The sequence below is a fragment of the Actinoalloteichus hoggarensis genome (genome assembly GCF_002234535.1).
Lineage (GTDB): Bacteria > Actinomycetota > Actinomycetes > Mycobacteriales > Pseudonocardiaceae > Actinoalloteichus_A > Actinoalloteichus_A hoggarensis.
Genome location: NZ_CP022521.1, coordinates 229,782 through 345,124, shown reverse-complemented (window position 1 = coordinate 345,124; position 115,343 = coordinate 229,782). Strand labels below are relative to the sequence as shown.

General features: G+C 70.2%; 102 protein-coding genes and 2 tRNA genes (2 of these 104 cut by a window edge). 41 read left to right on the top strand and 63 right to left on the bottom strand.

Going from position 1 to position 115,343, the window contains the following annotated elements; genetic code table 11:
* The 12 genes from AHOG_RS01560 to dacB form a co-directional block, all read right to left on the bottom strand.
* Positions 1-563, bottom strand: partial view of a DUF6779 domain-containing protein gene (locus tag AHOG_RS01560; protein ID WP_093939770.1) — the 5' end (the start) only. It extends 826 nt beyond the left edge of the window; only the first 563 of its 1,389 coding nucleotides appear in the window; its start codon is at positions 561-563; the stop codon falls past the left edge of the window.
* 570 nt (positions 564-1,133) lie between these two features.
* Positions 1,134-1,628 (bottom strand): DUF3180 domain-containing protein, encoded by a 495-nt coding sequence (locus AHOG_RS01555; protein ID WP_093944056.1) that lies wholly within the window; start codon positions 1,626-1,628, stop codon positions 1,134-1,136.
* Between the two features lie 13 nt (positions 1,629-1,641).
* Positions 1,642-2,178: a 2-amino-4-hydroxy-6-hydroxymethyldihydropteridine diphosphokinase gene (gene folK, locus AHOG_RS01550; protein ID WP_093939769.1), complete on the bottom strand. Its 537-nt coding sequence runs from the start codon at positions 2,176-2,178 to the stop codon at positions 1,642-1,644.
* Entirely contained in the window at positions 2,178-2,561 is a 384-nt protein-coding gene (gene folB, locus AHOG_RS01545; RefSeq protein ID WP_093939768.1) for a dihydroneopterin aldolase, read from the bottom strand. Before folB ends, folK begins: the two co-directional genes overlap by 1 nt.
* Positions 2,558-3,400: a dihydropteroate synthase gene (gene folP / locus AHOG_RS01540; RefSeq protein ID WP_446471723.1), complete on the bottom strand. Its 843-nt coding sequence runs from the start codon at positions 3,398-3,400 to the stop codon at positions 2,558-2,560. The genes folB and folP overlap by 4 nt, the downstream gene beginning before the upstream one ends.
* Before the next feature lie 2 nt (positions 3,401-3,402).
* On the bottom strand, positions 3,403-4,032 hold the full coding sequence (folE, locus tag AHOG_RS01535) for a GTP cyclohydrolase I FolE (protein ID WP_093944054.1): 630 nt from the start codon (positions 4,030-4,032) through the stop codon (positions 3,403-3,405).
* A 22-nt stretch (positions 4,033-4,054) separates the two neighbouring features.
* On the bottom strand, positions 4,055-6,481 hold the full coding sequence (ftsH, locus tag AHOG_RS01530; RefSeq protein ID WP_093939767.1) for an ATP-dependent zinc metalloprotease FtsH: 2,427 nt from the start codon (positions 6,479-6,481) through the stop codon (positions 4,055-4,057).
* 307 nt (positions 6,482-6,788) lie between these two features.
* Positions 6,789-7,343 (bottom strand): hypoxanthine phosphoribosyltransferase, encoded by a 555-nt coding sequence (gene hpt, locus AHOG_RS01525; protein WP_093939766.1) that lies wholly within the window; start codon positions 7,341-7,343, stop codon positions 6,789-6,791.
* A 17-nt stretch (positions 7,344-7,360) separates the two neighbouring features.
* Entirely contained in the window at positions 7,361-8,530 is a 1,170-nt protein-coding gene (tilS, locus tag AHOG_RS01520) for a tRNA lysidine(34) synthetase TilS (protein ID WP_093939765.1), read from the bottom strand.
* Positions 8,531-8,774: 244 nt separating this feature from the next.
* Positions 8,775-8,978 (bottom strand): hypothetical protein, encoded by a 204-nt coding sequence (locus tag AHOG_RS01515; RefSeq protein ID WP_157736576.1) that lies wholly within the window; start codon positions 8,976-8,978, stop codon positions 8,775-8,777.
* A 610-nt stretch (positions 8,979-9,588) separates the two neighbouring features.
* Positions 9,589-10,650, bottom strand: coding sequence for a zinc-dependent metalloprotease (locus AHOG_RS01510; RefSeq protein WP_093944053.1), 1,062 nt, complete (start codon positions 10,648-10,650; stop codon positions 9,589-9,591).
* 42 nt (positions 10,651-10,692) lie between these two features.
* A complete protein-coding gene (dacB, locus tag AHOG_RS01505) occupies positions 10,693-12,357 on the bottom strand; it encodes a D-alanyl-D-alanine carboxypeptidase/D-alanyl-D-alanine endopeptidase (protein ID WP_157736575.1) in 1,665 nt (554 codons plus the stop codon).
* Positions 12,358-13,451: 1,094 nt separating this feature from the next.
* Here dacB and AHOG_RS01495 point away from each other — a divergent pair.
* Positions 13,452-13,970 (top strand): inorganic diphosphatase, encoded by a 519-nt coding sequence (locus AHOG_RS01495; RefSeq protein WP_093939761.1) that lies wholly within the window; start codon positions 13,452-13,454, stop codon positions 13,968-13,970.
* 117 nt (positions 13,971-14,087) lie between these two features.
* Here the strand turns inward: AHOG_RS01495 and AHOG_RS01490 are convergent, their stop codons facing one another.
* The 3 genes from AHOG_RS01490 to AHOG_RS01480 form a co-directional block, all read right to left on the bottom strand.
* Positions 14,088-15,890: an MDR family MFS transporter gene (locus AHOG_RS01490; protein ID WP_093939760.1), complete on the bottom strand. Its 1,803-nt coding sequence runs from the start codon at positions 15,888-15,890 to the stop codon at positions 14,088-14,090.
* Positions 15,890-16,411 carry a MarR family winged helix-turn-helix transcriptional regulator gene (locus AHOG_RS01485; RefSeq protein ID WP_093939759.1) on the bottom strand — a complete coding sequence of 174 codons (522 nt, stop codon included), beginning with the start codon at positions 16,409-16,411 and terminating at the stop codon, positions 15,890-15,892. The genes AHOG_RS01490 and AHOG_RS01485 overlap by 1 nt, the downstream gene beginning before the upstream one ends.
* 282 nt (positions 16,412-16,693) lie before the next feature.
* Complete coding sequence (locus tag AHOG_RS01480; RefSeq protein WP_157736574.1) at positions 16,694-17,476, bottom strand: S1 family peptidase; 783 nt, start codon at positions 17,474-17,476, stop codon at positions 16,694-16,696.
* A gap of 702 nt (positions 17,477-18,178) precedes the next feature.
* Here AHOG_RS01480 and helR point away from each other — a divergent pair.
* Complete coding sequence (helR, locus tag AHOG_RS01475; protein WP_184451147.1) at positions 18,179-20,392, top strand: RNA polymerase recycling motor ATPase HelR; 2,214 nt, start codon at positions 18,179-18,181, stop codon at positions 20,390-20,392.
* Between the two features lie 466 nt (positions 20,393-20,858).
* Here the strand turns inward: helR and AHOG_RS01465 are convergent, their stop codons facing one another.
* A complete protein-coding gene (locus AHOG_RS01465) occupies positions 20,859-22,634 on the bottom strand; it encodes an NPCBM/NEW2 domain-containing protein (RefSeq protein WP_169725796.1) in 1,776 nt (591 codons plus the stop codon).
* Positions 22,635-22,986: 352 nt separating this feature from the next.
* Here AHOG_RS01465 and AHOG_RS01460 point away from each other — a divergent pair, with 352 nt between their 5' ends.
* Both AHOG_RS01460 and AHOG_RS01455 read left to right on the top strand, forming a co-directional pair.
* Positions 22,987-23,634: a GNAT family N-acetyltransferase gene (locus tag AHOG_RS01460; protein WP_093939754.1), complete on the top strand. Its 648-nt coding sequence runs from the start codon at positions 22,987-22,989 to the stop codon at positions 23,632-23,634.
* A gap of 387 nt (positions 23,635-24,021) precedes the next feature.
* Entirely contained in the window at positions 24,022-24,498 is a 477-nt protein-coding gene (locus tag AHOG_RS01455) for an MmpS family transport accessory protein (protein WP_093939753.1), read from the top strand.
* Positions 24,499-25,856: 1,358 nt separating this feature from the next.
* Here the strand turns inward: AHOG_RS01455 and AHOG_RS01445 are convergent.
* Together AHOG_RS01445 and AHOG_RS01440 are read right to left on the bottom strand one after the other, a co-directional pair.
* A complete protein-coding gene (locus AHOG_RS01445; RefSeq protein WP_157736573.1) occupies positions 25,857-26,471 on the bottom strand; it encodes an HAD family hydrolase in 615 nt (204 codons plus the stop codon).
* 65 nt (positions 26,472-26,536) lie between these two features.
* The gene (locus tag AHOG_RS01440) at positions 26,537-27,379 is read right to left on the bottom strand and encodes a GntR family transcriptional regulator (RefSeq protein ID WP_184451146.1); all 843 of its coding nucleotides are present in this window, start codon (positions 27,377-27,379) and stop codon (positions 26,537-26,539) included.
* Positions 27,380-27,571: 192 nt separating this feature from the next.
* On the opposite strand from AHOG_RS01440, the gene AHOG_RS01435 reads away from it, so the two are divergent.
* The 7 genes from AHOG_RS01435 to AHOG_RS01405 all read left to right on the top strand — a co-directional run bounded on the left by AHOG_RS01435 (position 27,572) and on the right by AHOG_RS01405 (position 34,056).
* The gene (locus AHOG_RS01435) at positions 27,572-28,051 is read left to right on the top strand and encodes a hypothetical protein (RefSeq protein WP_093939751.1); all 480 of its coding nucleotides are present in this window, start codon (positions 27,572-27,574) and stop codon (positions 28,049-28,051) included.
* Positions 28,052-28,159: 108 nt separating this feature from the next.
* On the top strand, positions 28,160-28,417 hold the full coding sequence (locus AHOG_RS01430) for a hypothetical protein (RefSeq protein ID WP_221439161.1): 258 nt from the start codon (positions 28,160-28,162) through the stop codon (positions 28,415-28,417).
* A 4-nt stretch (positions 28,418-28,421) separates the two neighbouring features.
* Entirely contained in the window at positions 28,422-28,886 is a 465-nt protein-coding gene (locus tag AHOG_RS01425; RefSeq protein ID WP_157736572.1) for a hypothetical protein, read from the top strand.
* Between the two features lie 484 nt (positions 28,887-29,370).
* Positions 29,371-30,906: an FtsK/SpoIIIE domain-containing protein gene (locus tag AHOG_RS01420; protein ID WP_093944049.1), complete on the top strand. Its 1,536-nt coding sequence runs from the start codon at positions 29,371-29,373 to the stop codon at positions 30,904-30,906.
* Positions 30,903-32,552 (top strand): replication initiator, encoded by a 1,650-nt coding sequence (locus AHOG_RS01415; RefSeq protein ID WP_093939749.1) that lies wholly within the window; start codon positions 30,903-30,905, stop codon positions 32,550-32,552. Before AHOG_RS01420 ends, AHOG_RS01415 begins: the two co-directional genes overlap by 4 nt.
* Before the next feature lie 17 nt (positions 32,553-32,569).
* The gene (locus AHOG_RS01410) at positions 32,570-32,758 is read left to right on the top strand and encodes a helix-turn-helix domain-containing protein (RefSeq protein WP_093939748.1); all 189 of its coding nucleotides are present in this window, start codon (positions 32,570-32,572) and stop codon (positions 32,756-32,758) included.
* Positions 32,759-32,991: 233 nt separating this feature from the next.
* Entirely contained in the window at positions 32,992-34,056 is a 1,065-nt protein-coding gene (locus AHOG_RS01405; RefSeq protein WP_211290509.1) for a tyrosine-type recombinase/integrase, read from the top strand.
* 78 nt (positions 34,057-34,134) lie between these two features.
* Here AHOG_RS01405 and AHOG_RS01400 read toward each other — a convergent pair.
* The 7 genes from AHOG_RS01400 to AHOG_RS01370 form a co-directional block, all read right to left on the bottom strand.
* Positions 34,135-34,211: transfer RNA gene (locus AHOG_RS01400), tRNA-Thr, on the bottom strand.
* A 61-nt stretch (positions 34,212-34,272) separates the two neighbouring features.
* Positions 34,273-35,505 carry a DNA polymerase III subunit delta' gene (locus AHOG_RS01395; RefSeq protein WP_093944048.1) on the bottom strand — a complete coding sequence of 411 codons (1,233 nt, stop codon included), beginning with the start codon at positions 35,503-35,505 and terminating at the stop codon, positions 34,273-34,275.
* Positions 35,506-35,626: 121 nt separating this feature from the next.
* A complete protein-coding gene (locus AHOG_RS01390; RefSeq protein WP_093939746.1) occupies positions 35,627-37,906 on the bottom strand; it encodes a bifunctional MFS transporter/dTMP kinase in 2,280 nt (759 codons plus the stop codon).
* A 343-nt stretch (positions 37,907-38,249) separates the two neighbouring features.
* Positions 38,250-38,651, bottom strand: a complete 402-nt coding sequence (locus tag AHOG_RS01385; RefSeq protein ID WP_157736571.1) for a hypothetical protein — start codon at positions 38,649-38,651, stop codon at positions 38,250-38,252.
* Positions 38,652-38,703: 52 nt separating this feature from the next.
* Entirely contained in the window at positions 38,704-41,481 is a 2,778-nt protein-coding gene (topA, locus tag AHOG_RS01380) for a type I DNA topoisomerase (RefSeq protein ID WP_093939744.1), read from the bottom strand.
* Between the two features lie 262 nt (positions 41,482-41,743).
* The gene (locus tag AHOG_RS01375; protein WP_093944047.1) at positions 41,744-42,346 is read right to left on the bottom strand and encodes a hypothetical protein; all 603 of its coding nucleotides are present in this window, start codon (positions 42,344-42,346) and stop codon (positions 41,744-41,746) included.
* A gap of 209 nt (positions 42,347-42,555) precedes the next feature.
* Positions 42,556-44,868, bottom strand: coding sequence for a sodium-translocating pyrophosphatase (locus AHOG_RS01370; RefSeq protein ID WP_093939743.1), 2,313 nt, complete (start codon positions 44,866-44,868; stop codon positions 42,556-42,558).
* A 295-nt stretch (positions 44,869-45,163) separates the two neighbouring features.
* Between AHOG_RS01370 and AHOG_RS01365 the strand changes: the two genes are divergently transcribed.
* Entirely contained in the window at positions 45,164-47,506 is a 2,343-nt protein-coding gene (locus AHOG_RS01365; RefSeq protein ID WP_093939742.1) for a DEAD/DEAH box helicase, read from the top strand.
* Here the strand turns inward: AHOG_RS01365 and AHOG_RS01360 are convergent, their stop codons facing one another.
* The 8 genes from AHOG_RS01360 to ssd all read right to left on the bottom strand — a co-directional run bounded on the left by AHOG_RS01360 (position 47,507) and on the right by ssd (position 54,028).
* Positions 47,507-48,148 (bottom strand): bifunctional DNA primase/polymerase, encoded by a 642-nt coding sequence (locus AHOG_RS01360; RefSeq protein WP_093939741.1) that lies wholly within the window; start codon positions 48,146-48,148, stop codon positions 47,507-47,509.
* Positions 48,149-48,449: 301 nt separating this feature from the next.
* Positions 48,450-48,887, bottom strand: coding sequence for an Rv3654c family TadE-like protein (locus AHOG_RS01355; RefSeq protein ID WP_093939740.1), 438 nt, complete (start codon positions 48,885-48,887; stop codon positions 48,450-48,452).
* A gap of 287 nt (positions 48,888-49,174) precedes the next feature.
* Positions 49,175-49,645: a TadE family type IV pilus minor pilin gene (locus AHOG_RS01350; protein WP_184451145.1), complete on the bottom strand. Its 471-nt coding sequence runs from the start codon at positions 49,643-49,645 to the stop codon at positions 49,175-49,177.
* A gap of 77 nt (positions 49,646-49,722) precedes the next feature.
* Positions 49,723-50,094: a DUF4244 domain-containing protein gene (locus AHOG_RS30310; RefSeq protein WP_311770209.1), complete on the bottom strand. Its 372-nt coding sequence runs from the start codon at positions 50,092-50,094 to the stop codon at positions 49,723-49,725.
* Positions 50,095-50,155: 61 nt separating this feature from the next.
* A complete protein-coding gene (locus AHOG_RS29235; RefSeq protein ID WP_245856504.1) occupies positions 50,156-50,791 on the bottom strand; it encodes a type II secretion system F family protein in 636 nt (211 codons plus the stop codon).
* 80 nt (positions 50,792-50,871) lie between these two features.
* Positions 50,872-51,693, bottom strand: a complete 822-nt coding sequence (locus tag AHOG_RS01335; protein ID WP_093939738.1) for a type II secretion system F family protein — start codon at positions 51,691-51,693, stop codon at positions 50,872-50,874.
* Positions 51,687-52,856, bottom strand: coding sequence for a TadA family conjugal transfer-associated ATPase (locus tag AHOG_RS01330; RefSeq protein ID WP_093944045.1), 1,170 nt, complete (start codon positions 52,854-52,856; stop codon positions 51,687-51,689). The genes AHOG_RS01335 and AHOG_RS01330 overlap by 7 nt, the downstream gene beginning before the upstream one ends.
* 89 nt (positions 52,857-52,945) lie before the next feature.
* Positions 52,946-54,028: a septum site-determining protein Ssd gene (gene ssd / locus AHOG_RS01325; RefSeq protein WP_093939737.1), complete on the bottom strand. Its 1,083-nt coding sequence runs from the start codon at positions 54,026-54,028 to the stop codon at positions 52,946-52,948.
* Between the two features lie 602 nt (positions 54,029-54,630).
* Between ssd and AHOG_RS01320 the strand changes: the two genes are divergently transcribed.
* The 4 genes from AHOG_RS01320 (at position 54,631) to AHOG_RS01305 (ending at position 60,641) form a co-directional block, all read left to right on the top strand.
* On the top strand, positions 54,631-55,464 hold the full coding sequence (locus AHOG_RS01320) for an HAD-IB family hydrolase (protein ID WP_245856503.1): 834 nt from the start codon (positions 54,631-54,633) through the stop codon (positions 55,462-55,464).
* Positions 55,465-56,201: 737 nt separating this feature from the next.
* Positions 56,202-58,049, top strand: coding sequence for a glycoside hydrolase family 3 protein (locus tag AHOG_RS01315; protein WP_093939736.1), 1,848 nt, complete (start codon positions 56,202-56,204; stop codon positions 58,047-58,049).
* Between the two features lie 5 nt (positions 58,050-58,054).
* Positions 58,055-59,356 (top strand): exo-beta-N-acetylmuramidase NamZ family protein, encoded by a 1,302-nt coding sequence (locus AHOG_RS01310; protein ID WP_093939735.1) that lies wholly within the window; start codon positions 58,055-58,057, stop codon positions 59,354-59,356.
* 7 nt (positions 59,357-59,363) lie between these two features.
* Entirely contained in the window at positions 59,364-60,641 is a 1,278-nt protein-coding gene (locus AHOG_RS01305) for a serine hydrolase domain-containing protein (RefSeq protein WP_093944043.1), read from the top strand.
* A 152-nt stretch (positions 60,642-60,793) separates the two neighbouring features.
* Here AHOG_RS01305 and AHOG_RS01300 read toward each other — a convergent pair whose 3' ends face one another.
* The 4 genes from AHOG_RS01300 to AHOG_RS01285 are packed head-to-tail and all read right to left on the bottom strand — an operon-like array spanning position 60,794 to position 64,103.
* Positions 60,794-61,609 carry an ESX secretion-associated protein EspG gene (locus AHOG_RS01300; protein ID WP_093939734.1) on the bottom strand — a complete coding sequence of 272 codons (816 nt, stop codon included), beginning with the start codon at positions 61,607-61,609 and terminating at the stop codon, positions 60,794-60,796.
* 7 nt (positions 61,610-61,616) lie between these two features.
* On the bottom strand, positions 61,617-63,026 hold the full coding sequence (locus AHOG_RS29230) for a PPE domain-containing protein (protein WP_157736570.1): 1,410 nt from the start codon (positions 63,024-63,026) through the stop codon (positions 61,617-61,619).
* Positions 63,027-63,040: 14 nt separating this feature from the next.
* Entirely contained in the window at positions 63,041-63,649 is a 609-nt protein-coding gene (locus tag AHOG_RS01290; RefSeq protein ID WP_245856812.1) for a DUF3558 domain-containing protein, read from the bottom strand.
* A 37-nt stretch (positions 63,650-63,686) separates the two neighbouring features.
* Complete coding sequence (locus AHOG_RS01285; protein WP_093939731.1) at positions 63,687-64,103, bottom strand: hypothetical protein; 417 nt, start codon at positions 64,101-64,103, stop codon at positions 63,687-63,689.
* Between the two features lie 1,011 nt (positions 64,104-65,114).
* On the opposite strand from AHOG_RS01285, the gene AHOG_RS01280 reads away from it, so the two are divergent.
* From AHOG_RS01280 to AHOG_RS01270, 3 genes are read left to right on the top strand one after another with little or no spacing between them, the layout of a single operon-like run.
* Positions 65,115-66,047, top strand: a complete 933-nt coding sequence (locus AHOG_RS01280; protein ID WP_093939730.1) for a MurR/RpiR family transcriptional regulator — start codon at positions 65,115-65,117, stop codon at positions 66,045-66,047.
* Complete coding sequence (murQ, locus tag AHOG_RS01275; protein ID WP_093939729.1) at positions 66,044-66,982, top strand: N-acetylmuramic acid 6-phosphate etherase; 939 nt, start codon at positions 66,044-66,046, stop codon at positions 66,980-66,982. Before AHOG_RS01280 ends, murQ begins: the two co-directional genes overlap by 4 nt.
* 11 nt (positions 66,983-66,993) lie before the next feature.
* Positions 66,994-67,785 (top strand): carbon-nitrogen hydrolase family protein, encoded by a 792-nt coding sequence (locus AHOG_RS01270; RefSeq protein ID WP_093939728.1) that lies wholly within the window; start codon positions 66,994-66,996, stop codon positions 67,783-67,785.
* A gap of 152 nt (positions 67,786-67,937) precedes the next feature.
* On the opposite strand, the gene arfB is transcribed toward AHOG_RS01270, so the two are convergent.
* Together arfB and acs are read right to left on the bottom strand one after the other, a co-directional pair.
* Entirely contained in the window at positions 67,938-68,363 is a 426-nt protein-coding gene (arfB, locus tag AHOG_RS01265; RefSeq protein ID WP_093939727.1) for an alternative ribosome rescue aminoacyl-tRNA hydrolase ArfB, read from the bottom strand.
* 125 nt (positions 68,364-68,488) lie between these two features.
* Positions 68,489-70,504 carry an acetate--CoA ligase gene (gene acs, locus AHOG_RS01260; RefSeq protein ID WP_093939726.1) on the bottom strand — a complete coding sequence of 672 codons (2,016 nt, stop codon included), beginning with the start codon at positions 70,502-70,504 and terminating at the stop codon, positions 68,489-68,491.
* A 349-nt stretch (positions 70,505-70,853) separates the two neighbouring features.
* Between acs and AHOG_RS01255 the strand changes: the two genes are divergently transcribed.
* Positions 70,854-71,591: an oxidoreductase gene (locus AHOG_RS01255; RefSeq protein WP_093939725.1), complete on the top strand. Its 738-nt coding sequence runs from the start codon at positions 70,854-70,856 to the stop codon at positions 71,589-71,591.
* A 159-nt stretch (positions 71,592-71,750) separates the two neighbouring features.
* Here AHOG_RS01255 and AHOG_RS01250 read toward each other — a convergent pair whose 3' ends face one another.
* Positions 71,751-72,563 (bottom strand): sulfite exporter TauE/SafE family protein, encoded by an 813-nt coding sequence (locus AHOG_RS01250; protein WP_169725795.1) that lies wholly within the window; start codon positions 72,561-72,563, stop codon positions 71,751-71,753.
* 499 nt (positions 72,564-73,062) lie between these two features.
* Between AHOG_RS01250 and AHOG_RS01245 the strand changes: the two genes are divergently transcribed.
* Both AHOG_RS01245 and AHOG_RS01240 read left to right on the top strand, forming a co-directional pair.
* On the top strand, positions 73,063-73,629 hold the full coding sequence (locus tag AHOG_RS01245; RefSeq protein ID WP_093939723.1) for a phage holin family protein: 567 nt from the start codon (positions 73,063-73,065) through the stop codon (positions 73,627-73,629).
* Positions 73,630-73,643: 14 nt separating this feature from the next.
* On the top strand, positions 73,644-74,603 hold the full coding sequence (locus AHOG_RS01240) for an alpha/beta fold hydrolase (RefSeq protein ID WP_093939722.1): 960 nt from the start codon (positions 73,644-73,646) through the stop codon (positions 74,601-74,603).
* 28 nt (positions 74,604-74,631) lie between these two features.
* Here AHOG_RS01240 and AHOG_RS01235 read toward each other — a convergent pair whose 3' ends face one another.
* Genes AHOG_RS01235 through nth form a run of 4 tightly spaced genes read right to left on the bottom strand, consistent with a single transcriptional unit; the run spans position 74,632 to position 78,078 of the window.
* On the bottom strand, positions 74,632-75,816 hold the full coding sequence (locus tag AHOG_RS01235) for a MarP family serine protease (RefSeq protein WP_093939721.1): 1,185 nt from the start codon (positions 75,814-75,816) through the stop codon (positions 74,632-74,634).
* Positions 75,813-76,562: an NUDIX hydrolase gene (locus AHOG_RS01230; RefSeq protein ID WP_093939720.1), complete on the bottom strand. Its 750-nt coding sequence runs from the start codon at positions 76,560-76,562 to the stop codon at positions 75,813-75,815. The genes AHOG_RS01235 and AHOG_RS01230 overlap by 4 nt, the downstream gene beginning before the upstream one ends.
* The gene (locus AHOG_RS01225; protein ID WP_093939719.1) at positions 76,562-77,158 is read right to left on the bottom strand and encodes a TlpA family protein disulfide reductase; all 597 of its coding nucleotides are present in this window, start codon (positions 77,156-77,158) and stop codon (positions 76,562-76,564) included. Before AHOG_RS01225 ends, AHOG_RS01230 begins: the two co-directional genes overlap by 1 nt.
* On the bottom strand, positions 77,155-78,078 hold the full coding sequence (gene nth, locus AHOG_RS01220) for an endonuclease III (protein ID WP_376700116.1): 924 nt from the start codon (positions 78,076-78,078) through the stop codon (positions 77,155-77,157). The genes AHOG_RS01225 and nth overlap by 4 nt, the downstream gene beginning before the upstream one ends.
* Positions 78,079-78,210: 132 nt before the next feature.
* Between nth and AHOG_RS01215 the strand changes: the two genes are divergently transcribed.
* From AHOG_RS01215 to dnaN, 4 genes are all read left to right on the top strand, one after another.
* Complete coding sequence (locus tag AHOG_RS01215; RefSeq protein WP_093939718.1) at positions 78,211-78,456, top strand: hypothetical protein; 246 nt, start codon at positions 78,211-78,213, stop codon at positions 78,454-78,456.
* A gap of 156 nt (positions 78,457-78,612) precedes the next feature.
* Complete coding sequence (locus AHOG_RS01210; protein ID WP_069845948.1) at positions 78,613-79,287, top strand: Crp/Fnr family transcriptional regulator; 675 nt, start codon at positions 78,613-78,615, stop codon at positions 79,285-79,287.
* 395 nt (positions 79,288-79,682) lie between these two features.
* Positions 79,683-81,032, top strand: a complete 1,350-nt coding sequence (locus AHOG_RS01205; RefSeq protein WP_093939717.1) for an MFS transporter — start codon at positions 79,683-79,685, stop codon at positions 81,030-81,032.
* A 102-nt stretch (positions 81,033-81,134) separates the two neighbouring features.
* The gene (dnaN, locus tag AHOG_RS01200) at positions 81,135-82,250 is read left to right on the top strand and encodes a DNA polymerase III subunit beta (RefSeq protein ID WP_093939716.1); all 1,116 of its coding nucleotides are present in this window, start codon (positions 81,135-81,137) and stop codon (positions 82,248-82,250) included.
* Between the two features lie 118 nt (positions 82,251-82,368).
* Here dnaN and AHOG_RS01195 read toward each other — a convergent pair whose 3' ends face one another.
* Both AHOG_RS01195 and AHOG_RS01190 read right to left on the bottom strand, forming a co-directional pair.
* Positions 82,369-83,178: an MBL fold metallo-hydrolase gene (locus tag AHOG_RS01195; protein WP_245856502.1), complete on the bottom strand. Its 810-nt coding sequence runs from the start codon at positions 83,176-83,178 to the stop codon at positions 82,369-82,371.
* 8 nt (positions 83,179-83,186) lie between these two features.
* Complete coding sequence (locus AHOG_RS01190) at positions 83,187-84,014, bottom strand: NUDIX hydrolase (protein WP_093944042.1); 828 nt, start codon at positions 84,012-84,014, stop codon at positions 83,187-83,189.
* A 74-nt stretch (positions 84,015-84,088) separates the two neighbouring features.
* On the opposite strand from AHOG_RS01190, the gene AHOG_RS01185 reads away from it, so the two are divergent.
* On the top strand, positions 84,089-84,538 hold the full coding sequence (locus tag AHOG_RS01185; RefSeq protein WP_093939714.1) for a hypothetical protein: 450 nt from the start codon (positions 84,089-84,091) through the stop codon (positions 84,536-84,538).
* Between the two features lie 91 nt (positions 84,539-84,629).
* On the top strand, positions 84,630-85,544 hold the full coding sequence (locus AHOG_RS01180; protein ID WP_093944041.1) for a Gfo/Idh/MocA family protein: 915 nt from the start codon (positions 84,630-84,632) through the stop codon (positions 85,542-85,544).
* Between the two features lie 49 nt (positions 85,545-85,593).
* On the opposite strand, the gene AHOG_RS01175 is transcribed toward AHOG_RS01180, so the two are convergent.
* Genes AHOG_RS01175 through sp36 form a run of 4 tightly spaced genes read right to left on the bottom strand, consistent with a single transcriptional unit; the run spans position 85,594 to position 88,728 of the window.
* Positions 85,594-87,402, bottom strand: a complete 1,809-nt coding sequence (locus tag AHOG_RS01175) for a hypothetical protein (protein WP_093939713.1) — start codon at positions 87,400-87,402, stop codon at positions 85,594-85,596.
* A gap of 55 nt (positions 87,403-87,457) precedes the next feature.
* On the bottom strand, positions 87,458-88,072 hold the full coding sequence (locus AHOG_RS01170) for a hypothetical protein (protein WP_169725794.1): 615 nt from the start codon (positions 88,070-88,072) through the stop codon (positions 87,458-87,460).
* A gap of 19 nt (positions 88,073-88,091) precedes the next feature.
* Complete coding sequence (locus AHOG_RS01165; RefSeq protein WP_093939712.1) at positions 88,092-88,565, bottom strand: RidA family protein; 474 nt, start codon at positions 88,563-88,565, stop codon at positions 88,092-88,094.
* 7 nt (positions 88,566-88,572) lie between these two features.
* Positions 88,573-88,728, bottom strand: a complete 156-nt coding sequence (gene sp36, locus AHOG_RS01160) for a Sp36 family protein (protein WP_016696652.1) — start codon at positions 88,726-88,728, stop codon at positions 88,573-88,575.
* Positions 88,729-88,839: 111 nt separating this feature from the next.
* Here sp36 and AHOG_RS01155 point away from each other — a divergent pair, with 111 nt between their 5' ends.
* The 3 genes from AHOG_RS01155 (at position 88,840) to bagB (ending at position 91,376) form a co-directional block, all read left to right on the top strand.
* Positions 88,840-89,091: a hypothetical protein gene (locus AHOG_RS01155; RefSeq protein WP_093939711.1), complete on the top strand. Its 252-nt coding sequence runs from the start codon at positions 88,840-88,842 to the stop codon at positions 89,089-89,091.
* A 105-nt stretch (positions 89,092-89,196) separates the two neighbouring features.
* Positions 89,197-90,201 (top strand): ATPase BagA, encoded by a 1,005-nt coding sequence (gene bagA / locus AHOG_RS01150; RefSeq protein WP_093939710.1) that lies wholly within the window; start codon positions 89,197-89,199, stop codon positions 90,199-90,201.
* Between the two features lie 5 nt (positions 90,202-90,206).
* A complete protein-coding gene (bagB, locus tag AHOG_RS01145; protein WP_093939709.1) occupies positions 90,207-91,376 on the top strand; it encodes an ATPase BagB in 1,170 nt (389 codons plus the stop codon).
* A 30-nt stretch (positions 91,377-91,406) separates the two neighbouring features.
* Here bagB and AHOG_RS01140 read toward each other — a convergent pair whose 3' ends face one another.
* A complete protein-coding gene (locus AHOG_RS01140; protein WP_093939708.1) occupies positions 91,407-91,709 on the bottom strand; it encodes a WhiB family transcriptional regulator in 303 nt (100 codons plus the stop codon).
* A gap of 263 nt (positions 91,710-91,972) precedes the next feature.
* On the opposite strand from AHOG_RS01140, the gene AHOG_RS01135 reads away from it, so the two are divergent.
* Entirely contained in the window at positions 91,973-94,534 is a 2,562-nt protein-coding gene (locus AHOG_RS01135) for a penicillin-binding protein (RefSeq protein WP_157736568.1), read from the top strand.
* A gap of 52 nt (positions 94,535-94,586) precedes the next feature.
* On the opposite strand, the gene AHOG_RS01130 is transcribed toward AHOG_RS01135, so the two are convergent.
* Positions 94,587-95,351: an EI24 domain-containing protein gene (locus AHOG_RS01130; protein WP_093939707.1), complete on the bottom strand. Its 765-nt coding sequence runs from the start codon at positions 95,349-95,351 to the stop codon at positions 94,587-94,589.
* Positions 95,352-95,850: 499 nt separating this feature from the next.
* Complete coding sequence (locus tag AHOG_RS01125; protein ID WP_093939706.1) at positions 95,851-96,321, bottom strand: GatB/YqeY domain-containing protein; 471 nt, start codon at positions 96,319-96,321, stop codon at positions 95,851-95,853.
* Between the two features lie 162 nt (positions 96,322-96,483).
* Here AHOG_RS01125 and AHOG_RS01120 point away from each other — a divergent pair, with 162 nt between their 5' ends.
* Positions 96,484-97,446 carry a metallophosphoesterase gene (locus tag AHOG_RS01120; protein ID WP_093939705.1) on the top strand — a complete coding sequence of 321 codons (963 nt, stop codon included), beginning with the start codon at positions 96,484-96,486 and terminating at the stop codon, positions 97,444-97,446.
* 48 nt (positions 97,447-97,494) lie between these two features.
* Positions 97,495-97,571: transfer RNA gene (locus AHOG_RS01115), tRNA-Pro, on the top strand.
* A 189-nt stretch (positions 97,572-97,760) separates the two neighbouring features.
* On the opposite strand, the gene AHOG_RS01110 is transcribed toward AHOG_RS01115, so the two are convergent.
* Positions 97,761-98,276, bottom strand: a complete 516-nt coding sequence (locus AHOG_RS01110; protein WP_093939704.1) for a hypothetical protein — start codon at positions 98,274-98,276, stop codon at positions 97,761-97,763.
* 230 nt (positions 98,277-98,506) lie between these two features.
* Between AHOG_RS01110 and AHOG_RS01105 the strand changes: the two genes are divergently transcribed.
* The 4 genes from AHOG_RS01105 to AHOG_RS01090 all read left to right on the top strand — a co-directional run bounded on the left by AHOG_RS01105 (position 98,507) and on the right by AHOG_RS01090 (position 103,689).
* Positions 98,507-99,583, top strand: a complete 1,077-nt coding sequence (locus AHOG_RS01105; protein ID WP_211290508.1) for a trypsin-like serine peptidase — start codon at positions 98,507-98,509, stop codon at positions 99,581-99,583.
* A complete protein-coding gene (locus AHOG_RS01100) occupies positions 99,583-100,017 on the top strand; it encodes a hypothetical protein (RefSeq protein ID WP_093939703.1) in 435 nt (144 codons plus the stop codon). Before AHOG_RS01105 ends, AHOG_RS01100 begins: the two co-directional genes overlap by 1 nt.
* Positions 100,018-100,380: 363 nt before the next feature.
* Positions 100,381-101,343 carry a trypsin-like serine peptidase gene (locus AHOG_RS01095; protein ID WP_157736567.1) on the top strand — a complete coding sequence of 321 codons (963 nt, stop codon included), beginning with the start codon at positions 100,381-100,383 and terminating at the stop codon, positions 101,341-101,343.
* Positions 101,344-101,802: 459 nt separating this feature from the next.
* Positions 101,803-103,689 carry a S9 family peptidase gene (locus tag AHOG_RS01090; protein ID WP_376700115.1) on the top strand — a complete coding sequence of 629 codons (1,887 nt, stop codon included), beginning with the start codon at positions 101,803-101,805 and terminating at the stop codon, positions 103,687-103,689.
* 84 nt (positions 103,690-103,773) lie between these two features.
* Here AHOG_RS01090 and AHOG_RS01085 read toward each other — a convergent pair whose 3' ends face one another.
* The 4 genes from AHOG_RS01085 to AHOG_RS01070 form a co-directional block, all read right to left on the bottom strand.
* On the bottom strand, positions 103,774-104,955 hold the full coding sequence (locus AHOG_RS01085; RefSeq protein WP_157736566.1) for a carbohydrate-binding protein: 1,182 nt from the start codon (positions 104,953-104,955) through the stop codon (positions 103,774-103,776).
* 388 nt (positions 104,956-105,343) lie between these two features.
* On the bottom strand, positions 105,344-105,835 hold the full coding sequence (locus tag AHOG_RS01080; protein WP_093939699.1) for a Dps family protein: 492 nt from the start codon (positions 105,833-105,835) through the stop codon (positions 105,344-105,346).
* A gap of 78 nt (positions 105,836-105,913) precedes the next feature.
* Positions 105,914-106,339, bottom strand: a complete 426-nt coding sequence (locus AHOG_RS01075) for an organic hydroperoxide resistance protein (RefSeq protein WP_093939698.1) — start codon at positions 106,337-106,339, stop codon at positions 105,914-105,916.
* A gap of 529 nt (positions 106,340-106,868) precedes the next feature.
* On the bottom strand, positions 106,869-107,429 hold the full coding sequence (locus tag AHOG_RS01070) for an NADPH-dependent FMN reductase (RefSeq protein ID WP_093944037.1): 561 nt from the start codon (positions 107,427-107,429) through the stop codon (positions 106,869-106,871).
* A gap of 236 nt (positions 107,430-107,665) precedes the next feature.
* Between AHOG_RS01070 and AHOG_RS01065 the strand changes: the two genes are divergently transcribed.
* A complete protein-coding gene (locus AHOG_RS01065; RefSeq protein ID WP_093939697.1) occupies positions 107,666-107,869 on the top strand; it encodes a hypothetical protein in 204 nt (67 codons plus the stop codon).
* A gap of 451 nt (positions 107,870-108,320) precedes the next feature.
* On the opposite strand, the gene AHOG_RS01060 is transcribed toward AHOG_RS01065, so the two are convergent.
* From AHOG_RS01060 to AHOG_RS01045, 4 genes are all read right to left on the bottom strand, one after another.
* The gene (locus AHOG_RS01060; RefSeq protein ID WP_093939696.1) at positions 108,321-109,772 is read right to left on the bottom strand and encodes a catalase; all 1,452 of its coding nucleotides are present in this window, start codon (positions 109,770-109,772) and stop codon (positions 108,321-108,323) included.
* Positions 109,773-109,815: 43 nt separating this feature from the next.
* Positions 109,816-110,268 (bottom strand): Fur family transcriptional regulator, encoded by a 453-nt coding sequence (locus AHOG_RS01055; protein WP_093939695.1) that lies wholly within the window; start codon positions 110,266-110,268, stop codon positions 109,816-109,818.
* Between the two features lie 227 nt (positions 110,269-110,495).
* Entirely contained in the window at positions 110,496-111,581 is a 1,086-nt protein-coding gene (locus tag AHOG_RS01050; protein ID WP_281258064.1) for an aspartate-semialdehyde dehydrogenase, read from the bottom strand.
* 20 nt (positions 111,582-111,601) lie between these two features.
* Entirely contained in the window at positions 111,602-112,867 is a 1,266-nt protein-coding gene (locus AHOG_RS01045) for an aspartate kinase (RefSeq protein ID WP_093939694.1), read from the bottom strand.
* Positions 112,868-113,053: 186 nt separating this feature from the next.
* Here AHOG_RS01045 and AHOG_RS01040 point away from each other — a divergent pair, with 186 nt between their 5' ends.
* Both AHOG_RS01040 and AHOG_RS01035 read left to right on the top strand, forming a co-directional pair.
* Complete coding sequence (locus tag AHOG_RS01040) at positions 113,054-114,295, top strand: glycosyltransferase family 39 protein (protein ID WP_245856500.1); 1,242 nt, start codon at positions 113,054-113,056, stop codon at positions 114,293-114,295.
* A gap of 203 nt (positions 114,296-114,498) precedes the next feature.
* A complete protein-coding gene (locus AHOG_RS01035) occupies positions 114,499-115,119 on the top strand; it encodes a nitroreductase family protein (protein WP_093939693.1) in 621 nt (206 codons plus the stop codon).
* Positions 115,120-115,198: 79 nt separating this feature from the next.
* Here the strand turns inward: AHOG_RS01035 and AHOG_RS01030 are convergent, their stop codons facing one another.
* A protein-coding gene (locus AHOG_RS01030; protein ID WP_157736565.1) for a hypothetical protein crosses the window boundary here: on the bottom strand, positions 115,199-115,343 show its 3' portion. It continues 140 nt past the right edge of the window; only the last 145 of its 285 coding nucleotides appear in the window; its start codon lies off the right edge, out of view — the gene reads right to left on this strand; its stop codon occupies positions 115,199-115,201.

Here is a 115,343-nt window from a genome sequence, read left to right as displayed (position 1 = left end):
GCGGAGACCACCGAGGAGGAGCCGGCGGCGGTGATGCTGCGGACCTCGTCGTCGTGCGCGGCGATGACCCGCGACTGATCCGACAGCGACCGCAGTCGCGTGGACTCCGCTCGCAGCGCGACGCGCTCGACGAGGACGTCACCGCCGAGCAGGGCCTCCAGGTTCTCCCGCAGAGTCCGCAACTCGGTGCGCAGGGCGTCGAGCTCCTGCCTGGACTCGTCGCGCACCTCGTCCTCGACCTGGCGGCGGGTCTCGGCCTCCACCTCCAGCTCGTACTCCCGGCGCGCCGAGATCTCTCGTTCCAGTTCGAGTTCGTAGATCTGCTGGAGGCGGTCGGCCTCGCCCGTGCGGGCGGCGGCGTCCTTGCGGTAGCGGGCGGCGGCGAAGGCTCCGAGCAGGGCGGTCCACAGGGCGGCCAGCAGGCCGAGCCGCAGCAGACGCTCGTCGTCGCCGAGGATCAGGACGACCGTGGCGATCAGCGCGAGGCCGGCCCCCAACGCCCAGATCATGGTTCCTCGGCCGATGCGACGGCGCTCGCCATCCGTACCCGACAAGCCGACCATGGCCCATACGGTACCCGTCGGTTATCGGAGTGAGACCTCCTCGCCGGCGCTTCCGACCAGCACCCCGCCCTACCAGCGCCGAACTCGCGCCCCGGCGCCGTCGCGGCCTCCACCGGTCCGTTGTGGACCAGCTCAGGCCGTATCAGGCATTCGGCGAAGATCGGGAGTGGACCCCCACGAGGCGATCGTCACGCCGCTAGCGCCCTCGCCGGGGAGACACAGCTCGAGTGCGCGGCCGGGCGCCGCCGACGAGCAGCCGTCGCCGAGCCCGGCGGGGACACGATGTCGGAGCGTCGACGACGCGGTGTGCGACGGGACGATCGACGCAGACCGGGCGCTCGGCTCGCCCGCACCGGCCACGTCGGGCCCGGGCAGCGGGCCGTCGGCGATGGCCCATCGACGCGAAGCCCGGAGGAGTTCCGTCAACAGCGGGCGGTGCGGCGATGCAGGACCCTCGACGACCCGGCCGGCGGAAACCCGTCGACGCCGACCCGGTCGGCGGCCTCCGGCGGCGGGCAGCGCGGCGACGACCGCTGCCCAGGGCGCCCGCCACCGGCCACGATGCCGACGTCAGCCTCGGGCGCCGTTCGTCCGGTCGTCTCCCCAGTCGTCCCTCGGGTCGTCGTCGGAGTCCTCCGGTGTACGGCAGCAGTGCTCCAACCACAGACCCGCTCCGACCGCGGCGGCGGCCGAGAGCACGCCCGCCACCGCCGACCGCATGTCGGCGCCCGCGGCGACCACGGTGCCCACGCGAGGCAGCAGATACCCCGCGACGCCCAGCCAGGCCCCCAGGACCGCCGCGCCCGCCAACGACGTCGCCTTGGCCAACGCCACCGCACGGGCCGCGACCAGCGCATCCACCGGCGGGGCGTTTCGACGACGTCCGATCCGAGCCCGAAGCGAGAAGCCGAACGCCGTCTCGACGGCGGCGAGCACCAGCAGCGGGCTGCCCGCCAACAAGGGCAGCGGCGGCCACGACCCGTACGAGACCTGCACGACCAGGTTGACCAGTAGCCCCACGATGATCGTGGTCGCCGCGAGATCACGCCATCGGGTGAATCTCATCCACGCCCCCTTCTCATCGGCGGCCGGTCTCGCTGCCGCGCTCACCGTCTGCCGCGCTCGTCGACGCGCCGGGCAGCGTCGTCGTCAGGCGACGCACCCCCGACGTGTCCAGTGTCGCCAGCAACGCCGCGATCGGCCCGTGCCCAGGCAGCACCGCGGTGGGCTCCACGTCGCGCCACGGCACCAGGACGCTCGCCCGGTCCGCCGTGCCGGGGTGCGGCAGCAGCAGCTCAGGATCATCGGACCGGACCCCGTCGACGGTCACCACGTCGACGTCCAGCGTGCGCGGCCCCCATCGGGCCTCCCGCACCCGCCCCGACTCGGACTCCAGAGCCTGGCCCCGACGCAGCCAGCCCCAGGCGTCGACGTCGGGGGCCTCGACGATCACCACGGCGTTCAGGAAGTCGGGCTGATCCAGCACACCCCACGGGGCGGTCTCGTAGACCGGCGACACCGCGCGGACGACGGAACCCAGGCCGGTCACCGCGAGCCGCAGCATGGCGAGGCGGTCGCCGAGATTCGAGCCGAGCGAGAGCACCGCGCGGCTCATCAGTCCGCCCGCCCCCTGGCCCCACGCCGCGACCGACGCACCGTCACCGCGACGTCGGCGAAGTCCAGCGGGATGGGCGCGGCCGGCTTGTGCAGCGTCACCTCGACGGCATGCACCCGCGCGTCGGCGAGCACGGAGTCGGCGATCTCGGTGGCGACCGTCTCGATCAGATTCCTCGGTTCACCGCCGACGATCTCCGCCACCCGGCGGGCGAGCAGTCCGTAGTCCACGGTGTCGATCACATCGTCGGTCTGCGCCGCCCGGGCGGTGTCGATCCACACCGTGACGTCGACGACGAACTCCTGGCCGTCCCGGCGTTCATGCTCGAAGACGCCGTGCCTGCCGCTCACCCGCAGCCCGGTCAGCACGATCCGGTCGGTCATTCGCTGCTCCCCTCGTTCCATGCGGCGACCACCTTCACCGCGTCCAGGGAGTTGACCACGTCATGGACCCGGACGCCCCAGGCCCCGGCTCGCGCCGACAGCGCCGCGACGACGGCCCCGGCCACCTCACGGCCGTCGGCGGGCCGGGGACGACCCGAGTCGTCGGCGAGCAGCGTGCCGAGGAACCGCTTGCGCGACGCCCCGATCAAGATCGGCGGTCCCAGGGCACGCAGGTCGTCCAGGCCGCCGAGGAGCCGCCAGTTGTGCGCGCCGGTCTTGGCGAAGCCGAGTCCGGGATCGAGGACGAGGGCCGACTCCGCCACCCCGGCCGCCAGAGCCGCGTCCACTCGATCGGACAGCTCCCGACACACCTCGGCGACGACGTCGTCGTAGACGGCCAGCTCCTGCATCCGCCTGCTGTGGCCGCGCCAGTGCATCAACACCCAGGGCACGTCGAGATCCGCGACCACCGCCGCCATCCGCTCGTCCGCCAGGCCGCCGGACACGTCGTTCACCAGGATCGCGCCCGCGGCCACCGCCGCCGCCGCCACGGCGGAGCGGGTGGTGTCGATACTCACCGGGACCCCCGCCGAGGCCAGCTCCGCGATGACGGGGACCACGCGGTCGCGCTCCACCTCCGCGGGAACCCGGTCCGAGCCGGGCCGGGTGGACTCGCCGCCGACGTCGACCAGATCCGCACCTGCCTGGAACATCTCGACGCCGTGCGCCACCGCCGCGTCCCGGTCCAGGTATCGGCCGCCGTCGGAGAACGAGTCGGGAGTCACGTTGAGTACGCCCATCACCGTGCAGCGGCCGGGGTCCGGAAGCAGCCGATGCACGCCTACTGCCTCCGGATCAGATCGAGGGCCTCGGCACGCGAGGACGGCGAGGAGCGCAGCAGTCCCCGGACGGCGGAGGTGGTCGTGCGTGCACCCGGCTTACGCACCCCGCGCATCGACATGCACAGGTGCTCGGCCTCCATCACCACGATGACGCCGCGCGGGTTGAGCTTGCGCACCAGCGCGTCGGCGACCTGTGAGGTGAGCCGCTCCTGCACCTGCGGACGCCTCGCATAGAGGTCGACCACCCTGGCCAGCTTGGAGAGCCCGGTGACCCGGCCCTCCTTGTTCGGGATGTATCCGACATGGGCCGAGCCGTGGAACGGCAGCAGATGGTGCTCGCAGTAGCTGTAGACCGGGATGTCGCTGACGAGCACCAGCTCGTCGTGCCCCTCGTCGAAGGTCTTGTCCAGCACGGCGTCCGGGTCGGTGAACAGGCCCGCGAACATCTCCTGATAGGCCCTGGCGACCCGGGCGGGAGTCTCCTGGAGGCCCTCGCGATCCGGATCCTCGCCACAGGCCAGCAACAGTTCCCGCACCGCCGCCTCGGCCCGCGCCCTGTCGAACACGGGCCGGGCGGGCGAGCCGGACTCCGACTCGCCCCGCTCCGGTCGGCTGATCAGGTCGGTCATCGCGTCCTCCGCATCGGCGGGGTCAGCGACCACCGCCGTCTCCCCGGTTTTCGTCGCCCTCGGGCGGCGGGCTGCTGTTGTTCAGATCCTCTCGGCTGATCCGTTCCGTGCCGTCAGGCCCGGTGGTCGAGCCGGTCTCGTCCCGGCGTTCCCAGGAGGGCCCGGTCTGACGTTCCCACGACGGAGTCCACGAGCTCGGCGGCCCGGACGGGGAGGTCGCGGGCGTCCATCCGGGCGGTGCGCCGTAGTGCGGCGGGCCGGATCCCACCCCGTTGCCGTTGTGGTTCATCTCCTGGGCGCCCGCGGCGGAGGGCACCGGGTACTGCACGGGGCCGGGATCCTTCTCCGGCTCGGCCGGATGAGGACCGCGCGGTCCCGGGTCGTGCGGCGGCAGCCCGTCGCGGTCGCCGTCCTCACCGGGCGGCCGGTTCCCCGGATGCGCGCCGGGGGGATGGCCGGGCAGGTCGCCGCCACCGGGTGCCGAGCCGACCGGGGACGGAGCCTCCTCGACCAGCGGCGGCCACGGCTCGCCGCGCTCCTTCGCCAGCTCGGCGGGGCTCATGATCGGCGGCTTGTCCGACGGCGTCCGGCCGCCGAAGTCGTTGAACGCGGTGATCCTCGGCCGCTTGGTCACGCCCGCGAAGATCCGCTCGAGGTCACGACGCTGCAGGGTCTCCTTCTCGAGCAGTTCCCGCACCAGGTCGTCCAGGACGTCCCGGTAGGTCCGCAGGATCTCCCACGCCTCGGTGTGCGCGGCCTCGATGAGCGCGCGCACCTCCTTGTCGATCTCGTGCGCGGCCTCCAGCGAGTAGTTCGGCTGGCTGCCCATCGACCGGCCCAGGAACGGGTCGCCCTCGTCCTTGCCGTACTTCACCGCGCCGAGGCGTGCGCTCATGCCGTACTCGGTGACCATCGCCCTGGCGATCTTCGTCGCCTGGTCGATGTCGGAGGACGCGCCGGTGGTCGGCTCGTGGAAGACCAGCTCCTCGGCCGAGCGTCCGCCGAGGGCGAACACCAGCCTGCCGATCATCTCGGAGCGCGTCATCAGCTCCTTGTCGTCCTCGGGGACCACGAGCGCGTGGCCGCCGGTGCGGCCTCGCGGCAGGATCGTCAGCTTGTAGACCGGCTCCAGATCAGGCATCGCCCAGGCCGCGAGCGCGTGACCGCCCTCGTGGTAGGCGACGAGCTTCTTCTCCTTCTCGGAGACCACCCGGCTGCGGCGGGCGGGGCCGCCGACGACCCGGTCGACCGACTCCTCCAACGACGCGCCGTTGATGAGCTGCCCGTTCTGCCGGGCGGTCAGCAGCGCGGCCTCGTTGATGACGTTGGCCAGGTCCGCACCCGACATGCCGACCGTCCGCTTGGCCAGCGAGTCGAGGTCGACGTCGGAGTCGAACGGCTTGCCCTTGGAGTGCACCTTCAGGATCGCCTTGCGACCCGCCATGTCCGGCGCCGCGACCGGGATCTGCCGGTCGAACCGGCCGGGACGCAGCAACGCCGGGTCGAGGATGTCCGGCCGGTTGGTGGCCGCGATCAGGATGATGCCGCCGCGCGAGTCGAAGCCGTCCATCTCGACCAGCAGCTGGTTCAGGGTCTGCTCGCGCTCGTCATGCCCGCCGCCGAGGCCCGCGCCGCGCTGCCTGCCCACCGCGTCGATCTCGTCGACGAAGATGATGCAGGGCGCGTTCTGCTTGGCCTGTTCGAACAGGTCGCGGACTCGCGAGGCGCCGACGCCGACGAACATCTCGACGAAGTCGGAACCGGAGATGGAGTAGAACGGCACGCCCGCCTCCCCCGCGACCGCGCGGGCGAGCAGCGTCTTGCCGGTACCGGGCGGTCCGTAGAGCAGCACGCCCTTCGGAATCTTGGCGCCGAGGGCCTGATACCTGCCGGGGGCCTGCAGGAAGTCCTTGATCTCGTACAGCTCGTCGACGGCCTCCTGCGCACCGGCCACGTCGGAGAAGCTGGTCTGCGGCATGTCCTTGTTGAGCTGCTTGGCCTTGGACTTGCCGAAGTTCATGACCCGGTTTCCGCCGCCCTGGGAGCTGTTCATCATCCACATGAGCAGCAGCAGGAGCAGGCCGAGCGGGATCAGGTAGATCAGTACCTGGAAGAGCAGCGAGTCCTGGGTGACCGTGGTGTCCCAGTCCTCGGGGATGTCGGCGTCGATGAGCGCCTGTGTGAAGTCATCGGTCGCCTGGGCCGGGAACTGGCTGATGAGCTGGGTGTTCCCGTTGAGCGGGTTCTCCAGGGTCAACCGGAGCTGCTGCTCGCGGTCCTCCAGCACGGCCTCGCGGACATTGCCGCTGGTGATCTGTTCCAGGGCCGTGGACGTCGGCACCTGCTCGTACCCGCGGGTGTCGTCGAACAGGGCGCTGAGACCCAGCCACAGCAGCAGGACTGCCATGATCCAGAGCAGCGGATTACGGAGCAGGCGCTTACGGTCCATTCGGCTACGGCCGCCTTTCGGCCTCGACCCTCCATCAGACACATGGGGTGGGCAACCCGCCGACATGACGGGGACCCCGTTCCGACCAGCGTACCGCCCGACGCCTCACCAACTGCGTCCGAGCGGCGGGGGGAGACCACCGACGGCGGACGCCCCGAACGCTGTTCACTCACGGAGGCTCAACGCAGGGCGGCCGGAGAAGTTCCCGATGTCCTCCGGACGAGCGCCGCACGTCACATCGAGGGGTGTCGAGGACGGTCGGCGCGGGTAGCCCCGGACAGCTGCCCGAGGCCCCACGACGGGCGCGTCAGCGGGAGTAGACGCGCGGTTCCAACGTGCCCACGTAGGGCAGGTCTCGGTAGCGCTCGGCGTAGTCGAGGCCGTAGCCCACGACGAACTCGTTCGGGATGTCGTAACCCACGAAGCGCACGGGGACGTCGACCTGGACCGCGTCCGGCTTGCGCAGCAGCGTGCACACCTCCAGCGACCGAGGCGATCGGGAGGCGAGGTTCTTCAGCAGCCACGACAGGGTGAGACCCGAGTCGATGATGTCCTCGACGATGAGCACGTCTCGACCGGTGATGTCGCGGTCGAGGTCCTTGAGGATGCGCACGACCCCCGAGGACGAGGTCCCGGAGCCGTAGGAGCTCACGGCCATGAACTCCAGCTGGGCGGGGATCGGGAGGGCCCGCGCCAGGTCGGTCATGAACATCACCGCGCCCTTGAGAACACCCACCAGCAGGAGGTCGTCCGACCGATCCTCACGCTGATACTCGGCGGCCACCTCGGCGGCCAGCTCGGTGACCTTCTCCTGGATCTGCTGTTCGGTGATCAGCACGGAAGCGATGTCGCCGTCGTACACGGCTCGGCTTCCCCTCTCTACTCAGACGGTGCGGCAGTCGGGCTGTGCGGTCCGGCCGGTGACGGGAGCCGATCGCCGCCGTGACGTCGATCGGGCTTCCGAAGGGCAAGCCTGCCATGCGCCCGCGCGGCCACCAACCCGCCGGTCAGCCACACGCCGCCCTGGCCACGCCACCGGGAGACCAGCTCGTCGACGGCTAGCAGCTGCCCGGAGGACAGGTCTCGGACGCCCTCACCTCGAAGCCAGGAACGGAGCACCCGCGTCCGGACGGCCGCAGGCAGTGCCGCCAACGCACTCGCACCCAGTTCGTCGACGTGACACTCGTCACGGGCCTCGGCCAGTGCGGCATCCGCCCAGGCGTCGAGCGCCGCGAGGTCGTCCCGCAGCTGCTCGGCGGTCCGGGCCAGTGCCGCGGCCACCCCGCCGTGGAGCACCTCCTCCAGCAGCGGCAGGACCTCGTGACGCAGGCGGACCCGCGTGAAGCGCGCCTCGGCGTTATGGGGGTCCCGCCAGGGCCGGACGTCCAACGCGGCGCAGGCGGCCTCGGTGGTCGCTCGGGTGCACTGCAACAGCGGACGTGCCCAGGGCGGGTCCAGCCGCCGCATCCCGGCGATGGACCTCGGTCCGGAGCCTCGGCCGAGCCCGAGGAGCACCGTCTCGGCCTGATCGTCGCGGGTGTGACCGAGCAGGATCAGCTGGTCGGGGTGGGTTCGCGCCGCCCTCAGCGCCTCATAGCGGGCCCGACGGGCGGCGGCCTCCGGGCCGCCTGCGCCCGAGACTGTGACGTCGAGCACGTGGACCTCCGCGCAGCCGAGGGCGGCGAGCTGCCGGCCCGCCGCCGCGGCGACCGCCGCGGAGTCCGCCTGGAGCCGGTGATCGACCACGAGGCCGTGCACGGCGAGGCCGAAGCGCCGGGCCGCCTGCACCGTCGCTCCCGCCAAGGCCAGCGAGTCGGCTCCACCGGAACAGGCGACGCCGAGCACCCCGGCCTGTCGCGCCCTCTCCGGCGCCTGTTCCAGCAGCCTGCGCACGGCGAGCCGGACCTCGTCCAGCGCCGCACCGGGCTCGTGTCCACGGGGGGCGACGGAATCGGCGAGGCCTGCCCGCCTGCCGGCGTCGGCCTCGGGCACGGCAGGAACGGGCTCGACGGGCTCCGGCGCGACGTCGGACGGCGAATCGGCGGTCATGCCGGTGACTATTCCCGCGTTCGCGCGCTCCCGTGAAACCCGCGATCCGGACCGCAGTCGCCCGCCGCGATCACCATAGGTGCCGGATCACACACGGCGCGGAGTCGTCGGATCCAAGGGGGAGCGGCGTGTATACGAGAGGGAACGCCTCGGGGAGACGGCCGCGGTCCGCGATCCGTGCGGCCGGAAACGATCGCACGGGACCGGGCAGGGAGAGGAATGACTCTCCTGGTCGGCTCTCACCTCATTCAGGACGACGAGAAGAAGGAAGATCGAGCCTGACCACGGGAACGTACCGGAGCTGGGCTGCCGGCCGCTCGGGATCACGGTCGATGACGACATCCACGACGACCGGCCGATCGACGAGCCGATCGAGGATTTCGAGGTCTCCGCGCCCGATCTGGCCTCCGCACTCGAAGAACGGGATGGAGGAGGCCCGTTCCGCCACCGAGGTGAACGCACTCACGCGAGGCCTGACGGCCGAGGACGATCGATACCCACCGTGAGTCTCCGAGGAGGAGAGAGCTCGTCACCGTGACCTACGACCATCCACCACTGAACACCTGATACGGGCCGGTGGAATTCACGAGACTTCTGCCGAGACCACCTGCGGAAGACAGGCGGACTACGTCTTGAATCCGCGTCACAGAAGAATCCCTCGGCCTATGAGTTCCCCTGATCGCAGGCAGGCCTGGACTTCGCGCCGGTCGAGCATCCGGCATGGACCTCCGATTCTCGACCCGAGCGGGAGATCACGGCGTGGCACCTCCGATCAGAGACCCGGCATGGACCTGATGCCGCAGGCTCGGGAGGACCTCCTGGACTCCTGAGGTCGGCAGGCCGAGATCTCGCCCGGCTCCTCGGCGTGGAGTTCTCCGACCGGCGCGGGTGACATACCGGCTGCCCGGCGACCATGCTGTTCACGATGCCCGAGCCGGACGACCGACCACGTGATCAAGTCGACGACCGCGAACGCGGAGTGATCCGATCGCGGGCCCGCTCCTCGGCGACGGGGCGGGCCACCGGGCGAGGCGCCTGATCTCCCACGCCGAATTCCCTCAGCCGTGAACCCGCTCCAACCAGGCCGCGGGTTCGCTGATCTCGGCCCGGCTCGGCAGCGTCTCCGGCGAACGCCACACCTCGTTGAAGCCTGCCATTCCGACCGCGTCGACGACCTGTCGAGTGAACCGGGCGCCGTCGGCGTACTGCCGGACCTTCGCGTCCACACCGAGGACGACGCGCAGCACGCGATCGAGGACCCCGCCGCCCCGACGCCGGGCGGTGAATCGCGTTCGGATCTTGGCGACCGACGGCACGATCGCCGGGCCCGCCGCGTCCATCACATGATCCGCGTGTCCCTCCAACAGGGTCGACAGCGCGATCAGCCGGTCCAGCCGTACGCGCTGCTCCGGCGACTGCAACAGCTCGACCAGCGTGACCGACTCGCCGTCGGCTCCCCGACGGCGAGCGGAACGGACCAGTTCGGGCAGGCGCGTCACGATGTGCGAGACGGTGTCGTCCATCGAGCCGAGCAGCCCGCCGACCTCGGCCGCGAAGTGGCCACGCAGCCAGGGCACCGCGGTGAACTGCAGGCGGTGCGTCGCCTCGTGCAGACAGACCCACATCTCGAAGTCCTCGGCCGAGACGTCGAGCGCCTGTCGAGCGGCCACGATGTTCGGCGCCACCAGCAACAGCCTGCCCGTACGGTCGGCGCCGCCGAACGGGTCGTACTGCCCGAGCACCCTGCTGCCGAGGTAGGCGAGCACCATGCCCGTCTGGACGCCCGCGGTCCCCGCCGCGACGCCGGAGAAGATCCCGGCCGAGTCGTCGTCCGGCATCGCGTCGTCCATGAGCGTGGCGAGGCCGACCACGGCGGCCTGCGCCCAGCCCGGCCGGTCGACGACCTCGCCACTGAGCAGCGGCAGCTCGGCGCCGAGACCGGTGACGTCACGGACGTGCGTCTCGGCGCTGACGCTGAAGTCGCGCAGCCTGGCCACCGTGGCCTCGGCCTCCGGCAGCGGCAGCACCGGACCCGGTCGCATCAGACGTTGGGCGGTCGACGCCGCCACACTCCATGCGACCGGAACCCGGTCGACTCCTGCTTCCGGCTCCCGCACCATCGACTCGGCCTTCACCGTGCCGACGCTACCGAACGATCGCGCTCATCGGCATCCGCACTCGCGCAGCGCCGAGGCGACGGCGTCCAACGCGGGCCTGCCCTGTTCCCGGCTCGTCCCGCTGGAGAGCAGGGCGAAGACCAGCAGCTTGCCCTCCTGATCCGTCACCACGCCTGCCAGCGTGTTCACACTGCTCAGCGTTCCAGTCTTGGCCTGCACCCAGCCTCGGCCCGCCTCGGTCTGAAAGCGATCGGCGAGCGTGCCGCTGGCCGCCGCGACCGGAAGTCCGGTCAGCATCGGACGCAACGCGGCGGACCTGGCCTGATCCGATTCGTCGATCGGATGAACGGTGGCGGACAGGACGTCCCCGAGCAGATTCGGGGTGATCCGGTTGTCCCGGCTCAGCCCGCTGGCGTCGAACAGGGTGAGCTGCGAGACGTCGAAGCCGTTCTCGGCCAGGACCATGGTGATGGCCGCCGCCGCGCCCTCGTACGTGGGCTCCTCCCCTACCTCCAGGGCCAATTCTCTGGCCAGCATCTCCGCCGCGACGTTGTCCGACATCAACATCATGGCCTCGACGACGTCCACCAGCGGTGGCGAACGCACCTCGCCCAGCACGGCGGCGTCGGCGGGAGCCGGTGCCTCGGCCACCGAGACGGCGGCACCGCCGCCCAGCGCTTCGGCCAGCGCCTCGCCCGCGGCCCGCGCGGGCGAGCCCAGACGCACGGACGGTTCGACGAGCGGATCGGATCGCCCGCCGTCCAGGAGCAACGGTTCGACGAAGCCGCCGTAGGTCGACGGCGCGTCCGCGTCGTCCCAGCCCGATGCACGGAGGGGACCTGAATACCGGCTGACGTCCACCAGCACCTCGGTGATCGGCTCCCCTCCCGCGGCCTCCAGCACCTGGGCCGCCAGATCGGCGATGCGGGCGGGCTCAGGCGAGTAGAGCGTGGTGGTGCCGTCCGGCGTCGCCGTGAGCGCCGGATCGCCGCCGCCGACGAGGATCACCGTCCCCGGCTCCGTCCCGGCGACGACGGTCGTGTCGAAGGTGTGATCGGCGGGCAGGGCCAGCAGGACCGCCGCCGAGGTGAGGATCTTGGTGGTCGACGCGGGGACGGCAGGCTCCTGCGCCGAGGCCGACCAGAGGGCCTGTCCGGAGGCCGGGTCGACGACGACGCCGTGCAGCGTCCCGACGCCCGCCGCACCGACCGACGGGGCGAGCGCGGCGGTCAGCCCCTCCGCGGTGGGGCCGGTCGCCGCCGGGTCCACCCCGTGTAGCACGCGCTCCGCGACGAACGGGGCGGGCGGCGGAGAGGTGGGCGCGACTGCGGGGCCGCCGAGGCCGAAGACCCGGCCCACCGGTTCGATGGTGAAGACCGAGGTCACCCCGAGTGCCACGACGGCGGCGGCCGCCAGCGCGCCGATGAGCAGACCGCGACGGCGCCGAGGCGGCTCGTCCGCACCGTCCGACCGCTCGGGCGCGGCATCCTCGGGCGGCGAGCCGCCCCCGAGGTCCTCGCCGGTCGCGTCGTCCGGCGCGCTGCCGACCCCGGCCCGCGTCTCGGCAGGCTCGAATCGGGTGCCCTGCGAACGTGGGGACAGCTCTCCCGGCAGCGCCGTCCCGGGCTGGTGCAGTGCCACGGTCTCCCGGTCGTCCACCTGCGCGGGCCTCTCGCGCGCCACGCCCTCCGGGTCGAGTACGCCCGACATGCTCGGCCGCCCCACCGCCACCTGCGGACCGGACGGCGGCCCGGGGTCTCCCAGCCGGCCCACGAGGTCCGACCTGCCGGGCGGCACCGGTCGTCCCGCCTGCCCATGCTGTGGTCGGTCCTGCAGCGGCGGACCAGGCCGGGGCGGCTGTCCCCGGTGCGGCGGTCGCCGCATCTGCGGCGACGAGGGACCACCGCCGTCCTGTCCCGCAGGGTGCCCCGGACCGTCCTGCCCCTGCTGATCCGGGTGCCGCCGCACATGCGTCTGCGGCACGGGCGGCGGCCTGCGCGGCCCGGACGGCCGCTGCTCGGCGGGCTGGTGAGGTCGGCCCCCGTGCTGACCGGCCGCGGCGTCCGGTGCGGCGGGGGCACCCGACTGCCGGTCCGACGCCTCGGAGCCGCCGACCGCGTCGGACCCGCGCATCGAACCCGGCCGTTCTCGAGCGCGGCCGGGTGGCTGTCGAGCGGGGTCCTGTCCGGATGCGAACGCCGCGCCGCCTGCGGCGCCCTTCGCGGCGTCCGGACGCTCCTGCGGCCGACGCGCGGTACGCACCGACTCCTGCCGCGCCTGACCTGGGCTGACGGGCGAGGACCCCGCCTGCCTGCTCTGGTCCTGCCGCCGCACCCCCTGCTGTCCGGGAGCCTGCTGCTGCCTCGGCGCCTGCCGACCGGCAGTCTGCCCGCCAGGTGACTGCCCACCCTGCTCCCACTGTGACGAACGTCTCTCCAGACCGTCGCCCTGCGTCGCCCGATGCGGCGACGACCCCGTGTCCCTCGGTGGAGACGGCGGGTGCGATGCCCCGGTTCGCTCGGGCGATCCCGACGGCTCGTGACGCCGAGGGACGGCTGGCCCGTGCTGCGGGGGGTGTCCGGCTTCGGACACGCGACCTCCTATGGCCGTCGGTTCTGGTGTTGCCACGGCGAGTATGGGGATGGATTTCACATGCCCGACGAGGGCTTCCGATGCGACTCCGTCGGGTCTCGTCCTTCAGACTAAGGGCCTGGGGTGACCGCAGGCCCGAGAACTGTGGATCACACGACGTAGATGCAACCCCAGGGTCGATGCAAGCCAGCGAAGACATTGCGAGGAACCGAGTGGAGTTCGACGTCACCATCGAGATCCCCAAAGGGGCGCGGAACAAGTACGAGATGGATCACGAGACCGGCCGAATCCGCCTCGATCGCACGCTCTTCACGGCGACTCAGTATCCCGCCGACTACGGCTTCATCGAGCAGACGCTCGGTGAGGACGGCGACCCGCTCGACGCGTTGGTCATCGTCCAGGAGCCGACCTTCCCCGGCTGCCTGATCCGGTCCCGCGCGATCGGCATGTTCCGTATGCGGGACGAGAAGGGCGGCGACGACAAGGTGCTGTGCGTCCCCGCCGAGGACCCCCGATCCGAGCACCTCCGCGATATCCACCACCTCGCGGAGTTCTACCGGATGGAGATCCAGCACTTCTTCAGCGTCTACAAGGAGCTGGAGCCCGGCAAGAGCGTCGAAGGCGCCACCTGGGTCGGCCGCACCGAGGCGGAGCTGGAGATCAAGCGCTCGTACCAGCGAGCGATCGACACCGGCTACTACGAGGGCAAGCACGAGGCACCGAAGCTCTGACACCGACGAGCATGACGGCGGCCCCCGAAGGAATCTCGGGGGCCGCCGTCGTAGCGCGGGTCGCCGTTCAAGGGGCGCCGTTCGCGGAACCATGCCCCCTGCGGTATCGGTACCGGATCAGTCCCGGGTCGTTCCCGCGTCGGTCCTCACCGTGGCTTGGAGGTCCGACGTCGCGGGAGTCCGGCCGTCCTCCGTCGTCGCCCCGTCCGAGTCCGCCCTCGGCTCGCCCTCGGCGAGTCGCGCGACGCGCTCGGCCTCGGCCCGCTCCGCCTGAATACGCTGGATGCCGGACTGATTGCCCAGTTCGACGTCGGGTACGAACCAGCTGAGCAGGAACGCGGCGAGCATCACCAGACCGCCCACCAGGAACACCGTGCTCATGGCGCTCGCGAAGCCGTCGAGCACCGGGGCGGCCAGCCTCGGGTCGATGGCGCCGAGGAAGGACGTGTCGTTCAGATCCAGCGCGCCCGCGCCGCCCTGCACGCTCTGAACGAACTCCCGGTTGGCCGGGTCGGCCAGCACCTGTGGGTCCTGAAGCGCCGAGGTGAACGCGGGGTCGTTCGCCGACGCGGAGAAGGCGTCGGCGATCCGGCCCCCGAGCACCGAGAACAGGATCGACAGGAAGATCGCCGTCCCCGCCGTGCCACCGGTCTGCCGGAAGAAGGTCACCGCCGCGGTCGCCGAGCCGTTGTCCGCGGGCGGCGCGTCGTTCTGCACCAGCAGCGTCAACGTCTGCATCGACAGACCGAGTCCGACCCCGAAAAGGATCATCAACGCGCCCAGCAGGACCAGTGACGTGTCGGCGTCGATGGTGGCGAACAGCAGCAGGGCCGCGGCCATCACCCCGGCGCCGAGCACGGGGAACACCTTGATCCGCCCCGTCCTGGCGATCAGTCTGCCCACCACCAGCGTGGCGGTCATGATCCCGAAGGTCAGCGGAAGCATCAGCAGACCCGCGTCGGTCGGCGACTGTCCCTTGACGATCTGCAGATACAGCGGAAGCGAGATCATGCCGCCGAACATCCCGACGCCGACCACGAAGCTGAGCAGGTTGCCGAGTCGGAACGTGCCGCTACGGAAGAGTCTGGGCGGCAGCAGTGCCTCATCGCCCATCCGTCGCTCCACCAGCACGAACGCCACGATGCCGACGGCGCCGATCGCATACAGCAGCAGCGAGATCCCCGCTCCCCAGCCCCATTCGCGGCCCTGTTCGGCCACGATCAGCAAGGGCACCAACGCCAGGACCAACGCGGCGGCACCCCAGTAGTCGATGCGATGGTCGACCCGGTTGTGCGGCAGGTTCAACACCTTGGCCACCACCACCAGCGCGATGAGGGCGATCGGGACGTTGACCAGGAACACCCACCGCCAGCCCGCGATGCCCAGCAGGCTCTCCTGGCCGGCGAAGAAGCCGCCGACCACCGGTCCGAGGACGCTGGACACGCCGAAGACCGCGAGGATGTAGCCCTGATAGCGCGCCCGCTGTCTCGGCGCCACCATGTCGGCGATGATCGTCATCGCCAGCGACATCAGACCGCCCGCGCCTAGGCCCTGCACGGCGCGATACGCGGCCAGTTCGTAGATCGACTGTGCCAGCCCGCACAGCACCGACCCGATCAGGAACAGTCCGATGGCGGTGAGGTAGAGCGGTTTGCGCCCGTAGATGTCGGAGAGCTTGCCGTACAGCGGCGTGGTGATCGTGGCGGTGATCAGGTAGGCCGTGGTGGCCCAGGCCTGCGCCGTCTGTCCGTGAAGTTCGTCGGCGATGACCCGCATCGCCGAGGCGACGATGGTCTGGTCGAGGGCGGCCAGGAACATGCCCATCATCAGCCCGGAGAGCACGGTGAGAATCTGCCGGTGCGTGAGCCCCCCGTCACCGGACTTGGCAGCCTGCCCCGGCGGGGCGAGTGCCTCTGACATCAGGATTCCCCTTCATGACGAGCCTTGGCGACGGACTCGACGTAGGCGGGCAGCCGGGTCTCCAGGCTGTCCGCGAGTCGGGCCAGCAGGCGAGCCAGCTCGTGCCGGTCCCCCGACGGCCAGTCCGCGATCACGTGATCGAGCAGGTCCCGACGGGCGGCCCGATGCAGGGCGAGCACCGACCGTCCCCGCTCGGTGATCACGAGGAGACTGGCGCGGCCGTCCTCCGGATCGGCGCTGCGCTCCACCAACCCCGCCTTGACCAGCGTGGCGACCTGCCTGCTGATCGTGGACGGGTCGAGAAGCAGCGCCTCGGCCACGGCACCTGACCGGCGCGGCCCCTTCTCCAGGTGGAAGAGGACCAGGTAGGTGGCCTTCTCCCAGCCGGGGGGCGCGCCGAGACGCCCGGTCTGCGCCAGCGCGCAGTTGGACATCCGGACCACGCGGGCGATCGCCTGACCGACGATCTCCACCTCATCGATTCCGGCTGTACCTGCCTGCGCCGCCGCAGGGGCGTCCATGGAACTCTCCTGTTGCTTGCGTCCGCCAACTAGTTGTATGACGCAAGCTTCCGCTCAGCAGAGTCCTGACTTCAACCGAATAAGGTATGACGCCGCTCTCAATGCGAGGGGTGGCCGAGACGCTACGGCACGGGAGGGGACCCGGCCCGAGTTCCGCCGGTCCGCGCCTCCCCCGAACTCCGCCGAACAGAGTCGGGTGTTCCACCTCCGGGGCCACCGATCACCCGGCGGGGCTGCGTAGCGACGCCCCGGTGCGCGGCCGTCACCCGCACGACCGACCCGTCAGCCGGTGACGACGTCCCTGATCCAACGCTGGTAGGTCGCCGTGCCGGTGTAGATCAGTCCCAACTCACCGCACACCGACGAGCCGCCTCGGCTGTCCAGCCCCACCAGTTCCCAGCCGCCCGCCAGCCGCCGCTGGATCGCCGGACCACCGGAGTCGCCGTAGCAGGAGGTGGCCTGGTTCGTCACGTCGATGCACAGCTCGCTGACGCTGTGGATCGAAGCGCGCGAGCACATGGCGTCGAAGGCCACGGTGCGGTCCACCTCACGCAGCATCCTCGGGTACTCCCACGAGCACTCATAGGTGTTGCAGGTCTTGCCCCAGCCGAGCAGTCGGACGGAGTCGCCGAAGGCGGGCGGGGAACTCGCGACGGCGATCGGCGCGGCCGAGACGGGCCGTTCCAGGCGCAGCAGGGCGATGTCGCCGTGCAGCCCGTCCCAGTCGGGATGAGCGACCGTCTCCACCACTCTGAGGTATTCACCGCCCGCGCTCCGGTCGTTGGAGCCGACCCGGGCGGTGTAGGAGCCGAGGTCGCCCTGCAGGCAGTGGGCCGTGGTGAGCACCCACCGAGGATCGACGAGCGCACCGCCGCACCAGTGCTCACGCCCCTCCGCAGGGCGCTGGATGGACACCATGAAGGGATACTTCTCCGCCGACTGGACACCACCGACGATGCGCGGTGCCGTCCGAGGAGCCGCTGCCGCGCCGCCCGCGCCCGCCAGGGCAGTGGCACCCACGACCACTGCGGCCAGCACGGCGCCCAGGATTCGCGGCATCCGCATCGCTTCACTCCTCTGTACGGGTCTTCCGCTCGATGACTCGCTGATCTTGCGCAACGACACGCAGATACCCCGCCGACACACCGTGGCACTCACCCTTATCGGTGAAGAATGACCTTCTTTCGAGCGATTCCGCAGCTCCACTCGACGGGGCCGACGAGAACGTTCTCCGCCACGGTCACCATGCACCGACTCGGCGACGCATCGCCACGGCGTGAGCATCGGTCATCGCCGACGACCGCCGGTCGCCGCACCGGCCAGTGAGGCGGCTCAGGACGGGGCCGAGACTCAGCGCAGCGGCGAGACACCGGGGCACCGCCGACTTACCTGAGCAGCGTCACGCCATGGCCCGACTGACGCGGCGGTAGGCGCGCCGTCACCCGACGAGGAGAAGAACGACCGATGAGACGCGGTAGGCGATGTTCACGGCCGAATTCGGATCGGCGACACCCGGCGAGGCGGAGACAGAAGGACATCGCCTCTTTCCATTGTCAATATATAGCGCACCCCGGGGCTTGCGGCAAGGCCCCGGACATGCTGCACAATCGCCCGTCGACGCCGCCTGCCAGGGCAGACGTCCCGAAATCCGTTGTGCGCGTGCACGTGACCGTGCGCCCGAGAGACCGCACCGCGGGAAGCGGTTCGGCAGGCGGTATCGCCGGTCGAATACCGAACATCGAAGTCAGCATTCGCTATGGGGGAGACGTGTCAGCTCAAGGTCATGAACGAGAGTTGCGAGCCGAGCAGGATCACGTGGCCGGGCTCTACGCACGACTCGACGCCGAGCGCGCACGCATGAAGGGCGCCTACGCGGCGGCGCTGCGGGGGCACGGCGGGGCACCCGTGGAGCGAGACGTCGAAGTGCGCGCGCTGGCCGCCGAGGTGCGACGACTGCGCGTGGCGGACGACGGACTGTGCTTCGGCCGGCTCGACACCCGATCTGGTGATCAGCACTACATCGGACGGATCGGCATCTTCGACGCGGCGAACGAGTACGAACCGCTGCTGCTGGACTGGCGGGCGCCGGCCGCCCGCCCCTTCTACGTCGCGACCGCGGCGAACCCCGAAGGCATGCGGCGCCGACGGCGGTTCCATCCCCGAGGGCGGCAGGTCGTCGACTTCACCGACGAGGTCCTCGGCAGGCCGGGAGCCGGTGAGCGCGGCGACGCGGCCCTCCTCGCCGCCGTCGACGCCCCGCGCGGCGACGGAATGCGCGACATCGTGGCCACCGTCCAGGCCGAGCAGGACGAGATCATCCGACTCGACCACCCCGGGGTGCTGGTCATCGAGGGCGGCCCCGGCACCGGCAAGACGGTGGTGGCCCTGCACCGCGTCGCATACCTGCTCTACACCCGGCGGGAGCGGATGGAGCGGCACGGCGTGCTCGTCGTCGGCCCCAATCCGACGTTCCTCGACCACATCAGCCGTGTCCTGCCGTCACTGGGCGAGTCCAACGTGGTGTTCATGACCACCGGCGACCTCCTGCCGGGGCTGCGCGTCACCGCCGAGGACGCCCCCGAGGCGGCCCGACTCAAGGGCTCCCTCTCGATCCTGGACGTGCTCGCCGCGGCGATCGCCGATCGGCGCCGCCTGCCCGACCGGTCCGTGCCGATCCGACTCGCGGGCGTCACGGTGCGGCTGGACCCCGACATCGCGGCCTGGGGCGCGGAGGACGCGCTGGCGAGCGGGCTGCCGCACAACGAGGCACGCGCCGTGTTCGCCGAGACCCTCACCTGGGCGCTCACCGAACGCGCCATCGTGCGGATCGGCCGAGGCTGGCTCACCAGGGACGATCGCGCGGCCTGGGAACGGCTGCGGTCGGAACTGCGACGAGAGCTGGCCGCGGACGACGTCTTCACCGCGACACTGGACGAACTCTGGCCGCTGCTGACCCCGCAGGCACTGCTGAGCTCGCTCTACGAGTCTCCGGACCGGCTGCGCGCCGCGGGAGCAGATCCGGCGTTGTGGCGGGCCGACGGCGATGCCTGGACGGTGTCGGACGTGCCGCTGCTCGACGAACTCGTGGAGCTGCTCGGGCGGGACGAGGCCGCCGACCGGGCCGCGCGACAGGCCGCGGAACAGCGGCGCCGCGCCGAGGCCGAGTATGCCTCTGGCGTACTGGACACCCTGGTCGGCCGCGCGGACTCGATGGACGACGAGGACCACCTGTATGCCACGGACCTGCTCCACGGCGAAGACCTCGCCGATCGGTTCGTCGAGCGTGACGGTCGGGAACTCGCCGAACGCGCCGCCGCCGATCGGGACTGGACCTACCGGCATGTCGTCGTCGACGAGGCACAGGAGCTGTCCGAAATGGACTGGCGAGTGCTGATGCGGCGCTGCCCGGACCGGTCCTTCACCGCGGTCGGTGATCTCGCACAGCGTCGCTCGGCGGCAGGCGCGACGTCCTGGGCCCGGATGCTGGAGCCGTACGTCCCCGGCCGTTGGCTCCACCGCTCGCTGTCGGTGAACTACCGCACTCCGGCGGAGATCATGACCGTCGCGGCCGCCCTGCTCGCCGAGTTCGCACCGGAGGCCCGTCCGCCGGAGTCGGTGCGTGCCTGCGGCGTCGAACCGTGGGCCAGGCAGGTCACCGAGGAGGAGCTCCCCGCCGCCGTCGAGGAGTTCGTCCGGGACGAAGCGGGCCGGGCAGGCACCAGCGTCGTGATCGGACCGCCGGGGATGCCCGGCACGATGACGGCGGCGGAGACCAAGGGGCTGGAGTTCGACGCCGTCCTGATCGTCGAGCCCGCGCACATCCTCGATCACGGCCCCCGAGGAGCCGCCGAGTTGTACGTGGCGCTCACCCGTGCCACCCAGCGCCTCGGCATCCTGCATCTGCGCCCGCTGCCGCCGGTCCTGGCGCGCATCGGTGCGACCCGGCAGCCCGACCGAGCCGCACAGGCGCGCCTGGTGTGACGCCTGCCGCGGTCGTCGCCGTTCCAGCACGGGCGTCACCTCGATCGAGCCGCCGTCCGCCGGGCAGGCCTCCCACCGAGCCCGCTTCGGCGTGGTCGGCACCGGTCGCGCGGTCGGCGCCCACTCCAGGATGACGTCGCGACTCGGCGTCACGGAGCCCCACAGCAGGGCGATCGGCGGCGCGGCGGGCGGATCGGCACCGGCCTGGCCTCGGCCTCATTGACCCGGGTCGCGACGCCGCAGCCGGACACCGACTTCTTCGCAACGCTCGCGCCGGCCGGGCCCCGTCCTCGATCGCCACCGCCGAACTTGGCCGCCACGTCCGCGGCTGCTCGGGCATCGGCTCTCGGCGGACCGTCCCGGCGGCGGCGTGACTGGCCGCAGGACGACGGCGAGGGCCTCCATACGGACGCCCTCGCCGTCGGTGCGGCGGGAGACGGGAACGCTGCCCCGCCCGCCGATGGACTCAGCCGCGGCAGGTCAGCCGGGCCAGGCCCCAGTCCGCGTAGTCCCACCAGTTCTCGTCGCCGCCGTCGGTGACGACCAGCCGCAGCGTCTCGGCGTCGTTCAGGTGGACATCCATGTCGCGGGCGCCCTCGCCCGCGTAGACGATGCCGCTGTCCCAGACCTTCTCGTCATCGGCCCACACCTGGAAGACCACGTCGCCGCCGTCGCCTCGGCCGTCGTCCGGCCGATTCTGCGAGGACTGCGGGGCACGGTCGTCGACGCCGACCGACGCGGCGAAGCGGGTGCAGTTCTCCCCGAGGTACACGACCGTCTCCGAGGGGGCGAGGGTGCCCAGGCCCTTGTCGTAGCGGACGCCGTTCACGGTCAACGGGAATCCGTCGCCTTCGCCCAGGGAGCCGTTGCTCTGATCCCGCTCGACGGGGCCGAGCGCGTTGGACGAGGCGATGAACGGCAGATCGGAGACGTACGGCGTCCCGGTCGGCGCCGCCACGACCTCGATCGAGGTCTGCTCGGTGATCGTGCCTGCATGGCTGCCCCGGCCGAACTCGGCGTTCACCGCGAAATCGAGCGTGTCGGTCTGCTCTGCGCCGTCGACCGGGCTGAGCCGCCAGGTCGCCGACGCGGTCTCGCCCCGACCGAGGTGGCGACGCCCCGACTCGGCGATCCGCTCGGCCTCCCAGCCCGCGGGCACCACCGGCTCCAGCTGGACGTGGACCAGCTGTCGCCTGCTGAAGTTGGTGAACTCGGCGGCCACCTCCACCGAGGAGCCCGGGGCGATGTGCTCGGACACCGGGTCGACCCGCAGACCCGCCGCACGATGCTTCGGGTCCACGGTGGGTACGACGAGGTCCTGAACCCATTCGCCCGCGGCGACGTCCCGTGCCCGGATGCGGGCTCCGTCGGCCCCGAGACTCACCTGGAGCACCTGCCGGTTGACCACGCCGCCGGTGTTCACGGCGGTGAAGCCGTCCGGGTGCCCGCCGGGCACCACGATCCGCCGTGCCCACCGATCGTCACGCAGCGAGGCGTGGGTGTGTGAGGTGAACAACACCGCCTGCGGATAGTCGCCGAGGATCTGCCGCAGCTGGTCGTCCTGAAGGTGGAACTCGCCCGAGGTGCCGTCCGAGGCGGTGACCGTGTCGTACAGCGGGTAGTGCGTGAAGACGAAGACCGGACGTCCGTCACGGGTGTGGTGATCGAGCCGCGCGCGCAGCCAGGAGAGCTGCTCGTCACTCAGATAGATGTGGTCGTCCAGGTTGGGGTCCTCCCACCACATCAAGCGCTCGGTGCCCAGCGTCAGCAGCGGAATCCCGTCGACGACCTGCTCCGCGTAGACCTCGTCTCGACCCGCGAAGGCGTAGAACGAGTCGTACAGCTCTTCCTCGGTGAAGCCGTTCGGCCAGGAGGGCTGGCACAGCGAGGTGGGCGAACACCACGCGGGCGCGTAGGCCTCGTGGTTGCCGATGCTGGAGAAGGTGGTCTGCGGCCCCGGGGTCTCCGCGATGATGTCGGTGACCTCCTGGTACTCGAAGTCATAGCCCCGGTCGACGATGTCGCCGTTGATGACCAGCGCCTTCGAGTCCGGCGCCAGTTCGTGGGCTTCCTCCCGGACATCCCGGAACGCCTGCAGCGCCCCCTGGATGTCGCTCATGACGTCGAAGGTCCCGACGGAGGTGTGGTCCGGGGTCCTCTCCCCGGCCGATGCCGATGCGGCGAGGCCGCCGCAGGCCACCAGCGCAGCGAGCGCGGTGGCGGTCCATCTGGTCTGTCTCACGGTGCGGCTCCCAGGCGAAGCGACGAAGTACACGTCCATCCGGACGCGGCCACCACCATCAGTGACTCAGATGTACCGTCGATCACGCATCGAGGAAGCGCAGCCGCCGACCGGCGCAACAGCAGGTGAACGCCGACTCGTCGAACGGCGACAGTCCCGTCGTTCCTGGTGGCGGCGGTCTAACTACGTCCACCAGGCGGACATGAAGATCATCTTCTCGGCGCGCCGCCTCGTGCCCACTCCGGGCCCGCCCATCCGCCCCGGCCGCGAGCGACGCGTGGACCGGCGGGCGACGGCTCGTTCGAGATCTCCGCTTGTTCGCCCATAGTGATCACGGATTCTCGGTGCGAGGATGACCACCACGACGGCACGCGCACGAGAGGCGATCATGGGCAACGGGCGGAACCCGGGCACGACTCGGTCGGGAACGAGCCGAACACGAGTACGGACCAGAACCGTCAACCTCCGCGACCTGCCGGTCAGACACGACGAACGGACTCTGTTGCGCGCCTGGCAGATCGGGGACCTGCCGACGATCATCGAGGCTGCCGGAGACCCCTACATTCCGTTGATCACCTCCATCCCGCCGGACTGTTCCTCCGCCGAGGGCGCGGCCTGGCTGCACCGACAGTGGAACCAGGCGGCCGAGGGACGCGGACTGCCGCTCGCGATCGTCGACCGGACCGTCGGCGAGGCGGTCGGCATGGTGACGCTCAACAGCATCGACTGGACGCACCGACGAGCCGCCGTGGGCTACTGGCTACTACCACGCCACCGAGGATGCGGCCTGGCCACCTCGGCGGTACGGCTGGTGGTCGACCTGGCTCGCGATCTCGATCTGCTTCGCGTCGAGGCACTGGTGGAGGTCGACAACCAGGAGTCGCAGGCCGTGTGCCGCGCCACCGGCTTCACCGAGGAGGGCACCCTGCGCTCCTACCTCCGCATCGGCGAACGCCACCGGGACATGGTCATGTTCGCCAAGGTGCTGACGGGAGTCTGAGCACGCAGCGGGCGGCGCCGAGTCGGACGTTCGGCGTCCTCCGTTCCGCCGGGCAGGTCGCCTCCGGGCGTCGTCGAGGCCGCCGAGTCGGTTACCCGGACTCGAGCTCAGATCCCGTGCGGATGCCGACGGAAACCGGTCGGGCGCACTGCGAGGTCGAGCCGTTCACACACCAGGCCGCGCATTATCGCCGCGACTCGATGAACGAATCGAATACCGCCGCCATCGTGCGCGACTTCACCATCAAAGATAACCGGCAGGTCACGATTGGAGATTATCGGCGGTCGAATAGCCGTCATCGCCGAAACACTGGAACGAACCCTCGCGTCTTAACATAAGAGCGCTATCTCATCGTTCAGTCATGCCATCAGGAAGGTCTTACCTCAGATGACCGAGACACCGAATACCGCGGCTAAGAAGAAGCGCTGGCCGTGGATCGTCGGCGGCATCGTCGCAGTGATCGCCGTAGCCGCCATCGCCACGGGCGGTGACGACGAGGACGGCGCCACACCGAACGCGGCCGACGGCACCACGGAGGAAGCGGCGGCTCCCGCGGACGAGGGCACCGACGTGCACGAGGTGGTGTACGAGGTGACCGGAGACGGCACCAGCAGCATGATCACTTACACGACCGACGGCCAGAGCGCCACGGAGCAGCTCGGCGACGTCGAGCTGCCGTGGGAGCACACCCTCGAGCTGCCCGTCGACGAACCGCTGCTCGTCGTGCAGGTGAATGCTCAGCAGGCAGGGAGCGGGGAGATCTCCTGCCGCATCACGGTCGACGGCGAGGAGATCTCGCAGGCGACGAGCAACGGGGACTACGTCATGGCGGTCTGCTCCGAGTCGATCGGCACTTTCGGCTGATCACGACCACGAACGGGTGAGAGAGGGGGCGGCGGATCAGTGGCAGCGTCCACGGACAAGCCGCCCTCGGCCTCCGCCGCGACAGCCGTGGCTGCGGGCCGCCGAGCGGGCGGACGCAGCCGATCGGCCGGCATTCACGACATTCCCATGGGCGGACAGCCGACCATACGGCGACTCTGCCGGCGCCGGGAACACATCGACCGGCCCGACGCACCCACCGAACAAGCTCTCCGCCGGGTATCAGCACGCCTGCGATACCGCGATGAACAACGCCGCGAGATATACGACCTCCGTTCAATACCGAGACTTATCCGGAGCGCTCGGACATTGCAGTAGCCACGCGTCGGCGGCGCTGATCCGTTGATACTCTCGAATGTCGAAACTCTCGAGAGCAACCACCGCATGCGCTGATCATCGTCGTCTCGAGACCGAAATCACCGAACGACCGCCCAGACCCCATCATGCCCCTTCGATTCGACGGCTCGGGCGGAACACGATCGCCGGATCCAGGTGCTTCGTCGGGTGGAGAGGACGGGCCCAGTCTCCAGGCGGCGAGATCGGCCCGCGCCGAGCGGCCCACGAGCCGCACGTGAGGTCGTGACCCGGCAAGCCCAGGAAGACCTCGAAGGGCGGCGTCCGGGAACACCCGATGACCGAGCCGGTGTACGCGCCCGCACAGTTCGCGCCGTCGAGTCGACAGGGTCCCGGCCGGAAGGAACGGGCGTCCACCGCGGATGCGACCCTGAACGACACAGGCCCTTCCCGGAAACCGGGAAGGGCCTGGTCACTGCTGGAGCCGCCTAAGGGAATCGAACCCTTGACCTACGCATTACGAGTTCCCCAAAGCCCTGTTCAGAGCGGTACAGGATCGTTCACCCGCAGGTCAGAGCCGTTCCGCAACCTGCGGTGAACCGGGGTGAACGGGGACGAACTGCAACCCGAACCGCAACCCTGAAAGCAGTGCTGTGCTGCGATGATGCAGAGATCGACCCTCCCACGGCGCCCCTGCGCCCTTCCCGGTGGCAAGGCGGCGGAGCCGTCGCGGCAGTCGAGCGCCATGACCAGCCTTGTCAGGATGACCCGCTCGGCGCTCTGTCGGACCGGAGTCACGGCCTGGCCCTGCTCGGCCTTCTCGCGCGTCGTCTGCGGTAGCGCATCCCGGAACCCGGCGGCTGGGCGTCGGCCAGGCCGAGGACGCGCGTCAGCGCGCCCGCAGGACTGAGCCGCGCGCCCGGCCCGCCCGAGGCGACCGGCCAGCGCGGCGCCGCAGGCGGCGCGCCTTGATCCCCTAGAGCCGGATTCGGCAGTACTGACGGTATGTCCGCACCCGCCGACGAGTGGCAGTGGTCGGCCCTGGATCAGTCAGGGACCAGGAATGACGTCAGCAGCAGCGCTGGAACCGTGCGTATCAACCGGTCACGCTTACCGGGCTTGTTGGCATAGGCGATGACCGGGACCTCGGCGGCGTGCGCTGCCTGGATGTCGGTGGCGGAGTCACCGATCAGGACACAGCGTCCGGTGTCGACGTCGAACGCCTTCGCGGCCTCGGCCACCAGATGGGGGTTCGGCTTCATCAGCGTCGGATCGCGTGGGTCACGTCCCTGGACGTGGTCGATGTACACGCTGAGATCGTGGGCAGTCAGGTAACGGGTGATCGCATCGGTCGTGTTGTTGCTGACGATGGCGAGCGGGCGGCCGGTCGCGTGCCATGTCGCCATGAGTTCGGCGGCGCCTGGCGTGGGCGTGGCGGTTGCTACGGCTTCGATCTCCCGTGTCTGGAGGACTGCCTCGATCTGGCGGCCGAGCACAGGTGAGAGTTCTGCGGCGTAGCCGAGGATCGTGTGTGGATCGTCGGCATCGAACTCGGATGGCGGGGGTTGTCCAGCGTCGTGGATGAGGGTGCGAAGTTCTGCGGCGATGACGGGTGCTGGGTATCCGGCGAAGACCGAGCAGACGGGACCGTCGAAGTCCAAGAGCAGTGCGTCCGCGTCGTTGAGCAGCCTGCGGAAGAGAACCCAGTCGTCTACGGGGACGTGTCTCACAGGACATGCTCCCTGCCGACGGTGGTCCACATGCTCGTGAACCAGGTGGTGGCCTGGTCGACGTATTGCGAGCCGGTGGAGGTGTCGTCGTCGGTGGTGGAGTGGTGGAACAGGATCGCGTCCTTGCCAGCAAGGTCGTAGATGGTGGTCGTCTCGCCACCGAGGGAGAGGACGTGCTCTTGGACCGGGTAGAAACCGAAGAAGGCGTCCTCGCCGTTGAGCAGGTAGAGCTTGAACAGGGGTGCGGCGCGGTGCACGCGAACTTCGGCGGTGACCTCGGGGACCAGACCCAGGCGGCCGAGTTCGGTGACGTTGTCGATGATCGCGTAGGTGTGCCGCTCCATGATCCGGTTCATCCGGGCACGGAACTCCGGACTGTCCGAGAGATCGTCGGCACGACACGGGATGGCCATCGGCTGGGAGGAATCCGGAACGAGGATGCGCACACTGATCGACTTCGGTGTCAGTCGCCCGATGCGGATCTTGTCCAGCGGCTCCTGCATCGCGCCGTGGAGGGTCTCGCCGGAGAATCCGGCGAAGTCGATGGAGACGTTCTCCGCCTCGAAGGCACGTTCCAAGTGGGGACGTAGTCCGATGGGGCGTTCGGTGCGCTCGCGGACGAACACGCCGCTGCCCTGCCGGGACACGATCGACCCGTCGTCGCGTAGCTCGCGCAGGGCGTTCTGCACGGTCATGGGGGCGACGCTGTAGCGCTTGGCCAACTCGTTGCGCGAGGGCAGCTTCTCACCGGGGCGGAAGACCTTGGTCAGGATCGCCGCACGCAGGGCGTTGGCGACCTGCATGTACGGCGGACGCGGGTCATCCGGGTCCAGGTCCATGCCGTTCTCCTCCCGCTCTCTGACATGTACACACAAGTACTTAGGTGTACCGGAACGTACGTTAGCGGACCTGTCTAGCTCGGCTAGGTGCCTAGCCGTCTTGCCTTCCCCGTTGACTTGGCTAGCCAAGCTGGCTATCTTGGCAATGCGGGCTAGGTTGGCTAGCTCGGCTAGGTGGGCTGGAGGTGTGTGATGGCGGTTCCGCGCGGTACGCGGTTCGAGATCGAGCACGAGGCGGTGTTTCCGGAGGGTGCGGCGATCGTGGGGCCGGTGAGCCCGGATATGGAGTACGTGTCACAGGAGGACAAGGCACGAGGGCGGCAGCCGAAGCAGAAGGTGGACGAGGCCACCGGGTTGTTGCTGTGGAAGGTGACGGTCACCGACCCCTCGGCGGTGAAGGACCGGGACAAGTCGGCCACGGTGGTGATCCTCGATCCAGTCCAGCCGGTGGCTCCTCCGGCGGCGATGGAAGGCTTCGACTTCCGGCCGGTGGTGTTCGAGGGCCTGACCGTGGAGCCCCGAGTGCAGGGGGAGAAGTTCAAGTATCAGGGCTGGGTGCTGCGGGCACGGGCGATGCGACAGCCCGGCGTCGCGGGTGGCTCGAAGTCTCCGGGGAGCAAGCCGGGCGGGGCGTCCGCCGGCTCGGATGCCGCGCAGAAGTCGGCTGCGTGAGTGCGGGGCGGTGGCCGGTGATGAGCACGGGACGAATCGGAAGGGGCCTGCTCCTGGTGAGTGCGGCACTGGGGTGTCCGTGGCGGTGGCGTGGTCTCCTCGGACGCGGTGAAGCGGTGGAACGCTGCGTATCGGGAGCAGACGGCGGCACTCTTCACCGCTCAGGCATACGGGACACCGGAGAACGTGCGGCGACTGGCGGCGGCATACCGCGCGGTGTCCACGGCCTGGCGTGCGCTGGCAGCCGAAACAGTGATCCCGCTGTGGGCTCGGCACGCGGCGGTGGTCGCGGCCGAGGAGTTCGCCCGCCGAGCCGACATCGAGGACGCCCGCGCCACACTCACCCCTCCTCCCGAATCGGAGTGACGCCATGACGACCTTCATGCCCACCGCGCCGCGTCTGGTGGTGCTGCCCGCTGTCGGGGCGTGTGCGGTGTTCGGTGCGAATCTGCCCGGCCGTGGTCCGACGTTCCTGCTCGACCTCGGTGCGGTGCATGTCGAGATGCCGATCCCGGCGGATCAGCGCAGCCGATCAGCGATGGCGGACTTCCTGCGGACTCTGGCGTTCGCGTCCGAGCGGGCCAGTGAGTGGATCGAGCAGACCTCGGGCCTGTCGGCCGGTCCGGTGATCAACCACGAACCCGACTCCAGCCCTCGACGTGATCCGCGTGGCGGGATGACCTCGGGGTACCGGGAGGTGCGTGGTCAGTGGGACGAGGACGCGCCGCCGTCGGGTCCGGGGGTGTTGCCGTCAGGGCGTCATGCGTGGCCGGAGGACTCCGACCACCCCACCGGGGACCCGGACGAGAAGGGCGAGCGTGGGTGGTGGTCGTGAGTCGGTTGCGGGCCTGGTGGTGGCGCACGATCGGTCACCGCTGCGCCCGGCCCGGTTGTGGTCGGTGGACGCGGAGCGAGGGCGTGCACTGTGCGTGGTGTGCGGCCGGTCGGCCCCGGATGGGTGTCTATCCGGGGGCCTTCCGCAACTGCGACACCCAACCACTGAACATCCGACCCACCGACTGAACACCTGATCACTCTGCTGGTCCGCACAGGAAAACGCGCAGAGGCGGGCTCATAGGTTTGGCGGCCTGCCCGTCTCTGCGCTGTCCACTTCAATGTCATCTAACCGGAGTGAACAACCATGAGCTTAGAGAAACCACCCAGCGTGTCAACCCCTCACGGACGGTCAGTTCCACGCAGGTGTCCTGCCTGCCACAAGTTCGGCAAGTTCGCCCCCGACCACGCGCGCTGTCTGCGGTGTCTTGGGTGGCTGCCCCTGGATTTCGGTCCGGCGGTCAACGGCGTTCGGGGTGGTCGGGATGCCTGAGCGCTCCAGATGGATCGATCCCGCCCCGTTGGAGGTCTCCCGGCCTCGGTTGCCGTGGTGGACCCATTCGCCCCGGTGGGCGTTGGTCCTGGCGGTGCCGTTCCTGGCCGTGGGGCTGGTGGTGTGGTTATCGGTGGTGGTGCTGCGCAAGGCCGCCCGGTATCCGGTCGTCGCGTTCGTGGTCCTGGTGCTCGTCGTGGTCGGCCCACTGTGGGGTTGGACCGTCGCCCTGATCCTTGGTGCGGTCTTGGCTCTGGTGCTGGTCGGCTGGTGGTGGCGGTTCCGTCGGTCGTTCGTGCGCCTGGTGCTCGGTGAGGTGCGCACGGAATGGCGACGGCTGACCGTGTACGCGCCGGTGTGGCATCGGACGATGCGGTTCTGCCACCTGGAACGCACCGTGGAACGCAAGACCCACGTCCCGACCTTCGTCCGGGTCCGTGCCGACGGGTGGCGGGATCGGGTCACGGTCACGTTGTTGCACGGTCAAGCACCTGGTGAGTTCGAGGCCTGCGCGGAAGCCCTGGCGCACTCCTTCGGCGCCCGCTCCTGCCGGGTCCGGGTGAACGGCCCTCGGCGGATCGTCCTGGACCTGCTGCACGGCGACCCGTTGGCATGGCCGACCGCCACACCCGCACTCCCGAACACCACCGAGACCACCGCCGGGTTCACCACCCGCGACCTGCAACGAGTCCCCGTCGGAGTGACCGAGACCGGCCGCCCGTGGCTGCTGCGCCTGATCGGCTCCCACATCCTCGCCGTCGGCGCCACGGGTGCGGGCAAGGCCTCGGTGGTCTGGTCGCTGCTCTGGTCCCTCGCCCCACTGCTGCGCTCGGGCCTGGTCCGGGTGTACGGGATCGACCCCAAGGGCGGGATGGAACTCGGGAAGGTACCCGGCCTGTTCCACCGGCTGGTGTTCGACAACGGACTGGAAGCCGTCGAACTCCTCGAAGACGTCGCCAACGAGGTGAAGCAACGGGCCGAGTCGTTCCGGGGTACTCGGCGGGGGTGGTCGGTCGACTGCGGTCAACCGTTCCTCCTGCTCATCGTGGACGAGTTGGCCGATGTCGTGGCCTACCAGACCGACCGCAAACTCAAGGAACGCGCGAACTCGGCCTTGCAGACCATCACCAGCCAAGGCCGCGCACCCGGCGTCTGCGTCATCGGCGAACTCCAAGACCCCCGCAAGGAAGTCCTGTCCTTCCGCCACCTCTTCCCGACCCGGGTAGCCCTGCGAGTCGACGAACCCGGCCAGGTGGACATGGTCTTGGGCGACGGCGTCCGGGAACGCGGAGCGGCGGCACACGAGATCAGCGAAGCCACTCCCGGCGTGGCGTGGGTGAAGTACACCGACCGACGCGAACCCGTCCGCGTCCGGGCGTTCCACGTCACCGATACCGACCTGGACCGACTCGTCGACTACGTCACCGAACCCGCCTCGGCCGAAGATGCCTCGGCGATCGTGCATGCCTTCCCGACCCGACCAGAGATCACGGGTTCGGAACCGGTGATGCGGGGTGAAGCCGCATGAGCGCCGATCTGACCACCGTTCCCGGCGACGTGCAGGGCTTCACCCGTGCCGAGCGGATGCGTCAGCCACTGGCGGGGAAGGTCTTGGAGGCGACGGCGGATCACCACGGGGTGTGCATCCGGCCGTTCATGATGGAGACCCTTGACTACGACACCGGCGAAATGAAGTACGTCGGCGTCCCCTGCGGCTCCACCGTCGAAACCCAATGCGGCCCTTGCGCTCGGAAAGCACGGGCGCTGCGGCAGACCCAATGCCGCGAAGGCTGGCACCTGACCGACGAACCCGACTTCACCCCCGAACCCGCCACCGGCCAACAGAAACTCCTCGTCGCCTACCGCGCCGACCTGGTCGCCGAGTACCGGCAAGCCTTGGCCGAGGGTGCCGAGACCGACGCCGAAGAACTCCGCGAAGCCATCCACACCGCCGACGCCGACCTACGCAACCTCGGCGTCCGGGGCAAACTCCCCAACCCCGACGCCCCGGCCACGGCAGCCCGCAAGCGCTCCACCCGTCGCAGACAGGACGCACCGAACCTGCCCCGACGGCGAGTCGAGAAACGCACCCTCGGCCGCGAATACGCAGGCAAGTTCCGACCCTCCATGTTCCTGACGTTGACCCTCGACACCTACGGCCGGGTCCGCAAAGACGGCACCCCCGTCGACTTCGCCACCTACGACTACCGACGCGCCGCACGCGACGTCGTCCACTTCGCCGCCCTCATCGACCGGTGGTGGCAGAACCTCCGCCGCTGCGTCGGCTGGGACGTCCAGTACTTCGCGACGGTGGAACCCCAGAAGCGTGGTGCACCGCATCTGCACGCCGCCCTTCGCGGGTCCATCCCGCACTCGGTGATCAAGGACGTCACAGCCGCGACGTATCACCAGGTGTGGTGGCCCAACCACGACCGGCTGCTCTACGAGACAGATCGGCTGCCGGTCTGGGACCACGAACGACGCAGCTTCGTCGACCCCGACACCCGCCACGCCCTGCCCACCTGGGACGAAGCCGTCACCGAACTCGACACACCCGCCCACGTCGCCACCTTCGGCGCACAGGTCCACTCCAAGGGCATCCTCGGCGGCACCCCCGAAGCCGGACGACACATCGGCTACCTCACCAAATACCTCACCAAATCCGTCTCCGAAGTCGTCCAACAAGACACCACCCGGCAACGGGAACACGCCGACCGACTCCACGCCGAACTGGCCGTCACCCCCTGCTCACCCCGCTGCCCGATCTGGCTGCGCTATGGCGTTCAGCCTCTCGGGGCTCGGTCTCAGACGGCCTCGGCGCACTGCAAAGGCAAAGCACACCGGAGAACCACCCTCGGCCTACCCGGCCGCCGAGTCCTCGTCTCCCGCAAATGGTCCGGCAAATCCCTCGCCGACCACCGCGCCGACCGCAAGCGCTTCGTCGCCGAGACCCTCGCCGCCGCCGGAATCGAGAAACCACCACAGAACCCCTCCCGGCTGGCCTGGCAGAAAGTCCGCCCCGGCGACCCCGACGTCCCACCACGCGCACACGTCCTCCTCCACGCCATCTCCCAACGCCTCACCTGGAAAACCGAATACGACCGCGCACTACTCGCCGCACAACCACCACCAGGCGGCGACACAGAACTTTCGGCAACACCACACGCAGCCTGACCACCAGGGGGAAACAGATGGAAAAGTTGTTGTATCGCGTCGAGGAGGCTGCGGTGATCTTGAGTATCGGACGTACTCGGGTGTTCGGTCTGATCAACTCGGGTGAGCTTCGCTCGGTGCGGATCGGCGGCAGTCGGCGAGTTCCCCGCGCGGCGTTGGCGGAGTTCCTGCGGTCTTTGGAGTCCGAGCAGGCGGAGGCGGCGTGATGGCAGAGCGACGCACGCGGAAGCCGAACGGTCGGTCATCGATCTACCTCGGTGCGGATGGCTTGTGGCATGGCTGGGTCACGGTCGGCGTGAAGCAGGACGGCTCACTCGACCGGCGGCACGTCAAGCGGAAGACTGAGAAGAGTGCAACCCAGGCGGTGCAGAAGCTGGAGAAGGACCGTGACGCCGGTAAATCGCGGAAAGCCGGGCGATCGCCCACGGTCCAGGATTGGATGACGGTCTACCTGGACACGATCGCGGTGCAGAAGGTTGCGCCTCGGACTTATGACGACTACTGGTCGAAGACGCGAAACTGGATCATTCCCCTTCTTGGTCAGCATCGCCTCGACCGGCTGGAGGCGGAACACCTGGACGCGATGTACGGGAGCATGTTCCGGGCGAAGTTGGCACCCTCCCACGTGCTCAAGGTCCATCGCATCCTCTCTCGGGCATTGAAGATCGCCGTCCGACGCGGGAAGGTTTCGCGGAACGTCGCCGAGTTGATCGACCCGCCGACCGCTGACCGAGTGGAACAACAACATCTGAGCCGTGGCGAATCGCGAAAGGTTCTTGCGGCCTGTGCGGGCAGGCGGAACGGCGCACGATGGTCTGTCGGGCTGGCGTGCGGCCTGCGGCAGGGTGAGGTGTTGGGGCTGCGATGGCAGTACGTCGATCTGGAGACCGGCGACGTGCGGATCTGGTGGCAGGCACAGCGCAACACCTGGCGGCACGGCTGTACGGACGCGCACGCCTGCGGGTCGGCCTTCCATAAGAAGCCGTGCAAGCGGAAATGTGATCTACACAAGAGCACATGTCCTCGGCCGTGCCCACCCGGCTGTGTGAGTCATGCTCGGCACTGTCCTGATCGGCATGGCGGTGGGGTCGTGTTCCGCAAGCCGAAGGGCACGGGACGGCGGACGATCACACTGCCGGGGCCGCTGATCGCGCTGTTACGGCAGCAACGCATCCGACAGGAGACGGAACGGCAGGCCGCCGGGTCGACGTGGCAGGACTGGGATCTCGTTTTCGCCCAGCCCAACGGCAGGCCGATCGACCATCGGAAGGACTGGCAGGAGTGGGGCCAGCTGCTGCGTACGGCAAAGGTCCGCTACGTCCGGCCGCACGACGCCCGGCACACGGCGGGAACGCTGCTGGCCGAACAGGGGGTGCACGTGCGCACGATTCAGGCGATCCTCGGGCACTCCGATGTACGCACTACTGAGGGCTACACGCACGTGAGCAGCCAGATGACCCGCGACGCGGCCGAGCTGATGGGCTCCGCCCTCTGGAGCGAGTAGCAGACGCAAATGCAACCCCGACTGCAACCCTGAACGACACAGGCCCTTCCCGGAAACCGGGAAGGGCCTGGTCACTGCTGGAGCCGCCTAAGGGAATCGAACCCTTGACCTACGCATTACGAGTGCGTCGCTCTGGCCGACTGAGCTAAGGCGGCGAAGCACCCATAGTGTAGCGGCCTGGAACGAGCCGGGTGAACCGGGGGCGCGGGTCGACAGTCATCCCAGACGCAGGGTGGTGACCATCGCCTCGACCGCGATCCTCGGCTTCACGTTGCGAGTCAGCGCCGTCCGGCATTCGAGCACCGCCTCGAGCCTGCGCAGGGTCGACTCCGGTGTCCACGACGCGGCGGCCTGGCGGATGTCGGCCGCCCGATCGGGGTGGTTGAGGACCGCTTGAGCGCCGCTGCCGGACACCAGCACATCTCGGTAGAACGCGGCGAGGTCGATGAGCGCCTGATCGAGCGAGTCCCGCTGCATGCGGGTCGCCCGCGACTTCTGGCGCTTCTCCAGCTCGCGGATCGCGGCGTTGGCCCCACGACCGGCCGCCGCGGTCCCCTTGCCGGTCCCGCCGCCGCCCATCGCGGTGCGCAGTTCGTCCTTCTCCGTCTCGTTGCGGGTCTCGTTGACGGCGCCCGCCTCGGACTCCGCCGCCTTCACCAGGTCGTCGGCGCAGCGAAACACGTCCGAGGGCTGTCGGAGTCCCAGCGGAATCGCCAGCACCGCCTCGCGGCGGGCTCGGGCATCGGCGTCGGCGGCCAGCCGCCGAGCGCGGTCGACGTGGCCGCCGGACACCGAGGCCGCCCAGGCGGCGGTCTGGTCGTCGACGCCGTCGTGATGGCGAAGCAGCTTCTCCACCGCGGCCTGCGACGGAGTCCGCAGGCGCACCGGCCGACATCGGGAACGAATCGTCACCGACACGTCCTCAGGGTGGTCCGACGGTGCGCACAGCAGGAAGACCGTGCGCGCCGCAGGCTCCTCCACGGCCTTGAGCAGGGCGTTCGCGGCGCCCTCGGTGAGACGGTCCGCGTCGGCCACCACCACGACCTGCCAGCGCCCGCTGGTGGGCCGTCTGGCCGCGGTCTGGACGAGACCGCGCATCTCCGCGACCGAGATCGACAGACCCTCGGGAACCACCAGCCGCAGGTCGGCGTGGGTACCCGCCAGGACGGTCCGGCAGCCCGTGCACTCGCCGCAGCCGGGCGGGTCGCCCGCGCCGACGCACTGGAGCGCCGCGGCGAAGGCCCGCGCCACCGTCGCGCATCCCGCGCCGGGCGGGCCGCTGAACAGCCAGGCATGTGTCATGGCCCCGGGCTGCGACTCGCGTCCCGCCACCTGATCAGCGGCGGCCCGCGCCGCCGCGGCCAGTTCGATCGCCACCTCGGGCTGGGCGATCAGCTCAGCCCACACCCCGGAGTCCGGGGCGCTGCCGGTCCCGTCCTCGGTCGCCACCCGCCCCACCTCCGTACTGGTCAGGCCGCTCCGGCCTCATCGAGGTGCGCGACACCGAACCGGGCGGACGCCTCTCCCCGACCATTATCCCGAGCACTTCGACGCCGACGGAGCCGGCTCGTCATTCCGCGGTGCGGGTGCCGTCCCTGCTGACGCTGTTGGTGCTGCCGGTGCCATTGGGGCCGGCAGCGCCGTTGGAGCCGTTGACACCACCCACGTCAGGACCGACCGGCTCGTGCCCATGAACACGGCCGAGGCCGCGCTTCACCCGCAGTACCGGCTCCAGCGCGGTGCGCACCCTCGATGCGATCTCCGCCTCGGTCCCGTCGGCGTCGACCACCACGTACCGGTCGGGGTTCGCGGCGGCCATCTCGGCGAGCAGGTTCTGCACTCGCCAGTGGTGATCGGCGCCGAGCTGCTTGGTGTGCTGCCGCACTCCCACCTGCGCGGGATCGCGATCGAGCAGCACCGTCACATCGGCACGCAGCCTGCCCGTCGCCCAGTCGGCGAGGCCCTCGAGATCTCGCTGGTCCAGCCCGCCCGCAGCACCGAAGTGCGCGAGCGGACTGTCGACGTAACGCTCCATCACGACCACGGCGCCTGCGTCGAGCGCGGGCCGGATGACCTGTTCGACGACGTCGCTGCGGACGGCGGCGGCGACCAGGGCGTGTGCCCGCGATCCGGTGAGTTCGACGGAGCCCAGCATCCGGCCGAGCCTGCCCTCGTCCAGCGCCGGATCGTTGGCGAGGACCACATGATCGTCGAAGGAGCGCAGCCACTCGGTGAGGTGCTTGGTCTGCGCGGCCGTGTCGACCGCGGCGTCGCCCTCGACGGTGATCAGCAGGCCCGCGCCGCGACGGCGGCCGCCGCTGCGGAACGCCTCGCGCAGATCGGCCATGATCGGCGCGTCTCGCCGGTCGTCCATCTGCCGGTAGGCCAGCACACCGAGGGACACGGCGACGAGCCCCGCGCCGAACAGGATCGGCCGTGTGGCATCGACCTGCACCTCGGTGCCGAAGAAGTCCAGGGAACGCTGTCCGAGGATGCCGATCAGCACGGGGACCAGCGTCAGCGCACCGAACATCACGATCCGCAGCAGCGACTGGACCACCGCGACCGTCCGGCCGCGGATCTCGTCCTCGACCTGCGTGCCGACGATCGTGAGTCCGGTCAGGAACGCCACACCGGCCGAGGCGCCCACCAGCGGCACCACCGCCAGCGAGATCCCCAGATGCGGCGCGATCGCCACCGGGATCAGCGCCAGGCCCGCGCAGACGATCGCGCTGCCGAACAGGCGGTTGTGCGGCACCCGTTGCGCGAGCTTCGGCGACACCGCCATGCCGAGGGCCAGCCCGATGAACACCGCACTGAACAGCATCCCGTAACCGGCGTCGCCCGCAGAGAGGCTCTGTGAGTAGAGCTTCGACGTGCCGACCACCGCGCCCGCCGCGGACATCGCGCCGATGATGCCGATCACCAGGCCGCGGATCAGCGGCGTCGTGCCGATGAACTGGATGCCGTCTCCCAGCATCCGCAGCACGCCTGGCCGTTTCGTCGCACCGTCGACCGGCACGGCCGTCGTGTTGCCGACCGGTCGGCTCGTGGCGCCGTCCTCGGTCTTCCTCGCCGCCTCGTCCGCCGTCGTGGTGACGTCGTGGACGACGTTCCTGGGCCTGCGTCCGGAGATCTCCGGAATTCGAGTGGCGACCACCAGCGCGGAGGCGAGGAACGCAAGGCCGTTGATGAACAGCGCCGTGTAGACGGTGGTCGTCGAGTTCAGCGAGAGGTTGAAGAGGGTCCCGACCGAGGACAGCAGGGTGAACAGGCCCGTGGCGGTGATGACGGAGACGCCGTAGGTCATCGCCAGGCTCAGCTGATTGGCCGTCTCGACCTGATCCGGCCTGCGCAGCAGGTTCGGAATCGAGGACTCCTTGGCCGGAATCCAGAACAGGGAGCACAGCTCGATCAGGAAGATCGCGACGAAGAGCCACCACAGCTCGCCCACCAGCGGGATCGAGAGCATGATCGCCGCGCGCAGGACGTCACAGGTCACCATCACCTTGCGCCGGTCGAAGCGGTCGGCGAGCGTCCCGGCCAGCGGGGCCAGCACCATCGCGGGCAGGAGCTTCATCGCGACGACGCCGCCGAAGGCGAAGCTCTGCGCGGTGTAGCTCTCGGTCAGGTGGGTCGCGAGCGCCGTCTGCGCCAGCAGGGCCAGCCAGTCGCCCATGCTGCAGATCGCGGAGACGATCCACAGCCTGCGGAACGCCGGAATCGCCAGGACGCCGCGTACTCGTCGAACAGTGGACGAACCGAGGTTCGAGGACTGCGGCACTTCCTCACCCGAGGCCTCCGCCGGGTTCCCGCTGATCCTGACCACCCCCGTTTCCCGCGTCTCCATCGTCGACCGCAGCCAAGCCTAGCCGGATTAGTTGATCTTGTTATTCGATTGCTCTCGTTAGAGTTGCGAGCCACTCCGACGAGACTTCAACTTGACACACAGTATCCGCTGGCACGGCCAGATCTGCTGAGAGTCGCCCCCACCTCACCAGAAGTCCGATCTTGGCCCCGGCTGGCCGACAGCACCCGACGCGGAGGGTAAGCGTCGTTGGCCCGCTGGTCAGGAGAACGCCAGATCAAGGACACCGCACGGAAAGCAGGCCGACGACTTCTCGACAGTGGTGAACCGTCGACTTCATGATCACTTCACAAGGTTCTCGTACCGGTTATCCGGAGAGACGGTCTCAACCAAGGAAGATCAAAAGAAAGATGAGCAGAATCATGCCCGCCGCCACAGCGGAGAGCACCATCCAACCGAGAGCCTGATCGCCCGGCCCGACCGCGGAGCGTCGAACACGCACGGCTGCTTCGCCACCGGCTCGGCCCGACGAAGCCGCGACGTGCCGGGCGCCGAGCCCGGCCGCCGCTCTCGGGCGGGTCGCCCCGCCCACCCAGCTCGGCGTCTCCGTCACGAACTCCGCTCGCGGTGCCGGCGGTGGCGCCACGGCTGGAACCGATACGCGGTGATGTCTGCCGCCGATGAGCGTCGAGGCGTCCAACGACCCGCCCACCGCGTCGGGGAACACTCTCGGCGCGCGGAGCGCCTGCGTTCCATCGGGTCCGGACAGGGCGTCGAGTCCTGTCATCGGGAACTCCCGCTTCGTCACCGTGTGCACACCGCCGATCGACCGCGATCCGTCAGCTCTTCGTCGAACTCCTGGGCGAACTCTTGGGCGCGGTCTTCGGCGCGCTCTTGGCCGCGCTCTTGGCCGCGGGCTTGCGCTTCGTCCGCTTCGTCGTGCCGCCCTTCGCGCGCCGCTCGGCCAGCAGCTCCCCCGCCCGCTCGTCGCTCAGCGTCTCCACGGCATCGCCCTTGCGCAGCGAGGCATTGGTCTCCCCGTCGGTGACGTAAGGACCGAACCGACCGTCCTTGACCACCATCGGCTTGCCCGTCGCCGGGTCGGCGCCCAGCTCCCGCAGTGGTGGAGTGGCCGCCGCCGTCCGCCTGCCCCGCTTCTTGGGCTCGGCGTAGATCTTGCGTGCCTCCTCCAGGGTGACCGTGAACATCTGGTCCTCGGTCTCCAGCGAGCGCGAGTCGGTGCCCCGCTTCAGATACGGTCCGTAACGGCCGTTCTGCGCGGTGATCTCCTCGCCTGAATCCGGGTCGACGCCGACCACCCGGGGAAGCGAGAGGAGCTTCAACGCCTCCTCCAACGACACCGTCTCCACCGTCATCGACTTCAGCAGCGACCCGGTGCGCGGCTTGCCCTTGGTCCCCTCCGGCAGCAGCTCGGTCACATAGGGCCCGTAACGGCCCTCCTTCGCGACGATGTCGTGCCCGCTCGCCGGGTCGGTGCCCAGTGTCCGCCCCTCCATCGGGGTGGCGAAGAGCTTCTCCGCGATCTCGGGAGTCAACTCGTCCGGCGGCAGGTCGTCCGGCAGGTTGGCCCGCTGCTGCTCGCCGGACTCGCCCTCGGCGGCCGCCACGGTCCGCTCCAGGTAAGGGCCGTAGCGCCCGACCCGCACCACCACCGTCCGCCCGGCGTCGTCGGCGAACATCGGGATCGAGTTGACCTCGCGGGCATCGATCTGCTCGACACTGGAGCCGACGAGCTTCTTCAACCCGCCCGCCCGGCCGATCGAGTCCTCCGGTCCAACGTCACCCCCGAAGTAGAAGCCGGACAGCCACCCGGTACGCCCCTGACGACCAGCCGCGATGCCGTCGAGCTCGTCTTCGAGCGCGGCGGTGAAGTCGTAGTCCACCAGCCTGCCGAAGTGCCGCTCCAACAGGGCGACGACCGCGAACGCCACCCAGGAGGGCACCAACGCGGAGCCCTTCTTCCAGACGTACCCGCGGTCCTGGACGGTGCTGATGATCGACGCATACGTGGAGGGCCTGCCGATGCCCAGCTCCTCCAGCGTCTTCACCAGGCTGGCCTCCGTGTAACGGGGCGGCGGGTTGGTGCTGTGCCCCTCCGGCGTGAGCTCCGCCGCGGTGACCTGCTGATCGACGGTGAGCACCGGCAGCCGCCGCTCGGCGTCGTCGGCCTCGCCGCCCGCCTCGGAGTCCACCGACTCCACATAGGCCTTCAGGAAGCCCGCGAAGGTGATGGTGCGACCCGAGGACGCGAAGGTGCACTCCTCACCCGTCGCCGCGGAACCACGAATGCGGACGCTCATGGTCGTGCCCTTGGCATCGGCCATCTGCGAGGCGATGGTCCGCTGCCAGATCAGCTCGTACAGCCGGAACTCGTCGGTCTCCAGCTCCTTGGCCACGGCCCCCGGAGTGCGGAACACCTCGCCCGCGGGCCGGATCGCCTCGTGGGCCTCCTGCGCGTTCTTCACCTTGCGGGTGTACTGCCGAGGCTTCGAGGAGACGTACTCCGCGCCGTACAGCTCGGTCGCCTGCGACATCGCCGCCGCGATCGCCGTCTCCGACAGCGTCGTGGAGTCGGTTCGCATATAGGTGATGTAGCCGTTCTCGTAGAGGCGCTGCGCGGTGCGCATCGTCCGCTCCGCCGAGAACCGCAGCTTGCGACCCGCCTCCTGTTGGAGCGTCGAGGTCATGAAGGGTGCGTAGGGCTTACGGGTATAGGGCTTCTCGTCGACGGCGGCGACCCGCAACGAGACGTCGGCCAACGCCGAGGCGAGGCCGCGCGCGGTCGCCTCGTCGAGCACCCGGACTCCGTCGGACTTCGGTCGCCCGTCGGAGCCGAAGTCTCGTCCGGTCGCGACCCGCTCGCCGTCGACGGCGACCAGACGGGCGGAGAAGGTGCGCGGAGTGACCGACTCGCCGCCGTCCAGCACGGCCGCGACGTCCCAGTACGACGCCGAGACGAACCGCAGGCGCTCCCGCTCGCGCTCCACCACGACACGGGTCGCCACCGACTGCACCCGACCGGCGGACAGCTTCGGCATCACCTTCTTCCAGAGCACCGGGCTGACCTCGTAGCCGTAGAGGCGATCGAGGATCCGCCGGGTCTCCTGGGCGTCGACCAGGTCTTGATCGAGGTCGCGGGGGTTCTCCGCCGCCGCTCTGATCGCGGGCTCGGTGATCTCATGGAAGACCATGCGTCGGACCGGCACCTTCGGCTTGAGCGCCTGCAGAAGGTGCCAGGCGATGGCCTCGCCCTCCCGGTCGCCGTCCGTCGCGAGATACAGCTCGTCGACGTCCTTGAGCGCGTCACGCAGCTCGGCCACCGTCGCCTTCTTGTCCGGCGTGACGATGTAGAGCGGCTCGAAGTCGTTGTCGACGTCCACGCCGAGCCGGGCCCACGGCTGGCCCTTGTACTTGGCGGGCACGTCGGCTGCGCCACGCGGCAGGTCCCGGATGTGTCCCCGCGAGGACTCGACGACGAATCCGCCGCCGAGGTAGGAGGAGATCTTGCGCGCCTTCGCAGGCGACTCGACGATCACCAGCCGACGACCCCCTGAGCCGTCGGCGCCGCCCTTCCTCGCCCGTGTCGACCCTGCCACGCTCTCCCGCTCTCTACCCAGACGGCCGGCCGTCGTCTGCCTGCCTACCGTGCTCGTTGTCAAGGCGTTCGTGTCCAGCCTCGGACTCGCCAGTGTGCACCGACAAGTACTCCCACCGCTGCCCAGGGTGACGCACCCACACCCGGTCGCGCTCAATCTCGGGTGTTTAACGGGTGTGAGGCGCAGCGTGTTCCATCGTCACCTTAAGTGACGATCGCACGGTCGGCGACGCATCGTCCACTCGGCGGAGCTGTTCACCTTCTCACGCCGTGGGCCAGGAACGCAGCACCTCGTCCACATCGCCGACCCCGGTCGGGGCAGGCCCGACGAGTTCCGCGAGACGTGCGATCCTGCGGCGGCCGGTGACACGCAGTGCAGGGCCGCCTGCCCGCGGGCCGAGCAGACTCGCGGGCAGCCCACTGCGGGCGAGCGCCTGCGCGATGGGCCCGTACGTGTCCGGGACATGGGGGTCGAGCCCGAGCAGATAGCCACTGCCGTCCGGCCGCCCCGCCGCCACGACCCAGACGCGCAACGCGGGGCCGTGCAGCTCCAGCCCGGCCGGGACCGACTTCATCGCACCGCGCAGCCAACGGCCCGCCAGCCCGGCGAGATCAGTGCGAAAGGCCGTGCGAAGCAGCGGACGCCCCTCGTCCGACCGGGCCAGCTCCACGTCGATGCCGCGCGCCAGACAGAGCAGCCGCAGCTCGCGCACCCGCCAGTCCTGCTCGGTGATCACCGAGATCCGGGCCGCGGTGCCGTGGCCGAATCCGACGGTCTGGCCCTGCGCGCACAGCAGACCGCCGAGATCGGCGATCCTCGGTGGCCGGGCCTCCGCAGAGAAGAAGGACAACTGAGCCTGCGGCACGCCGACAGGGTAGAACAATCGTTCGAGATTGAGAACCGGCAGCACCCGTTCGGACACTCTGGGTACCCGGACCTCCACCGCAGGCGACGACACGACCCGCCCCCGAGACGACGCTCGGGGACGGGCCTCCCACATGCCGGACCGCGGACCGCGGGCCCACGCTGCCTGCCGGAGCCGGATACAGCGCTCCGGCTCGGTTCACGACGAGGTCAGGAGGAGACGCCCGGCGAGACCGGCTGCTGTTCGTCCTGGTCCTCGCCGATCATGGTCGAGCGACGCTTGGACAGGACCACGGCGACGACGATGATCGCCGTGGCGGTCACGGCGATCGCCGTGCGCACCACGGGGGACTCGTTCGGCCCGATCGAGAAGGTGATCACCGCAGGCGCGATCAGCACCGCGACGAGGTTCATCACCTTCAACAACGGGTTGATCGCCGGGCCCGCGGTGTCCTTGAACGGGTCGCCCACCGTGTCGCCGATGACCGTCGCCGCATGCGCCTCGGAGCCCTTGCCGCCGTGATGGCCGTCCTCGACCAGCTTCTTGGCGTTGTCCCAGGAACCGCCCGCGTTCGCCAGGAACACCGCCATGAGCGTGCCCGCGCCGATGGCGCCCGCCAGGTAGCCCGCCAGCGGGCCGACGCCGAGGCCGAAACCGACGGCGATGGGCGCGAAGACGGCGAGCAGCCCCGGCGTGGCCAGCTCACGAAGCGAATCCTTGGTGCAGATGTCGACCACCCGGCCGTACTCCGGCCGCGTGGTGCCTGCCATGATCCCCGGATCGCCGCGGAACTGCCTGCGCACCTCATAGACCACCGCACCCGCCGCGCGAGACACCGCGTTCACCGCGAGACCGGAGAACAGGAAGACCACGGCCGCGCCGATGATCAGCCCGACGAGCGTGTTCGGCGCGTAGACCAGGAAGGCCGCCGTGTCGAGAGATTCGCCCAACGAGGCCAGCGTGCTCGAGATCGCATCGGTGTACGAGCCGAACAGGGCCACCGCGGCCAACACCGCGGTCGCGATGGCTATGCCCTTGGTGATGGCCTTGGTGGTGTTGCCGACGGCGTCGAGGTCGGTGAGGATGCGCGCGCTCTCCTCGTCCAGTTCGCCGGACATCTCGGCGATGCCCTGGGCGTTGTCGCTGACCGGGCCGAAGGTGTCCATGGCGACGATGACGCCGACCGTGGTGAGCAGACCACAGCCCGCCAGTGCCACCGCGAACAACGAGACGGCGATGGAACCGGAGAGCAGGAAGGCTCCGTAGACCGCGCCGCCGATGACGAGTGCGGTGTAGACGGCCGACTCGAATCCCACGGAGATGCCGGAGAGGATCACCGTCGCCGCGCCGGTCAGGGAGCTCTTGCCCACGTCCTTGACCGGACGGTGCTCGGTCCCGGTGAAATAGCCGGTGAGCCACAGGATCACGCCTGCCAACACGATCCCGATGATCACGGCGACCGCCGCGATCAGCGCCGGGCTGCCCTCCGCACCGGTCTGGCCCGCACCCAGTTCGGCGAAGCTGCCGGGCAGATAGACGAACGCGGCGACGGTGCACAGCACCGCCGCGATCCCCGCCGAGATGTAGAACGCGCGGTTGATCGCCCGCAGCCCGTTCTCACCCTGCTTCGCCGTGGTGATGTAGACGCCGATGATCGCGGTGAGCACACCTATGGCGGGCACGATCAGCGGGAAGAGCAGGCCGTGTACGCCGAAGGCGGCGCTGCCCAGGATGAGGGACGCGACCAGCATGACGGCATAGGACTCGAAGAGGTCCGCCGCCATGCCCGCGCAGTCGCCGACGTTGTCACCCACGTTGTCGGCGATGGTCGCGGCGTTGCGCGGGTCGTCCTCGGGAATGTTCTGCTCGACCTTGCCCACCAGGTCGGCGCCCACGTCGGCGGCCTTGGTGAAGATGCCGCCGCCGACCCGCATGAACATGGCGAGCAACGCCGCGCCGAAACCGAAGCCCTCCAGCACCTTCGGCGCCTGCCCCGCGTAGACCATGACCACGATCGCGGCGCCGAAGAGGCCGAGGCCGATCGTGGCCATGCCGACCACACCACCCGTGCGGAAGGCGATCCGGGTGGCCTTCTCCTGCCCGCCCGGCTCGCTCGCAGCGGCGGCCACCCGCACGTTGGCCCTGGTGGACAGCCACATGCCGAGATAACCGATGCCCGCCGAGAACGCCGCGCCCACGAGGAAGAACAGTGATCTTCCGATCCGCTCCCCCATGTCCTCGGCGGGAAGAGCGAAGAGAAGCACGAACACGATCACGACGAAGACGCCGAGCGTGCGGAACTGCCGGTTGAGGTAGGCCGACGCGCCCTCTTGCACCGCTCGGGCGATCTCCTGCATCTTCGAACTGCCCTGGCCGGTGGCCAGCACTTCTCGAAGCAGGACATATCCGACGAGCAGGGCAGCCAGAGCGACGACGGCGACCACGGCCACCACGCCGTAGTCCCCCCCGGAGAGCTCGAGGCCCTGCGCCCAGTTGACCTGGGCGAGGTTGAGCCGGGACATCCGTCCTCCTGGTTGGTTTGCTGCTGTTGGTCCGTGCCGCCCGCGAGGGCGACCGCGTCCCTCCCGCGCGTTCCAGCCACCCACTGCCCACTCGATCTTCGAAGACCCCGGTCACGGGACTCGGTCACAAGCGAGATTCGACTGGTTACACACGGGAAGGCGGGCAGTCTATTCCCGGCGAGAGTGTCTGAACTCACGGTGTGGCGTTCAGCTCATCTCGGACTCGATCACGAGATCGATCAAGGTCCAACGGACCCGAAGTGGATCACCATCGGCACTGTGCGAAGGTGGCGGTATGACCGAGGGTGACCGTGGACAAGCCCTGCTTGAACGGGTCACGATCGGGCTGCCGACCGAGGGCTCGCCGCTGACGCACGTCGCCCGGCTGCCCGACCGCCCGGAACGCCCGACCGACTGGCCCGACTGGGCTCCCTCCGAGCTCCTCGACGCCTTCCGCGACAGCGGTGTCCAACGACCGTGGAGCCATCAGCGGGCCGCCGCCGACGCGGCCTGGGCGGGCGACCACGTCGTCGTGGCCACCGGAACCGCCTCGGGGAAGTCGCTGGCCTACCAGCTGCCCGTACTGGCAGGCCTCCTGCGGGACCCGAAGTCGACGGCGCTGTACCTCGCCCCGACCAAGGCCCTGTGCTCCGATCAGCTCCGCACGGTCCGTGCTCTCGGCATCGACGGGATCGCCGCGACCCGATACGACGGCGACACCTCACAGGTCGAACGAGACTGGGCGCGATCGCATGCGCGGTGGCTGTTCAGCAACCCGGACATGCTGCACCGGGGTGTCCTGCCGCAGCACGAACGCTGGGCCCGGCTGTTCCGGCGACTCAGCCATGTCGTCGTCGACGAGTGCCACGCCTACCGAGGTGTCTTCGGCTCCCACGTCTCGCTGCTGCTGCGGCGGCTGCGGCGCGTCGCCCGCCACTACGGCGCCGATCCGGTCTTCCTGCTGGCCTCCGCCACCGTCGCCGAACCCGATGTCTTCGCATCCCGCCTCACCGGCACGCCCTGTGTCGCCGTGACCGAGGACGGCTCCCCGCGTGGCGGCCGCACTGTCGCGCTGTGGGAGCCGCCGCTACTGCCGGAGATCACCGGCGAGAACGGCGCGCCGATCCGGCGGTCAGCGGGCGCCGAAACCGCGTCCCTGCTGGCCGATCTGGTGTTGCAGGGTGCCAGGACCCTCGCCTTCGTCCGGTCCAGACGCGGTGCGGAGACCACCGCGCTCACGGCCCGACGACTCGTCGCCGACGCCGATCCCGGCATGGTGGATCGGATCGCCGCATACCGGGCCGGATACCTCGCCGAAGACCGTCGTGCACTGGAACAGGCACTCTCCACCGGCGAACTACTCGGCGTGGCCACGACCAACGCCCTCGAACTCGGCATCGACATCAGCGGCCTCGACGCCGTGGTGATCGCGGGCTATCCCGGAACGCTGGCATCGTTCTGGCAGCAGGCCGGGCGAGCGGGTCGTCGGGGCGACGGGGCGCTCGTGGTGTTCGTCGCCCGCGACGATCCGATGGACACCTACCTCGTCCACCACCCCGACGCGCTGCTCAGCAGGCCGGTCGAGGCAGCCGTGCTGGACCCGGGCAATCCCTATGTGGCGGCCCCGCAACTCGCCTGCGCCGCGGCCGAGCTTCCACTCACCGAGGCCTCGCTCACCGAGCTGGCCGGAGCGGACGGCCCGTCGATCGTGGAGGGCCTCGTCGCCGACGGGCTCCTCCGACGACGAAAGGCCGGCTGGTACTGGACTGATCGGCGGCGACCACATCACGACGTCGACATCCGCGGCGCGGGCGGCGAGCAGGTCGCCGTCGTCGAAGGCGACACCGCACGACTGCTCGGCACCGTCGATCCGGTGGCCGCCTGCCACACCGTGCACCCCGGCGCGGTCTATCTGCACCAGGGCGAGTCCTTCGTCGTGGACGAACTACATCTCGACGACGGCATCGCCCTCGTCCACGCGGAGGCGCCGGACTGGACGACGTCGGCACGGGAGACCGTCGACATCTCGGTGGTCCGGGAGCTGTCTCGCCGCGCCTACGCGGGGGGCGTGACGGTCTGCCTCGGCGAGGTCGACGTGACCTCACAGGTGGTCGGATACCTGCGCAGGCTTCCCTCAGGTCAGGTGGTGGACCAGGTCGCACTCGAACTGCCCGAGCACCGGCTCCGCACCAGGGCCGTCTGGTACTCGATGCGCGAAGAGCTGTTACACGGCCGCGCGCCGGGGGGCGCCGGACTCTCTCCGGCGCGCGCTCCCGGCGCGCTGCACGCGGCAGAGCATGCGGCGATCGGCCTGTTGCCGTTGTTCGCCACCTGCGATCGCTGGGACATCGGCGGCGTGTCCACCGCCTTTCACGAACACACCGGGGAGGCGACGGTGTTCGTACACGACGGTCACGCCGGTGGAGCTGGTTTCGCCGATCGTGGATTCGCCGCACTGGTCCCCTGGCTGTCCGCCACACGAGAGGCGATCTCAGCCTGCGAGTGCCCGGCAGGCTGCCCGTCCTGTGTTCAGTCGCCCAAATGCGGAAACGGCAACGAACCACTGGACAAGGCGGGTTCCGTGCTGGTTCTCGACGCCGTGCTGTCCGTCATCAGCTCGGCCGACGACCTCGGCTGATCAGCGCTCCGCTCCGACCAGGCCGTCCCGATCATCACGGACCGGGTCCAGGCCGAAGGCGACCTCCGCGATGGTCTCCTGCACCTGCGCGGAGGGCAGCAGAGTCCAGTCGCAGGTCTCCGGCTTGACCCGCCAGTGAACGACGCCGTGCGTCACCGGGGACGGCGCCAAGGGCACCCAGCCGCCCTCGGCGTGCAGTCGGATCCCCGGACGCTCGGCCAGATCCGGACTCAACGCGGCGCCCGAGGTGACCAGGAACAGCCAGCGCCCGTCCGGAGTCGCCAGCGTCGGCACGAGCAGACCAGCCTGGCGCAGGGCGCCCGCCACCGGCCTGCCGAGCGTGGCCTCCACCTCGATGACGTCGATCCCCGTGCCGGTGGCCAACAGCAGGCTGTACGGGCGGGCCGCCCACGTGGACACACTGTCGGCCGTCGACGCGGGCAGCCGGGCCTGCCAGTCCTCGTGCACCGGAACGGGGCCGTGCTCGGCCTGCCCGGCCCTGCCCACCCACTGCCTTCCCTCAGGGAGACCCTCATCGAGGAACGTGCCGGGAAACACCGGCCAGCCACGACCGGCGAGACCGATCGCCTCCGCTCGCAATTCGATACGGAAAGCATCCCGCCAGCTCGCCGACCAGTCCATCGTCTTGACACCTTCCGTGGGAGAACATCGTCGTCGTCCTGCCCTCTACTCAACGACACGGATGACCCTCGACAGAATGGCCTGTCGACGACTGGTACGAAGTGAACGGCGAATGCGGCTGCGCGATGAGCGGCGCGGAGACGCGCGCTTACGCTCGCGGCCCGCTCCGGCAGACTCAGAAAAGTGTGAGAACCGTTCATCGCGGCCGGACGACCATTCATCGCGGCACACTGCCCGGTGAGAACGGTGAACTACGCATTCGGCCGATCTCGCCGATGTCGACGCCGCGGTGGACGGCGACTCACCGCCAACCCGCTCTGGCCCGTGCCGTCACGATACCGGGGACCGGCAACGGACCGATCACGTCGCGATGAACCTCGACCACCGCATCGAGACCCAGTAGGGCGCAGTGCTCCAACCGGACGCCCATTCGATCGGTGAGATGTCGAGCCCGCTCACACGCGATGGACTCGCCCGCCGCAGACCGCCCCGCAGCCGCCAACGCGGCAAGATCGGCGGCGCCCTCGGCCCGGTGCCGGGCCACGATGACCGACCCCAGATGCAGTCCGAGAAGGATGAGCAACAGCAGAGCCGACAGCACCGCGAGAGCCAACGGAGTCGCCGCGCCGGAATCGTCGTCGCCCGCCGCCGCGACGCAAGCAGGCAGGCGCGTCGGAATCCCCGCCGACCCGGGCACGATCCGCGCCAGATCGGGCGCCGAGGCCCATGTTCCCGACATTCCTCTCACACCCCCGCGATCGCGCTCTCCGGCTCGTCACCGCCGCTCCACCCGCGACGCCTACGGCGTCGACCTCGTCGATCCGTCCTTGATCACGCCACGCGGCAGCGAGGACGGCGCGAGCAGGGCGGCCAGGGCGGTCACGCCTCTCGTCCCGGTCCTGTCGATTCACGACGCGGGAACGAGCAGCAGAGTGACCACTCGCGAGCCGTCAAGCAGGCGAGACAGACCGTGCCAGCGTCGGCGACATCCGGGGGCGCCCCGCACCTTCCTGACCCGCCGTGCACTCACTCGTGATCAGCGGCCTTACCGGCCTCACCCTTGGTCTCGAACTCGGTATCGCTGCCAGAGCCGACCATGCTCCCGGTGCCCTCGTTCTCCTCGGTGCTCTCGTTCTCCTCTGTGGCATTCGAACCGGGTGGGCCTTCCGAACCGCTGGAATCGGTCCGGGCGCCCGGCTCGGCGAACGCCCAGACAGTTGCCCGCAGTCGAACGTCCGGGATCAGCGGCACCACCGCCGCGCGCACCGTCACCTCGATCTCGTCTCCGTGGATCGCCACGTCCCACGCTGCTCCCACCGGCGCGATCCGGTGCACTGCCTCGGCTGCGGCATCGTCGGCGCCTCGAGCCAGAAGGCGCGCCGCCGCCGTCGCGGCGTCCAGGCACCGCACCTGCGCCGAGACGGCCGACAGCCCGCCGATTCCTCCCGTCAACATCACCAACAGTGCGCAGATGCCGAACGCTGCCTCGATCGTCACCGCGCCGCCGTCGCCACGACAGCGGGTGAAGCGGGCCGTCCCCCGACATCGGCGAAGGAGATCGACACAACCGCCGATCACAGATTCACCGACAAGGCATGCCTTATCAACGCGGTCAGCGCCGATCGGATCGAGTCACCGGTCACGATCGTATAGAGCAGTGCACCGATTCCGGCGGCCGCGATGGTTCCCACCGCGTACTCCACCGTGCTCATTCCCTCGTCCGCGCGCAGGAGCAGTACAAGCCTGCGCACCGCAGGGCGATCCGGCCGCCATCGTTCGGCCGTGCCGCCCGCGGGCACCTCGCGGTGCCGCCCGGACGTCGGTCGCGTTTCTCCGGTCATCCATCCCGCCGCGTGCCAGGACGGCAACGGGACGGCGACCTTCGAGTCGCGCCGCAGCGATCCGCCGACCGTTCGGACGACACGTGAGAAGAATCTGTCGCTCATTGTCTTCATCTCCTGACTCCAGGTCGCTGAATGATGGCGATTCGGCGAGAACGCGCCCTCGTCACCAGGATTCGAGTAGGCCCCCGGCGAGTCCGATGACGATCGGGAGGATGCCGAGGCAGAGGAAGGCGGGCAGGAAGCACAGTCCCAAGGGCCCGGTGACGTGTACCGCCGCCCGCTGAGCGCGTGCCTCCGACGCATCGGACGCCGCGACTCGTGTGGAGTCGGCCAGCCGAACAGCCAGACCGGCCAACGCACTGCCGGACCGCGCCGTCCGCCTCGCGCCACGGGCCAGTTCCCTGGTCGGCGAGTGCTCCATCGCCGCCTGCCAGGCGGTGTCCGAGTCCTCCCCCGCGTTGAGCAGGTCGGCAACACGGGACAGCACGCCACGAGTCGAGTCGTCGAGTTCACCCGCGGCCAGGTGCAGCGCGGCGGGCACGGTCAACCCGGCTCGCAGGGCCGCCGCCAAGACGTCCCACCCCGCGGCCAGGCAGGCCGCGTCCGGCGGAGCACGAACCGAGTCTCGTGCGACGTGGCGCCCGCCCCACCACACGACGCCCGCGCTGGCCGCGCCGACGATCAGACCGCCGCTGCCACCGAACAGCACCGCCGCCGACACGCCGATCGCGCACGTCGCGATCAGCAGCAGTCGTCCATCTCTTACCGCCCTTCGACGACGTCCACGATCGACGGTCACCGCTGCTGTGAGGCGACCCCGAACACGAGCGACCCCTGGCACGAGAATCAATGCCACCGCCAGCAGGAGCACACCGACGGTCACGACGCCCATCCGCCCTGCGCGGTGATCCGCCCCATCCACCAGACTCCGAGGCAGTCCAGCCCGACGCCGACGACGAGCAGGAGCCTCCCCAGTTCGTGATCGAACAGCACCCTGAACGGGTCGGCGCCCATCGCCTCTCCCAGCACCACGCCGAGGAGCGGCAGCGCGGCGAGCACCGCACCGGTCGCCCTCGGGCCCGCCAGTCGTGCCGCCAGGCCGTCTGCCGTCGCGACCCGGAACTCGAGGTCGCGACGCATCGCGTCGAGCACGTCGGCCAGCGGCACACCGTGCCGTTCGGCCGCGATCCAGCTTCGACCGAGACGGGCCAGCGCCGCCGCGCACTCCGGATGGCCGGCGGCCGCGCCGCGCAGTCGGGCGGGAACGTCGCCACCGAGTCTGGCGGTGGACGCGATTCCGACGAGCACTTCGGTGACGACGGGCGCAGCGTCCCGTGCCACGCTTTCGGCGGCATCGGCAGGCGTCGCGCCCACACGAAGCTCCGCACTCATCAGGCCGAGTGCCTCCGCCCAGCTCCGGATCTCCGCAAGCCCGTGAAGGCGCCTTCGCCGGGCCGCAAGACGGCTCCACGCGGTCAGCGCCAGCAGCGCGCCTGCCATCGCGCCCGCCACCGCGGCCGATGCCCAGCCCGCCGCCACGCCGATGCCGAGGAGGACGAGCCGACCGCACCGCGGTGCGCGGAGCGGCAACGACGGCCGCCGAACCGCCGTCGGCCGCAGCAGACGCAGCCTCGCGTGGACCGATCGGGCGGGCCAGAACACCAGCGCTGCGCTGTAAGCGAGCAGCACCGCGTTCACCATGGCGTCCGCACCCCTCTGCCGTGCAGGAGCCTGCGCAACGCGACGTGCCCCGCTGCGGGTTCGCCGTCCCGCCGCCACGCATCGACGACACGTACCTGATCTCCTTCGCGCAGTAGCAGTCCGATGGATTCGAGCCGGCGCGAGCCTGCCGGACCCCGCGCCATGTGCAGTACGACCTGTACGGCCGCGGCGAGCTGACTGTGCAGCGCGGGGCGATCGAGTCCGCCCAATGCGGCCAAGGCCTCCATCCGCGCCGGGACCTCGCCCGGCGAGTTGGCGTGCATGGTCCCGGACCCGCCGTCATGGCCCGTGTTGAACGCGGCGAGGAGATCGCAGATCTCCGGCCCTCTCACCTCGCCCACCACCAACCGGTCCGGTCGCATTCGCAGTGCCTGCCGAACCAGATCGCGCAGCGTCACCCCGCCGGCGCCCTCGACATTGGCCTGCCGAGCCACCAGCGACACGAAGTGGGGGTGTCGCGGCCGCAGTTCACCCGCATCCTCCACGCACACCACCCGCTCGCTGGCGGACACGATGCTCAGCAGGGCGCCGAGCAGCGTGCTCTTCCCCGAGCCGGTGCCGCCGACGATGACGAAGGCGAGACGCGCCTCGATCAGCGCACGCAGCAGTCCTTCCACCTCGGCGGAGAAGGTGCCCATCGCGGTCAGGGTGGCCAGGTCGTGGACGGCGGGTCGCAGCACCCGCAAGGACAGGCAGGTCCCGCCGGCCGCGATGGGCGGGATGACGGCGTGCAGCCGGACGTCACCGATCCCGAGCCCGGCGGGCAGCCACGCATCCACGAACGGCTGCGCGTCGTCGAGTCTGCGCCCCGCCGCGGCCGCGAGCCGATGTGCGAGCCGCCGGACGGCGTGCTCATCGGCGAACCGCGCCGATGCTCGACTGAGCCCTCCGCCACGATCGACCCACACCTCGCCGGCTCCGGTGACCAGGACGTCGGTGACGTCGGGCTGTCTCAGCAGTCCCTCCAGCGGGCCCGCGCCGACGAGCTCGTCGCGAAGCAGCCGGAGGGCGTACAGCACCTCCGTGTCACCGAGCACGCCGCCTGCCTCACGTCGAACGGCATCAGCGACGACGGCCGGAGTGATCACCGAGTCGAGCTCCGCGAGCCTGCGTCGTACACGGTCCACCAGATCGGCGTCCACGCGTTCCGAGGCGGGCCTCGGGATCTCGGCGTCCGAGCCGCGCAGCTCCGCATCGTCTGCCTGCGGGACTCGCGCCCATTCCGTCGTGGTCATGTCGCGCCTCTCGGCCCGTTCTGCCGTACGAGGTCGAGGACCGTGGCGGCGGACTTCGCCAGCGGTCCGTCGGAGCGCATCCGCAGCCCGCCGTGTTCGAGCGCGGCGGCGAGGCCGGGTTCCGGACGCATCGCCGCCGCTACCGGAACGCCGAGAGCGCGCTGCACGTCGCCAGAGGTGAGGCCGCCCGGCGAGGGTCCGCGCACCACAAGCCGCAGCGGCGGGTCGTGGACCCGAAGGCGAGCGAGCAGGGCGGCCGCCGAGGCGCACGCGCGGACCTCCGCCGGAACGACGATCACGGCGAGATCGGCCTTGGTCAACGCCGCGATCGCCGGTGCGGGCAGCGAGCGAGGCAGGTCGCAGACGACCGTGTCACCGGATCGGCAGGCGGTCGTGACGACGGCCTCGACGCCGTCGGTCGTGGGACCGCCGCCATCGGCCCGATCGCAGGACAGGACCGTCACCGTGCCGTCGCCGATCTCCTGACTGGGCAGGGCCGCCCGCAGGGTGGTGGCAGCCAGGCGTCCGCCGACCGTCCCGAGCCCGGACCATCGCAGTCCGGTTCGTTCCTCCGCGCCCAACAGCAGATCGAGCCCGCCGCCTGCCGGATCGCCGTCCATGAGCAGCACTCGCTCGGAGCGACCTGCCGATACCCTGGCGAGAGCGGTCGCGAACACGGAGGCGCCTGCTCCGCCTCGGCCGCCCAGCACGGCCAGGACCGTGCCACGTCTGCTCGGGCGCTCGACGGCGTCGGCGAACGCCGCGACGATCCGGTCCTCGTCTCTCGGCACCATCAGGACCGCACAGGCACCGAGGGTCACGGCGCATCGCCAGACGTCCTCTGCGGGCGGTGACACACAGACCACGACGACGCCCGCACGACGGGGCAGGCTCGCCTCGGCCACCTCGATCACGCTCACCGCGTCGAGCACGACCAGCGGGGTCGTCTTCCACGGCTTACGGGCGGCGACCGCGTCGGGCAGGCGTTCGACCTCGCAGCCGGCCGCAGCAGCCATCCGGAGCAACTCGTCCAGCAGGTCGCCGTCGCGGGTGAGCACCAAGACTCGATCGTTCTGCATTGCGACTCCCGGGGATCTCGTCGAACTCGGGCGGCGCACGTTCGACGCCGCGTTCGAGGACCACGGTGTCGGAACCCGATGATCGCCGCGAGCTCTCAAGATCAACTTGTGGATGCCCGACCCCCTTGTGGACAACCTCGGGGCTTCTTCGGCGACAACCGAGGTGAGACGTGTCAATCAGTCGACAGAGCGAATCCGACCGTGGCCGGCGACGAGGCTGCGTCAGACCAACCGGAGATCGACACGAGGGCAATCCGATCGGAGGACCACGATCGGAGCAGACCAGGCCGGGCGACGCGGGAGTGAATCGCCCGGCAGCCGACTGGACCGAGAAAGGGGGCGACCCCCGCCGGGGGGAGGGACGGGGGTCGCGAGAGTTCAGCTCCGGGGGGTTGAGCTGAACCCGTCCGGCTCACGGCCGGACACCCCTAACTGTACTTCCCGCCGACCACTTTCGTGTGACACCTTCACTAACTGACAGCAGTTCCCACGTCTGCGGCGGAATCCGGACCACGAACGAGTGAGATGAGCACGTCGGAGGCGGCGGCCGTGGCGGCCTGTTCGAAACGGGGCCTGCACACCGGGCCGCTTATGCTGGCCTGGTGACGGCTCAGGACACGGTCGAACGGAGCGACTCCCCCACGCGGATCGCCGCCTTCTTCGACCTCGACAAGACGGTGATCGCGAAGTCGAGCACGCTCGCCTTCAGCAGACCGTTCTTCCAGCAGGGTCTGATCAACCGCCGGGCAGTGCTCAAGAGCGCCTACGCACAGTTCCTCATGCTGGCGGGCGCCGACGAGGACCAGTTGGACCGGATGCGGGCCCACATCACCTCGCTCTGCACCGGCTGGGACGTGGCGCAGGTTCGCGCGATCGTCGAGGAGACGTTGCACGACGTCGTCGACCCGCTCGTCTACAAGGAGGCGACCCAGCTCATCGCCGACCATCGAGAGCAGGGCCATGACGTGGTGCTGGTGTCCTCCTCCGGGGAGGAGGTCGTCGAGCCGATCGCCAGGATGCTCGACATCACGCATTTCGCGGGCACCCGGATGACCGTGACCGACGGCGTGTACACCGGCGAGCTCGACTTCCACTGTCACGGTCGACAGAAGGCCGCCGCGCTGACCGCCATCGCCGAGCGCAACGGCTACCGCCTCGCCGACTCCCACGCCTACTCCGACTCGATCAGCGATCTGCCGTTCTTGGAGGCGGTCGGTCATCCGACGGCCGTCAACCCCGACCGTGCGCTGCGCAAGGAAGTCGTCCAGCGCGGCTGGCCGATGCTGACCTTCGATCACACCGTGTCACTACGAGCCCGAATCCCCACTCCGTCGGGTGCCACGGTCACGGCTGCGGCGATCGGGCTCAGCGCCGTGGCGGCGGCCGGGGTCGCCTGGTACGGACATCGTCGGCTTCGCCGTCGACGCGGGGACTGACCACGACGGTAAACGGGCGACCGCCGGCAGGCTCACACGTCTGTCGCCGTCATCGCACCATCCACGTCCCGCCGACGTCTGCGCCCTTACGAGTGAAGAAAGACGCTGGATGCACGCGCCTTCATTGCAGAGGGTGCCTGAACCGGTGCACACGATCGAGTGCCTTGCTGTGACTGGCGACACGGACTACAAAGGTGGTGCGGACCTTCATACAGCCAAGGGCGCGGCAGAAGAGAAGCCTCGTCCTCCCTGATGAAGCTCCGTGTGCGAGTACCGGTCCACCCACGCTCAGCACGCCGCGGGAGGCTTTCGTCGACCAGGGGCTGCGGATCAGGACGCTGAACGCCTAGCCCCGAAAGTACGACATTTGTTGCACGCTCGGTGACCGGACAACTCACACCAGCCGAGGGCGCCCCGTCCACGTCGAGGGGGCGCCCTCGGCATGTCCGCCTCATCCGGTGTGCCTGCCCGTCTCCATCGCCGCCCTGCCGACGGCCGCCCGACCGAGGCGGGCGCCCCGCCGATCCGAGACTCACTGCCGACCGAACGCCGCGGTGGCGGGCCGGAGTCGACTCCCCGGCACAGCGCCGAGCGTCCCGCACGCCATGTCAACGGACGTGTACAGATCGTTGACCCTTCAGTAGCCCGTGGGTACTTTGCAGGGAACTCCGGCACGTCGTCGGGTGGTGTCCGAATCCCATCCGTTCGAGCAGGCCGGCTGCTGAGGGGAGCCAGAGATGCCGAGACTCACCAGAGTCCATCTGCTCGCCGCCGCCGCGATGACAGCCGCCGTGGCGGTCGGTTCGAGCGCGCTCGGTCCACTGCGGTCCGGCGTCGACGAGGAGCCAGCGGACGTGCCTGCCACGAGCCGGTCGGACGGCGACGAGATGCGGTCCTGGATCGACGAGACGATCGCGGGGATGAGCCTGGAGGAGAAGGTCGGCCAGATCTTCGTGACCTACGCCTACGGTCCGGCCGCCGACAGTCCCCATCCCGACAACGTCACCGAGTTCGGCGTCGAGACCCCCGCCGAGGTCGTACAGCGCTACCACCTCGGCGGCGTCATCTACTTCAACTGGACGGACAGCTTCGAGAACCCCGTTCAGGTGGCCGAGTTGTCCAACGGCCTGCAAGAGGCGGCGTTGTCGTCGGGCGCCGAGATCCCCCTGATGATCTCGACCGACCAGGAACAAGGCGTCGTCACCCGATTCCGTGAGCCCGCCACGCAACTGCCTGGCAGCATGGCCCTCGGCGCGGGCCGGAGCCGCGACGACGCGAGGACCGCCGCGGCGATCACCGGCCAGGAGCTCAGAGCAGTCGGCATCAACCAGGACTTCGCTCCCGTCGCCGACGTGAACGTCAACCCGGCCAACCCGGTGATCGGCGTTCGGTCGTTCTCCTCCGACCCGGCCCTCGTCTCCGAGATGGTCACGGCCCAGGTCGAGGGATATCAGGACTCGGCGACGCGGGAGCTGACCGTGTCTTCCGCGATCAAGCACTTCCCCGGCCACGGTGACACGAATCAGGACAGCCACGACGCGATGCCGGAGATCGACCACACGAGGGAGGAGTGGGAGGAGCTCGACGCTCCGCCGTTCGCCGCCGCGATCGCCGCGGGAGCGGACACCGTCATGACCGGACATCTCCTGATGCCGGAACTGGACGACTCGGGCCTGCCCGCCACGCTGTCGCCGACGGTGCTGACCGGCCTCCTGCGGGATCAACTGGGCTTCGACGGGGTCATCAGCACCGACTCCCTGCAGATGCAGGGTGTGCGCAACGAGGTGGCCGACGAGCGCATCCCGGTGCTGGCCCTGCAGGCCGGCGCCGACCAGCTTCTCATGCCGCAGTATCTCGACGTCGCCGTCGACGCCGTCCTGGCCGCGGTGGAGTCTGGCGAGCTGACCGAAGCACGCATCGAGGAGAGCGTTCGGCGAGTGCTGGCGATGAAGTGGCAGCGCGGCGTGATCAGCGATCCGCTCGTCGACGTCGAGGCGGCCGCCGAGTTCGTCGGCAACGCCGACCATCTGGCCGCCGCGCAGCGGATCACCGATCGCACGACCGTCGCGCTGCGTAACGATGCCGATCTGCTGCCCGTCGAGGCACCTGTCTCCGCCCTCATCACCGGGCCGGACGCGACGGCGTTGACCGCCCTGGCCGATTCGCTGTCCCGACGTGGTGTGCGGGTCACACAGCGGGCCGTCGGCGCGTCCCCCACCGAGGCCGAGATCACCGAGGCGGTGGACGCCGCCGCCGAACACGATCTGACGATCGCCCTCACCAACGCCGCGTGGAACGACGCACGCGCGGGACAGCGAGAACTCGTCCGAAGCCTCGCCGAGAGCGACGCCTCGGTGATCGCCGTTGCCACCCGCGATCCCTACGACGCGGCCTACGTCGACGAGGCGTCCACCTGGCTTGCCACCCATTCGATCGGCGCGCAGGCGATGGAGTCGCTGACCCGCGTCGTGCTCGGCGAAGTCGCGCCCGCAGGCACCCTGCCGGTCACCGTTCCCGATCCGGAGAATCCGGATGCCGTCAGCTATCCGTTCGGCCATGGGCTCACCTGGTCGGTGACGGAGTGAGACAGATGGCGAAGCAGTCAGGCTCCATCGAGTCCGCCGGGCTGAGACGCCGCGGCTTCCTGACCGCCTCCGCGCTCGCGGTGCCCGCGCTGGCCGCGGGCGGCAGCGCGTTCGCGGCAGCGCCGCAGGCGGCACAGGCATCCGGGGTCGTCCGCGTAGGCGCCCAGGTGGCAGCCGAGGACGGATGGCGGGCGCTGGCAGGCAGGCGGGTGGGAATACTGACCAACCCCACCGGCGTCCTGCCCGAACTCACTCATGTGGTCGACGCCGTCGTGGGCAGCGGCGAAGTCGATCTCGTGGCCGCCTTCGGCCCGGAACACGGCTTCCGGGGCACGGCGCAGGCCGGTGGCTCGGAGGGCGACTACACCGATCCGCGCACCGGGACTCCCGTGTACGACGTCTACGGCGCCGCGGCGGACCGGGTGGCGGAGATGTATCGGCAGGCCGCAGTCGAACTCGTGGTGTTCGACATCGCCGACGTCGGGGCACGCTTCTACACCTACATCTGGGCGATGTACACGGCGATGCACGCCGCGGCCCTCACCGGCACCGCCTTCCTCGTCCTCGACCGCCCGAACCCGCTCGGCGGCACCGCGGCCGGTCCGCAGCTGGACCCCGCCTATGCCTCGGGCGTGGGACGCAAGCCGATCGTGTCCCGGCACGGCATGACCGTCGGCGAGCTGGCCGGGCTCTTCAACGCCGAGTTCCTTCCCGAGGAGGCAGGCCGCGGGGTCGACGAACTACGGGTCATCAAGGCACAGGGCTGGCAACGGGATCAGCTCTTCGCCTCGACCGGCCTGCCCTGGGTGCCGCCGAGCCCGAACGTGCCCACCCTGTCGACGGCGCAGGTCTACGCGGGCACCTGCCTGTTCGAGGGGACGCTCTTCTCAGAGGGCCGGGGCACGACTCGTCCCTTCGAGACCATCGGCGCACCCGGCCTGGACTGGCGGTGGGCTGAACGGCTCAACGAGGCCGGCCTGCCGGGCGTCCGCTTCCGCGAGACGTATTTCGTGCCCGCCTTCGGCAAACACGAGGGAGCCGAGTGCGGCGGCGTCGAGCTCCAGGTGACCGCACCACAGGACTTCGATCCGCTGCACACCGCGGTCGCGATGATGACGACGGCCCGCGAGCTGTACCCGCGGACATGGGGATGGCGGCCCGACCACTTCATCGACCTGCTGACGGGCTCGGATCGCCTTCGGCTGCTGATCGACGCCGGGGCGGCACCCGCCGAGATCGTCGCGTCCTGGGACGCGGACGCCGAGGCGTTCCGCGCTCGTCGTGAGCCCTATCTGCTCTACCGATGAGGTGGTCATGCGCGCACTGCCCCTTGCCTTCGTCTCGGCCGTCGTGGTCGGCGCGACGATGGTTCCCGCGGCCTCGGCCGTCCACTCCGGGCAGCCGCGGAACGAGCGAGACGTGAGCGACTGTGCCCCGCTGCGGCCGGGGACACCTGCTGAGGCCGGACTCGATCCCACTCCGATCGAGGAGGCGCTGGAGGCGGTGCGCTCCTCTACGACCGGGGTGGGCGCGGAACATCCGCTCTTTCCCGGTGCGGTCGTCGTGCTGGTTCACGACGGGATCGTGACCACCAGCGAAGCCGCCGGCCATGCGCTGCGCTACGCGGACGGGGACGGCACCGAACTGCCCGTCGCGGCACAGATCCCGACATCCGAGGACACCATCTTCGATCTGGCCTCGCTGTCGAAGCTCTTCACCTCGATCGTGATCATGCAGCAGGTGGAACAGGGCCGCATCAGACTCGACCGACCGGTGGCCGAGTACCTGCCGGAGTTCGCCACCGCAGGCAAGGACTCGGTCACCGTTCGCCAACTGCTGACCCACACCTCAGGCCTGCCGCCGTTCCTCCTGCTGTGGCGGGACTGGCCGGATGTTCCGAGCAGACTGCACGCGAGCCTCACCGCCGAATTGCAGGCGGAACCGGGCAGCGCCTACATCTACTCCGACCTGAACATGATCGCCCTCGCGGTGCTCGCGGAACGAGTGACCGGGCGAAGCCTGCCGGATCTCGTCCGCACCGGCATCACCGAACCCCTCGGCATGATCGACACCGGCTACCTGCCCGAGCCTGCGGAGACCGGCCGCATCGCCGCCACCGAGTTCCAGTCCGAGCCGCCCAGGGGCATGGTGCACGGCGAGGTGCATGACGAGAACGCCTGGTCCTTGAACGGCACGGCGGGGCACGCCGGGGTCTTCGGCACCGCGGGAGACCTGGCGATCCTCGGCCAGACGATGCTGAACGAGGGTTGTTACGACGGCAGAAGAATCCTGCGCCCCGGGACGGTGCGGCAGATGCTCACCGATCACAACGCGGCGTTCCCGGAGAATCCCCGCGGCCTCGGCTTCGAGCTGAATCAGTCCTTCTACATGGGGGAGCTGGCGGGTCCCGACACCGCGGGCCACACCGGGTACACCGGGACCTCGCTGGTGATCGACCGCGCGAACGGATCCATCGCGATTCTGTTGACCAATCGGGTGCACCCGTCCCGTGATCGGGGCTCGATCAATCCGGCGCGGGTCGCGGTCGCCGACGGACTCGCAGCGGCCCGCCTCTCCACAGGCCAGAGCTGATCCGACCAGGACCTCGTGTTGATCGGCACGCCGATCGGGCCGGCAGCGGCACGCTTCACGGCGGCTTGACGGAGGGGGCCACCGACGAGAAGTCGATGGCCCCCTCCGTACGTCGCTACGCGGCCGGGCCGCCCGGCGACGCCATGAAGCAGTCAGTTCCGTGGTGCGACCAGGGAGCACAACTCCGCGACCTGCGCGCCCAGCCGCTTCTTGTCCGACGGCGCGAGGGTGAACCACCGCCTGCCGTCCGATCCCGTCTTCTGTTGCAGGAAGAAGCGGCCGGTGACGTTGTCCATGAAATCGACCCGGTACTCGGACTTGCGGAGCCGCCCGCTGAGCGGATCGAAACTGCGTGCGGTGAACTCCCCCGCCCGCTTGCGTTCCGCCGACAGCACCTCGGCGAGGAACTCCGCATCGGTGCCACGCAGCCCCGCGTTGGCGAAGGCGGTGCGCAACTGCGTCGCCGAGCGCGCCCCGCTCGTGGCCGCCTGCTCGATCTGCTCGGCGGGATGGCTGATCGAGTGGCCGCGACCGGCCGGATGGTCGGGCAGCAGCCCGACCGCCGCATAGGCGAGCCCGGTGGGCCTGGTCGCCTCCAACGTCAGGGACAGTTCCGTCCGCGGCGTCCCCTCGACCGACTCGACCTTGGCCAGCACCGCGAAGTCACCGTCGGCCGCGGCCACGGCGTCGATGCCGTTCTGTCGATCGAGCATCATCGTCGCCCAGACCGCCAGGGCGGGCCGAGCCAGCGTGCGGAACGTGTCCTCCAGGAACCTGTTCAGCTCGCCGTACTCGACCAGCCCCCGCGACTCCAGGTCACGCCAGGCTCGTTGGTGCAGCATGCGGCGCTCTTCCTCGGTGTCACCGAAGCCGATCGGCTTCAGCAACGGAGGCAGCTTCACGTTGAGCCGAGTACAGATGGTGTCGACCGCCAAGGCGGACAACACGATCTGACCGTGGGTGGGCACGAACTACCTACCCTCGCTCGCCGAGGACGGGCGGCGCGACGAGCTGTCCGTCGCCGAAGACGTCATCGGTCTCCAGCAGATAGTCGGCGCGCTTGTGCTCCTTGTCGTCCTCACCCTGGCTGTTCTTGCCGCGAGCGCCCCCGCCCATGCCTCCGCCTGCGCCACCGACACCACCGGGGCCGCCGGCACCACCAGGACCGAAACCACCACCGGCACCGGGAGCACCCGCCCCGCCTGGGCCGAAGCCGCCACCCGCGCCACCGGCGCCGAAGCCGCCGCCGAGGCCACCGGCGCCACCCGGGCCGAAGCCGCCGCCGGGGCCGAAGCCGCCACGGCCGCCGAGGCCACCGCCCGGCCCGCCGGGGCCGCCAGGTCCGCCGGGGCCGAAGCCACGGCCGCCGGGGCCGCCGCCGGACCCGCCGGGCAGCCGACCGTTGGGCCCGTGGGGTCCGTTGGGTCCGTTGGGTCCGTTGGGTCCATAGGGTCCGGTCGGGCCGCCGATCACCGGCGGGGGACCCATCGGCGGCTGACCGATGGGCGGCTGACCGATGGGCGGCTGCACGATCGGCGGATTGCCCGGCGGAGGCAGCACGGGATTGTTGAAGTCAGGGCCGATCGTCGGCGGCGCAGTCGGCGGGGCCACGCCACCGCCACCACCGCCGCCACCACCGATGCCACCAGCTCCGCCACCGCCGCCTGCTCCGCCACCGCCACCGGTGCCACCGCCACCGGTGCCACCGCCCGGCGGTGTCCAGCCGCCGCCACCACCGCCGGAGCCGATGCCGCCTGCGCCACCGCCGGTTCCGCTACCGGTACCGCCGCCGACGCCACCAGGACCGCTGCCCAGGGAGCTGGGGCTGCTAGAGGCGAGGCTGTAGTTGGCCTCCGGCGGGTCCTGGAATCCGGTGAAGGACATCAGGTTCTGATTGGTGTTGTTCTGGTAGCCCTGCATGACCTGCCGGGCCTCGTCGTTCTCGGCCTCGTAGGCCTCCATCCGGTCGCCGTGACCGGTCATGCCCGAGGGGAGCACGTGCTCCAGGAAGCCGCTCTTCGTGGGCTCGTCCTGACCCTCAGGGACACTCGTCATCGTGTTGAGCCGGTAGTCCAGCTGAGTGTCGATCGTGCTCGCGATCGCCTCGGTCTGTTCCTGCGCCTGAGTTGCGTAGCTGGCGAGCGGATTCACCGCCGCAGCCGAAGCGTCGGCAGCAGCGCCGGTGTGCGCCGCTTGCGCCTTCTGGAGCGAAGTCTCGATGTAGCTGCCGATGTCGGCATACCGGGTGGTCAGGTCACGCCACCTACCCGCGACCTCCTGGAGGCCGGCGCCGCCCCCGACACCCGAGTAGACCTCCGACCGGATCGTCTTGGCGTCCTTGCCCTCCCAAGAGAGGCAAGTCGTCTGCAGGTTCAGCTCACTCATCTCGCCCTTCCCCTTCAGTTCGCATCGGGCAGCGTCGGAATAACGGCTTCAGCGACGGCGAGTGCACCTGCGCAGGCCTCATCTTCCGAACCACTACGGACGTAATTCACGTCGAGGTACTGAGTATCGGAAACACCCACGACATAACCACACATCGAGGTTGGCTCCCCCTCATTCGCCCGGACCGCCGGGTGACCTGCCACCTCCAACTCTTCCCAATCCGAGTAGAGCGATTGACGTGAATAGATTTCTTCGAGGCCCTCACGCTCGACATCTGTCACCAGAGTGACTCTCGAGCCGGCCTCAGATTCCCAGACGCAAGAGGCATTACCTCCACCCGTGGTGCGTGCCTCACCCTCCGCCGCAAAACCAAGATCCTCCGCGGACTCTGGGGTCAGCAGCGCACACACGTCAACACCAGCGACGTCGCGAGGGTCGGTGACGGACGGCGCCAATCCCTGCGGAGCAGTCGCATCAGGAGATTCCTCGGTCGTCGTCTCTTCGACAGCCGAATCCGACTCCACAGGTGTCGCCGTTCCCTCGTCCTGGGTAGAACAGGACGCAATCATCAGTGAGGCTGCGATCGCTACGCCAGCGATCGCCCACGGCCGATTAGATGTCATCGTCTCCAAGTTCCTATGATAGCGACGACCAACGTCTTCAGCTACGCGACGACGGCGGAAGATGCGGGTTGTTCTCATAGAACTCCCGCTCTCTACGCTCACTGGGAGTCTCGCTCTCGTTGAACTCTGAAGCCTCGATGTCCCTTAGCCCAAGCTGGTTGGCGTCCTCGATGTTGTGATAATCGGCAAGCATCGCCTTAAAATTCTCGATGGTTGCCTCAAGGGCTTCCAGGTAAGCTTCGTTCGCGTTGAACAACGCACCATCCGGCCCGCCTGCCACCCGCGCGATCTGCATACCTGCGTTACTGCTCACACCGTCGGAGCCCTGGTTCGGCGCCTCCATGCCGAGCTCTCGGGCTTCCTGAGCGATGTCCATGACCCGACTCTTCGCCTCTTCGAGATCCGCGATCGCCTGCGGCAGCCGCTCTGGATCAAGCTCAAACGTCCCGCTCATAGCGCGTCCTCCCGAAACGCGGTACCACTGATCGACCTCATGTCACGCCCCCCAGGGCTCGCTGACGGAAATCACGAACGCAACCTGAGACGCGCCTGGACCGCGTCCGGTTCCCACTCGCACAGAGGATTCTGGGCCCGAATGATACACCGCCGGAGCCACCCGGACAGGTGAGTTCGGTGAGACGTCCCACCAGCCTGCGGCCGTCCGTCCACTTTGCGAGATTCGGACCGTCATTCGGCCGACGACGGAGGCGATCTCGACTCGGCCAGGACGCCTGACCTGCCGGATGCCGCGAGTCCGCCTCCACAGTGGAGAAGACCGATGAATTCGGCACCGCGATCCAGGCACCGAGCCCGACCGCCCGCCGACCTCAGCCAGCCGACCGCGCATCGGCCGAGGGATGGCACGCCGGCCGCCTGCTCCCAATCCCGTCGAGACGGAGCCGCGCCGCCGTCCAGCGCCGCGCCGCCGTCCAGCGCCACACACGGTCCCGAGCCGGGGGCCCCGGCCCGTCTACGCCACCGCACGAACGCCTCCAACGCCGTGACCCCTGCCCGGACTGGTACCACGCCCTCATCGGAACGGCGCTCGTTTCGCGGCGATCAGGACCGGTTCCCGCGAGCACTCCTCGGAGGCGTGGGCACGGGGACCGATCTCCGAAAGCTCTCGGCGACGACGTTGGGAACTCTCACACGAGGTTCGCTCGATCGAGCCCCGTGTGGCGGCCCACTCCGAGACATCGTGGCGCCTCCACCGTGTGGGCTCCTCGACCGCCGGCGCGCTAGTCGATCAACGAACCCCGAGAAGTCCCTGCATACGACTGGATAACCAAATGGATACGGCTGATAACGAGACCGGTTCCACCCTCGATACCCACGGCGTCGGATCAGCCCCTCGGGGCGGCCGAGCTGGGGATGTGGGGAATTCACGCGCTGCGCGGTAACTGACAGGTGACGACATGGAAACATGCGTTGACCTGGGCAACGTGCTGTTAGTAAGTTTCCCACCGTGACTAAGCGTTATGCCGAGGGCGCGGCAGCAGAGGGCAGCCCACTGGTTCGCATCAGATCTCTCCTGCCCGGCCTCGCCCGCGCCGAGCAACGGGTCGCCCAGGTTGTCCTGGACGACCCGGCCGACGTGACGCACCGCAGCATCACCGAGGTCGCCGAGGCAGCCGGGACCAGTGAGACCACGGTGACCCGGTTCTGCAAGGCCATCGGCATCCGCGGCTACCCGGAGCTTCGGCTTGCCCTGGCGGCCGAGACCGCTCGCACCTCCAGCCGAGACGAACAGCAGCTCGGCGGCGAGATCGGCCCGGAGGACAGCCTGCGCGACGTGATCGACAAGGTCTCCTACGCCGATGCGAGGGCGGTCAAGGAGACGGCCGAGCAGATCGACGTGGCCACGCTGCAGGAGGTGGTCGACGCGGTCGCCCACGCCCCGAGGGTCGACGTCTACGGCGTCGGCGCGAGCGCCTTCGTCGCACTCGACCTCCAGCAGAAGCTGCACCGCATCGGCCGGACCTGTTTCGCGTGGAGTGACAAGCACATCGCACTGACCTCGGCCGCCGTCCTCGGACCGGAGGACGTCGCGATCGGCATCTCCCACACGGGCTCGACCATCGATGTCGTCGACTCGCTGCGGGTGGCCAGGGCACGGGGCGCGAAGACGGTCGCCGTCACCAACTACCCGAGGTCCCCCATCACGGAGGCCGCCGACCACGTGTTGACGACGGCGGCCCGTGAGACGACGTTTCGCTCCGGCGCGATGTCCAGCCGGATCGCCCAGTTGACGGTGATCGACTACCTGTTCATCGGGGTGGCCCAGCAGCACTACGAGACCGCGCAGGAAGCCCTGGAGGTGACCTACGCGGCAGTCGTGGGTCAACGCCTGGGAGCTCGACCCGATGGCAGGCGCCGACCGAGGGACGGTAACCGATGAGGACACGAGCGCACCTGAGCTGCATCCGAGTGGACTCCCCCACGGAGTCGCGCAATCCGAACACGCTGGACATCGACCGGGTCTCCTCCCTGGAGGTCCTGCGGTTGATCAACGACGAGGACCGCCTGGTACCCGATGCGGTCGCCGAGGTCCTGCCCCAGCTCGCCGATGCGGTGGACCTCGCCGTCCAGGCGCTCCGCGCGGGCGGCCGGGTGCACTACGTCGGGGCGGGGACGTCGGGACGGCTCGCCGTGCTCGACGCCGCCGAACTGATCCCGACCTACAACATGCCCTCGGGCTGGTTCGTCGCGCACCAGGCCGGGGGTGCCTCGGCCTTCGTCCACGCGGTCGAGGGCGCCGAGGACGACGTCGACGAGGGTGCCGCGCAGATGCGGCGTCAGGTCGGGGAGAACGACTTCGTGCTCGGCCTGACGGCGTCCGGTCGTACGCCGTTCGTGCTCGGCGCGCTCAGCGCGGCGAGATCCCTCGGAGCCGCCACGGGCCTGGTCTCGGCGAATCCGGCGAACATCGCGGCCACGGGCGTCGCCGCCGATGTGGTGATCGCGGTCGACACCGGTCCGGAGGCGATCGCGGGTTCCACCCGGATGAAGGCGGGCACGGCGCAGAAGCTCATCCTCACCGCGTTCTCCACCGCCGTGATGGTGCGGCTGGGCCGCACGTACTCGAACCTGATGATCAGCATGGTGGCGTCGAACGCGAAGCTTCGCGGCCGGACGCTGACCATCCTGCAGGAGGCCTCCGGCGCCGACGAGCTGACCTGCGAGACCGCGCTGGTGCAGGCGGCGGGCGATGTGAAGACCGCGCTGGTCACGCTCCTCACCGGGGTCGACACCGACGTGGCCAGGATGGCGCTGTCGCAGACGGACGGTCACGTCCGAGAGGCGCTGACGACGCTGGCACAGCCCACCAACTGATCGGAGGAGGAGTGCGGATCGCACTGAGCCAGCTGGCCGCCGACACCGACCCGCAGGTCAATCTCGGGTCGGTGCGGACGGCCGTGACGGACGCCGCCGCGCAGGGCGCACGGGTGCTGCTGCTGCCCGAGGCGACGATGGCGCGCTTCGGCATCCCGTTGGGGCCGGTCGCCGAACCGTTGGACGGGCCGTGGGCCACGGCGGTGCGGGCAGCGGCGAAGGCCGCCGACGTGGTGGTGGTCGCCGGGATGTTCGTGCCCGCCGACGACGGGAGGGTGCGCAACACCCTGCTGATCACCGGACCGGGGGTCGACACGGCATACGACAAGGTGCATCTGTTCGATGCGTTCGGCTTCGCCGAGTCGGACACCGTCGCACCGGGCGAACGACCGGTCACCTTCACGGTGGACTCGGTGACCTTCGGCGTCGCCACCTGCTATGACCTGCGGTTCCCCGGGCTGTTCCACGCGCTGGCGGACGACGGCGCGCAGGTCATGCTGGTCGGCGCCTCCTGGGGAGCGGGGCCGGGTAAACGCGAGCAGTGGGAACTGCTGTGCCGCGCCCGGGCACTGGACTCCACGTCCTGGCTGCTGGCCTGTGGTCAGGCCGACCCGAGCACGATCGGCGAGCGACCGAAGGGCGCCGCCCCCACCGGTATCGGCTACAGCAGCCTGGTGTCCCCGGTCGGGGAGATTCGGGCTCAGCTCGGGCCCGCGCCGGGGCTGCTGCCGGTCGACGTGGACATAGCCGAGGTGGAGCGGGCCCGGGAGACGATCCCGGTTCTGGCGAATCGGCGATTCTGACGGCCCCGCGCCGGTCGGAGACGACCGGCCGGGCATCGAGGGCTGCCATGGAGGTACGGCGAGCGGCTGGGCAGTCGGTGCGGACTCGGCACGATAGCCGCCACACCTGGCGGCAGGCTGGTCCGACAGCGGGTGGACCGGACGCCGGTCGGTCAGTCCTCCGGGCTGCGGCGGAGTCGCTTCACGTCGCCGCGCCGCTTCTTCTGGTCCACCCGTCGTCGCTGTGAGCCGCGTGACGGGCGGGTGGGCCGCCGGTTCGGCGGGTCGGGAGCGACGGCGTCACGCAGTGTCATCGCGAGCCTGGCCCTGGCCGCCTCACGATTACGCAGTTGAGAGCGGTGTTCCGCGGCGGTGATCGTGAGGACGCCGTCCACGAGGCGCCCCGCGAGCCGATCCAGCGCCCGTGCCTGGCGCGGCGGACTGAACACCGTCGTCGACGCGAGGTCGAAGGACAGCTCCACCCTCGAGTCGGTGGTGTTCACTCCCTGCCCGCCGGGACCGCTGGATCGAGAGAACCGCCAGCGCAGCTCGGCGGCCGGGATGGCCGTCGAGCCGACGACCGGCAGGTCCTCGTTCATGTCTCCAGCATCCCTCATCCGTCGCCCGCCGTCACCCGAGATTCCAGCTTGATGTCTGCTCCGGCGGCGCCAGGGCGCGTGAGGAGGCACATGCGGCGGGCGACGCGACGAGGTGTGCGCGGAGGTCAGCCCTCGTCGCCCGCCGGTTTGGCGAGCCCCGAGGAGATCAGGTCCATCACCGACGAGTCCTGAAGCGTCGTCACGTCGCCGAGCTCGCGGTTCTCGGCCACGTCACGCAGCAGCCTGCGCATGATCTTCCCGGAGCGTGTCTTGGGCAGTTCGGGGACGACCAGGATCTGCCGAGGCTTGGCGATCGGGCCGATCTCCTTCGCGACGTGGTCCCGGAGCCGCTTGACCAGCTCCGCGCCCTCGTCCGCCGACTCGCCGCCGCCGCGGAGGATCACGAACGCCACGATGCCCTGGCCGGTGGTGGCGTCGGCGGCGCCGACCACCGCGGCCTCCGCGACCGAGGAGTGCGCGACCAGCGCCGACTCGACCTCCGTGGTGGAGATCCGGTGTCCGGACACGTTCATCACGTCGTCTACCCGACCCAGCAGCCAGATCGCGCCCTCGGCGTCGTACTTGGCGCCGTCACCCGCGAAGTAGATCGGGCCGGACTCGTCGCGGAACCGCGACCAGTAGGTGTCGCGGAACCGTTGTTCGTCGCCCCAGATGCCCCGCAGCATGCCCGGCCAAGGCTGGTCGAGCACCAGGTATCCGCCGCCGCCTCGGCCGACCTCGACGCCGTTCTCGTCGACGATCTTCGCGGAGATGCCGGGCAGCGTGCCCATCGCCGAACCCGGTTTGGCGGCCGTGACACCGGGTAGCGGGGAGATCATGATCCCGCCCGTCTCGGTCTGCCACCAGGTGTCGACGACGGGGGTGGCGGCGGCGCCGATGTGCTCGCGATACCACATCCAGGCCTCGGGATTGATCGGCTCGCCGACGCTGCCGAGCAGCCGCAACGAGGAGAGATCGTGCCGTGCGGGGATGTCGCTGCCCCACTTCATGAAGGTGCGGATCGTGGTGGGGGCCGTGTACAGGATGGACACCCGGTACCGCTGCACGATCTCCCACCAGCGCCCCTCGTGCGGCGTGTTGGGCGTGCCCTCGTACATCACCGAGGTCGCCCGGTTCGCCAGCGGCCCGTAGACGATGTAGGAGTGGCCGGTCACCCAGCCGACGTCGGCGCCGCACCAGTAGACGTCGGTGTCCGGCTTGAGGTCGAACACGGCGTGGTGGGTGTACGCGGCCTGAGTCAGGTATCCGCCGGAGGTGTGCAGGATGCCCTTCGGCTTCCCGGTGGTGCCGGAGGTGTAGAGGATGAACAACGGGTGCTCGGCGTCGAAGGCCTCGGGGGTGTGCTCCTCGGACTGTGTGTCGACGAGGTCGTGCCACCACACGTCGCGGCCGTCGTGCCACTCGACGTCCTTGCCGGTGCGGCGGACCACCAGGACGTTGCGCACGGAGTGGGCGTCGCGCACCGCCGTGTCCACGTTCTCCTTCAGCCCCAGCACCTTGCCGCGACGATTCTGTCCGTCACTGGTGATCACCAGTGACGCCTCGGCGTCGTCGATCCTGGTGCGCAGCGCCTCGGCGGAGAAGCCGCCGAAGACCACGCTGTGCGTGAGCCCCAGTCGAGCGCAGGCCAGCATGGAGAAGACGGCCTCGGGGATCATCGGAAGGTAGATCGCGACACGGTCGCCCGCGGTGAGGCCCAGGGAGGTCAGCGCGTTGGCGGTCTTGGCCACCTCGCGCCGCAGGTCGGCGTAGGTGATCGTCCTGGTGTCGCCCGGTTCGCCCTCCCAGTGGATGGCGACCTGGTCACCGTGCCCGGACTCGACATGCCGGTCGACGCAGTTGTAGGCGACGTTCAGCCGTCCGCCGACGAACCACTTCGCGAACGGCGCGTTCGACCAGTCCAGGACCTGCGTCCACGGCGTGTCCCAGTGCAGCCGTTCCGCCTGGGAACCCCAGAAGGCCTCCCGGTCGGCCGCCGCCTCGTCGTACAGGGACTGAGTCGCGTTCGCGGATCGGGCGAAGTCCTCGTCGGGCGGGAACGTCCTGTTCTCGCTGAGAAGGTTGTCCAGGGTTGCGGCGCTGCTGGGCCCGGACTCGGCAGAACCGGTCTGCTGGGTCATCGCGAGGGACCTCCCTGAGTGATCGAACGAACATCTGTTGGTGCTGACCGTAGACCGAACCGGCCGCCGGGGACAGGATGAGTACCCGTTGGTCCAGACCAGTCGGCGGCGATCGAGTCGCTCCGTCGAACGTCGACGCCTGCTCGCCCGCCGATGGACGAGCACCGGTGCGGGTCTTCAGATGCCGACGACGCGAGGTCCGACCGGGCCGGCATGAGACCGCCGTGTGATCGACGTGGCGGTCGGTGTGGACGAGTCGCGCCTGCGTGGCGCAGGGTGGGTGAGGTTCTGCCACGCCGCCCGTGCCCGTCTCGTTCGTCGGCGTCCGCGGTGAGTACTGTCCGCGCCCGTGGACGATCCCCTAGGACCTCTGCTCGACCTGCCCGGCGTCGCCGAGGCCGTCTCGGCCGCGCGTGAGGCCGTCGACGCCGTGCACGGACATCCCGCGAATCGGCGCGGGTGGCCCGTCTCCGCCGCCGAGGCCTCCGTCCGAGCCGCTCGTGCCTCGGCCGCGATCGACGGTGCCGATGTCGAACTGCCCACCGACGGGCGGGTGTCCGACCCGATGACGGCGGGGTCGCTGCGCGTCGCCGAGTCGATCGGGATGCTGCTGGGCACCTGGCAGCGGGCGCCGCTGCAGGCACTCGCCCGGTTGCATCTGTTGGCGGCGGCCGATCTGGTCCCCGCCGACCGTGAGGATCTTCTCGGCAGACCGCGCGCCGAGGCGTCGGTCTCGACGCGGCTCGATCTGCTCGCCACGCTGGTCACCGGCGGGACCTCGGTGCCGGGCCCGGTGCTGGTGTCGATCGTGCACGGCGAGCTGCTGACGCTGGCGGCCTTCGGTACCGCGGACGGCGTCGTCGCCAGGGCCGCCGCCCGACTGACCGCGATCGGCACCGGCCTGGACCCGAAGGGACTGGGCGTGCCGGAGGTCGCGCACCTGCGGAGGCTGTCCGAGTACCGCGCGGCGGCTCAGGGCTTCGCCAGCGGCGAGCCCGGCGGCATCGCGGCGTGGATCAAGCACTGCTGTGCCGCGATCGAGGCGGGCGCGCGCGAGGGAAGGTCGATCGCGGAGGCACAGGCCTGAACGAGCCTGCGGCGGCGTGGAGCGGCTCCGTTCGCGGGGACGGCGTCCGGTGCCGAGCGCCCGTGCCGCCGCGCGCTTCCCGTGCCGCCGCCGGGCGGGGAGCCGAGAGCCGGGCGCCGCCGGGGCCGGGAGGGGCCTGCCGTGATTCCGCGCTCGTCGTCAGTCGCGCCGCCGCAGCAGACCGCGGAGGTCCGGCCACACCGTGCGCACCGCCACGAAGACCAGCAGAAGGCCGAACAGCACGTCCGAGAGCAGCGGGTTCATCACGACCGACCACTGGGTGGTGGCCACCGTGGCCAGGACGCCGGAGCAGCCGATCCACAGGGCGTCGCGCAGGGAGCCGTTGCCGTGGCGCAGGTTGCGCCAGCCGCCCAGGATCGACGTCGGAAGGATGACCAGCAGCGAGGTTCCCTTGGCCAGGGCCGCAGGCACTCCGAGGCTCAACTGCATGACCGGGACCATCACCGCGCCGCCGCCGACCCCGGCCAACGCGGCGATCATGCCGATCAGGACGCCGATCGGAAGCAGTAGCGCCAGTCGCCACCACTCGTGCGAGACGAGGCCCGTCGAGACGCCGGGATCGATCAGCATCCGCACCGCCGTCCCGACGGCGATCAAGGCGAAGAACCACCGCAGCCAGGCCAACGGCATCCTGGTGAGCAGGAACGCGCCTATCCAGGCACCGATCATCGAGCCGGCCGCCAGCGGTACGGCGATACGCAGGTCGACCTGGCCGTGCGCGGAGTAGCCGATGACCCCGGCCACCGCGAGCGGGCCGAGCGCGAGCAGCGAGGTCGCCACCGCATACCGCTGATCCCGCCCGCACCAGGCCACCAGGGCGGGGACGATCGCGACGCCGCCGCCGATGCCGAACAGACCCGACAACGCCCCCGCGATGAGACCGATGGCGACGAGGACCGGCCGTCGGGCCGGGGCAGGGAGGGCGACGCTCTGCTCTTTCCGCTGCGACACGCCAGCAACATACGCCGACGACCTGCTTCGTTCCTCACCACGATGTCGCACGCCACGCACCCGTCACCGACTGGGGAGCGAGCTCGCCGCACACGGCCACCAGCGCGGACGCCGCCCGGTGCGCGGCCGGACCCGACCCGCCCGGGGTGGTTCGGCCGATTGTTCCGCCGCCGGGCGACGGTCCGGGTGACCCACGGCGTACTGCCGGTCGTGAGGTCGACCAACCAGGACATAGCTGTGTCACCGCGGTCTGCCGAGGAGGAGTCGCGGCCGTGTCGGACGTGACATCCGCGCGTATCCAGGGGTCTCGGCGACGTTCTGCGCGGTGTGCCGCGGTTCCGGATGCGGTACCACCGCCGCTTCGGCGGAGTAGCACCAGACCGCCAACCTCGCTCCACCGGTGATGATCTGACCTGATCACGGCCGGACAGCCGCCTGGATCAAGACGATTGTCCCGTGTCATCACGGCGAGCGGTCGGCTCCATGGGACGATGGCCGAGTGAGCAGCGCAGGGCACGACCCCAAGAGACACCAGGACTGGGAGGGCCTGCCGCCCATCCCCTCCATCCCGCTGTCGGAGGAGAACCAGGCCCACGCCGGTCCGGGCGACCGCTCGCTGGGCGGACTGGTCCGCGAGGCCAGTGTGCACCTCTCCACGCTGATCAGGGCGGAGGTGGAGCTGGCGAGGCAGGAGATCTCGGCCGAGGTGCGCAAGGGGCTGCGCGGCAGCGTGTTCTTCATCCTCGCGCTGACCGTGCTCGCCTTCAGCTCGTTCTTCCTGTTCTTCACCGCCGCGGAGCTGCTGGCGGTCTGGCTGCCCCGCTGGGCGGGCTTCGGCATCGTGTTCCTGTTGATGCTGCTGGTCTCGGGTGCGCTCGCGTTCCTCGGTTTCCGGAAGGTGCGGGGCATCCGCAAGCCCGAACGCACCATCAACTCCGTTCGCGACACCGCGTACCTGCTGCGCCCCGGTGGGACGCAGGCCGCGGCCGCGGGCGGCGGGGCGGACCAGTCGGCCCCCGACGTACCCGGTCACCAGGACAGGCACCGGCCCGAGTCGGTCCGCTGAGCCTCCGCGATCCGGTGCGCTCGCTTCCGGACCCCTCCACCACCCGGATCAGCGGGCCGTGGACCCACCATGACGTCTCGGCGAACGGGATCTCACTGCACGTCGCCACGGCGGGCGAGGGCCCGCTGGTGCTGTTCGTCCACGGGTTTCCGGAGTTCTGGTGGTCATGGCGTGGTCAGCTGCTCGCGTTGGCCGACGCCGGCTTTCGCGCGGTCGCAGTGGACCTTCGCGGTTACGGGGACTCCGACAAGCCGCCCCGAGGCTACGACGGCTGGACGCTGGCAGGCGATCTCGCCGGATTGATCAAGGCACTGGGTGAGCGACGAGCCGCCCTGGTCGGCCACGGTTGGGGCGGTCTCCTCGCCTGGACGACGGCCGCGCTGCATCCTCGGCTGGTCAGCTCGTTGAGCGTGTTGTCCGCACCGCACCCGCTCGCGCTGCGTCGCGCGCTCGCCCTCGGGCTCACCCGGCCGTGGCGGCGGGTCGAGCGCGCGCAGGTCACCGCCGCCGGGCATCTCTTCCGCGCCCAGCTCCCGACGCTGCCGGAGGCCTGGCTGACCAAGGACGGCGCGGCCACCGTCGAACGTCTGATCCGCTCGTGGTCGGGACCGCGCTGGCAGACCGCCCCGGAGTTCGACGAGGTCGTGCGGCGCAACCGAGCCGCGATGCTGGTCCCCGGAGCGGCCCACTCCGCCATGGAGTACTACCGCTGGGCGGTGCGATCGCAGCTGCGCGGGGAGGGTGGTCGGTTCGCCGAGGCGATCGACCGACGGCTGCCGGTGCCCGTGCTTCGCGTTCAGGGCAGGCTCGATCCGTGGATGCGGGCGAGCACGTCTGCCGCGTCGACGGCATGGACCGGCCCCGACTCGGTCTACCGCGAACTCGCCGAGGTCGGGCACTTCCCCCATCAGGAGGCGCCGCACGCCACGAACCGGCTGCTGATCCGGTTCCTGACGGGCGAGCTGCACGACTGATCCCGGGGCAGCGACAACCCCGGCCGTTCTACGAGGAACAGCCCCCGGTGTCGACCGGCCGGGTCAGCGTGGGCGCGGCGGCGACCTCGTCGGCGATCTCGTCGTTGGTGAGGACGAAGCCGGTCTCCTCGTCGTCGACGGCCGCGCCGAAGACCATCCCGAGCACCCGACCATCGGGGTCGATGAGCGGTCCGCCCGAGTTGCCGCTGCGGACCTCCGACCGGACCGTGTAGACCTCGCGGGTCACGGTCGTGCTGTCGTAGATGTCGGGTCCGCGCAGGTTGAAGAGCTGACGGACCCGTGCGGACGAGGCTCGATAGTCCCCGCCGAGCGGGTAGCCGAGCACGATGCCGCCGTCCTCGGGCTCGGCGGGCGTCTCGACGAACTCCAGGGGAGCCCCGAAGAAGTCCGGCACGTCGAGCACCGCGATGTCGCTCTCCGGGTCGTACAGGACGACGGTAGCGGGCAGTCGCGCCTCCCCGACCTCGATGGAGACCTGCTCGGCGCCCGCGACGACGTGCGCGTTGGTCATCACACGCTGCGGAGCCACCACGAAACCGGACCCGTTGAGCACCCGGGAGCAGGAGGAGGCCGTGCCGTGGACCTTCACCACGCTCTCCCGCACGGTCTGCACCGTCCGACTGTTCTGCAACGCCGGGTCGGGCGGGTCCACCTCGGCGACGGGAGTCCGGGAGAACGGGTCGAGGACGCCGGGGAAGCCCGAGCCGTCGAGCAGCCTGCGCAGCTCGTCGGGCAGTGCACGAGCGGCAGGCGGCATCAGCGTGTCGACTGCGCCGAGGACACGTGACTGGTTCACCGCACCCGCAAGCCAGGGGACGGTGCCCGCCGAGGTCAGCGGCAGGGCGATCAACCAGGTGACGACGAAGACGGCGAGCCCCTGCACCACGCCGCCGAGCACGTTGTCCACCCAGCTCAGCTTCGGCGAGGTCATCCTGCGCTTGATGGACCGGCCGAGGGAGACCCCGAGCACCTCGCCGAGGACCACCAGGCCCAGCACCACGGACAGGCCGACGAGCAGCCGTGCGTTCGGCGCGTCGACCAGGTCGGCCAACGCGGGAGCGAGCAGCACGCCGCCGACGGCGCCCATGATCACTCCGGTGAAGGCGAAGACGGCGACGACCATGCCGTGTCGTACGCCCGACACCGCCGCGAGCACCGCCATCAGGATGACGGCGGCGTCGATCCAGTTCACCAGGTCGCCTCGCCGTCCGGGGTCGGCCCCGAGTCCACCTCACGCCAGGCGTCGGCGAGGTCGCGGACGTCGGTGGCGTCCCATGGCTCGGCCCAACCGCCCAGGGACAACAGGCTCGACAACAGGCCCGCCGTGAAACCCCAGACGAGCATCCCCGGTACCAGGAACGCCGGGCCGACATAGCCGGAGGGATGACGCACCTGGAAGCGATTGGTCGAGTCGGCGAGGTGACCCAGCGGAACCCTGGCCACCGCCGAGGTCTCGCCGTAGTCGACGGGCGCCACGGGCGTCGGCTGCGACCAGTGCGCGAGAACGGGCGTGACCAAGAACTTCGACCGGGGCACGTACAGCTCGGGCAGCAGAGCGACCGGGGTGATGCCTTGTCGCAGGACGCCGACCTCCTCCTCCGCCTCCCGCAGCGCCACCTCGATCGGGCCGTCGTCCGAGGGCTCGGCCACCCCGCCGGGGAAGCCGACCTGACCGGGGTGGTGGGTCAACCCGTCGGCTCTGCGCAGCAGCAGCACGTCCGGGCCGGTGCCCGGGCCCGCGCCGTCCTCGCCGAACAGGACCAGCACCGCGGCGGGCCGAGGACTGTCCTCGCTCGGCGGCGGCACGGAGGCCAGCATGGCGGGGTCCACCCGACCGCTGGAGGAGATCAACCTGCTCAACCAGCCAGGCCCCTGTGCCGGATCCACCAACGGCCCGCCACGCCTGGACTGGGTGCGTCCCCGACCTTCCTGAGTCATCAACTCTGCTCCAGATAACGCGCCACGGCTTGCCGCGCCTGTTCCGTGTCCTCGAACGGCGCGGGCGGATGCACGGGGTGGATGTCGCCCGCCTCGTCCACCACGTAGTTCGCAGGCATCACCGTCGCTCGCAGCGCCCGGATCGCCAGGTCGTTCGCATCGTGCACCGAGGGAAGCTCGGCGCCGAGCTCGGTCAGAAGATCGCGGCCGGCGTCGAGATCGCTACTCCGCTGGACGGCGAGCACCGGAATCGCATCGGGCTCGGCCGTGTACTCGGCCAGCACCGGCAGCTCGTCCCGGCAGGGTGCGCACCAGGTGGCCCACACGTTCACCAGCACCGGGCCGTCGGCCAGCAGGTCCCCGAGGTCGCCGACCTCGCCGTCGCGGAGGTCGGTGACCTCGATGCCGCTCAGGTCGGCGACCCGCACCGACCCGGGTGGTCCCGACTCACCCGCCTCGACCGCACCCGCGTCGTCCGTCGCGGTTCGATCGGGCCGCACGGCGGGACCGTAGCCCTCGTCGCGGGGCCACAGCGCGACCACGCCGGCCACGGCGAGCACCAACACCAGGATCGACCATCGAATGTTCGCGCTCATCGTGCGGCACCGGACGGGCCCGACTCGTCAGTCGCGGCGGAGGCCGCCGGCTCGGCGGCGCGGGGCGCGACCGGCGTCTCGGACGGCGTTGGACCGCCGGGCTCGACGGGCTTCGCGGTGGTCGCCGCCTCCGCCGCCAGGTCGTCGCCCAGTCCGGCGAGCCGCAGCAGGCGCGGCGCCTCCACGCCCTTGACCAGGCGCGCCGCCTGCTCTGGATCGACGGCGCCGACGCCGTAGGAGGGGCAGGAGCGGGCGAGCAGGCAGGCACCGCAGGCCGGTCGTCGGGAATGGCAGACCCGACGCCCGTGGAAGATCACGCGATGGGAGAGCAGCGTCCACTCGCGGCGCGGGATCAGTTCGCCGATCGCATGCTCGATCTTCACCGGGTCGGTGAGGGCGGTCCAGCCCCAGCGCTGCACCAGCCTGCCGAAGTGGGTGTCCACCGTGATCCCGGGTACGCCGAAGGCGTCGCCGAGGATCACGTTGGCGGTCTTGCGTCCGATGCCGGGCAGCCGAACGAGTTCTGCCAGTGTCGACGGTAGTTCGCCGTCGAATCGTTCGACCACCGCCGTGCCGAGTCCGATCAACGAGGTGGTCTTGTTCCGGAAGAAGCCTGTGGGCCGGATGAGCTGCTCCAGCTCATGGCGGTCGGCGCCCGCGTACGCGGCGGCGTCCGGGTAGGCGGCGAACAAGGCAGGCGTCACCTCGTTCACCCGCCGGTCGGTGCACTGGGCCGAGAGGATGGTGGCGACGGCGAGCTCGAGCGGGGTGGTGAAGTCCAGTTCGCAGTGCGCGTCCGGGTATGCCTCGGCCAGCGATCGATTCATCCGGCGGGCCCGCCGGACGAGCGCGAGCCGACTCTCGGGCGCCCGACCCCCCGACCCGGCGACGGGCTGAGCGCGGGAAGCACTGGTCTGCACGCCCACAGCCTACGGGCGCGGGCGGCCGTGCCGTCCGGCCTCCACCATCCAGGCGCAAAGCCGTCACCCACTGGCGGATTTCGCCCACCCCGAGCGACGCCACCCAGCGTGATGAGTCACCATCGAGACATCATGACTGCCTGGTTCGTCATCGCCGTTCCGCTCGTGATCATGTTCTTCGCGCTCTTCATGGAGCGCGTCGAATCCGGTATCCGAAACGTCTCGGTCCGCGAGGACGACGTGGAGGAGCTCTTGGACAACGCCCGTCCCGACGAGGTCCGCGCGCTGGCAGGCCAGGGCATCGGCCGCGCGCTCGAGCTGTTCCGTCTCCGCAGGAGGGGCCGTTCCGGGAGACTCAAGGCCCGCAGGCCCCGCTGACTTCGATCTCGCCGCCGCGCACTACGGACCGCAGGTAACGCGGTCTCTGTTACCGCGCAGTTAGACTGCACGGAGCGATCGGCGGCACCAGACTGGCACTCGTAACGGAGAGTGTCCGTCTTGCGGTGACCGCCGCGTCTCGACAGGAGGGACGAGGTGGACGAGACCCTGGCCCGTGCGGGCATCTTCCAGGGTGTTGAGCCTGGAGCCGTGGAGGCTCTCACTCAGACGCTGGAGCCGGTGGAGTTCTCCCGTAGCCACGTCATCTTCACTGAGGGTGAGCCAGGCGACCGGCTTTACATCATCCAGTCCGGCAAGGTGAAGGTCGGCAGGAAATCGCCGGATGGCAGAGAGAACCTGCTTGCCATCATGGGTCCCTCAGACATGTTCGGAGAGTTGTCGATCTTCGATCCAGGTCCGAGGACGTCCACGGCGACCACCGTCACCGAGGTGCGGGCGCTGAGCATGGACCGGCCCGCGCTGCGGGAGTGGATCAGCAAGCGACCGGAGATCGCCGAGCAGTTGCTTCGTGTGCTGGCCAGAAGGCTGCGCAGGACCAACAACATGCTCGCCGACCTCATCTTCACGGACGTGCCGGGCCGGGTGGCCAAGGCGTTGCTGCAACTGGCACAGCGCTTCGGCAGCCAGGAGGCAGGACTGCTGCGGGTTACCCACGACCTGACCCAGGAGGAGATCGCCCAGTTCGTGGGCGCCTCACGGGAGACGGTGAACAAGGCCCTGGCCGACTTCGCGCACCGTGGGTGGCTGCGCCTGGAAGGCAAGAGCGTGTTGATCCTGGACCCGGAGCGGCTGGCTCGACGAGCACGGTAGGCGACGAGGGAGACCAGAGAAGAACAGAAGGACCGGGCGCCACCCCCGACGTGGCGCACCGGTCCTTCTGTTCTCTGGCGTAGCCCGTCCCCCGACGAGCCACGCTCCCCCACCCTCCGGCGACGGCCCCGATCCGTTTCGTCCGAAGGAAGGTCTCTGTGCGGAGAAGATCCTGCCGTAGTCGGGAGAGCGGACTCTCACCAGGGGCAGGATGTCTTCTTTCTCGGAAGACGTGAAGACTTGGTCAGACGTTGCGTCCGAAGAAGAAGAAAATCAAAGAGCGTTATCGATTCGAGACTTGAGCACGGCCGGGCCATCAGCCTACCGCTCTTCGTGACTGAACACACCTGGTTAATTACTGGTACGTTCGTACCATATTGCGGCAGACTGGGCCGGTGTCCGACGCAGCGTCCATCGCCGATTATCGCCGTGCCCTGACCACGCCCGGAGCCACCGGACCGGTGATCGCCGCCCTGTTCGGGCGGCTGCCGATCGCGATGGTGGGCATCTCGCTGCTGCTCTACACCCAGCATCAGACCGGCTCGTTCGCCACGGCGGGTCTCGTCTCCGGTGCCGCGTTGATCGGCGTGGCCATGGGGTCCGTCGCGCAGGGTCGGATCGTCGACCGCTTCGGCCCCACGCGCCCCCTCCTCGTCTTCTCGACCGTGTTCGCCGCCCTGGCCGCTCTGGAGGTGACCGCGATCGAGCTGCGGGCCCCGGTGCCGGTGCTCGTCGGCTGCGCCCTCGCGCTCGGTCTCAGCCAACCGCAGGTGGGCAGCGCCTCGCGGGCCCTCTGGCATCGGCTGCTGCCTGCCGGCCCCGTCCGCACCGCCGCGTACTCGTACGAGGCCATCAGCATGGAGGTCTTCTTCATCCTCGGGCCCGGCCTGGCAGGCCTTTTCGTCACCGCGCCATGGCCCGGCACCGGCCTGGTCATCGGCGCCGCGACGCAGTTCCTCGGTTCCGTCGCCTTCGCCATGACACGCACCGTGCGAGCCTGGGGAAGCCGGGAGACCGCGCCCGCGCAGAGCGGCGGCGTCCTCGGCGCGTTCGCCCGGCCTGCCATGCGGACCGTCGCGCTCGCCGCGTTCGGCTTCGGCCTCGTCGTCGGCTTCATCGAGGTCGCCGTCCCGGCCTCGGCGACCGCGGCGGGGCACCCCGGCGTCGGCGGACTGCTGCTGAGCCTCTGGTCGGTCAGCTCCGTCCTGTTCGGCGTGCTGTACGGCATGCGACCGTGGCCGCGCCCGATCTATCTCCGGCTGCCCGTACTGCTCGGGGGTTTCGCGCTGTTGAGCGCCCTGCTCGCCATCCCGACATCGCTGCTCGGGCTCGGCATGGCGATGGTCCTCGTCGGCACCCTCATCACGCCGCAGTCGACGACGCATTCGCTGGCGGTCGAGGCGGCCGCCCCACCCGGCGCCGCCGCGGAGGCGTTCGGCTGGGTCATCACCTCCGTCACCCTGGGCCTGGCGATCGGCCAGAGCGTCAGCGGCGGCCTCGTGGAGAGCGCGGGCCCGCGGGCCGCCTTCCTCTGGGCATCGGCGGCAGGCGTGTCGATCGCGCTGATGGTCTGGCTGCTTCGCCACACGGTCTCGGGCAGGCCGCCCGCACGGCGACGGACGTCATCGGCGGTGTCCTCGACGGCGATCGCTTCGACGGAGCCGGTGTCCTCGACGCCCGGCCCCCGGGCAGACCCCGACACGCCGGACGCCGACCCGTCCGCCTCCGCCGCGCGGTCCGGCTGAGGGGCGCCATCCGCCATCGCCCGTGCGGCCCGCTGCGGACCGGTTCGCACTCGGCCGCGCATCGGTCCGAGATCGTCGTACTCCCTGCCTAGTCTTCGCGGAATGGACCTGGACCTCACCGCGCCGACCGCCAGTCTGGCCTCCGCCGTCGCCGACGTGACCCGCCTGCTGCCCACCCGCGTGATCGAGCCGGTGCTGACCGGGATCGTGCTGCGCGGCGACGCCGACGGCGTCACGCTCTCCGGTACCGACCGCGAACGCGGCATCCGGCTCTGGGCGCCCGCGACGTGTCATGTCGACGGCGAGGTGCTCGTCCCGGCCAAGCCGCTGGCCGAGACCCTGCGCACGGTCGACACCCCGGAGATCCGCCTCGTGGTGGAAGGCTCACGGCTGGCGCTGCGCACCCCGCAGGCCAGGTTCGCCCTGCCGTTGTTGGAACTCGACGCCCATCCCGGCGTGCCCGCGCCGCCCGCCCGGCTCGGCGGCGTCTCGGGCGCGGCGTTGCGGGCGGCGCTCGCCCCGGTGGCCGCCGCCGCGTCCCGAGACGACGCGCTCCCGGTGTTCACCGGGGTTCGCATCGCCTCCGAGGGCGATCGGCTCGTCCTGATGGCCAGCGACCGGTTCCGACTGGCCACGGCTCGGCTGCCCTGGCGACCGGTCGACGAGACACCGCTCGACGTGCTGCTCCCCGCCGCCACGCTCACCGAGGTCCTGCGGCGGATCCCCGACGGCGCCGAGGTCGGCTTGCATGCCGACGAGGACCGCGCCGCCCTCACCTGGGAACGGTCCTGCCTGATCACGGCACTGCTCGCCACCGCGTTCCCGAGCACCGACCGACTGCTGTCGGTGCCCGCGGACACCACCGCATGGGTGGAGGCCGACGTGCTCGCGGGCGCCATCCGCCGCGCGCTGCCCTACACCGGTCCGCACGGCCTGATCAGCCTGGAGGTCGGCGACGCCGAGCTGCGGGTGCGCGGGGTGGACTCGCAGACCGGCGAGTCCGAGGAGATGGTGAAGGCCGCCGTCGACGGCGGCAGGCCGACCCGCCGTTTTCAGGCCCGTAATCTCGCGGACGGCCTCAAGGCCTTCGCGGGCGGACAGGTGCGGCTGGCCGTGCCCGACGCCGACCGTCGGGGCACGGTGCTCACCGGAGAGGCACGCCCCGACGAGGTCGAACTGACCTATCTCGTCGCACCGTCCCGAGGCGGCGGGCACTGACCGGCTCCATGACGGGTCCCGGACCGCCGACGTCCGACCTCGGCTCGCCGTGGCCGCCGGGGCACCACGGCGGTGCTGTCGTCGGAGACGGCGGTCCGGCCGAGCGCGGGCTTTTCGATCAGCCCTGTTCTCGCAGATAGACGAGCTGGGCCGCCACCGACCACTCGGCCGCGGCCCACAGGCTCCGATCGACGTCCGAGTAGACGAGCTCGACGACCTGTCCCGCCGTGGCGTCCGGCCCGAGCCGGGCCAGTGCGGCGCGGACCTGGCCGAGTCGTCGGAGGCGGTGGTCCAGATAGGCCGAGGCGACGGCGCTGACGTCCGGCTGCTCCGGGCCGTGGCCCGGCAGCACAGCCGTACCCGCGGGCAGGGCGATGAGCCTGCGCAACGAGTCGAGGTAGTCGGCGAGGCGGCCGTCCGGATGCGCCACGACGGTGGTGCCCCGGCCCAGGACCGTGTCCCCGGTGAGCACCGAGTCGTCACCCTCGATGAGCAGACAGCGCGAGTCGGAGGTGTGTCCCGGAGTCGCCAGCACGCGGAGCCGAAGGCCTGCGGCCGTCAGCAGTCGCCCGTCGTCGAGATCGGTCTCCAGCCCGTCGGGCGCGAAGCGCAGGGCCGGATCGGCGGCATACAACGGAGCGGCCACGCGCCGGGCGAACCGCAACGCTCCCCCGGCGTGGTCGGCATGCCGATGAGTGAGCACCACGGCGGCCACCGGCCCGACGGCCGCGAGGCCGTCGAGATGCTCGTCGTCGTCGGGACCGGGGTCGACCACGATGCAGTCCACGGCTCCCGACGCCCGCAGCACCCAGCTGTTGGTGCCCGCCAACGTCATCGGGGACGGATTGCGGGCCAGCAGCACGGCTGCGGCAGCCGTGACCTGTCGCAGCACCCCGTAGGCGGGAATCTCGCCGTCCGCTCCGTCCATGGGGACGCTCATCTCGACGCCGCCCCGGCCGAGGGCGGATCGGCGACCGCGGGCGTGTCCCCGTAGTCGGGGTCGCCCGGCATCAGCAGCCGCAGCACGGCACCCTCCCTGATGATCTTCGGCACGATGCGGTCCACGGTCCGCTCGGCGGCGAAGGCCGCCGCGACGGAGTCACACTCGGCCAGCTCCGCGAGGACGAACCACGTCGGCGGCAGCAGAGCGATCTCTCCCGCCTCCCAAGCGGCCAACGCATCCGATGGACGCTGCCAGCCGCCGAGGTCCGCCTCGGACGTCGCCCAGTCGGCCCGCTGCCCGGCAGGCAGCGCGGCGAGCAGGAACCGCGTGTCGTAACGACGGGGCTCGACCACCGGGGTGACCCAGTTGGCCCACGGCCGGAGCAGGTCGGCACGCAGCACCAGGCGTTCCTCCGCGAGGAACTCGGCGAGCGAACGGTCCCGACTCTCCAGCCCGGCGCGCTGCTCCGCGTACCTCGCGGTGTCGGCGACCACCCGATCGGCGTCCGTTCCGGCCAGCAGCACCCCCGTCTCCTCGAAGGTCTCCCGGACCGCGGCGCAGACCACCGCCCTGGCGAGCTCCGGTGAACAGCCGAACCGCCGCGCCCACCAGGCGGGAGCCGGCCCCGCCCAGGCCACCGACACGTCGGAGTCCCTCGGGTCCACCCGGCCCCCGGGGAAGACGCTCATCCCGGCTGCGAAGGCCATCGTGGTGACGCGCCGAAGCAGGAACACCTCCACTCCAGCCCGCCCGTCCCGCAGCAGGACCACCGTCGCGGCGTCCTTCGGCCGCGCGGGCGGCGACGGCACGATCTCGGGCATGAGCTCGGCGGGAAGGAAGAAGTCCTTGGGCAGTCGGGGCACTCCGCCACTCTAGGACCCTCCATCATGAGCAGGTGAGCGAACAGATCGAGGAGATCGCGACGCCCGTGGCGAGGCCGGGAGTCCGGGGATGTCTCGGCCGCATCGCCCTGGTGGTCGCGGGCAGCGTGCTCGGCACGATCCTCACCGTCCTGCTCGGCCTCGCGATCCTGCTGCCGTGGCGCAGTCAGAACGTCGAACTGGTCGTCGTGGACCTCGGAGTCCGGCCCGACGAGGACGCCGGTTCGGCGCAGGCCATGCCGACGGTCGAGCTGCGCACCGCACGCAGCCTGGTCAGCGCCACCAGCACCGTGTGGATCGGTGAGAGGCTCGGCGATCGAGGCTTCTACGGTCTGGCCATCCCGGTACCGGGCTCGGTGGCGGAGGACCTGCGGGCCGAGCGGACGGAGACGGGACTGCGGCTGCGGGACGACGACGGCTTCGAGATCCTCGTTCCCGCCGCCTGGTGGGAAGGCGGCCGGTGACCAGCGGACGCCCGCGTCTCGGGAAAGCCTGACCGGCCTGGGCTCGGTCCGTGCCCTGCCCGCCGAGGCGGTGGACCGGCAGGATGACGGTGTGGAAGCACACGAGAACACGGCGGATCGGCAGCTCCGGGTCGGCCTGATCGGCGCAGGTCCCTGGGCGAGGGCGATCCACGCTCCCGGCATCGCCGATCACCCCGGCACCCGACTGACCTCGGTCTGGGCTCGCAGACCGTCGGCGGCCGCCGAGATCGCGGGCCCGTACTGCGCCGAGGTCGCCGACGATCCTGCCTCGTTGTTCGGCTCCGTCGACGCGGTGGCCTTCGCGGTCCCGCCGGACGTGCAGGCCGAACTGGCGACGAGCGCGGCCCGACGCGGCAGACATCTCATCCTCGAGAAGCCGCTGGCCCTGTCCCTCGCCGACGCCCAACGGCTCGCCGACACCGCCGCGGACAACGACGTCGTCACCCTCGTACTGCTGACCAGGCGCTTCGCCTCGGACGTCCGATCCTGGCTTGGTGAGATCGCGGAGCTTCCCGGCTGGCAGGGCGGCTCCGTCCGCTGGATCTCCGGCGGCCTGCTGAAGGGTCCGTTCGCCGGCTCGCCGTGGCGGCATGCCGAGGACGGCGGGCTCTTCGACGTCGGCCCGCATGCCGTGGACCTGATCGATGCGGCGCTCGGCCCCGTCACCGACGTCGTCGCCGCGCATCGGACGCCGTCCGGCGTGTGGCAGCTCGTCCTCGACCACCAGGGCGGCGCGAGCAGCACCGTGACCATGTCGATGCACACGCCGGTGCGCCCGTCGGTCAACGAGCTCACGGTGTTCGGCGAGCAGGGCCACCGCGAATTCCGAGGCACCGCCGTGGAGCCGTCCGACAGCTATACCGCGCTGCTCGACGACTTCGTCGCGATGGTGCACAGCGGCCTGCGCGATCACCCCTGCGACGTGCGCAGGGGCCTTCATCTGCAGCGCGTCCTGGCGTCGGCGCGGGAAGTCGCCCGCACCTGACACCGCCGCGACGGTCGCCCGAGAGCGGAGCCGCCGCGTTCCCCTGGCGTCAGTTGGGAGCCTGGAAGGGCGGGTAGCCGTTGTTCTGTCGGTGCGGCCCGCCCGCGGCCGCCGTGTGCGAGACGCCGTCCATACCGGTGATCCGGGTGATCGGGCCGGTCTGCTCGACGTTGCTCACGGCGTGCCTGCGGCCGGAGGACGTCGATCCGCCGTGCGCGGCGGAGGGCTCCTCGGCGGAACCGACCTGCTCACGCTGTGCGAGCTCCTCGTGCAGCTTGCGCAGCAGGTCGCGTTCCTTCTCTGTCAGCTTGGAGTCCGCGCTGCCGTCGGCCTCCGTCCCGCCGTCGGACTTCGTGCCGCCTGCCGTGGACTCGGAGTCGTCGGCCGGTTCGGCCGCGCCCGTGGTCCACGAGTACGTGCCGGCGGAGTCGCTGCCGTCCTCGGGTTCGGCGGTGGAATCGGCGAGGTCCACGACCGACCCCGAGTCGACCGTCGCGGAGTCGGGGGCGTCCCGCCGCGTCGCCGTCTCGGCGACGGAGAAGGTGCGAGTGGGCTCGTCCGCCGACGCGCCCGCGGCTTCGTCGACGAGTTCCGGGCCGTTGTCCGGCGTCACGATCGACGGCTGCCGTCGAGCCCACGACGACCTGCGAGAGCGAGTCTCGACCACGGGCTCGGCGCCGTCGAGTCCGTCGAGTTCGGCATCGGCGACGGTAGCGGTGTCCGGCCTCGGCAGTTGTACGACGTCGGCGACCACCTCAGGCGTCTCGTCGACCTCGGTCGCGATGTCGGCCGTTGCGACATCGGCGGCGGCGACATCGGCGGCGGCCGGCGCGGCATCGTAGACGGGCTTCAGGGGAGCGGAGGCCTCGGTGTGTTCCTCGGCCGCGAAGTCAGGTCTCGGTGCGGTCCTCGGCATCCAGGACGGTCGATCGGCACCACCGCCGTCATCATCGGATGCCTCGGCACCGCCGTCGGAGCTGCGCGCGGAGCGCCCCGACTCCCGCGGCGACTCCATGACCTGGTCCGCCGTGGCAGCGGACCGGGTGACGGACCGCCGCGAAGACCAGTCGGTGCCGCGCGATCCTGAGCCGGAACGCCAGTGCGAGTCGCCGGTACCGCGACCGGCAGGCTCCGCGTCCACCTGCGATACGGGCGAGACGGCGGGTTCGGCGGCCGCGTAGCTCCTCGGCGATGCGGCCGCGGACGGGCCCGGTCCGACGGCGGGCGTGGGCAGCGGCACCTCGACCGCGGCCGACAACGCCTGGGCGTGATAGTCCGAGAGTCCGCTTCCCTCGCGCCAGGTGTCGACGATCGCCGACACCCCGAGGTCCGACAACTCCTGGCTCAGCAGGAACGCCAGCGCGTGCGGGAAACCGGAGCGTCCGACCTCGGCCAGCACGACTCGCTGCGTCCCGCCCGCGGGAGTGGGTCCGGCCGGGGTGAGCCGGGAGACGCAGCGCACCCAGTTCAGGGCGGGCAGTCTGCCCGCGAGCCGAGAGAGGACTTCGGTCAGCTCGGCGACCGGCTCGGACTCGGCGGTGAACCGGTGCGCGATCGTCGGAAGCTGCTCCATGAGGTTCAGCCGTGCGGCCAACGCGGGAGGAGACCGGACCTCGACCAGCAGTGCGGACAGCTCGTCGCGCTCCGAGATGGTCACGGGCACCGCGCCCGCCACCAGACAGCCGGTGAGGAAGTCGGTCGCACGATCGAACTCGCCCAACGCGAGCAGCTCGCGAGCACGCACCAGGGCGTCGTCGTCGATGCGCCCCGCCATCGCGAGTAACAGGTCGTGGATGCGGCTCGACACGTCCAGCGCCTGGCCGCCGAGCCCCTCCCTGTTCAGCGAGGTGTCAGCCATGCCGGATCTCTCCTTCCGCCCCGCCGGACTACGACGGGTATTCAGCGTGAGCTGCTCAAGCGTGCGTCAGACGCGCCGGTCCGGTGAGGACCACCTCGGAATCGGCCCAGGCGGCCCGGTGGTACGAGGGCAGCCGCTGCTCCGGCAGCGCCACCTCCACACAGGGGTCGTGCTCGCCGAGTGCCCGCAGCACCCGCTGCAGTTCGGCGGTCAGCCGGACGTGCTCGGCGGCCGCGCTGACCAGCAGCACGCGACGAGGATCGTCCGATGGTTCTCCGGTCAGCCGCCACGTCGAGCGCACCTCGCCGATGCTGGCCCGACCCCGCAGCACCGCGCCGAGCACGACGGCGGCCGAGTCGCCCGCGTTCGCGCCCGACGGCGTGACCGAGGTGAAACGGAATCTGGTCCGCGGTTCGGATTCGAGAGAGAGCACGCCTGCCAGCAGGGCGGGCGAGGCGCCGGCGGGCACCAGCGCCTCGGTCAGCAACCGGTGTTCCTCGACGGTCAGACCGATCCGGTCGTGCAACAGGGTCCGGGGCAGGGCACGGGCGATCACCGCCTCGGCACCGCCGTCCAACCAGTCCCGGTATCGCCAGAGCTCGTCGTCGTCCAGTCTGCCCGCCAACCGGAACAGCAGCTCATGGCACAGCGTCTGGGGCGTCCCCACCACCGGGTTTCTCCGTTCAGGTTCAGGCGACTTCGACGACGATCTCGACCTCGACCGGGGCGCCCAACGGCAGTTCGGCCACCCCGACCGCCGATCTCGCGTGCCCGCCGGTCTCGGGGAACACCTCACCGAACAGCTCTGAGGCGCCGTTGATCACCGCGGGTTGTCCGGTGAAGCCCTCGGCCGAGGCGACGAAGCCGACGACCTTGACGACTCGGACGATCGAATCGAGGCCCACCAGCGCGTGCACCGCCGCCAGCGCGTTGAGGCCGCAGGTCCTGGCATAGGCCTTGGCCTCCTCGGGACTGACCTCGGCGCCGACCTTGCCCGACGCCTGAAGCGCACCGTCCACCATCGGCAGTTGACCGGAGGTGTAGACGTGCGAACCGGAGCGCACCGCGGGCACGTAGGCCGCGACGGGCGCCGCGACGGGCGGCAGCTCGATGCCGAGTTCGGCCAGTCGTGCCGTCCAGGACGGTCGATCCTGCTCGGTCACCCGACCATCACCCCTTCGGTCGCTTGAGGTAGGCGACGAGCTGCTCACCGGTCGGGCCGGGCAGAACGGTCACCAGCTCCCAGCCGTCCTCGCCCCACTGATCAAGAATCTGCTTGGTCGCATGGATCAGGAGCGGGACCGTGGCGTACTCCCACTTTGTCATTGACGGAGGGTATCTGTTGATCCGGCTTCGCGGTGCCATCCCCACGAATGGGTGTATCGACACGGCCGTTCGGACGTACTGCGGCGTCTCGCATCCCGCTAGCGTTGAGGGGTGGAGACGTGGCGGATCATCGCGACCGTGCTCATGGTGGTCGGGGGCATGGTCTTAGTGCTCGTGGCCATGGCGCAGGCGCGGGATCGACGAGGCAGCACCCAGGTCGACGTGCTGCGAGCAGGCGGAATCTCCCTCGCCCTCCTCGCGGTCTGCGTCGCGCTGGTCGCCACCGTCCTCCCGCCCACCTTCGCCTGGGGACTCGTCGCGGCCACCGCGATCGCCGTGACGGTGATCACGCTCGCCGAGTAGTCGCTGCCCGATCGACGGCGCGGGCGGCCCCGCGGCCGAGACACGCGACGGGGAAACGGACACACACGTTCCCGACACACCGCTCGACCCCCTTAGGCTGACCGCGTGAGGGCGTCGACCGCCGGATGGACGGAGCAGCTTGCCCGGGCCCGACTGCATGTGGTCACCGGCAAGGGGGGCACGGGCAAGACGACGATGGCCGCTGCCCTCGCGCTCGCGCTGGCCGACCGCGGCAGGCGGGTGCTGCTCGTGGAGGTCGAGGACCGACAGGGCATCGCCGGCGTCTTCGGGACGCCGCCGCTGCCCTACTCCGAAGAGCACCTCGCGACCGGCCCGGGCGGCGGTGAGGTGCTCGCGTTGGCCATCGACGCAGAGGCCGCGCTGTTGGAGTACCTCACGATGTTCTACAACCTGGGATTCGCCGGTCGGACACTGCGCAGGATGGGCGCCGTCGAGTTCGCCACCACCCTGGCCCCCGGCCTCCGCGACGTGCTGCTCACCGGGAAGATCAAGGAATGCGTGCGTCGGATCGACGAGCGCGGACGCCACGTCTACGACACGGTGGTGGTGGACGCGCCGCCGACCGGGCGAGTGGTCAAGTTCCTCGACGTCACCCGCGCGATGGCGGACCTGGCGAAGGTCGGTCCGATCCGGAGCCAGAGCGACGGCGTGGTGCGGCTGCTGCACTCGGGCGACACCGCGGTGCACCTGGTGAGCCTGTTGGAGGAGCTTCCCGTGCGCGAGACCCTGGAGGCGGTGGCGGAACTCGACGCCGCGGACCTGCGCCCCGGTGCGGTCCTGGTCAACCGGGTACGTCCGGCTCACCTGCCCGCCAGGTCTGTCACCGCGGCGGCGGGCGGGCGGGTCGATCCGGCCAGGGTGCGCGCCGGGCTCGAGTCCGCCGGTCTGGAACTGGACGAGGCGACCATCGAGGACCTCGTCACGGAGACGATCGAGCACGCGATCGGCGTGCGGTCCGCGGCCAGGGCCCGGGACAGGCTGGAACAGCCGGACCTCCCGACGCTGGAGCTGCCCGAGTACACCGACGGCATCAATCGGACGACGCTGTTCGAACTGGCCGGGGCGCTACGAGACCAGGGAGTCCGGTGACACCGATGCCGGATGCGTCATCAGGCGGGCAACGCCGCCGACCACCGGAGCTGGCCGTCGACTCCCTGATCGACGACCCGGACACGACCGTACTGGTCTGCTGCGGTTCCGGCGGAGTCGGCAAGACCACGACCGCCGCCGCGCTGGCACTGCGCGCGGCCGATCGGGGACGCCGGACGGTGGTGTTGACCATCGATCCGGCACGCAGGCTGGCCCAGTCACTCGGGCTGAAGGAGTTGTCGAACCAGCCGAGGCAGGTGCGGGTCCCGGGTCTCGAACTCCGGGGCGAACTGCACGCCATGATGCTGGACATGCGGCGCACCTTCGACGACATGGTGCTCGCGCACGCGGGTCGGGAGCGGGCCGACGCCATCCTGACCAACCCGTTCTATCAGACGATCTCCACGTCCTTCTCCGGCACTCAGGAGTACATGGCGATGGAGAAGCTCGGACAGCTCACTCAGGACGGCTCCTGGGATCTGATCATCGTCGACACGCCGCCGAGCCGGTCCGCACTGGACTTCCTGGATGCTCCACAACGGCTGTCCACGGTGCTGGACGGCAAACTGATCCGGCTGCTCTCCGCGCCCGCCCGGGCGGGTGGACGCGGCCTCCGTCGTCTGGTCGGCGCCGGGTTCTCCCTGTTCAGCAAGGCCGTCTCCACCGTCGTCGGCGGCCAGCTCCTGGCCGACGCCTCCGCGTTCGTCCAGGCGTTCGACAGCATGTTCGGCGGGTTTCGCGAACGTGCCGAACACACCTATCGCACGCTGCGCTCGCCGGGAACGGCCTTCCTGGTGATCGCCACGCCCGAACCCGACGCGCTGCGGGAGGCCTCCTACTTCGTGGACCGGCTCGCGGGAGAGCAGATGCCGCTGGCCGGGCTGGTGATCAATCGAACGCATCCCGTCATCGCGGGCCTGTCCTCGGCGGCCTCGCTGTCGGCCGCCGAGGATCTGGCGGGGCGGAACAGCAGCCCGCTGGCCGAAGCCGTGCTCCGGCTGCACGCGGACCGCGTGGCGCTGGCCGAGCGTGAGCTGCGGCTGCTGTCCCGCTTCACCAGGTCACATCCCGAGGTGGCCGTCGTCGGCGTCCCCGCGCTGCCCGACGACGTACACGATCTCGCCGGCCTCCAGGAGATCGGCGAACGCCTGGCCTCGGCCGGGTCATCGAACTGACGTCCCGATGACGTCCGGCTTGAGGCGGGCCTACGAGACCTGGTATTCCTCCATGTCGGAATGATTCCGTCGTGCTTCCTGAAGCAGCTCCGCCCACGAGAGGACGTCGGGACGACGCCGGAGCAGCGCACGCCGCTCGCGTTCCGTCATCCCACCCCAGACACCGAACTCGATCCGGTTATCCAGCGCCTCGGCCAGACATTCGGTACGAACCGGGCAGCCGAGGCAGACCAACTTGGCCTTCCGCTGCTCCGCTCCACGCACGAACAACTGGTCCGGGTCCTCGTCGCGGCACGCCGCCTTGATCCGCCAGTCCCCCTGGTCGAACATCATGTCCCCCAGCTCCTGCCGTCTTCCGACTCTTTAGGGCACCCCCCGGCACCCGCTGTGAGCAACGTTCCACATCAGTGTCACGTTCTGCGTTTCCCTGTCGTGAGACGTTGACGGACTGTAGAGCCCGTCGGTTCCATCTAAATCACCGGGTACCTCAACAATTACTCAAGGTAACGCAGAGTGGCACCCTTAGTCATCTATTCGGGTAGGATCTGCTCGTTGGTCCATTAGCACACCGGCCGTTCGCCAGTACTGTTGGGTCCGTGCACCTCAGGAACCGGCTTCTCAAGCTCCTCGGCTTCTGCGCGCTGGCAGGCGTGCTGACGGCAGGAGTGCTGTTTCCCGTGGCAGGCGGCCTGGGCATGGTGTCCAATCAGGCCAGCAACACGGTGGACAGCATCTCAGCCGACCTGGTGTCCACCGATCCGCCGCTGCTGACCACGATCACCGATTCCGACGGCGCCGAGATCGCGTACCTCTTCGATCAGTACCGCGTCATCGTCGAACCGCACGAGATCGCCGACACGATGAAGGCCGCGATCGTGGCAGTGGAAGACCAGCGCTTCTACGACCACGAAGGGGTCGACTGGCGCGGGACGATCCGAGCGGCCATCACGAATCAGATGGAGGGATCGATCGCCCAGGGCGGCTCGACTCTCACGCAGCAGTACGTGAAGAACTATCTCGTCCACGTCGTGGCCAACGGCAATCCGGCGCAGCAGGCGAAGTCGCAGGAGCAGACGCCCGCCCGCAAGCTGCGGGAGATCCGGGTCGCACTCCAGCTCGAACAGAACCTGGACAAGGAGGAGATCCTCGCCGGTTATCTGAACGTCGTACCGTTCGGCAACCAGACCTACGGGATCGCCGCCGCGGCACAGACGTACTTCAACACCACCGCCGACAAGCTCACCGTCGCCCAGTCCGCGATGCTCGCGGGCATCGTGAACAGCCCCGGCGCGCTCAACCCCGGCAGCGCCCCCGAGGAGGCACTCGTCCGGCGCAACGTCGTTATCGAGCTGATGGCCTCCCAGGGCCGGATCACGCCGGAGGCGAAGGAGGAGGCGCTGGCCGAGCCGCTCGGGCTGGCCGAGCCCCTGGGCAGACCGCCGAACGACTGTGTGGGCGCAGGCCCCAACGACGGCTTCTTCTGCGAGTACGTCCTGGACTACCTCCAGCGGGCGGGCTTCTCGAAGGACCAGCTCAGGCGAGGCGGCTACACCATCCGCACGACGCTGGACCAGGCCGCCAACGACGCGGCCAAGGAGTCCGCGATGCAGGAGGTCCCCAAGGACACCCCCGGCATCGCCAACGTCATGGCGATCGTGGAGCCCGGCACCGAGCACCACAAGGTCCGCGCGCTGGTGGCCAACCGCGACTACGGGCTGGACCTGGAAGAGGGCCAGACCATGTACGCGCTGCCCAGCGACATGACCAAGTTCGGCGCGGGGTCGATCTACAAGGTGTTCACCACGGCCGCCGCCCTGGAGATGGGCATGGGCATCTACAACGAGGTGGAGGCTCCGCAGACCTACACCGCGATGACCTACATCAACAACGGCGACGGATACACCGTCTCCAACTACGGCGAGAACGGCTATCCCGCCACGATGACCCTGCAGGACGCGCTGGCGCAGTCCCCCAACACGTCCTTCGTGATGCTGCAGGAGCGCGTCGGCCTGGATGCGACGGTCGACATGGCGGAGCGGCTCGGCATGCGCGAGGGCATGGCGGGCGTCAATCACCGAGGCGACCCGGTCGATCTGGACGCCGAGACCGAAGACCGCAACATGCAGCAGGGCGAGTTCCTCAAGAAGCACAACATGGGCGCCTTCACCCTCGGCTTCACCCCGACCAGCGTGCTGGAACTGGCCAACGTGTCCGCCACGATCGTCAGCGGCGGCGTGTGGTGCCCGCCGTCTCCGATCGAAGAGGTCTTGGATCGCTCAGGAAACCCGGTTCCGATCACTGAGGCGCCCTGCGAGCAGGTCGTCGACGAGAAGCTGGCCGACGGCCTGTTCCACGGCCTCTCCAAGGACCACACCGACGGCACCGCCACCGCGGCCGCCGCCGCCGCCGACTGGACCCGGCCGATGATGGGCAAGACCGGCACGGCGCAGGACTACTACTCGGCGGGCTTCATCGGCGCCACCCCGCAGATGGCGGGCGCCGTCCTCACGTTCAACGACGGCCGAGAGATCCAAGGAATCTGCGACGGCGAGCCGCCGCGACTGTGCGGGGGCGGCGGGAACATCTTCGGCGGTCGTGTCCCGGCCCGAACCTGGTTCTCGGCGATGACGCCGGTCCACGAGTCGCTGCCGGTCGCCGAACTCCCCGAACTCGACCCGAGGTACGCCGACGGCGGCGGGGACCTGCACGCCCCCGACGTGGTCGGCATGAACTCCGGCGAGGCCAGGAAGGTGCTGGAGGACGCGGACTTCTCGGTCTCCGAACAGTCGGTCGACGCCGAGGAGCCCGAGGGCACCGTGGTCAGCCAGTCTCCCCAGGGCTTCGCGATGCCGGGCGACACCATCACCATCTCGGTCAGCACCGGACGCCCGTCGGAGTCGTCCGACGCACCGCCGTCGCAGAGCGGCGCACCGACCACGCCGCCCCCGGTCCCCAGTCCGCCGGTTCCACCCCCGCCGACGGACGGCGGCGGGCAGCCGCCGACCCCGCCACCGAGCGCACCTCCCCCCGCCCCGCCGCCCACGCAGCCGCCGCGGCCACCGCAGCCGCCGCCCCCGGAGGGCCCGCCGCCGGGCGAGCCGCCGCCCGATGTCACCCCACCAGGTGACCGGCCTCCGGTGCAGGAACCAGACGGGTGACGATGACGGCGTCGAAGGCGTGCGCCGGACCGCCGCCGCCTGTGGCCTCGGCTCAGGCGGCGGCGGTCTCCTCGTCCAGCAGGGTGCGGGCGAGGACCGTCCCGCCCGCCAGCGCCGCGGGCGTCGCGATCAGAGCCGCGAAGGGAACCAGCATCAGCAGGTAGTTCGGCAGGGCGAATCCGAGGGCGAGCATCCGCCGCCGCCGCAGCCTCCGTCGGCAGTCGACCAGGCCGATCCCGCGTCGCCCCATCGGCAGCGAGGTGATCTCCAGGGCCAGCAGCCACGATCCCACCAGGATCGCGAGCAGCGGCACGAGCAGACCCAGGATCGGGATGAAGCCGAGTGCCATCAGCACGACCGCCCAGATCAGCGAGCGGAACAGCATGCGGACGGCATCCCCGAGTCCCGCGAGCACCGAGCGGAACCAGCCGGTCTGCGCCTCCTCGACGACCCCGCCGCCCAGCTGCTCGTCGATCTCCTCGGAGATGGACTCGTAGACAGGCCCGCCGACCAGCAGCGTCACGGTGAGGAACACGGCCTGACCCGCCGCGATGACGGCGGCGAAGAACACGATGCCGACGGTGATTCTGGTCAACGACCGCAGCGGTTCCGCCCAGCCGTCGGCGAAGGGCGTCAGCCAGGCGGTGATGTCTCCGCTGAAGACCACGAGCGTGATCAGCAGGCCGAGATAGAGCAGCGACGTCAGCAGGGCAGGCACGGCGCCCCGAAGCAGATGACGACGTGAGCTGAAGAGGAGCGCGTAGCCGCGGCCTGCGATGCCCAGGCCGGTGAACGCGTCTCGCATGGGGCGGATCACGCGCGGAAGACTATGTCAGTGATCGTCTGATGCGTATCAAGCCGACCGCTTCTCGACGGAACGCTCGGTGTCCGGCGCGGCTGTCGAGCGGGGGCGCCATGCCCACGCTCGCCCGCGCCTCCGATCTCGCCGGTTCGCCGTGCGGACGCGGAACGCGCCGAGGCACGAGGCGGCCGTCATCACGGCGGCGGACGGGCTGGACCGCCGCAGGCTTGGACGCCGCGTAGGCCGATCCACTTCAGGACCGCACGACCGCACGACCGCACGGTGATCGACGCAGTTTGGTCACTCCGCCGCCGGGCAGACGGCGTGCGGCCGCGGCGGACGTAGAAGGAGCCCCACCGCAGGCCATGACTCCGGCCGGGGCGATGCTCGGCGAACCCCCGTCGGAGAGACGCGGCATGAATCGCGCGGTGCGGCGTGCGAGGTGCGAAGGCCGCGACAGCGCCGCGACCGGGACCGAGGCCGCGTCGGCCGCGGGCCTCGGACCCGTAGGAGCTCAGCCCTGGAGCAGCGCGCGTACCGCCGCGGCCACCCGGCCGCCGTCGGCCCGGCCCGCGGACCTGGCGGTGGCGATCTTCATGACCTGCCCCATCTGACGCTGGCCTGGACGCTCGCCGAGCGTCTCGGTGACCTCGGCCACCGCCTGCTCCGCGATGGCCGCGAGTTCGGCGTCGTCGAGCTGCGCGGGCAGGTAGCGACGCAGTACGTCGCCTTCGGCGCGCTCGGCCTCGGCCTGCTCGGGGCGGCCCGCGGCGGCGAAGGCCTCAGCCGCCTCGTCGCGCTTCTTGGCCTCCTTGGCCAGTACCTTGAGCACCTCATCGTCGGTGAGCTCTCGCGCGCTCTTCCCCGAGACCTCCTCGGTGCTCACCGCGGCGAGCGCCATCCGCAGGGTGGACACCACGAGGGCTTCCCGTGCCTTCATCGCGGTGACGAGCTCCGCCCTCAGTCGTGCTTTCAGCTCTGTCATGGTGGTGAACCTATCGGTCGGGGCCTCGCGTTGCTCACGAGTCACGGCCGAGCGGGACCGTGGAGCGGCAGGCGACCCGCCGAGACGACCCGGCGGTCGGCTTCGGCTCGACGCGGTGCCGGGATTCGGCGTCGCCCTGTCGGGCCTTCTAGGCTGAGCGGGATGAACACCATCGGCCGCACCCTGATCGGGACCGCCGCGCTCGGCGTCGCCGCCCTCGGCTATGCCGTCGGCATCGAACGGACGGCGTGGGCGCTTCGGCACGCGACGCTGCCGGTCCTGTCCCCCGGCGCACGACCGCTTCGTGTCCTGCACATCTCCGACCTGCACATGATGCCGAACCAGCGGTCGAAGCAGCGGTGGGTGGCCGCGCTCGACGAACTGGAACCGGATCTCGTCGTCAACACCGGCGACAATCTGGCGCATCAGGCGGCGGTGCCCTCGGTGCTGCGTGCGCTGGGACCGTTGTTGGATCGACGCGGCGTCTTCGTCTTCGGCAGCAACGACTACTACGCCCCGAAGCCGAAGAATCCCGCGCGCTACCTGCTGCCCGCACGCACGGCCAAGCGCATTCACGGCGTGCCGTTGCCGTGGCGCGATCTGCGGGCCGCGCTCTCCGAACGCGGCTGGCTCGACCTGACGCACCGGCGGCGCACCTTCAGCGTGCAGAGCAACACGATCGTGGCCGCCGGAGTGGACGATCCGCACCTCCGGCGGGACCGGTACGCCGACATCGCGGGCATACCCGACCCGAAGGCCAGGCTGCGGCTGGGCGTGACGCACTCCCCGGAACCACACGTGCTGGACGCCTTCGCCGCCGACGGCTACGACCTGGTGCTGGCCGGCCACACCCACGGCGGTCAGCTGCGAGTCCCCGGCTACGGCGCGCTGGTCACCAACTGTGGGATCGATCGTTCGCGCGCCAGGGGGGTCTCCCGGTGGGGGGCGCACACCTGGCTGAACGTCTCCGCAGGTCTGGGCACGTCGCCGTACGCGCCCGTGCGTTTCGCGTGCCGGCCGGAAGCCAGTCTGCTGACGCTGGTGCCCAGGGAGTCCGAAGGCAGGCCGAGCGCCCGCGCAAGCCAGGTACCAGCCGGTTTCGGAAGTGGGCAGGACATCAGCTAGACTATGTCTCGTCGCACGATGACCCCCTGGGGAGAATCGCGTGGCGGGCGGGGTGTGGCGCAGTTTGGTAGCGTGCTTCGTTCGGGACGAAGAGGTCGCAGGTTCAAATCCTGTCACCCCGACCAGCCGAAAGGCCCAGGTCACAGACTCGCGGTGCGGGTCCGAGACCTGGGCCTTTCGCATGTCCGCTGTCCGGTAGTCAGCAGGGAGTTCGCGGACCCGTGCAGGCAGGTCGGCAGGACCGTCGCCCGGATCACCAGCGCGCCGAGAAGTCGAGGCGCCGGCGTCGGTGCGCCTGGTGTCGACGTCGAGCGTCAACCACGTCGGAAGTAGGCGTTCGCCGACGGCAGGAACATCGCGATCACGGCGGCGGGCACGGCGAGCAGGTGGACCAGCCGCACCACGGCGAAGAGGCCGCCCAGCGGTCCCGCGGTGCCGAATGCCGCGGCCACCGACGCTCCCGAGGCGAGGTCTCCGATCGGGTCGGCGACCATCGTGAGGAGCCCGACGCCGCCGAGCAGGACGGCCAGGCAGACACGTGCCCAGTTCCAGGCGTCCCGCATGAGCAGTGCCAACGCGACGAACACGACTGTGACGACGACCCGCAGGCCCGCGGCGGCGAGGATCGCCCCGACGGTCATCGCTCCCTCCGGGCCGATCAGTTCGCCTGTGATGCCGAGCATGGTCTCGAGCACACCCGTCGTCAACGCCAGCAGCCACAACGAGAATGCCGCCCGCACCGAGGCGGGGCGGCCCGAGGATCGGGTGCGAGTCCGCCCGACGTCCGCGGCCTGCGTGGCCGCCGACTGGACGGTGTGCCGGCTGATCATGCTGTGGTCCTTCCGCGGTGGTCTCCGTCGACGATCAGCCTGCGACGACTCCGGCCCGCTGTCAGTGGGGCCTGCCACCCCTCGCTCCGGGGCCGAGCCACCCGTTCGGGGCGGGTCCTGCCTGCCCGACCGCCCCGACGGCCGAGCCCGACGGTCCTTCCGCGCGCATCCCGGCCGACCATTCGTTCACCGAATCCGGCCGTCGAACGACGGGATGACGCGGTCCGGCCTTGTCGACAGCAACGGAGATCGATATCCTGATCATCGGCACAGGGGGACTTCTCTCGAATTCCGTTTCGATTCAGATGCTGTGCCGATCACTGCCGAGTATTGGGGGATACCTGGCTATGCAGACACTGCCTCGCGCGGCCTCGATGTTCTTATGCGCCGCCCTGACCATCACACTGACCTCAGGTACGAGCACTGCCTTCGCGTCCTCGCGATCCGATTTCCACGAACCGACGTTCGAGACGGCTCGTCCGGTCGGGCAGGACTTCGACGGGCGAATCCTGAGTCCCTTCGACGTGCCGACGCGACCCGCACCCGACGGCGTGAACCGCTCGTTCTTCGCCGGGACGGGCGGACCGGGCGATGTCGGATCGAGCGTCGTCGATGACGTCGCCCCGCCGGAGACGACCTTTGGCGACGGCGAGCCATTATCGATCTTCGAGCCCGATCAGCGCTCGCGGGCGGGCGTGACCACGACCTTCCCCAGCCGGGCCGTCGTCCACACCACGGCGACCGGCCGGGGCGGGTGCAGCGGCTTCCTGGTCTCCGCCGACACCGTTCTGACCGCAGGTCACTGCCTCCATCCGGGCGGGACAGGCAGCGCCGCCGACTTCTACACCAACGTGCGGGTGGCTCCCGGCCGCAACGGCAGCACACTCCCGTACGGCAGCTGCGGACGCACCACGATGTGGACCGACCAGACCTGGATCGACAGCAGCAACACGAATCAGGACTGGGGCGTCATCAAGTTGGACTGCGCGGTCGGGAACACCACCGGCTGGTTCGGGTTCCGCTGGCAGTCGGCCTCCTACGACGGCACCCACATCACCATTCGAGGATATCCAGGCGACAAGCAGGCAGGCACCATGTGGTTTCACGGCGGCCCGATTCGGCAATCCCTCGGCAACAAACTCCATTACACGGTGGACACGGTCGGCGGGCAGAGCGGATCACCGGTCTACAATGACGATCTCAGTGCGATCGCCATTCACTCCAACGGCCGAACACCGCAGGTCGACTACAACAAGGGAACCCGCATCACTCAGAGTCTGTTCGAGTTCATCGACGGGGTGCGCTGATGGCGCCCCGGCCGCGCCGCGGGCTCGCGGGCGCCGTCCTCGCGCTGCTCGCCGGGGGGTTCCTGGCGGCATGCGGCTCCGGGTCCGACGCGCGGCCGGTGTCCGACGCCGACGCCGACGCGGGCTCAGGGACCCGCACCAGCGCGACCTTCGCGGGCCGGGTGGAGACGGTGAGCGGCGAGGCGGTCCCGGGGTGCCTGATCACTCCCGAGTCGGTGGACGGCGCCGTCGAGATCCCGGAGCTGGCCGTCTTCTCCGACGCGGACGGCGCCTTCGCCTGGACGCTGCCCTCGGGGACCTACACCTTCTCCACCACGTGCGACTCCGAGGCGCATCCGGATGCCTCCGCCGACCATGACTCGCTGAGCGGCACGAGCGACGCGGTTCGTGCCGAGAAGGCCGAGACGGCCTCGGTGACCATCGTCGTCGCGTAAGCGGCGAGCGGGTGACCGACCGGCGGCCGGCGAGCGAACACGGCGCCCGCCGGCCGCGCGGGTGTGTCGGTGTCTGCCGAGACGCGGTCGCCAAGCGAATCATGGCACTCACCCGGTGCTTCGACCGGAGCAGGCGTCCCGGCGGCCGTGTTCGAGTCGTACGTGGTGCGCACCACGGATGACGGATTTCGCCCTATTCAGACACCCGGCCGTATCCGGCATTCGCCTCAGCGCGTTTCGGACGGCGCCGAAAGCCTGATTATCAGTGATCAACTGGCTGATATTCTTCTACGGTTCTCGGCGGGCGGATCAGGCTTGCCGGGAAGACCGTGCATGCCGATGAGGCACTGGGGGATCACTGGAATGCAGATCAAGACGAGAACCGTGGCCGCACTGTTGTGCATGGCCGTCATTCCCACACTGACCGTGACGACGACCGCGCAGGCCGATGAGGCCTCCGGTATCGCCACCGAGTACACCGAGTACACCGAGGCCCAGCCGATCGGTCAAGACGTCGACGGACCCGCCGACGAGTTCTTCCTGCCCACGAGCATCGCCTCGTCGGGCGTGACCTCGACGGAGGGGTTCCACGGCACCGGCGACATCGCCGACGCGGGGCCGAACGTCTCCTTCGATCCTGTGCCGACAGGCGACCCCGTCTGGCAGCCGTCGTCGGTGTTCGGAACCGATCAGCGCACTCGCGTCAACGGGACCACGGCGTTCCCGAACCGCAGCTTCGCCAGGGTCAGCTCCAGCGGAGGAACCTGTAGCGGTTTCCTCTTCGGACCCGACCTCGTCGTGACCGCAGGCCACTGCATCCACCCGGGTGGGACCGGCCGGGGGACGGCGTTCTACAGCAACGTCCGAGTGTCACCCGGCCAGAACGGAACCTCGTACCCCTACGGGACCTGCTCGGCCACGCAGCTGTGGACGGACGTCGCCTGGACGGAGTCGGCCGACCCGAGGCAGGACTGGGGAGCCATCCGGCTGAACTGCAAGATCGGGAACACCACCGGTTGGATCGGAATGCGGTGGCAGACGGGCTCTTTCAACGACCAGTACGCCAACGTTCGTGGTTATCCCGCCGAGAAGCGGCCCGTGAACACCATGTGGACGCATGGCGAGCCGATTCGCCAGACCGCCGGAAACCAGCTCTTCTACACCATCGACACCAGTGGTGGCCAGAGCGGATCTCCGGTCTTCATCGTCGATTCGGGGAGTCAGCTCGCGATCGCGATTCACGCCTATGGGACGAGCAACGTCGCTTACAACAAGGGGACTCGAATCACCAGGGGTCTCTTCGACTTCCTGATCAGTCTGCAGTAGCGGCCTGTCAGCCCGGTTCGCGTCGGGTCGAGTGACGACACGCGGCCCGCGGCCCCGGCGATCACCTCGCCGGGGCCGTTCAGGACGGCCCGACGGCTCTGACGCCGTCCTCCCAGCGATCCCGTGCCCGCGCGCGGGAACGAGCGTGGCCGACCGCCGCCCGACGGTGGCTCACCGAATACAGCCGAGTGATCTTCGATGGTGGCCGAAGGCCTGATCGTCATCGGGCCGGGCCGGCGGCCTGTTCGCCGGGCTGGTGCGCCAAAAAGGCTCGGTTCGCGGGCCGAGCCCGGTCCGCCGGACCGAGCAGGCTCGCGGTCCTGCGGGCGATGTCGGGGAGGCGGGGCACGGCCGTCTCCGCCGCTGCCGCCCGGCTTCTCGCGCCGAGTCGCACCACGCCCGCCCGAACCGGCGGTGCGGGCCGGCGCCGAAGACGCCCTCGCGTCCGGCAGTATCGGCGTGGTGAGCATCCACCCCCACGCCGAGATTCCCGATCAGCTCTTCACCGACCCCGAGGCCGAGGCCCGATGGCGCGCCAGATTCACCTCGGCGCGCAATTCGACGCCGGACTGGGCCCGACTGGCGCCCGATCGAAACCTGTACGTGTCCAACATCAGTGGTGTCTGGGAGGTCTACGCCTGGGACCGCGCCACCGACACCCATCGGCAGGTGACCGACCGTCCTAACGGGACGAGTCATGCCACGTTGAGCCCCGACGGCGAGACGATCTGGTGGTTCGCAGACACCGACGGCGACGAGTTCGGCCAGTGGATGGTCGAGCCCTTCGGCGGTCGGGCGCCCGGCGAAGAGCCGCAGCAGGCCCTGCCGGGGGTGCACGACGGCTACCCGGCGGGCCTGGAGATCGGCAGCGACCTGGTCGCCTCCGCCACGGCGACCGACGACGGCACGACGATCTGGGTGAACCGAGGCGTTCAGGGCGAGCGCGGCGGCGCGACCATCGTCTACCAGAGTGAGCACGACGCCGGTGCCGCGGCACTGTCCTACGACGAGACGCTGCTGGCGATCTCGCATTCCGAGCACGGCGACTCCCGGCATCCCGCACTGCGTGTGCTGCGCCTCGGCGACGGTTCGCGCGAGGAGGACAACACGGTGGTGGCCGAGAAGTGGGACGGTGAGGGCAAGGGACTCGACGCGATCGTGTTCCCGCCGATCGCGGGCGATCAGCGGCTGCTGGTGTCACACGAGCGTCGCGGCAGGCCCGAACTGCTGATCTGGGACCTCGCCACCGACACCGAGACGGAGCTGCATCTCGATCTGCCCGGCGAGCTGTCGGCGGACTGGTACCCGGACGGCCGCTCGCTGCTCATCTCGCACCAGTACCGGGCACGCGGCGAGCTGTACCGCTACGACCTCGCCGAGGGGACGCTGACCCGGTTGAACACCCGACCGGGCACGGTCGGCTCGGCCGCCGTCCGTCCGGACGGCACCGTGGAGTACGGGTGGTCCAGTTCGCACTCGCCGTCCGTGGTGCGCGCCCTGTTCACCGACGGCACGGACCAGGTCGTCCTGACGCCGCCCGGGGAGCCCGCACCGCCGTCGGTGGCACTGACCGACGCGTTCGTGCCCGGCCCCGGCGGTGAGATCCACGCCCTGGTGACCCGCCCCGCCGATGCACCCGACGGGCCGCTGCCCACGCTGTTCAGCCTGCACGGCGGGCCGCACGCGGAGGACGAGGACCGGTTCTCGGCGCACCGGGCGCTCTGGGTCGACGCGGGTTTCGTGGTGGTGCACGTCAACTATCGAGGCTCGACCGGGTACGGGTCCCAGTGGCGCGACGCCATCGAGGGCAGGCCCGGCCTCACCGAGCTGGAGGACGTCGCCGCGGTCCACGACTGGGCGGTGCGCACGGGGCTGGCCGATCCGGCGAAGTGCGTGGTGGAGGGCGGCTCCTGGGGCGGCTACCTCACGCTGCTCGCGCTGGGCACGCAACCGGAGCGCTGGGCGGCGGGTGTCGCGGCGGTTCCGGTCGCCGACTACCTGGCGGCCTACGAGGACGAGATGGAACCGCTGCGTGCCTTCGACCGCGCGCTGTTCGGCGGGTCGCCCGCCGAGGTGCCCGATCGGTACCGGGAGTGCTCGCCGCTGACCTATGTGGACGAGGTGCGCGCCCCGGTGCTGGTGCTCGCGGGTGAGAACGATCCGCGCTGCCCGATCCGGCAGATCGACAACTACCTGGATCGACTGGCGGAGCGCGGCGTGGGCTATGAGGTGTACCGCTTCGACGCGGGGCACGGGTCGCTGGTCATCTCGGAGTCGCTGCGGCAGCGGGTCGCCGAGGTGCACTTCGCCCGGCGGGCACTGGGGCTGGCCTCCCCGGTCGTCTGAGACGCGTCGCGGTGGCGGAAGGCCGCCTCGCCCCGTCCGCGAACGGGCGGTGGCGAGGCGGCCATGCCGGTGCCGCGGTCGACGTCAGTCCAGGTATTCGGCGAGGATGCCGGTGAACTCCCAGGGCCGCTGCCCGATGCCGCTGCATGCCGAGACGTCGCCCCCGGTGCACGGTCGGTCCCGGTTGACCGACCAGAAGGTGAGCCGGGCGAGCCCGTGCTGCTGTGCATACCCGAGCATCTCGCGGAAGTGCTGCTGGGTCACGGTCTCGCCCTGGTCGGTCATGCCGTTCATCGAGGAGATGCCGATGCGCTGATAGGCCTCGGTCTCGGAGTAGCCGTAGGCGGCGCGCACGGCGTCCTGCAGGCCTTCGGCGGCGCGGATGGAGTCCTGTCCCATCTCGCTGCTGCCGTTGAAGTTGAAGGGCATGATCGTCCAGCCGTCCACGTCCAGGCCTGCCGCGGCGCCCTTCTGGATCAGCCGGCGCCCGTTGGAGTCCGGGCCGGAGACGGCGGTGCCCATGGTGATGTAGATGAGCAGATCCGGGTTGTCTCTGGCGATGATCGACAGCGCGTCGATGTTGCGCTGCTGCGTGACCTCGCCGTAGAACTCGGTGTTCTCGATGTCGAGGTCGATCGCCTTGAGGTCGAACGCGTCGATGACCTGTTGGTAGGCGGCGGCCAGCGAGGCGGCGTCCTGACAGGACTCGCCGAGCTTGTTGCCGTTCCAGCCGCCGATGGACGGGATGACGTCGCCGCCCGCCGCGCGGATCTCGTCGATGCGCTGTTCGTCGATCCCGCCGGTGAGCGGTCGCTGGCCGTCCCAGGACGGGGTGCAGCCGCCCGAGGACAGGATGAAGGCCATCGTGAACCACTCGACGCCCGTCGCGTTCATGACCTCGACGGCGCTCGGCGGGTTGCCCCAGCCGTAGTAGAGGTAGGGCGCCACCGCGATGGCACCCGGGTCGGCGGGCTCACCCGGCTCCTCCGGCCCGCCGCAGGCGCCGAGGTGTTCCCAGACGCCCCACTCGCCGGTGGTTCCGGGCGTCTCGCCCTGTGTCCACCACTTGGCGCGCCACTCGGCGCCGCCGTGCGAGACCCGATCGCCTGCCACGTAGGCGATTCCCGCGTTCCAGGCGGGCGCCGCGCAGGCCTGTGTCGCACCGGGTGCGGGGGCTTGATCCGCCACCGCTGGACCGCCTCCGATCAGGGGTAGGAACAGGATTCCCACCGCGGTGGCGATGAGACTTCGGACCCGAGTTCGCATGTCGTCTCCTTGACAGGGCAGACCGGACGCGGCGGTGATCCGCATCACGAAAATGGACTAGACCAGTCGCGCCTGTCAAGGATTGCTCGATCAAGGACCGTCCGAAGCGCTCGGCGTCGTACCCGACGGAAGCAGCCGCCCTCCGATCGGACGGCGTTCGACGGCGCCGAGGCAGGCCAGGCCGGGCGGGCACGGCGGTGCGGGGGCGTCCGCCGCTACGCGAGGGCGACGGGGTGCGGGCGCGGACACCGCAGGCCTCCCGACGGGGCGCCGGGGACCCGGGTGTCACCTCGACCGGCCGCGGCGCGGCCGTCCCGAGACCGCACACGCCTCGGGCCGGACGCGTTCGCGTCCGGCCCGAGCTGCTCGCCGTTCTCCCGGCTGTCGTCTACTTCTGCTGCTGCGTCTGCCACATCCACCGCGCCTTCTCCAGCTTCGCGGTGATCTGGATGAGCAGGTCCTGCGTGACCTGGTCGGTCTTCTCCGTCTCGTCGATGCGTGCCCGCAGCCGGTGCACGACCTCGCTGAGCGCCTCGACGACGTCGTTGACCACCTGCTCCACCGAACGCCAGCCCGCATGCACGTGGCGGAGTCCGCTGCCCTGCGCCACGGTGGCCGCCCGGCCGTCGGGCGACACGGCGAGCGCCGACATCCGTTCCGCGACGTCATCGGCGAAGTCACGTGCCGTGGAGACGAGCTTGTCGAGCTGGAGGTGCGCGGACCGGAAGTTCACCCCGACGACGTTCCAGTGCAGCTGTTTGCCCAGCAGGTGCAGATCGATGAGTTCGAGCAGCGTGGCCTGGAGGGCGTGACAGGTCACGTCACGCTCACCGTCACCGAGTGGGCTGGTCAACGGGCTGCTGATCGAGTTCTTGCTCATGGGTCCTCACACCTTCTCGTGACGGATTCAGTGGAGTGCACGATGCCCACGATGGAACGGAGGTCGGTCGCCTGCGGTCTAGACGACGACGGACACCGTGATGTCGATGTTGCCCCGCGTGGCCTTCGAGTAGGGGCAGACTGTGTGCGCGGCCTCGACGACCTCGTCGGCCTGGGCCTGACTCAACTCGGGCAGTCTCGCCTCCAACGAGACGGACAGCTGGAAGCCGCCATCGGCCTCGTCCTTGCCGATGCCCACCCGCGCCGTCACCTCGCTGCGCTCCAACGGCGTTCCCGACCTGGCCGCCGCGGCACGCAGCGCACTGTGAAAGCAGGCGGAGTAACCCGCGGCGAAGAGCTGTTCCGGGTTGGTGTACGCACCGCCGGGACCACCCAGTTCTGTCGGGCTGGACAGCCGTTCGTCGATCACGCCGTCCGAGGAGCGCACCTCGCCGTCTCGGCCCTGCCCGGTGGACACGGCTTCTGCGATGTACAGCGGGCTCATGGTGAAGGCCTCCAGACGCTGGACGAGAATCCTTTCCGCACCGGCCGACCGCGCGGCCTCCTGCGCTCAAGGGTGGGAGTACCCGTCCGGCCGGGCGGTTATGCGTTCCGTCTGACGCCGACGACGTCGGCGCCCGGGGATCGACGTAGGCGGGGTCCCTTCGACGAGACGGCTCCGACTGGTCCTGACCAGGCTCGACGGCGGGATGAACCCGGACTCCCCAAGCACCGGGTGCCGCCTTCCGACCGGCGACGGCGCCAAGGCGAACGCGTGCTCGGGCGTCGCCACCCGCAGCACCAGCCCGGTGGGACGGCGGCTGCGGCAGGGGCGGACGGCGACGGCAGGACAGCGGTGGCGGCAGGACGCGCGGTCGCGGAAACGTCGATCCGCTCACCGGCACCGGCAAGCCGCGAGCCCACGCCTGCCGTCGGGCCGTTGTCCGCTCACGACCGCGCCGTGCCGACCGTCACCGGCCGAGGCGCGGTCGGTGCGCCTGCCGGCAGGCAGGCGCGGCATGGGCCGCCTGCGATCAGCCGTGCCTGCGGCGGGCGAAGTCGACGACCTGCTCGCCGATGGCGTGCAGGGTGCCCGCCGTCTTGGCGTCCGTGCAGGCCCCGTGCTCGTCGAACCGCACCTCGCCCGCGTGCAGCGCGGCACCGAGCGGCGTCGGCCAGCCACGCAGCGCGTGCACGATGGACCGCAGCGCGGTGAGGGTGCTGACGGCCGCCTGCCAGCCCTGCGCGGTGCCGACGCAGCCGACGGCTCGACCGTCGAGATACGGCCGCGCGTCGCCGCGCAGGTCCTCCACGTAGTCGAGCGCGTTCTTCACCAGGCCCGACACCGTGCCGTGGTATCCCGGCGACACGAGGATCACGCCGTCGGCGTTGCGCAGGACGTCGACCAGGCGGCGCGCGCCGTCCGTGCGCTCGGCCACCGACGGGTCGTAGAACGGCAGCACCAGGTCTGTTCCGGCGAGGGTCGTCGTCTCCGCGCCTGCCTGCCGAGCACCCGCGAGGACCGCGCTCAGGGTGCGCTCCGATTGCGAGTCCGACCGGATCGATCCGCCGATGCCCACCACCCGGATGCTCACGCGCACCGCACCCGTTCGGCGTCGGGTCGGGCGGGGCTCGATGTATCGCCCATGGCGATCGACACGGTTCGGCTCACGCCCACAGACTAAAACCTCAAGTTTGCTGTAGGTCAAGGCATCGGGGCGGATCTCCCCCGGTGGCGACGCCGTTCCCGCTCGTCCCAGGGTCATGGCCGCAAGGGGGCACGGCGGTCGGAGGATTGGGGCGCGAGGCCGGCCCGGCCTACTGTGCAGGAGTGAGCGAGGAGCAATTCGAGTCGACCCTGCCAGGACCGCGGCCCAAGCTCTCCACCGTCTGCCCGAGCTGCGAGGGGAGCGGTCAGATCGTGGAGCCCGCGTTGGCGCTGCTCGGTGACGTGGGACGCACCGTCCACCACCTGCGGCCCTGCCCCTGGTGCAGGGAGTCCGGCTACCTGCCGGGCCTGCGACCGCTGGCCTGAGGCCGCCTCCCCGCCGCCCCGGCGCGTGAAGCAGCGAGACGCGGCCGACGACCTCTCGCGGTGCTCCCGACGGCGCGGCGGCCCCGCCCGGTGCCTCGAGCCGGCCGGGCCGAGTGACCGACAGCGCCGGACACGACGAGTGGTCAGCTGGTATGGGACATCTCACTCGGCCACGGACACCGACATCGTTCGCCGTCGAGAAGGCGGAAGCCCGAGCGGAAGTCGAAGTCGCCGACCATCGGCCGGCCGCGTCCCTCCGTGAGATCCGCGCCGTCCCGCGAGCGCGCGGCCTGCGGCGCGCCGGCGTGCGGCCGCCCGACGGCGACGTGATGGAGGCGGGACGGAGCGGCCCGGCGAGAGGGGGAGCTCGCCGGGCCGCCGGACGGCCATCGCCGTCCCCAGGTCCCTCGATCCTGCGGCTGGGGGTCCCACAGGATCGAGGGGAGTCGCGTCAGCTGCCGTCGAAGGCAGCGGCGATCTTGTCGCCCAGGCCCTTGTCGACGTTCCGCCAGTACTGCAGCGCCCGCTCCAGGACCGGCTTCGAGACGCCGTTGCTCAGGTGGCCCTGGACGTTGGCCACCAGCCGAGCACGCTGGTCGTCGTTCAGCACGGAGCGGACCATCGTGCCGGCCTGCCCGAAGTCGTCGTCCTCGGCGTGCAGCCGGTAGGCCGACCGGACGATCTCGTCCGTCACGCCGAACGCCGCGCTGGTCTCGCCCGCCTTCCGTGCGTCCGCGTGCGGCCCGCCGTAGGAGTTCGGCGCGTACACGGGGTCACCCGGGTTGGAGTAGCGCATCGCGCCGTCCTTGGAGTACGAGTTGACCGGCGACTTGGGCTGGTTCACCGGCAGCTGGGCGTAGTTCGCCCCGATGCGGTAGCGGTGCGCGTCCGGGTAGGAGAACATCCGCCCCAGCAGCATCTTGTCCGGCGACGGCCCGATGCCCGGCACCAGGTTCGTCGGCTCGAACGCGCTCTGCTCGATCTGCGCGAAGTAGTTCTCCGGGTTGCGGTCCAGCACGAGCCTGCCGACCTTGATCAGCGGGTAGTCGCCGTGCGGCCACACCTTCGTCAGGTCGAAGGGGTTGAACCGGTAGTCGGCGGCGTCCTCGTACGGCATGACCTGGACGTACAGCGTCCAGCTCGGGTGGTCGCCCGCGACGATGGCGTCCCAGAGGTCGGCGATGTGGTGATCGGCGTTCTCACCCGCGAGGGTCGCCGCCTCGCCGGAGGTGAGGAAGTCGATGCCCTGGTCGGTCTTGAAGTGGTACTTGACCCAGAACTTCTCACCGCCCGCGTTCTCCCACAGGTAGGTGTGGGAGCCGTAGCCGTTCTGGTGCCGCCAGGTCTTCGGGATTCCCCGGTCACCCATCAGCCAGGTCACCTGGTGCGCCGTCTCCGGCTGCAGCGTCCAGAAGTCCCACTGCTGGTCGTGGTCCCGACGCCCGTTGTCGGCCCGACGCTTCTGGGAGCGGATGAAGTCGGGGAACTTGATGGGGTCCCGCAGGAAGAAGACCGGCGTGTTGTTGCCGACGAGGTCGTAGTTGCCCTCGCTGGTGTAGAACTTGATCGCGAAACCGCGCGGGTCCCGCCAGGTGTCCGGGGAGCCCAGCTCGCCCGCGACGGTGGAGAACCGGGTCAGCGCCTCGGTCTTGACTCCGGGCTGGAAGAGCGCCGCCTTGGTGTACTGGCTGACGTCCTCGGTGACCTCGAGGAAGCCGAAGGCGCCGCCGCCCTTGGCGTGCACGACCCGCTCCGGCACGCGCTCGCGGTTGAACTGCGCGTTCTTCTCGATCAGGTAGTGATCCTGCAGCAGGATCGGGCCGTTCGGGCCTGCGGTCAGCGAGTGATCATCACTCGCCACCGGGATGCCCACGTTGTTCGTGGTGAAGCGTGCGTCGGTCACGCGCCCAACCTCCTTGTTCGCTTCAGGGTGATCTGCCCGGCCGTCACTCGGCCGAACAGGGGGCACACCGGCCCCAGAAGACGACTTCCGCCTCGTCGACGACGAATCCCGCCGTGTCGGAAGGCTCCAGGCACGGTGAGTCACCGTGTACGCAGTCGACGTCGACAGTGCGCCCGCACTGCCTGCAGACCAGATGGTGATGATTGTCGCCCGTGCGGGTCTCGAAGCGGGCCGGGTGTCCCGCGGGCTCGATCCGCCGGAGCAGACCTCGGTCGGTGCAGGCACGCAGCACGTCGTACACGGCCTGGGTGGAGACGACGCCGAGCCGAGATCGCGCGGCGGTGGCGACCTGTTCCGCCGTCGAGTGCGGGTGTCGGGCCAGCCATTCGAGCACTGCCAGCCGAGGAGCCGTCACTCGCAGACCGACGCCGCGCAGTGCGTCGCGCGGGTCGGGAGCCGCGTCGCGGCCCTGCCTGGGTGCCGTGGTGGGAGCCATACGGAGGACAGTCCACCAGCTAAACTGGAATAAGTCAAGAAATTGGTCGGTTCCGATCTGTTTCAGGCGCCAGACGGGCGTCGAGCGGCCCGGAGCCGTGCGGTCCGAAACCCCGGCGGCCCGAACCCTGCCGGCGGACGGCCCGGGCCCGGGTCCGCCCCCGAAGACGGGATCGGCCGCCGGGAGAACCCGGCGGCCGACCAGCAGAGGAGGAGACGCGGCGAAGATCAGCCCGCCACGACCTGCTCCGCGATCTCGTAGGTGTTGAGGGCGGCGCCCTTGCGCAGATTGTCGCCGCAGACGAAGAAGTCGAGCGCGTTCGGGAAGTCCAGCGCCTGCCGGATGCGCCCCACATAGGTCGGGTCGCCGCCGACGACGTCGGCGGGAGTCGGGTAGACGCCGTTCTCCGGATCGTCCAGCAGCACGACCGTCGGCTGCGCGTCGAAGACCTCGCGAGCCTGGGCCACCGTCACCGGACGCTCGAACACGGCATGCACCGCCACCGAGTGCGTGGTCACCACGGGCACCCGGACACAGGTCGCCGAGACCTTCAGATCGGGGATGCCCAGGATCTTGCGCGACTCGTTGCGGACCTTGATCTCCTCCGACGCCCAGCCGTCGTCCTTGAGCGAGCCCGCCCACGGCACGACGTTGAGCGCCAACGGCGCCGGGAACGGCGAGTCGGCCTGCACGAGGCCCGCGGCGGTCAACGCCTCCCGCACGTCACCCGCGCGGACGCCGACGTCCTTGCCCGCCACCGCGGCGAGCTCCGCGTACAGCCGGTCGACGCCTGCCTGACCCGCGCCGGAGACCGCCTGGTACGACGCCACGACCAGTTCCCGGAGCCCGAACTCCCGGTGCAGCGCGCCCATCGCGGCCATCATCGACAGCGTGGTGCAGTTGGGGTTGGCGATGATGCCCTTCGGCCGCCGCGCGACGTCGTCCACGTTGACCTCGGGCACCACCAGCGGCACCTCCGGGTCCATCCGGAAGGCACCAGAGTTGTCCACCGCCACCGCGCCGCGCGCCGCCGCCACGGGCGCCCACTCGGCCGAGATCTCGTCCGGCACGTCGAAGCACGCGACGTCGACGCCGTCGAAGACCTCCGGGGCCAGTGCCCGCACCGTCAGTTCACGCCCGCGCACCGTGATCTTCTTCCCGGCCGAGCGCGCCGAGGCGATCAGCCGGATCTCCCCCCACGGCACCGACTCGCGGCCGTCGAGAATGTCGATCATCACCGAGCCGACGGCACCGGTCGCGCCGACGATGGCCAGCGTCGGTCGTCTCGTGTCGTCGCCCGTCGTCTGTGTCACCGGAGTGTTCACTGCTCCTCTCACCGGCCCGAACCCGCGTACACGACGGCTTCCTCGTCGGTGCCGAGGTTGAAGGCCTCATGGATGGCCCCGACCGCGACGTCCAGATCGTCGTCCCTGATCAGCACCGAGATGCGGATCTCCGAGGTGTTGATGATCTCGATGTTCACGCCCGCGTTGGCCAAGGCCTCGCAGAAGGTCGCGGTGACGCCCGGATGCGAGCGCATGCCCGCCCCGACCAGCGACACCTTGCCGACCCGGTCGTCGTACCGGACCTGTTCGAAGCCGACCTCGGAACGCAGCCGCTCCAGTGCCGCGACCGCCGTCGGGCCGTTGTCCCTCGACAGGGTGAAGGTGATGTCGGTCCGCCCGGACGAGGTGCCCGAGACGTTCTGCAGCACCATGTCGATGTCGATCTCCGCGTCGGCCACGACCCGGAAGATCCGGCCTGCCACGCCCGGCGCGTCCGGCACGCCGACCACGGTGACCTTGCCCTCGGAGCGGTCGTGTGCGACGCCGGTGATCATCGCCTGTTCCACGGTCAGATCCTCCACTGAGCCGGACACCAGGGTGCCGGGCTTGTTGCTGTACGACGAACGGACGTGCACCGGTACCCCGTAGCGGCGGGCGTACTCGACGCAGCGAAGCATCAACACCTTGGCACCGCAGGCCGCCATCTCCAGCATCTCCTCGTAGGTGATGGTCTGGAGGTGCTTGGCGTCGGACACGATCCGAGGATCGGCGCTGAAGACGCCGTCGACGTCGGTGTAGATCTCGCAGACGTCGGCGTTCAGCGCCGCCGCGAGCGCGACCGCGGTGGTGTCGGAGCCGCCTCGGCCGAGCGTGGTGATGTCCTTGGTGTCCTGTGCGACGCCCTGGAAGCCCGCGACGAGGACGATCGCGCCCTCCCCGAGGGCCTGCTGGACCCGGCCGGGGGTGACGTCGATGATCCTGGCCTTCTGATGCACCGGAGTGGTGATCACGCCCGCCTGGGAACCGGAGAACGACCTGGCCTCCGCGCCGAGCGCGTGAATGGCCATCGCCACGAGTGCGTTGGAGATCCGCTCACCGGCTGTGAGCAGCATGTCCATCTCGCGCTCCGGCGGGTTCGGGGACACCTGCTTGGCCAGTTCGAGCATCTCGTCGGTCGTGTCGCCCATGGCCGAGCACACGACGACCACATCGTTGCCCGCGTCGCGGGTCTCGACGATGCGCTCGGCCACCCGTTTGATCCGGTCGGCACTCTGGACAGAGGAACCGCCGTATTTCTGGACGACGAGCGCCACGTCTTCGAACCTCCTGAAGATCAGCCTTGATGCGACCCCGGACGTCGACTCGATGACAACAGCATCGAGCCCCCGCGAGGTCGCTCCGCTGCCAGGTCAGCCTACAGAGAATTCACGGATAACCCGAGTTCCCAGGGCTCCGACTAGCCTTGACCCCCCGATCAACCGACCTTGGGGAGGACCGGCTTGTCCGCCACGTCGACGGCCGAGGACGCACGTTCGGACCCCTCGCACGGCCGGGGGTCTGAGCAGGCAAGACCGTCGATCGCCGCGCGGCTCGCCGACTGGGCCGCGACGCATCCCCGAACGGCCCGGCTCGCGGTGCTCGCGGCGCCCGCTGTGGTCTACCTCGCACTTCGCCAGCTGGGCCTGATCGTCCTCGGCTGGGCGGCTGATCGACACGGAGTGTCACCGATCGACGCGCGCACCTCGTGGGACGGCCAGTGGTACCTGAGCATCGCCACCCGGGGGTACTCCGACGTCTCGCCGGACCTGTACGACGCCTTCGGTCGTCGCACCGAGGACACCTCCACGGCGTTCTTCCCCGGCTATCCGGCCCTGGTCCGGCTGTTGGACGCCGTCCCGGGCGGCGAGGCCGTCCCGGCCGCGCTGCTGGTGAGCCTGCTGAGCGGGGTGGCCTGCGCCTATGCGCTGATGCGGCTGGCCGCCTCGGTGTCCGACTCGCGCCGCGTCGGGCTGATCCTGGTGGCGCTCTTCACCTGCACCCCGCTGTCGATCGCGCTGTCGATGGCGTACTCCGAGGCGTTGTTCTGCGCGCTGGCGGCCTGGGCGCTCGTCGGCGTCGTGGAACGCCGTTGGCTGCTCGCGGGCCTGTGCTGTGCCGCGACGGGACTGGTCCGGCCGACCGCCGCCGCCCTGATCCTGGCCGTCGGGCTGGCGGCGCTGGTCGCGGTGCTGCATCGCCGGGACGGGTGGCGGCCCTGGGTCGCGGGGCTGCTCGCCCCGCTGGGGATGCTCGGCTATCTCGGCTGGGTCGCCGTGCGCACCGGCTCCCCGACCGGTTGGTTCGACGTGCAGCAGGCGGGCTGGGACTCCCGCTTCGACGGCGGCGCGGCGACGCTGCGCTTCACCACGGAGGTGCTCGCGAGCGGCCAGTCCGTGCTGGAGGTCGGCACGGTCGCCCTCCTGATCGCGGGGGTGGTCTCCACCGTGGTCGCCGTGCGGATGCGCCTGCCCTGGCCGCTGGTGGTCTACGGGGCGGGCGTGCTGGTCATGGATCTCGGCTCGAACGGACTGATGAACTCCAAGGCACGGCTGCTGCTGCCCGCGTTCACCCTGTTGATCCCCGTCGCGCTAGGCCTCGGCAGGCGCCGACCCGGCACGGCGGTGGCGGTCGTGGCGGCCGCCGCGCTGGCCGGCTCGTGGTTCGGCGCCTATGCGCTCGTGGCCTGGCCGTACGCGATCTGAGTCTCGACGACCCGCGAGCGTCCTCGAAGGCTCGGCACAGGCGGGCCTCCCGGCCGGGCCGCCGGGGGCCGTTCGCGCGGATGTTCGCGGCGGGCGCGGGTGGAGAACGGCCCGCCGGATTCCACCGGGTGAACGACGTCGTCGCCCGGGCTCGAGCATCGCTACCCTGACCGGCGACAACCCTGAGCAGGAAGGACTCCCTGGTGAGCAAGCCGACCGTCCCGAGCGGGACCTCCGATCACCGCGCGGACAGCAGCGCGGCGCTGCACCCGCTCATCGCGGACCGGTGGAGCCCGCGCAACCTCGATCCCACGGCCGAGCTGACGATGGAACAGCTGCGTCCGCTCTTCGAGGCGGCGCGCTGGGCACCCTCCTGGGGCAACAGCCAACCCGCTCGCTACCTCGTCGGCATTCGCGGCACCGAGACCTTCGATCGCATCGCCGCCACGCTGTCGCGGGGGAACAAGGCCTGGGCGCCTGCCGCCGCCGCGTTGGTGATCGGCGTCGCCGTCGTGCTCGACGAAGAGGGGCGTCCGCTGCCCTACGGCGAATACGGCCTCGGGCTGGCCACGCAGAACCTCGTGCTCCAAGCGGTCGCGGAGGGGCTGGTCGCCCACCAGATGGCGGGGTTCGACGCGGCGGCGATCGCCGAGGAGTTCGGGCTGCCCGACAGCGTCGAGCCCCGGGTGGCCATCGCCGTCGGCACGTTGGCACAGCCGGACACCGGCCCGCTGGACCTGCGGGAGCGCGACGCCAAGCCCCGTCGACGCCGAGCCCTCGACGAACTCGTCTCGGGGGAGGCCTGGGGGACCCCCGCGTTCTGAGGAGCACGAGCGGCGTTCGAGCTCGGCCGCCCAGGGGCCGCACGGCGCAGCCGCCGTCGGCCGGATCGCCCCCCCCGGCTCAGCCGAACGCGCGCGCCAGGATCCCGGCGACCACCACCCAGAAGAGCGCCGCGATGCCGTGATCCACCAGTACCTGGAGGGTCGCGTCGTCGACCTGGATCAGACCGGGCCACCACAGAGAGAGCCAGTCCGCGAGGTTGCCG

Coding starts and splice junctions, on each gene's coding strand:
- AHOG_RS01555 (WP_093944056.1), bottom strand. CDS start 1,628: ATGAGATTCACCCGATGGCGTGATCTCGCGGCGACCACGATCATCGTG.
- folK (WP_093939769.1), bottom strand. CDS start 2,178: ATGAGCCGCGCGGTGCTCTCGCTCGGCTCGAATCTCGGCGACCGCCTC.
- folB (WP_093939768.1), bottom strand. CDS start 2,561: ATGACCGACCGGATCGTGCTGACCGGGCTGCGGGTGAGCGGCAGGCAC.
- folE (WP_093944054.1), bottom strand. CDS start 4,032: ATGACCGACCTGATCAGCCGACCGGAGCGGGGCGAGTCGGAGTCCGGC.
- ftsH (WP_093939767.1), bottom strand. CDS start 6,481: ATGGACCGTAAGCGCCTGCTCCGTAATCCGCTGCTCTGGATCATGGCA.
- tilS (WP_093939765.1), bottom strand. CDS start 8,530: ATGACCGCCGATTCGCCGTCCGACGTCGCGCCGGAGCCCGTCGAGCCC.
- AHOG_RS01510 (WP_093944053.1), bottom strand. CDS start 10,650: ATGGTGCGGGAGCCGGAAGCAGGAGTCGACCGGGTTCCGGTCGCATGG.
- dacB (WP_157736575.1), bottom strand. CDS start 12,357: ATGTCGGGCGTACTCGACCCGGAGGGCGTGGCGCGCGAGAGGCCCGCG.
- AHOG_RS01490 (WP_093939760.1), bottom strand. CDS start 15,890: ATGTCAGAGGCACTCGCCCCGCCGGGGCAGGCTGCCAAGTCCGGTGAC.
- AHOG_RS01485 (WP_093939759.1), bottom strand. CDS start 16,411: ATGGACGCCCCTGCGGCGGCGCAGGCAGGTACAGCCGGAATCGATGAG.
- AHOG_RS01480 (WP_157736574.1), bottom strand. CDS start 17,476: ATGCGGATGCCGCGAATCCTGGGCGCCGTGCTGGCCGCAGTGGTCGTG.
- AHOG_RS01460 (WP_093939754.1), top strand. CDS start 22,987: ATGACCACCACGACGGCACGCGCACGAGAGGCGATCATGGGCAACGGG.
- AHOG_RS01455 (WP_093939753.1), top strand. CDS start 24,022: ATGACCGAGACACCGAATACCGCGGCTAAGAAGAAGCGCTGGCCGTGG.
- AHOG_RS01440 (WP_184451146.1), bottom strand. CDS start 27,379: ATGGACCTGGACCCGGATGACCCGCGTCCGCCGTACATGCAGGTCGCC.
- AHOG_RS01435 (WP_093939751.1), top strand. CDS start 27,572: ATGGCGGTTCCGCGCGGTACGCGGTTCGAGATCGAGCACGAGGCGGTG.
- AHOG_RS01425 (WP_157736572.1), top strand. CDS start 28,422: ATGACGACCTTCATGCCCACCGCGCCGCGTCTGGTGGTGCTGCCCGCT.
- AHOG_RS01420 (WP_093944049.1), top strand. CDS start 29,371: ATGCCTGAGCGCTCCAGATGGATCGATCCCGCCCCGTTGGAGGTCTCC.
- AHOG_RS01415 (WP_093939749.1), top strand. CDS start 30,903: ATGAGCGCCGATCTGACCACCGTTCCCGGCGACGTGCAGGGCTTCACC.
- AHOG_RS01410 (WP_093939748.1), top strand. CDS start 32,570: ATGGAAAAGTTGTTGTATCGCGTCGAGGAGGCTGCGGTGATCTTGAGT.
- AHOG_RS01405 (WP_211290509.1), top strand. CDS start 32,992: ATGACGGTCTACCTGGACACGATCGCGGTGCAGAAGGTTGCGCCTCGG.
- AHOG_RS01390 (WP_093939746.1), bottom strand. CDS start 37,906: ATGGAGACGCGGGAAACGGGGGTGGTCAGGATCAGCGGGAACCCGGCG.
- AHOG_RS01385 (WP_157736571.1), bottom strand. CDS start 38,651: ATGACAGGACTCGACGCCCTGTCCGGACCCGATGGAACGCAGGCGCTC.
- AHOG_RS01370 (WP_093939743.1), bottom strand. CDS start 44,868: ATGTCCCGGCTCAACCTCGCCCAGGTCAACTGGGCGCAGGGCCTCGAG.
- AHOG_RS01365 (WP_093939742.1), top strand. CDS start 45,164: ATGACCGAGGGTGACCGTGGACAAGCCCTGCTTGAACGGGTCACGATC.
- AHOG_RS01360 (WP_093939741.1), bottom strand. CDS start 48,148: ATGGACTGGTCGGCGAGCTGGCGGGATGCTTTCCGTATCGAATTGCGA.
- AHOG_RS01355 (WP_093939740.1), bottom strand. CDS start 48,887: ATGTCGGGAACATGGGCCTCGGCGCCCGATCTGGCGCGGATCGTGCCC.
- AHOG_RS30310 (WP_311770209.1), bottom strand. CDS start 50,094: ATGAGCGACAGATTCTTCTCACGTGTCGTCCGAACGGTCGGCGGATCG.
- AHOG_RS01335 (WP_093939738.1), bottom strand. CDS start 51,693: ATGGTGAACGCGGTGCTGCTCGCTTACAGCGCAGCGCTGGTGTTCTGG.
- ssd (WP_093939737.1), bottom strand. CDS start 54,028: ATGCAGAACGATCGAGTCTTGGTGCTCACCCGCGACGGCGACCTGCTG.
- AHOG_RS01315 (WP_093939736.1), top strand. CDS start 56,202: ATGCCGAGACTCACCAGAGTCCATCTGCTCGCCGCCGCCGCGATGACA.
- AHOG_RS01310 (WP_093939735.1), top strand. CDS start 58,055: ATGGCGAAGCAGTCAGGCTCCATCGAGTCCGCCGGGCTGAGACGCCGC.
- AHOG_RS01305 (WP_093944043.1), top strand. CDS start 59,364: ATGCGCGCACTGCCCCTTGCCTTCGTCTCGGCCGTCGTGGTCGGCGCG.
- AHOG_RS29230 (WP_157736570.1), bottom strand. CDS start 63,026: ATGAGTGAGCTGAACCTGCAGACGACTTGCCTCTCTTGGGAGGGCAAG.
- AHOG_RS01290 (WP_245856812.1), bottom strand. CDS start 63,649: ATGACATCTAATCGGCCGTGGGCGATCGCTGGCGTAGCGATCGCAGCC.
- AHOG_RS01285 (WP_093939731.1), bottom strand. CDS start 64,103: ATGAGCGGGACGTTTGAGCTTGATCCAGAGCGGCTGCCGCAGGCGATC.
- murQ (WP_093939729.1), top strand. CDS start 66,044: ATGAGGACACGAGCGCACCTGAGCTGCATCCGAGTGGACTCCCCCACG.
- arfB (WP_093939727.1), bottom strand. CDS start 68,363: ATGAACGAGGACCTGCCGGTCGTCGGCTCGACGGCCATCCCGGCCGCC.
- acs (WP_093939726.1), bottom strand. CDS start 70,504: ATGACCCAGCAGACCGGTTCTGCCGAGTCCGGGCCCAGCAGCGCCGCA.
- AHOG_RS01230 (WP_093939720.1), bottom strand. CDS start 76,562: ATGACTCAGGAAGGTCGGGGACGCACCCAGTCCAGGCGTGGCGGGCCG.
- AHOG_RS01225 (WP_093939719.1), bottom strand. CDS start 77,158: ATGAGCGCGAACATTCGATGGTCGATCCTGGTGTTGGTGCTCGCCGTG.
- AHOG_RS01215 (WP_093939718.1), top strand. CDS start 78,211: ATGACTGCCTGGTTCGTCATCGCCGTTCCGCTCGTGATCATGTTCTTC.
- dnaN (WP_093939716.1), top strand. CDS start 81,135: ATGGACCTGGACCTCACCGCGCCGACCGCCAGTCTGGCCTCCGCCGTC.
- AHOG_RS01195 (WP_245856502.1), bottom strand. CDS start 83,178: ATGGACGGAGCGGACGGCGAGATTCCCGCCTACGGGGTGCTGCGACAG.
- AHOG_RS01190 (WP_093944042.1), bottom strand. CDS start 84,014: ATGCCCGAGATCGTGCCGTCGCCGCCCGCGCGGCCGAAGGACGCCGCG.
- AHOG_RS01175 (WP_093939713.1), bottom strand. CDS start 87,402: ATGGCTGACACCTCGCTGAACAGGGAGGGGCTCGGCGGCCAGGCGCTG.
- sp36 (WP_016696652.1), bottom strand. CDS start 88,728: ATGACAAAGTGGGAGTACGCCACGGTCCCGCTCCTGATCCATGCGACC.
- bagB (WP_093939709.1), top strand. CDS start 90,207: ATGCCGGATGCGTCATCAGGCGGGCAACGCCGCCGACCACCGGAGCTG.
- AHOG_RS01140 (WP_093939708.1), bottom strand. CDS start 91,709: ATGATGTTCGACCAGGGGGACTGGCGGATCAAGGCGGCGTGCCGCGAC.
- AHOG_RS01125 (WP_093939706.1), bottom strand. CDS start 96,321: ATGACAGAGCTGAAAGCACGACTGAGGGCGGAGCTCGTCACCGCGATG.
- AHOG_RS01120 (WP_093939705.1), top strand. CDS start 96,484: ATGAACACCATCGGCCGCACCCTGATCGGGACCGCCGCGCTCGGCGTC.
- AHOG_RS01110 (WP_093939704.1), bottom strand. CDS start 98,276: ATGATCAGCCGGCACACCGTCCAGTCGGCGGCCACGCAGGCCGCGGAC.
- AHOG_RS01100 (WP_093939703.1), top strand. CDS start 99,583: ATGGCGCCCCGGCCGCGCCGCGGGCTCGCGGGCGCCGTCCTCGCGCTG.
- AHOG_RS01095 (WP_157736567.1), top strand. CDS start 100,381: ATGCAGATCAAGACGAGAACCGTGGCCGCACTGTTGTGCATGGCCGTC.
- AHOG_RS01085 (WP_157736566.1), bottom strand. CDS start 104,955: ATGCGAACTCGGGTCCGAAGTCTCATCGCCACCGCGGTGGGAATCCTG.
- AHOG_RS01080 (WP_093939699.1), bottom strand. CDS start 105,835: ATGAGCAAGAACTCGATCAGCAGCCCGTTGACCAGCCCACTCGGTGAC.
- AHOG_RS01075 (WP_093939698.1), bottom strand. CDS start 106,339: ATGAGCCCGCTGTACATCGCAGAAGCCGTGTCCACCGGGCAGGGCCGA.
- AHOG_RS01055 (WP_093939695.1), bottom strand. CDS start 110,268: ATGGCTCCCACCACGGCACCCAGGCAGGGCCGCGACGCGGCTCCCGAC.